The organism is Rouxiella badensis (genome assembly GCF_002093665.1).
GTDB lineage: Bacteria > Pseudomonadota > Gammaproteobacteria > Enterobacterales > Enterobacteriaceae > Rouxiella > Rouxiella badensis.
The window spans coordinates 1-88207 of the sequence record NZ_MRWE01000020.1; the positions used below are offsets into that span (position 1 = coordinate 1).

The following is an 88207-nucleotide window of genomic DNA, read 5'->3' on the forward strand; positions in this document are numbered from 1 at the left end:
CATCTTGCGAATTAATTATTTTTAGCTATTAATAATGATAAGACTCCTCAAACTATAAAGTCACTCCATGCAAAGCCTGGACCTCAGTGTTATCAATCAGTCGTGCCTGTGGATTCAAACTCAGCCCGTTTGGCTGTGTACCGTGCTGAATACATTTGGATCCTCACCCCGTCCTCCCGGCGCATTAATGGTTATTAACGACCAAGGGAATTTTCTCGGATCGTTATCGGGGGGCTGTGTTGAGGATGATTTTATTACCCGTATTCAGGAAGGCTATTTTCGTCAACCGAGCCAAATAATCAGGTACGGCGACGGCGGATTGACTCCCGACCGCGTTCTCCCCTGTGGAGGGATACTCGACGTCCTGATTGAATATCTCGAGCCGGTTCCTGACAGTGTCTTATACCTCGAGAAGATAAAACAGGGGCTGGAAAATCATACCGCGCTACAGAAGAGCATCACGCCACCTTCGGCCTGTCACTCTTTATCGTCGGTCGCCTGGAGCAGCAGCACCCTCATTGAACGCAGGTTGCAGGAGATTGTCATTACCCTCTCCTCCGCGCCGAGAATAATCATTGCCGGGCTCTCCGCCGTGGCGGTTTATTGTGCGGAGTTTGCGGCAGGTCTCGGCTTTGAAACCCTCGTTTGCGAACCTCGCGAGGAGATGCTGGCTAACTTCAGCGGACAGCTTCGGGCAGAGCACCGGCTGGAAAAAATATTCCCCGCCCGTTATCTGGAACAAAACGGCTGCCATCCGAACACCGCCATCGTGGCATTAACCCACGATCCGCGCATGGACGACCTCACGATGATGGAAGCCGTCAATACCGAAGCTTTCTACATCGGGGTGATGGGGTCACAGCGCAACAGTAAAAACCGGCTGGCAAGGCTAGAGCATACCGGTGGAATGACGCCCGCTGAGCTAGCGCGTATTCATGCTCCTATCGGTATTGATATCGGCAGTAAGACCCCGGCGGAAATCGCGCTGGCGGTCATGGCAGACATCGTGAGAACAAAAAACATGCCGCGTTAACGCCATTGCCAGCGGCTTTTCCTCTCTTCACCTCAGTCATGAATTGAACTCATAACAACAACCTGATTATGTCTATAGTCCTCAATCGCCCAACCGCCTAGTCTCTTTCTCCAGCAGGTCACCTCTTCACCCCCCTAAACGTAAAGGAGCATGAGATGCAAAAACGCAAACTCGGGCAATCAGGACTGGAAGTCTCGGCGCTGGGCCTCGGCTGCATGGGGCTAAGCCACGGTTACGGTCCGGCGACCGACACGCGTCAGGCCGTCGGGCTTATCCGCGCGGCTTTCGATCGCGGCGTAACGTTTTTCGATACCGCCGAAGTTTACGGCCCTTACCTCAATGAGGAAGTCGTTGGGGAAGCCTTGAAACCCATTCGAGACCAGGTGGTTATCGCCACCAAGTTTGGCTTCACCTTTGGGGACGATAACAAACAGCAGATCCTCAACAGCCGCCCAGAACACATTCGTAAGGCGGTTGAAGGTTCGCTAACCCGGCTTAACACCGAGGTCATCGATTTACTGTATCAACACCGCGTAGACCCTGAAGTGCCTATCGAAGATGTTGCAGGCACCGTCAAGGACCTGATTTCAGAAGGTAAGGTTAAACACTTTGGCCTGTCTGAGGCTGGCCCACAGACTATTCGCCGCGCCCACGCCGTTCAGCCTGTTACCGCGCTGCAAAGTGAATACTCGATGTGGTGGCGTGAACCCGAGCAGGAGATCATTCCGCTGCTGGAAGCGTTGGGGATTGGGTTCGTGCCTTTCAGCCCGTTGGGCAAAGGGTTTTTGACCGGGGCTATCTCCGCCGACACCACCTTCGGGGCCGATGATTTCAGAAGCAAGGTGCCGCGCTTTGCCGCCGAGGCGCTTGAGGCCAATCAGCAGTTGATGACCCTGATGAACCGTATCGCCAACGACAAAGGCGTGACACCGGCGCAGATTGCGCTGGTTTGGCTGCTCTCGCAGAACGACTGGATTGTGCCTATTCCAGGCACCACCAAGCTGCACCGCCTGGAAGAGAATCTCGGTGCGGCAGACCTTTCGTTGACCGCCGAAGAGTATAAAAAAATCAATTCCGCGCTCGAAACCGTCCGCGTTGTAGGCGAACGTTATCCTGCCTCACTGCAGGCGCGCGTCGGTCGCTAGCGGTTTCGTGAGGTCATCGTAAAAACACAAAGGCTGCCGACGATCGCAGCCTTTTCATTGAACCGCGCCGCTGACGCAGTAACGAGTCGCATTAAATGAAAGGTGCGGACGATGAGAGTTCCAGCAGTTGCTCAATCACCCGCATATCCATAACGTCTTCCAACGCCAGCGTTTGCTCCCACAGCGTTTCCGCCTGCAAGCTCGATATTGAGCGCGTAGCCAGCGACATAAATTTGTCGCGCAGCTGCGCGTCGCTCATCGGATGGGTCGGCGCGCCGAGGGCGATATCCACCCGATGCGTAAGACTGATGCCGTTTTTAGTGACCAGCGTGACCTGCGGCTCGCCGTCGGCGCTGTAGGCAGGGTCAACCTCCAGCACCACGCGTCCGATAGCTTCCAGCAAAGCGGGACAGCGCCGCTGCTCGTCGCCATAGGCGTCCAGTCCGGCGTGCCCATAAACCAGCCTCGCGGCCACCGCATAGCGAATGCTCATCTGCGCCGCCGCCAGCGTACTTATCTGTTCGTCACCGCACATTTCCTGTAAAAATGGTGACAGGGTCACTTTAACCTGTTCAATTTCATCGACTGCTCCCTCCAGGCGGTCGAGCAAGATCCCCGTCGCATCAATCGCCGAGTGGGTGCCGCGACACGACGCATAAGGTTTGATCGAACAACGCATCAGTTTCCACACCTGCCCAAGGTCGGCAACCAGCGCTGATGGCTGTGCGGTCTTCGCAGCCAGGGTTTTCAGAAAACCGCCCCAGTGGTCCTCAAACAGGCCAGCAGGTCCGGTTATCCCCGCTTGTGCACTCAATGCGGCCAGAACGCCTCCCTCGGCCGCTCTGCCGGCGTGCAGTTTTTTGCTCTGTGAACCGTCGTGAATAAACGCCCACAGCCCGCCGCTAAAGCTGCCCGCGATACCCAACGCCGACGAGATCTGTGCCTTATCCAATCCCAAGAGACGCCCCGCCGCCGCTGCGGCACCCAATACGCCGCAGGTTGAAGTAGAATGCCACCCTGCGCCATTGTGGGCGGAATATCCTCCGCAGGCTTCAAGCACCCGACGCGCGATGTCGTAACCGAGCACCACGGCGGTGATAAACGCTTTACCGCTGACCGGCTGCGGGCAAAAAGGCAACACCGCCAGCAGGGCCGGAATGACCACCGCACCCGAGTGGTCACAGCCGCCGGTGTCGTCGAGTTCGAGCGCATGGCAAGCGATACCGTTGAGCAGCGCCGCATTTCGCGCAGAGGTTTTCTCGCCACGCCCCCACAGCGCGGCAACGGGCGCTGCGCCCTCTGCCAGCAGTATCGTGCTCACGTCTTTCGCCACCTCGCTGGATGCGCCCACCAGGCCCGCCCCCAGCGTATCGACGATATGCCGCTGGGTGCGCGTCACCAGCTCAGGGGGTAAGTCCTCGAAGCGGGTATCATGAACAAATGCCACCAGCTGCGATTGAAAGTCCTGATTTTCACTCATTGCTGCCCCCGTTTTGCGTATGCTGCTGCCAGATTTGTGCCGGATGCGAGGGCTCATTCTGCGGCTGCGTTTGCCGCCACCAGTCGGTTACCTCGCCCGCCGTCGCCACCCAGACATCTGGCCGCGAGGTGATATCATCCAGCAGTTCACTCAACAGGCCGATGCGCCCCGCGGTGCCGATCACCTCGGGATGCAGTCTTAGCACATAGCAAAGCCCAAAACGGTAAAAGCCGTCAAAATCCATCTTCATGTTGCCCAGCGTATGGCTGTAGGACGCGATGCGCGACTGCGCCGGAGGCACCGCTGGACTGAGGTTGAAGGCGAAATAGGGTTCGTCCTCCAGCTCATAGTGCAGCGGCAACTCAACCAACTGCGAAGGCAAACCGTCGCGCATCGGCTGAAAATAAGGCAGGTCATCGCCGCGCCATGACGAACTCCAGCCAATCCCCGCCTCGCTCATTGCCTCGGCAAAGCCCGCTGCCCAGTTGCCCGAAGGAAGACGAAACCCGCGCGGCGTCTGGCCGGTATGCGCCTTCAATGCTGCCTGACCCCGCTGCAAACTGGAAACTTGTTGTTCTAAGGTCAATTCATCAAATTTTTCAAACTCGTAGCCGCTGGTTGCCAGCTCGTGACCGGCGCGGAAAATCTGCGTGATCTTATCTGCATGCTCATCGGCAACTCTTCCCGGCACGCACCAGCTGCTGCGCAGATTCTTTTCCGCCAGCAGCGCTAACAGCCGGTCGACTCCGCGCAGCGTGCCGTAGCGCCAGACCGACAGCGTTTTCTCGCGGCCGGCCACCGCCGGAACCTGACTAAGAATGCCCTGCACATCGTTAAAATCGACGGTGATCACCACCGCACAGCGCTTGCCCTGCGGCCATTTGTCCTGCGTCGCGTTCTGATTAATGGGCATCGACGTGCTCCTGTAACCACCAGTGGGCCACCTCGCGACAGCGCGCAAACCACACGTCGTCACGGGTACGAAGATGGGCAAAAAATTGTTCGAGCAGCATAATGCGGCCCGGTTTCCCGGTAATTTTCGGGTGGAACAGCGTGGTCAAACTCAGCCCTTCGTTCATTGCGCCGTCAAACTCGCGGCACCAGTTGTCCAGCGTCAGCGCGTAGCTTGCGGTGCGATCGAGCCCCGACGGAAAATTGGGCTCGCGGGTGTAGGCAATCGAGGCGTAGTCGTCCATCTCCCAACGCCCGGGGATCTCCACCAGCGGCTTATCAAAACCCGGCACCTGAATCAGATAAGGCCGGTCATCGCCGCGCATGCTGCTCGAGTAAGTTACGCCTGCTTCGACCAGCATGGCAGGGGTATCCTGATGCCAGTCTCCCGACGGGGTCCGGAAACCCTCGGCGCGAATACCGAGGTTATTCCAGAAAATCTCGCGGGATTTTTCCATCACCCAACGCTGCATTTGCGCGTCGATGGCGTAGAAAGACTCATGACGATAACCGTGGTACGCCACCTCATGACCGCGCTCAACGATCGCCTGACACTGCTTCGGCCAGTTTTCGACCACCCAGGCCGGCACGAAGAAGGTCGCCGGCAGCTGATAGTCGTCGAGCAGGTCGAGCAGCCTCGCCAGCGCCCGATATGGCCCATAGCCCCCGAAGGTAAAATACTCGGGCTTGTGCCAGAGCGTGCCGTTAAGCATCGCATCGCCGGTCGGCCCGTCGAGGTCAAACGCCAGCGCCATGCAGCCCCATTTATCCTGCGGCCACCGCGTAGCCAGATTGGAAATCGTCATCAATTATCCCGCTCCAGAGGTAGACAGTTACTTGCCTTTATTTAGGGTAACTTCCTGAATAGCGCCATCCTGTAATCCCCATTTAGTGAGGATTTTCAGATAGGTGCCGTCAGCAATCATTGCGGTCAGTGCGCCTTTCACGCCGTCAATAAGCGCAGTATCGTCTTTGCTGATGCCAATACCGGTCACCTGATAGGCAAAGGCTTTACCGAGCGGCTTATAGGTGTCTTTTTCAAGATTCATGATGTATGGCAGGGTTTCACTGCCCTGCACCACGCCCTCGATACGCCCCTGACGCAGCTGGGTGCGCGCATCGGCAGTGCCCTCTGCGCCGACCACTACGACAGCCGGTTTACCCGCAGGCGTACAGTTTGCTGCGCTCCATGCCGCAATTTCCGCCGGGAAGGTCGTTCGACGGCTGGTGCCCACCTTTTTGCCGCACAGGTCGAGCATGGTGTTGATCTCTTTATGCGCCACGGTGGTGTAGAACTGCGGTCCGCTGTTGTAATAGTCGACGAAAGTAGCAATCTCCTGACGCGGTTTGGTGTCCGTCATGCCAGAAAGAATCATGTCCACGCGGTGGGTCGCCACGGCGTTAACCATCTGTTCGAAGCCAATTTCCTGCCAGCTGATTTTGCGGTTCAGGCGTTTACCTATCTCCATACCCAGGTCATAATCCATGCCTGTGAGCTGGTCAGTCGCCGGGTCTTTGAATTCCAGCGGGGGATAGTTGGGCATCATCGCCACTTTGATTTCATCTTTCTGCCTGAGCGCATCGGCGGCCGAAGCGCCCTGACTCCAAACAGCGGTATTGATCAACACGCCTGCGGCGACCAGCGATAACAGTGTTTTTTTCATCAAAAGATTTCCCATGTGTAAAGTTTCTAGATCAGAACCGCTGAAATAAAATTCTGCGTCCTTGGGTTTTGTGGATTCAGCAAGACATCTTCCGGATTACCACTTTCTATAATTCCGCCCTCGTCCATAAAGACCACGCGATTCGCGACCTCTCGCGCAAAACCAAGCTCATGAGTCACGACGATCATCGTCATTCCCTCCGCTGCCAGACTGCGCATGACCGCCAGCACTTCGCCGACCATTTCAGGGTCCAGCGCCGAGGTCGGCTCATCAAACAGCATCAGCTTCGGCTTCATTGCCAGCGCACGGGCTATCGCCACACGCTGTTGTTGTCCTCCCGAAAGCTCCATCGGATAGGCGTCACGCTTGTGCGCCAGCCCGACGCGTTCGAGCAGCGCAATCGCCTCCTCTTTTGCCTCCTTGACCGGGCGCAGCAGCACCTGACAGGGTCCCTCGATGATGTTTTCCAGCGCCGTCTTATCCGGGAACAGGTTGAAGCGCTGGAACACCATGCCGGTCTTGAGGCGCTGGCGGGCAATCTGCCGGTCATTAAGCGGATACAGCTTCTTGCCGTCCATCCGATACCCCACCAACTCGTCATCGACCCAGATACCGCCACTGTCGATGCGCTCAAGCTGATTAATGCAGCGCAGGAAGGTGCTTTTCCCCGATCCACTCGGCCCTATAACGCACATCACTTCACCGTGCCGGACCTCAAGACTGATGTTTTTCAGCGCCTGAAAATCGCCAAAATACTTGTTTACGTTCAACGCCTTGATGATGTTTTTCATGAGAGATCCTCACCGGTTGCGGCGGCGAGTACCGCGGCCGAAATAACGTTCAAGACGGTTTTGCCCAAGGGAAAGCAGCGTCACCACCACCAGGTACCAGATACCGGCGACGAACAGCAGTTCCATCACGCGCGCGTTGGCGAAATAGATGGTCTGGGCGTTATACAGCAGCTCGGAATACTGGATCATGCTGGCAAGACTGGTGGTCTTAACCATGCTGATAAATTCGTTGCCAATTGGCGGAATGATCACCCGCATCGCCTGCGGCAAAATGATGCGACGCAGCGCATGTAGGCGGGTCATGCCGATTGACTTCGCCGCCTCATACTGACCCAGGTCGACAGAAATCAGCCCAGCGCGCACTACCTCGGAGGTATAGGCCCCCTGATTGATGCTCAGGCCCAGCAAAGCGGCCGAGAACGGGGTCATGATGTCAACGGTTTGCAGTTGAAACAGCCCCGGAATACCGATGGTCGGGAAAATCAACGCCAAATTGAACCACAGCAAAAGCTGGAGGATCAGCGGCGTACCGCGAAATATCCAGGTATAGCCGATCGCCACACCGCTGAGCACCGGATTGCTCGACATGCGCATCACGGCAATAATCACCCCAAAAATCACCCCCAACGCCATCGCGAGAATGGACATCACGATGGTGTTACCCAGACCAAACAGGATGGCCCGGGCGGTCAGAAACTGCCCCACAAAGCGCCATTCAATTTTTCCGTGGGCAAAGGCGTTAATCAGCAGCGCCAGCAGGGCGAGGATAATCACCGAGGCGACAATACGGCCGTAATAACGCCTGGGAACATAGTGATATTCGCTGAGATCGACAGCGGGACTCTTTAGCACGGTATTAGCACGTAAGTCTGTCATATGAGGCTCCCGAGGCGGTTAAAGAGACAGGCCGATGTACGACGCGGCCCAGTCCGACTGCTGCTCAAGCACCGTTTTCAGGCGCGCTATCTGTTCGGCGACGCGCTGCGGCGAGGTGCCCCCCCAACCGCTGCGGGCGTGAATGGCGGCCTCTAACGTCAGACACTCGCGTACCTCCGGCTGCAGGCGAGAGTCCACCTCTTGCAGCTGCACGTCGCTGACCTGATGTAGCTCGAGGCAATGCTGTTCACAGACCTGCACCAGCTTGCCAGTAATCTCGTGCGCCTCTTTGAACGGCACACCGCGGCGGGAGAGCCAGTCGGCCACTTCGGTCGCCAGCGTGAAGCCCTGCGGTGCGTCCTCCTTCAGCCGCTCGACGTTGACCACCATGGTGTCAATCATCCCGGCCATCGCAGGCAGCACCAGCATCAGTTGCTCAACGGTGTCGATGGCGTTGCGTTTGTCTTCAATAAGGTCGCGATTGTAGGACAACGGCAGGCTTTTCATGGTCGCCAGCATCGCCGTAACGTTGCCTATCAGGCGACCGGTTTTGCCGCGCGCCAGTTCGGCGATATCGGGGTTTTTCTTCTGCGGCATAATGGAACTGCCGGTGGCGTAGCCGTCGTTGAGTTCTACCCAGCGGAACTGGCGCGACGCCCACAGGCAAACCTCCTCGCAGATGCGCGAAAGGTTGACCGCGAGCATGCTGCCCGCAAACAGGAATTCGGCCACGTGGTCGCGGCTGGCAACGGCGTCTATCGAGTTTTCACACGCGCCGTCATAGCCGAGATCTTTGGCCGAAAGCTCGGGATGCAGGGCGATTGCCGACCCCGCCATCGCGGCAGCGCCCAGCGGAGAGCGCGCGCAGCGTTTATCCCAGTCCTGAAAACGCTGTACGTCGCGCGAAAAAGCTTGAGCGTGAGCCATTAACTGATGACCAAAAACGATCGGCTGTGCCTGCTGTAAGTGGGTAAAACCCGGTGCCACCGTGTTGATATGCCGCTCAGCCTGGTTCACCAGCGCCTGTTGCAGTTGCAGCAGCGCAGCGACTATCTTGCGGGCGTTGTCGCGCAGGTAGAGCCGCAGGTCATTGGCCGTCTGGTCGTTGCGTGAACGCCCTGCACGAAGCTTGCCGCCGAGTTCTCCCAGGCGCTCAGTCAATACCCGCTCAATGAAGGTGTGTACGTCCTCATCGTTCTCGACAGGCTGAACCTCTCCGGCGCGATAGTCTGCCGCCAGCTGTTTAATCGCTGCCACCATGCGTTCGGTTTCGCCCTCGTCAAGCAGGCCTGCGCGCTGGAGTTCATAGGCATGGGCGCGGCAGCCTTCGAGGTCATATTCGGCGAGTGCAAAATAGTAGCCGGGGCTGCGTGACAGCGCGCTCAAGGCCGGTGCCGGACCTTGTTTAAATCGCGCGCCCCAAAGACGGTCAACGGGCTGAGACATGTCGTACTCCTTTCTGGCATAGATGTTGCAAAAATGATTTAACAAGGCAGCGAGACGTGGGTCATTTTTACGGCTCATCCGGAGGAAACTGATGATGCGAAAAATATAAAAAAAGATCTGCTTGCCATCATGAAAATATAAATTAAGAAACTTGCCTTGATTCGATGTTGGATTTATTTGTACCGGGGGTAAATATTTATTATGGAAAGTCCACTTTCCAAATCAGGAAACTCGCCCTCCATCAGAAATGAGGTTAATCAGCATGGCATTGGGGTCGCTGACCTAAAACTTTTACGCGTTTTTAAAACCGTGGTCGAAGCGGGAGGATTTACCGCCGCCTGCAATGAACTGAATATTGGCCTGGCGGCAATCAGTAAACAAATTTCCGATCTCGAGGTGCGTTTTGGAATGAAACTCTGCACCCGAGGCCGTGAGGGGTTTTATTTAACCGAGCATGGCAAAGTGACCTACCAGGCCTGTCTCGACCTGTTTTCGTCGATCAACCAGTTCCGCGACAAGCTCAATAATGCCCGCCACGACATGTTTGGTGAGCTGAACATTGGCATCATCGACAACACCATTACCGACTCAACCTCACCGATTATTCATGCACTTGGTGAGATTTACTGCAAGGCACCCAAAGTTAGCCTGCGCCTGCACGCAACCCAGCTCGACGAAATTGAACGAGGCGTGCTCGACGGACGCTTTACCTGCGGCATCATGCCGGTGTATCAGGAAAAGCCCGAGTTTGATTACTACTATCTCTATGAGGAAATAGCACATCTGTACTGCGGTGATAAACATCCGCTCTATTGTTTACCTGAAGATGAAATAACTCAGGCCCAGATAAAATCCGCCGAAGTCGTCAATCACTTTTATGCCAATCACAGCGAGAAAAATAATTATCTCGAATACGGATCATCAAACGCCGTCGCGGTTCAGGTTGAAGCGGTGAGCCTGCTTATTTTAACCGGAAATTATATTGGCTTCCTGCCAAAGCATTTTGCCCTGCACCTTTTTGGTGGTGAGAAATTAAAAGCCCTTCTGCCGAAAGAAATATCAATAGCGACGCCCTTCAGCCTGGTGGTGAAAAAAGGCAGCGCATTAAATTCGGTATTAACGCTATTTCTTCAGGCATTACAGCAGAAAGCAAAATCACCGCCGCTGCGGTCGGCGAGCTAGACCATCGTCAGGTTTTTAGGTTTACTTTGCACCAACGCATTGCACCATAAAGGCACAATGCGTCAGATTTTGCAGCGAATGCAATAGAAGATTAAAGCTTGAGCGCGTCGGCCATCGCTTCAACGCGGGCGAAAGCGGCATACAGCGATTCGGCAGAGACCGGATGCGGCATATTGTGCATGTCTGGCGCATGCAGCGAAGCCTGAACGATGCTTTCGAGCTCTTCATCACTCAACTCGGCAATCTCGCGTAAACGTAAAGGCACCGCGCAGGCATGAGACAGCAATATCGCTTCGCGAAGCTCGTCATCGCTGCGGTTCTCCAGCGCCAAGAGGCAAAGATTGCCCAACCCCACCAGCAGTCCATGACCAAACTCGCGGGTCTTGTCACAAACGGTAAAACCTTCATAGATGGCGTGCGATGCAGCGGCGTGCGCCCCGCTGCTCATCAGCGACGTTAACCCGGCAAACATAAAGATAGCATCCAATACCTGGTCCAGTTCAGCGCTGGTCTTGCCTTCACGCACTGCGTCACAGGCCGCGCCGCCGTAAAAGGCTATCAGGTCATAGCAAATGCGGCTGTTGGCGCTGGAGGATCGCGCGACGCCGCTCAGCGCGGCGTGATGGTTGCTGATGGCGCGAAATTCATACCATTTCGCCAAGGTGTCGCCGAGGCCAGCCGCCAACCAACGCAGCGGCGCTTTCGACAACAGCTCACTGTCGATGATGACGCTGGCCGGTGCCTGCGGCAGCGGAAAAAGGTCACGAAAGTGTCCGTCGTCAAAATAGCGAATGGTCAGCGGCGTTACGGCGGCACAGGTCGCGGCGACAGTGGGAATAGTGACAACCGGTACCTGGGCCGCTGCACCGACGGCTTTACCGGTATCAAGCGACTTGCCGCCGCCAACGCTGAGAATAAGGTCGGCCGACAGCGTTTTCACCCGCTCGGCCAAACGCAGAATATTGCCCTCGCTGGACTCACCGCCAAACCACTCGGTGCCTACGACAGAGACCGGCGTCCCTTCGAGGTAATGATTGATTTTATCCCCTAAGGCGGCCAAGGCCTGATGCCCGCCAATCACCAGCGCGCGCTTGCCCAGCAGGCTGCAAATTTCGCCCAACTGCGCCAATACGCCCGGACCGCGCAGGACCTGCGCCGGGAAAATAATATTCTGTGCGTGCATGTACCGCCTCTCTCAACTTGCGTAATAGTGATGTTAGCAGGCTACCGGGTAGTAGCCGATGGGAACGGGTAAGCAATTTATGCGCCACAGTTCAAAGGCCGTGACGTAATAAATGGGTGCCAGCTGACACGGCACTCTCTCTCACAGGGTTTGCGTTATTAGCCAGTTAAATACCAAGGCGGCCAGAAGATGCTCTCTTCTGCCCGCCTTTTTAATCCAAACCCCTGACCTCATCAGAGCATCGGCAGGTTCAGCTCGTGGGTTTTGGCACATTCGATCGCCTGTTCGTAACCCGCATCAGCATGACGCATCACGCCGGTGGCCGGGTCGTTGAACAGAACGCGAGCCAGTCGGGCATCGGCCGCCTCCGTACCGTCACAGACAATAACCATCCCTGCGTGCTGCGAGAAGCCCATGCCCACGCCACCGCCGTGGTGCAGGCTTACCCAGGTCGCTCCCCCCGCAGTGTTTAACAACGCGTTGAGCAGCGGCCAGTCAGACACAGCATCGGAACCGTCTTTCATGGCTTCCGTCTCACGGTTTGGTGACGCAACGGAACCGGTATCGAGATGGTCACGACCGATGACCACCGGCGCTTTCAGTTCTCCGTTGCGCACCATTTCGTTAAATGCCAGACCGGCGATGTGGCGCTCACCCAACCCCAGCCAGCAAATACGCGCCGGTAAACCCTGGAAGGCAATTCGCTCACGGGCCATGTCCAGCCAGTTGATTAGATTAGCATTATCCGGGAACAGCTCTTTGAGTTTGGCATCGGTTTTATAGATGTCTTCCGGGTCACCGGACAGCGCTACCCAGCGGAACGGACCTTTGCCTTCGCAGAACAGCGGACGAATGTAGGCAGGCACAAACCCAGGGAAATCAAAGGCATTTTCAACGCCTTCATCTTTAGCAACCTGACGAATGTTATTACCGTAATCGACGGTGGGAATGCCCATCGCGTGGAAATCGAGCATCGCCTGCACGTGAACGGCCATCGAGGCACGCGCCGCTTTGACCACCGACTGTGGGTCGGACTTACGCGCCTCTTGCCACTGCTCGAGCGTCCAGCCCTGCGGCAGGTAGCCGTTGAGTGGGTCATGGGCCGAAGTCTGATCGGTGACAATATCCGGGCGCAATCCGCCCTGCTGCGCACGTTTCACCAACTCAGGCATAATGTCGGCGGCGTTGCCCAGCAGACCTACGGAAATGGCCTTCTTCTCGGCGCAGGCCGTTTCAATCATGGTCAGCGCTTCGTCAATGCTGTGTGCCTTGTAGTCGAGATAGCGGGTACGCAGACGGAAATCAATGCGCGACTCCTGACACTCTATAGCCAGCACACAGGCACCCGCGAGGACGCCCGCCAACGGCTGCGCGCCACCCATGCCACCCAGACCGGCGGTGAGGATCCACTTGCCGCGCAGGTTGCTGTCATAGTGCTGGCGACCCGCCTCGGCGAAGGTCTCATAGGTACCCTGAACGATGCCCTGCGCACCGATATAAATCCACGAACCGGCCGTCATCTGGCCGTACATCATCAAACCCGCCTTATCCAACTCATGAAAATGCTCCCAGTTGGCCCAGTGTGGTACCAGGTTGGAGTTGGCAATCAGCACCCGCGGTGCATCGGTGTGGGTGCGGAAAATGCCCACCGGCTTGCCGGACTGCACCAGCAGCGTTTCATCTTCTTTGAGGCTGCGCAAGCTGGCCAGAATCCCCTCGAACGCCGGCCAGTTGCGTGCCGCTTTGCCGATGCCACCGTACACCACCAGATCTTCAGGACGTTCGGCGACGTCGGGATCCAGATTGTTTTGAATCATGCGGTAGGCCGCTTCAATCAGCCAGTTCTGACAGCTCAACTCCGTGCCATGCGGGGCGCGAATGACGCGGGCAACGGCGGTTTTCTGCGGTGAATTCATTTTTCACTCCTTCATGATTTAAACGTCAGTATTCAACGTATTTTTTAAGATTAACGAAAGCTTGGCAGCAGGGACTGAATCGGCTCAGGCCAGTGTTCACGGCTGGCCCACAGGCGCATATTTTCGACATCCGGCGCCATCAGGCGGTCGCGCTCGAGGAAGGCCACCTTCTCGCGTACGGCGTTGATTTCACCTTCGATAATCTCGGAGCTGCGCAGCGGACGGTTGAAATCGATGCCCTGCACGGCGGCCATCGCCTCAATGCCGACCACTACAGCGGTGTTAAAGCACATATCCCCCAGACGGCGGGCCGCATAGGTCGCCATCGACACGTGGTCTTCCTGATTGGCGGAGGTCGGCAGACTGTCTACGCTGCCGGGATGCGCCAGCGATTTATTCTCGGAGGCCAGCGCGGCAGCGGTCACCTGCGCAATCATAAAGCCGGAGTTGACGCCACCGTCGTGCACCAGGAACGGCGGCAGACCAGAGAGACCGGTGTCGAGCAGCAGCGCGAGGCGGCGTTCAGAGATGGCCCCAATCTCGGCCACCGCCAGCGCAATAATGTCGGCGGCGAAGGCCACCGGTTCAGCGTGGAAGTTACCGCCAGAAATCACGTCGCCGTTCTCAAACACCAGCGGGTTGTCGGACGCGGCGTTGGCTTCAATTTGCAGAATTCGCGCAGCATGCTTGAGATTATCGAGGCAGGCGCCCATCACCTGCGGCACACAGCGAATCGAATACGGGTCCTGCACACGCCCGCAGTTCGCGTGAGAGGTGACAATGTCACTCCCTGCCAGCAGCCTGGAGACGGCCGCCGCCACCGCGATTTGTCCCTCTTGTCCACGGGCTTCGTGAATACGCGCATCCAAAGGTTTGACTGAACCTTTAATCGCCTCGAGCGACAGCGCACCGGCCACCAGTCCGGCGGCGAAAACACGCTCACCCTCAAACAAACCACGCAGCGCCAGCGAGGTCGAAACCTGCGTACCGTTGAGCAGCGCCAGACCCTCTTTAGGCCCCAGCACGAAAGGTTTGAGGCCGACAGTCGCCAGCCCTTCCACCGCAGATATTTTCACGCCGTTAACGCGGACCTGACCCTCACCAATCAGCATCAGAGAAAGGTGCGCCAGCGGCGCTAAATCACCCGATGCCCCGACCGAGCCTTTTTCGGGAATGCACGGCATCACGCCCGCGTTGAACAACGCAATCAGCGCCTCGATAACCTCAATGCGGATACCGGAATGGCCGCGAGACAGGCTGAGTACCTTGGTTGCCATCACCAGGCGTACCACGTTGTCCGGCAGGTCTTCGCCAATCCCTACGCTGTGCGACAGCACCAGATTGCGCTGTAGTTCGGCCAGACGTTCGGCCGGGATCATGGTTTGGGCAAGCTTGCCAAAACCGGTGTTAATGCCGTAAACCACGCGTCCCTGCTCGACAATGCGCTGCACAGTTTCCTGCGATGCCAGCACATCGGCGCGCGCCGAATCAGCCAGTTCTATGCGCACATTGCCCTGATAAATTTTACGCAGCGTGGCCAAATCAACCTGACCGGGTTGCAGATGGCAAAGTGTCATATCTTTGGATGAAGAAGCCATAATCTATTCCTGTATAGACAAGTTAAGTGAAACAAATTCCCGGGACGGCTGACCGCCCGGGATATCGGTTCGTTTGCGGAAAACTCCCGCCGTAAATAGGTGACTGTAAAGCGGTTACCGTTAAGCTAGTGCTCTTGCGCCTGTAGCGTCTCGACGCGTATTTCTTCCGTTACTCTGGCCTTTAATGCCATGAATTCCGGCGAGGTTTTGAGTCGATACTCACGAGGATGCGGAAAATCCACCGCCACCTCGGTCTTGATTCTTCCCGGCCGTGCGCTGAAAATCGCGACCTTATTGGCCATAAAAATCGCCTCGTCGATATCGTGCGTCACGAAAAGCACGGTTTTGCGCGACGACTCCCAAATCGACAGCAGCAGTTCCTGCATCATCACTCGGGTCTGGTTGTCCAACGCGCCGAACGGTTCGTCCATCAGCAGGATTTTTGGGTCATTGGCCAGCGCACGGGCGATGGCAGTACGCTGCTGCATACCGCCCGACAGCTGACGCGGGAAGTGATGCTCGAAACCACGCAGCCCGACCTTGTTAATAAAGTAGTCGCTACGCTCCTTTTGTGCCGCTTTGCTCACCCCGCGCTCTTCGAGGCCGAAACAGATGTTTTGCTGCACGCTGAGCCACGGGAACAGCGTGTAGCTCTGGAAAACCATGCCGCGATCGGCCCCCGGCCCTTCTACCCGTTCGCCGTCCAGCCACACCTCGCCACGCGTTGGCTGGTCGAGGCCGGCAACAATGCGCAGCAGCGTCGATTTGCCGCAGCCCGAAGGCCCGAGGATGGTGATAAAATCGTTTTCATTGACCTGATAATCCACCGGCAGCAGCGCCTGCGTTTTCTCGCCCTTCGGGCCGGTGAAGATGCGTTCAACCTGTCGCACGCTCAGCTTGGGTTTATTCATTTAAATGCGCTCCAGACAAACAGGCGACGGTTGGCGGCTTTAAACAGGAAGTCCGACAGCAGGCCAATGCAGCCAATGACGATAATGCCGAAGATCATTTGTCCTGTGTTGAGCATCGCCTGACTGTCGACAATCATGTGGCCTATCCCGCTTGAGGAGCCAATCAGCTCGGCGACGATAACGTAGGTCCATGCCCAGCCGAGCACCAGACGCAGCAGCTCGGCAATCTCCGGTGCGGCACCGGGAATAATAACCCGACGCACCACGCTGCGATTGGTTGCCCCCAGCGTATATGCCGCTTCAACCAGGTCGCGACGCGCTGCGCCCACCGTCACGGCCACCATCAGGGTTATCTGGAAGAATGAGCCGATGAAGATAACCAGTATTTTTTGCATCTCGCCGATACCGGCCCACAGGATAAGCAGCGGGACAAACGCCGAGGCGGGAAGATAGCGGCAAAAAGAGACGAACGGCTCGAAGAAGGCCTCGATAAGCTTGTAAGAGCCCATCATTATCCCCAGCGGAACGGCAATTATTGACGCCAGAACAAAGCCGCCCAACACCCGCATCACCGTCATGCCGATATCATTGGCGAAGTCGAACTGGGTAAACAGCAGCCAGCCCTCTTCCAGCATACTGGCAGGATTCGCTAAAAACGTCGGCGACACCACGCCGGTGAAGGTGACCAGCGCCCAGGCGACGAAAAACACCACAAAGAAGCAGAAACCCAAAAACCAGCGTTGGCGGCTGGGCACGGGCCGCAGCGGAACCATCATCGGGTTATGCCAGACCTTTTTGCTCGCCGGCAAAGGTCCCGGCTCGCGTTGAACTGACTCGGAGGGTTCCTGCGGTGCATGAGTAACAGGACTTTGCATCAACGCTCCCTTCATGACTATTTCGCAACCGTGGCGTTATTAACGTACTGAGGATCGAACAAGGTACTGATATCGGGCGTTTTACGCAGAATCTTCATCTCCGTCAGCAGCGTTGCCGCCTCTTGACTGAAGCGGGTTATCTCACCGCTGAAGAATTGTTTGTTCTGGTTGAGATCTTGCCAGCGCAGATAGCTCGACTCCTCGGCAAACTGCTTGCCGGTTTCCTTCACCGCCGCACCCATGATTTCGTTAGATTTTTCGGGGTCTTTCTTGATCATGTCCAGCGCTTCAAAGTAGCTGTTGACCAGCGCCTGAGCCGCCTTGGGATTTTTCTCGAGGAAGCTCGGCGTACAGCCCAGGGTATCCATCACCATCGGGTATTGCAGCGTGGTGGCGAGGATCTTGCCCTTGTCCGGGCTTTGGCGAATGGTGGAAAGATACGGCTCATAGGTCACCGCGGCATCATTTTGACCAGCGATAAAAGCGTGCGCGGCGGCGTCAGGCCCCAGCGTCGCCAACTTGACGTCCTTGACGCTCATGCCGTTTTTATCCAGCATCCAGGCCAGCAGGAAATAGGAAGACGTACCGGGGGCGTCAACGCTGATGGTTTTACCCTTCAGGTCTGAAATCTTGTTGATGCCTTGACGCACCGCGATGCCGTCCGCACCGTAGGACTTGTCGAGCTGCACTATCTGCTTGATAGCGACACCGGCTGCGTTCCAGGTCAGATAGGTTTCAACGGTGGTGGCCGCACACTGCAAGGAACCCGAGGCAATCGCCAGATGGCGTGACTGCTGAGGGACACTCTTCAGGGTGACGTCGAGGCCGTTTTTCTTAAAGATGCCCGCCTTGTCGGCAAGCGTGAGAGGAGCAAAACCCGTCCAGCCAGAAATACCAATAGCGACCGGGGTATCCGCCGCCTGTGCCGCGCCTGCGCTAATGCCCCCCAGCGCCACCGCCAGACTCAATAAGGTGAAGGATTTTTTCATTCCGGCTTTAGAAAACACGTTGTTCATTTGCCACTCCCGTCGAAAGGTCCTGTCTTGGAATAATGGCTCGCCGAAGAGGAGAGCCGTGCCACTGTCTATTCTTGTCTATACAAGCTGGTTTATAGATTCAGCAAACTTTATGCCACTTTTGACCGCGTCAGAAAGGTCGAAAAAAACGGGCTGGTGATTGAATTACCGGCTCTCAGCCACCTTATTGGGTGTTTATCCACCAGACTTATCCGGCAAGGAGATTAATTCGGTGCAGCATGCGCGCTATTTTGGCGCATGACTTTCTGCTCACAGCGGCAAAATCGCCGCCCACAGCAGCAGGCTATCGACACTCCTGGCGCGCAACAGCAGTTCGAGCGTGACGTCCTGCGTGTTGCTCCACACCACTCCCTGATTAGCGGTTAGCCGCTTTTCGTCCTGCAACAGCCATTCGCCCTTGAGCACCAGCAACACGCCTCCCATCAACAGCGGCGCGCAGAAGTCGTACTCCTTGCGGCTGACCACCGAACGGCAAGTGCCGTGACGGGTCATAATATTGAAATCGGTGGTGGTCCCGCCGATAAGCGTCGAGGTCAGTGGCACTTCGCCGGAGAAGGCAAAAGGTTCGCCGGGCGTGGTGAGCAGGTGATCCACCTGCCCTTCGGCAAACAGGTGTACGCCCTCGCCGGTCAGTAAGGTAATGGAGCGGTCGATGCCAGGAAACGCCGAGAACGGGCCGTCCTGCGCAATGGTGGCAACGCTGGCGCGCCAGTTAAAGTCTTTGGCGTCCTGCGGCATGCTGATAATTTCGCGGGTTTCGCCACCGCCGTTGCGCCAGGGTGTGACAGGCAGGCTGTCGATGCTGAAAAAGGTTAACGAATCGTGGAAACGCATAGTGGCTCCTACTCCTGGCCCAGGAGTTTTAGCAAGGCGAGAAAGTCGGCCGCCGCCTCTGCCTGCTGCGGATGACGGCCTGCAATAATTTTAGCCTCTCCCGCCACCCATACGTCCTTAATTTGTGAGGCATTACCCGCAAATAACCAACGATTGAGCAATTGGCCGTCGTCTGCCGCGGCCAGATACGGGCAGTCTGGGTCCAGCACCAGCCAGTCCGCACGATAACCGGCCGCAAGTTGACCGATTGCTATCGCGCAGGCCTGTGCGCCACCGGCTAACGCCTGCGTATAAAGCAGGTCGCCCACCGAGGGTTGCTCGGCGGTAGTCAGACGATTGCGTCGCGTATCGCGCAGGCGCTGACCATATTCCAACCAGCGCAGTTCTTCGACTACGTTGAGAGAAACATGGCTGTCTGAACCTATACCCCACCTGCCGCCGAGGGCGAGGTAATCCACGCCTGGGAAGATGCCGTCGCCCAGATTGGCTTCGGTGGTTGGACAAAGACCCGCGACCGCCCCGCTCTGAGCCAGCTGTTTAAGCTCGGAGCCGTCGGGATGCGTGGCGTGGATAAGACACCAGCGTGCATCGACCTCAAGATGATTAAACAGCCAGGCAATAGGCCGCTGACCGCTCCACGCGAGGCAGTCGTTGACCTCTTTGATCTGTTCGGAGATATGAATATGCACCGGTAAATCACTGTCGCTGGCGGCCAGCACCAGCTGCATCTGCTCGAGCGACACCGCGCGCAGCGAATGGAAGCACAGCCCCTGATTCTGCGTGGCAAACCCGTTAATCTGTGAGGCAATAGTCTGCTGCTGACGAAGATAGCTGTCGGCGTCCTGAATGAAACGACGCTGGCCCGGCTGCGGCGGCTGAGCGCCAAACCCGGCATAGCTGTAGAGCACCGGCAGCAGGGTCAGCCCGATCCCCGCCTGCACGGCGGCGTGGCTGAGCGCGGCGGTCATCTCACCCGCATTGGCGTAGGGCTTGCCCTGCGGGTCATGATGCAAATAGTGGAATTCGGCGACCTGGGTATAGCCGCCCTTGAGCATTTCGATGTACAGCTGACGGGCGATGACGCCGACCTGTTCGGGCGTCAGGCGACCAACCATGCGATACATCAGCTCCCGCCAGGTCCAGAAGCTGTCCTGCGGATTGCCCGCCACCTCAGCGAGCCCGGCCATCACCCGCTGAAAGGCGTGAGAATGCAGATTCGGCATGCCAGGAATCACCGGCCCCGGCAAGACCCTCGCGTCATCGGCGCTGGAGTTTGGCAGCGCTTCAGTGATAAAACCGTCACTGCTGACCACGAGACGGACATCCCTGGCCCAGCCGTCAGGCAATAAGGCGCGGGAAGCGAAATATAAGGGCATGGCTGCCTTCCTGATTCAGTGTGTTAAAAACAGCAAAATAGAAATTTTAAGCAACTTTTGAGATTTTATTCATCAGCTTGTCTATACATATACATACGGCGCTGAGAACTGTAAACTCCAGACCTTGGATTTTTGAAGAAAATTTTAATAATAGTGAGGTAAGTGGCATGTCTGACCAATCGTTGTCGGAACAACAGGTGGTGTCACAGCAAATTCTGTCGCAGCTCTCTGCGGCGATTAGCGATACACCGGCACCGATTTATCAGCGCGTGAAGCAGGCGATTATCGGCCAGATTCGCACCGGTGTATGGCAACCTCATCAGCGCGTGCCGTCGGAGAGTGAACTGGTCAACGAACTTGGCGTCAGCCGCATGACCATCAACCGCGCACTGCGTGAGCTGACCAGCGAAGGGTTCCTGATCCGCATGCAAGGGGTGGGTACCTTCGTTGCCGAGGCCAAGGCCTACACGCCGATGCTTGAGGTGCACAACATTGCCGATGAAATCGCCGAGCGCGGCCACCGCCACAGCAGCAAAATTCTGATTTGTGAAGCTCGCGCGGCGGATGCCGAACAGGCGTTGCAGCTCGGCATTGCACGCGGCGACTCCCTGTTTTATTCACAGATCGTTCATTACGAGAATGACGTCCCGGTGCAGATTGAAGAACGCTGCGTGAATCCAAAAACCGCACCCGATTACTTACAGCACGTCTTCAACAACCGGCTGCCCTATGACTACCTGATGCAGGTTGCCCCGCTGACCTCCGGCGAGCATCGCGTGGAGGCGGTTAGCGCCAGCGCCGAGCAAAGCGGTCATTTGCAGCTCAAAGAGCACGAGCCTTGCCTGCTGATTCATCGTCGCACCTGGAGCGGTAATCAGGTGGTAACCTCGGCGAGACTGCTGTATCCCGGCTCGCGCTATCAGCTGTTTGGCCGCTTTACCAGCCACGGCTAAGCCATTGTGCACGGCGGCCAGTAGATTGAGAAATAAGAAAAAGCTATCGCTCTCCCGCTTGCCGCCCGGGATTTTATGCGTTAGCTTGCCTGTGGTTGTCTATACAAGATACGTTCAGTCAGGAGATTCTCATGGCGGCACCCTTGCATTCAGCGTCCCCTTTCGCGGCTAAAACCCCCTGCGACAGCCTGTGGTTTGGGGCGGATTTCGTCACCCTGCGCGACGGGCGCTACAACATCATCGAAAACGGCGCGCTTGCGGTTAAAGACGGCAAGATCCTGTGGATCGGCCCGCTCAGCGAATGCCCGGACTTTTCGGCCCCCCAGCGCACCGACTTTGGCGGCGGCATCGTGACCCCCGGTTTTATCGACTGTCATACCCATTTAGTCTTTGGCGGTGACCGTAGCGCCGAATTCGAACAGCGCCTCAACGGCGTTAGCTATGCCGAAATTGCCGCTCAGGGCGGCGGCATTCTTTCCACCGTCAACGCCACCCGCGATGCCAGCCACTCACAGTTGCTTGAGCAAGCCGAATTTCGCCTGCGTCCGCTGCTGGCGGAAGGCGTAACCTGCATTGAAATAAAATCCGGATATGGGTTAAGCGTTGAAAGCGAACTGAAAATGCTGCAAGCGATCCGCGAGTTGGGCGCGACGCAGGCGGTTGAGGTCAAATCAACCTGCTTAGCCGCTCACGCCGTGCCGCCAGAGTTCAAGGGGCGGGCCGATGATTATATTGACCTGATCTGCGATACCCTGCTGCCTCAGGTGGCACAGGAAAATCTTGCCGATGCGGTCGACGCTTTCTGCGAACATCTGGCCTTTTCACCCGCCCAGGTTGAGCGCGTGTTTAACGCCGCCGCATCGCTGGGACTGCCGGTCAAGCTGCACGCAGAACAGCTCTCATCCTTGCACGGCAGCACCCTCGCGGCGAAGCATCACGCGCTTTCCGCCGATCATCTGGAATACGCCACCGAGTCTGACGCTGAGGCGATGGCAGAAAGCGGCACCGTCGCGGTGTTGTTGCCGGGCGCCTATTACCTGCTGCGTGAAACCCAGTGTCCACCGGTTGAGCTGTTTCGTCGTCACGGTGTGCCGATGGCGCTGGCGAGTGACGCTAATCCCGGGACTTCGCCCGCACTGTCACTGCGCCTGATGCTCAATATGGCCTGTACGCTGTTTCGCATGACGCCGGAAGAAGCGCTGGCCGGTATCACCTGCCACGGGGCGAAGGCGCTAGGATTACAGGAAACGCACGGCACGCTGGAAAGCGGAAAGGTGGCCGATTTTGTACACTGGCCGCTCGCGCGTCCGGCTGAACTGGTTTATTGGCTGGGGGGGCAACTGCCCTGCACCGTGGTTTATCGAGGAGAAATTCGTTTATGAGTCTTGCCGATCCGTTTGAATTTATTCAGGGCAGCGCGCCGCTGCTGATCAGTATTCCCCACGCCGGGACCCATCTTACGCCTGAAGTCGCTAGCGGCCTGACCGACGCCGCGCTGCCGCTTTCCGATACCGACTGGCATATTCCGCAGCTCTACGATTTTGCCAAGGCGCTGGGCGCGAGCATGATCATCGGCCAATATTCGCGCTTTGTGATTGACCTCAATCGCCCGGCCGATGACAAACCGCTTTACACCACGGCCACCACCGGGCTGTATCCCGATACCCTGTTCGACGGTCGTGCGACCTTCAAAGAAGGCCAGCAGCCGAGCGACGAACAGCGTCAAGGTTATCTGAACGATATCTGGCAGCCCTACCATCAAAAGATCCAGCAGGAACTGGCCCGCCTCAAGCAACTGCACGGCTACGCCATGCTGTTTGACGCACACTCTATCGCCTCGGTTATCCCACGCCTGTTCGAGGGTAAACTGCCGGACCTGAACCTCGGCACCAACGGTGGGCTTAGCTGTGCATCGGGACTCAGCGACGTGGTAGAGGGCTGCTGCACCGCGCAGGATAAATTCACCCACGTGCTCAACGGCCGCTTTAAAGGCGGATACATCACCCGCGCCTACGGCCAGCCCAACCAGCACCTGCACGCCGTTCAGCTTGAGCTGGCGCAGTGTAACTATATGGAAGAGATTGAGCCGTACCCCTATGCGCCGCAAAAAGCCGAGCCCTTACAGGCAGTGTTAAAGCAGATGCTGGGCGGGATGCTGCATTGGGGTGAACAGGTTTATAAATAAGCCTGCTAAGCCTTGGCAATGACCACCACACTGCCAAAGTCGCTGGAGCTGCGGCCGTATAATCCCGATGAGTCACCGCAGGTCAGTGAGATTCGGGTCAATATGCGCGCCGCCGCTTCAGGGAGGCGGAAGGTTATTCATTAAATAACCGGTCATAGACGTGTTGCAAATGCAGCTGCATCGCCTTCTTGGCCGCTGTCGGGTCACGGGCCAGAATCGCATCGGTGATGGCCTGGTGGTCGGCGTTCATCTCCAGCGGAAAGTCAGTCTCGGCATAGTGTGCCTCCAGGCGGACAAAGCGCGCCGACTCACGCTTGTTCCACAGATATTCCATCATATCGCGCAGCACTTCATTGCCGGTCATCTCGCTAATCATCAGGTGAAAGCGTTTATCCTCCTGCAAGAAATCCTGATTGTTGATGTTCAACTGCGTCAGTTCACGGTTGATTTCAGCCAGCTTTTCGCGCTGATCGTCGGTGCCGTTCAAGGCGGCAAGCTCGGCGGTGGTACATTCATAAATCTGGCGAGCCTTCACCAGCGATTGCAGGCTGAATTCCTCTTCTGCCGGTGCGGTCGACTGCGTCGGCAGTGGATTATTGACGTAAACGCCATTCCCGGTGCGGATCTCCACCCAGCCGGTTATCTCAAGAGCAATCAGGGCCTCACGAATCGATGAACGGCTGACGCCCAACTGCTTCGCCAAATCACGCTCAGAAGGAATCATCTGCCCCGGCAAAAATTCACCGCCGTTGATATACCCGATCAGCAGATTGGAAATCTGACGGTAGAGCCTTTCCACTTTTAGCGTTGGTAATTCCATTTTATTCCTCGAATTTGATTCTGCTATCGCGCTGATTTATCAGGCTCTGATACCGATACCGCGCCAATATGACTGCGTCTATCATAGCGCCTAAGCCCCCGACTCGTCGCGCACTGCCCCATTTATTGGATGATCAATATTGCAGCAAGGATCACATTAATTTACTTCAGACTGCTGAATTATACACAGGCCTGATGGCCTGACCAGCAGACGATTGGGCCACAAGATTATTATTACTGACCGACCCTACGATAAAAAACATAAGTAAGGACAGGCTATGCAAACCTCTTCTCTGGACAGCGTGCTGCCGGAAACACTCGCCAGATCGAATAAAATAAAGCGCATTCAGACCCTTTCCCTCACCCTGCTGTTCATGGCAGGGATCGTTAATTTTCTCGATCGCGGGTCACTGTCGATTGCCAATCAGGCCATCCGCGGTGATTTAGGACTTTCAGCCACCGAGTTTGGCTTCCTGCTGTCGGCGTTTTCACTCTCCTACGGCATCTCACAACTGCCCAGCGGCATTCTGCTCGACCGTTTTGGCCCACGCGTGGTGCTTGGCGGCGGCCTGCTGTTCTGGTCGGTGATGCAGGCCCTGGCGGGCAGCGTTAACAGCTTCAGCCATTTTATTATGCTGCGTATCGGGCTTGGCATCGGCGAAGCGCCGTTTATGCCGAGCGGCGTCAAGGTGGTGAACGACTGGTTTAACGTCAAAAACCGCGGCCTGCCGATGGGCATTTTCAACTCCTCGACCACGCTCGGTCAGGCGTTCGCGCCGCCAATTTTGGTCGCCCTGATGCTGGCGTTCGGCTGGCGGATGATGTTCGTTATCATCGGCGTGGCGGGCATCGCTATCGCGCTCTGCTGGTACGCCTGGTACCGCAATCGAGATCAAATCAGCCTTAGCGCCGAGGACACCGCCTATCTCGACAGCGGCAGCAAACCGCTGGTCCAAACCCGCCTTAGCCTGCGTGAATGGGGTTCATTATTTAAACGTCGCAGCGTCTGGGGGATGATTTTAGGCTTCAGCGGCGTTAACTACACCGGCTGGCTCTATCTGGCCTGGTTGCCCGGCTATTTGCAGGCCGAGCGCGGTCTGAGTCTGGCTAACACCGGCTGGGTTGCGGCCATTCCCTTCCTGTTTGGCTCGCTTGGCATGCTGGTTAATGGTGTGGTGGCAGACAAACTGGCCAATAAAGGTTACTCGCTGTTAAGAAGCCGAAAGGCGCTGATTTGCTTTGGCCTGGTGTGTTCGGCGGCCTGCACTCTGCTGGTTATCCAGTCTTCGAGCACTGCCGAAGCCGTCGCCTTTATCAGCCTCGCGCTGTTCTTTATCCACTTTGCTGGCACCTCTGCGTGGGGGCTGGTACAGATTATCGCACCTTCGCGCATGGTGGCTTCAGTCAGCAGTATTCAGAACTTTGGCAGCTTTATCTTTGCCTCTTTTGCGCCGATTGTGACCGGTTGGGTGCTCGACACCACCGGCTCGTTTAACTGGGCGTTAGTGGTGTGCTCATGCGTCACCTTTGCCGGTGCGCTGTCCTATTTCTTTATCGTTAAAAACCCAATTGAATCGGCTGCAACAGCCTGACCCATTTGCCGCCACCGCTCGGCGGCGCTGATGAAATACAAGGAGTAAAACATGGAGCAAACATGGCGCTGGTATGGCCCAAAAGACCTGGTTTCGTTGGATGACGTGCGTCAGGCTGGCGCAACCGGCGTGGTCACCGCCCTGCACCACATTCCTAACGGTGAGGTGTGGCCGATTGAGGAAATCAAACAGCGTCAGGCGGAACTGGCCGAGAAAGGCCTGGTTTGGTCGGTGGTCGAAAGTATTCCGGTTCACGAAGAGATTAAAACCCGCAGCGGACAGTGCGAACAGCATATTGCCAACTACCAACAGTCGATGCGCAACCTCGCGGCCTGCGGCATCGATACTATTTGCTATAACTTCATGCCGGTGCTCGACTGGACCCGCACCGACCTCGGGTATCTGTTGCCAGACGGCTCGCGCGCACTGCGCTTTGACCAGACGGCCTTTGCGGCCTTCGAGCTGCATATTCTGCAACGTGAAGGGGCTAAAAAAGATTACTCCTCCCTCGAACAGCAGCAGGCGGCAGAGTATTTTGCGGCGATGTCCGAGCAGGAAAAAGACACGTTAACCGCCAATATTATTGCCGGCCTGCCGGGTGCCGAAGAAGGCTACACCCTGGAGCAGTTCCGCGCACGTCTGGCGACTTACGACGGCATCGACAAGGCGGGCCTGCGTGACAACATGGCGCACTTCCTGCGTGCCATCGTGCCGGTTGCCGAGCAGTACGGCCTGCGCCTTGCCGTTCACCCGGACGATCCCCCGCGTCCGATCCTCGGCCTGCCGCGCATCGTCTCCACCCTCGAAGATATGCAGTGGCTGAAAGACACCGTCGACAGCGTGCACAACGGCTTCACTTTCTGTACCGGTTCATACGGCGTCCGTGAGGATAACGACCTGGTGAAGATGTTTACTGCCTTCGCCGACCGCGTTCACTTTATTCACCTGCGTGCCACCACGCGCGAGGCGACGCCGGGCAGTTTCCACGAGGCCGACCATCTGGACGGTGATGTGGATATGGTGGCGGTTATTAAAGCGATACTGACCGAAGAGCAGCGCCGCCAACGCACTCAGGATCTACGCCCTATTCCGATGCGCCCCGATCACGGTCATCAGATGCTGGATGACCTGAAAAAGAAAACTAACCCGGGCTATTCAGCCATTGGCCGACTGCGCGGGCTGGCCGAACTTCGAGGCGTTGAACGCGCACTGAAGCAGACGCTTTTTTCTTGATAGCCGCTGAGTTGAATATTTAGCCCTGCCCACGCTTTCCCCGTCACGACAAAGGGGAAAGCGGGGGTGAATCTGCCACAAAAAATTCCCGCCCTCTACTGCTCCCCCCTTTACTGCTCCCGCCCAAGATTCTGCTCTCGCCATTTGGCCGGCGATACGCCATGAACCTGCTTGAACGCCTTGGAAAAGTGAAGCTGGTTTTCATAACCTACCGATATTCCCACCACCTTGATGGCGGTATGTTGATTGCACAACAGGCTGACCGCGATGCTCATACGGAAATTAAGCAAATATTCCTTGGGGCCGATGCCGTATTGGCTTTTAAACAGGCGGCAGAGATAGCTGCGGTTGATATTGCAATAAGCCGACAGGCTCTCGATGGTCAGGTTTTCATGGTAACGGTTTTCAATCTGTTTGATGGCCTTACGCAGGTGCTGCGCTTTGTCGTTATGCTGCTCTGCCATACCCTGCTGCGTATTGCCAATCAGTGCAGAAAAGAACAGGTAACACAGGCCCAGCACCTTGAGGCGATGCCCATCCCCGTCGGCAATGATCTGCCGCAGGCAGCGCTCGGCGTCAGCGCCTTGTTCAGGCCGATTGGGCCGATAAACGGGAAACTGTCGACTCAGCCCGCACTCCGCAAAAATCTTGCTGGCCACCAGCCCATCGACCTCAAGCCACATGTAGTGCCAGGGGCGACGTTCATCGGCACAGTAGGTGGTCACGTCGTGCGGGTGAATCAAAAACCCTTCTCCCGCCGCAACGCTAAAGGATCCGTATTCACTGTGCAGAACGCCGACACCACTTATCACATAATGAAATAGATAGTGCTGACGCACAGCGGGTCCAAATCGGTGTCCCTTATCGCAATCTTCCTCTCCGTACTGATAGAGATTCAACTCGATATTGTCTGTGCGATTCAGCGTAAAGGTCTTATGCATCAGTGGACGTCCGTGATTTTCTTGCCTGTTCTAGCAGTGTAGTCGAGGCAAATTATGGCGTCCGTCATCAAATCAAGATCTCGCTCACATTATTCGAGGTGAGTCATTTTTCACCATAACAAGGTCACATTCATCCATATCTCGCGCCGCCATTGCAGCGTAGTTTCAGCAAATCGAAAACAGCAGCAGTGGAGAGATTAAATGATAAAAGTCACTTTCATGGGCGCGGGCAGCACCATCTTCGCCAAAAACGTGTTGGGCGATATTATGGCGACCCCGGCATTAAAAGAGGTGGATATTGCGTTATATGATATTGACGGTGCGCGCCTCAGCGAATCGTTGGCCATGTTGAACAATATCAACCGTAATACCAACGCCGGACGGGCGAAAATCACCCCCTACCTCGGCGTAGAGAATCGCCTCGCGGCACTCAAGAATGCCGACTACGTGGTGAATGCCATTCAGGTCGGTGGCTATGACCCTTGCACCATCACCGATTTCGCCATCGCCAAAAAATACGGCCTACAGCAAACCATCGCCGATACCTTGGGAATTGGCGGTATCTTCCGTGCCCTGCGCACGCTGCCGGTGATGTTTGATTTTGCACGGGATATCGAGGCGGTATGCCCTGACGCCTGGCTGCTGAACTATACCAATCCCATGGCGTCTTTGACCGGTGCCATGCTGCGTCATACCGGCGTGAAAACCGTCGGGCTATGCCACAGCGTTCAGGTCTGCGCGCAAACGCTGTTACAAAGCGTGGGGATGCCGACCGATGGCGTACAGTTCCATATCGCAGGCATTAACCATATGGCATGGCTGCTGGATATTCGCCGCCACGGTGAGGACCTTTACCCAGAGATCAAGCGTCGAGCCAACGCCTTAGAGGGCAAGCACGATGACATGGTGCGCCACGAAATCATGAAGACCTTTGGCTACTATGTCACTGAATCCTCAGAACATAACGCTGAATACATGCCCTACTGGATTAAGCGTCACTATCCACAACTCATTGAGCGCTTCAATATTCCGCTCGATGAATATCCTCGCCGCTGCATTGAGCAGATTGAAAAGTGGCAGCAGCAGAAACTGGCGCTAACCCACGATGCCAACCTGACGCACCAGCGCAGCCATGAATATGCCTCTTACATCATTGAGGCCATTGAAACCGACAAACCTTATAAGATTGGCGGTAACGTGCTGAATACCGGCCTGATAACCAACCTGCCCGCCGAGGCCTGTGTCGAGGTCCCTTGCCTGGTAGACGGTCAGGGAGTCAGCCCTTGCTACGTCGGTAATTTGCCGGAGCAGCTCGCCGCGCTAAACCGCACCAATATCAATACCCAGTTACTGACCATTGAAGCAGCGGTCAGCCGCAAACGTGAGGCTATTTACCACGCGGCGCTGCTCGACCCGCATACCTCTGCCGAGCTGTCTATCGATGACATTCGTAAGCTTTGCGACGAGCTTATCGACGCGCACGGCACATGGCTCCCTGCCTATCATTAATCATTAAATCAAGCTGTTACTGCATCAAAACCCATAAGGCGCAGGCCCGTTCTGCGCCGTCAAAAATGGACGGTGGACCATGTTCTATTTAAAAAACAAAAATTTTTGGATCTTCGGTGCCTTCTGTTTTTTCTATTTCTTTATCATTGGCGCGGTGATGCCTTTCTTCCCCATTTGGCTGCATGACGTCAATCATCTCGACCAGCGACAAACCGGCGTAGTCTTCGCCAGCATGGCACTGTTTGCCCTGATATTTCAGCCGGTATTTGGCTTCGTCACTGACAAGTTTGGACTGAAGAAACATCTGCTTTGGATGATTATCTTTCTGCTGCTGTTTCTGGCCCCGCTGTTTATCTATGTGTTCTCGCCGTTACTGCAAAGCAACTTCTTTTTAGGCGCGTTGCTGTGCGGGATTTATCTGGGCGTGGTGTGCAGCGGTGGGTCACCGGCCATTGAAGCCTACATCGAAAAAGTCAGCCGCCGCAGCCAGTTTGAGTATGGTCGCGCTCGTCTGTTTGGCTGCATTGGCTGGGCCATCTGCGCCTCTATCGTCGGCTATATGTTCACCATCAACAATCAGTTTGCTTTTTGGCTGGCATCAAGCTTTGCGCTCGCCATGGCGGGCTTGCTCTATCTTTTCAAACCGGAAAAAGGCAATACGCTAAAAGTGGCGGACGGGCTGGCGTTGAACCATAACCCGGTGCAGCTAAAAACGGCGCTTGGCCTGCTGAAAATGCGCAAATTTTGGTATCTGGTGATGTATATCGTTGGCGTTGCCTGCGTGTACGACGTCTACGATCAGCAGTTCGCCAACTTCTTTACCTCTTTCTTCCGCGACAGGCACGCCGGTACCCAGGCGTTTGGATATGTGACCACGCTAGGCGAGTTTCTCAATGCTTTCATCATGTTCTTTGCGCCGCTTATCATCAATCGCATTGGCGGCAAGAATGCGCTGCTGATTGCCGGACTGATTATGTCGGTGCGGATTATAGGCTCGTCGCAGGCGGAGTCGGTTACGGCGGTGATTTTACTCAAGACGCTGCATATGTTTGAAGTGCCGTTCCTGCTGGTGGGCATTTTCAAATACATCACCACCCAATTTAACGTCAATCTTTCCGCCTCCATTTATCTGTGGGGTTACTGCTTCTTCAAGCAGCTATCGGCGATAGGTATGTCTTATGCGGCAGGTCTGATGTACGTCAACTATGGTTTCAAAACTTCTTATCTGATGCTGGGATGCATTGCGCTGCTGTTCACCCTCATTTCGGCCTTTGTTCTGAGCGGTAAAGCGGCGATTGTCGAGGAAGAAGGCCTGCACGCGCCTGCTCCGCGGCCTGCTGCGCAATGAACCCCTGGCCCACTCACCCCTTGAGGAGACGCTCTTGCAGGAAACGATGAGGTTGCGCAGAACTGACGGGCGGGGTTGTTCTGCGCGGCCCCTTTAACAGGGCTTCAACCTTAATTTATTGAATATAATAAACTTAAATTACTCACCCCAGGTTCTTTCGAGCACGCTAATCCAATTTTTATGGCAGATTTTCTCCAGCAGCGAAGTGTTATATCCCGCCTTGCGCAGCGCGGCTTCGAACTTGCGCAGGCCGCGCACATCGACCATGTCCGGTGTCAGTGTTACGCCGTCGAAGTCTGAGCCAAAGCCCACTTTGTCTTCACCGAGTTTCTCGACCAGGTAATCGACGTGGCGCACCATATCGAGCACCGAGGCGTCCGGGGATTTTTGCCCGTCTTCGCGCAGGAATGACATGCCAAAGTTCACGCCGACAAAGCCGCCGCTCTCTTTAATCGCCTCGAGCTGTTTGTCGGTCAGATTGCGTGACTGAGCGCTGAGTGCATGGGCATTAGAGTGGCTGGCCACCAGCGGTGCGTCGCTGTGTTTTGCCACCTGCCAGAAACCTTTTTCATCCAGATGCGACAGGTCAACCATGATGCGTTTCTGATTACAGGCCTTGACCAGCTTAATCCCCAGCTCGGTGAGTCCCGGTCCGAGGTCTGGCGATGACGGAAATTTGAACGGCACGCCGTGCCCAAAGATGTTCGGACGGCTCCAGACTGGGCCAATCGAACGCAGCCCCATCGCGTAGAACACGTCCAGCAGATAGAGGTCAGGGTCAATCGCCTCGGCGCCTTCAATATGCATAACCACAGCTAATGATTGATTTTGTATCGACTCACGGATTTCTTTCGCGCTGCGGCAAATTTTTACCGCGCCCGCGGAGGCTTTTTCGATACGCAGCAAAAACGCCATCATGCCAATTGTGACGTCACGCGCAGAATTGAAATCTGGCGTCGGAGAAAAATCGGGATGCTTATTAGTACCTTCCAACAGGAAACGAGTATCAATTCCTGAACCCGGCACGATACTTGCTTCTTCCGTTAAGTCAGGCAGCTTCGGTGAGGGAACATAGGCCGCGAACAGGCCTCCGGCAAAGCCTGCCTCACGGCAGCGTGCCAGGTCCATTTGCCCGCAGGCGGGACCTTCCAGAAACGCGTGTTGCGGATTTTGGCGATGATTTAACCAAAGTTGCAGTAAAACGTCGTTATGTCCGTCAAATACCGGTACCGGGCCTTCAGTTGCGCTGACTATGTTATTCATAAAAAAGGTCTACCCTTGGTTAAGCACGACAGGAATGATTCAGCCTCGCTCTTAAAAGGTGCAATTCATTTCTGAATCGCACCACGCATGAGCAAAATTTCACATTACATTTTCTTGTGAAAACGGCGCATCGTGGCGCGGCTGCGATGCCGTCCATTAGAGACAAAGCGCAGCGGACAAGTCAAGGGCAGGACCTAATAAAATTAAATTTTAAGTTTAAATATCAACACGATGGGAGTCCTCATGGTCACAAGGCGTAGTTTTATTACCGGTTTCGCAGCAATGCCTGTTTTATCTTACCTCAGCCTCGATAATGTCTTCGCAGCCACGCCCAAAAACATCCTGGTGATGGCGCTTCAGCTCGATATCATTACCAGCCTTGACCCGCATGAAGCCTTCGAATCCGTCGGTGAAGAAGTCACTGGCAACCTGTATCAGCAGTTGGTTAAACCTAAACTTACCGCAGCGAACGAAATTGAAGGCGACCTGGCGCTCTCCTGGACCGCCTCTGACGACAAAAAAACCTTCACCTTCAAGATGGACCCGAACGCAAAATTCGCCGACGGCACGCCGCTCACCGCCGAAGATGCCGCCTTCTCTCTTCAGCGCGTGGTGAAACTCGATAAAAGCCCGGCCTACATCATCAACCAGTTTGGCTATACCAAAGACAACGTCGAGCAGTTTATCAGCGCACCAGACAAACAAACGTTGGTTATCAAAACTGCCGAACCGGCCTCTGAATCCTTCCTGCTCTACTGTCTGTCGGCCAACGTGGGTTCCGTGGTACAGAAGTCAGCCTGCCTTGCCAACCAGAAAGGGGATGACCTCGGCAACGCGTGGCTGAAAACCAACAGCGCCGGTTCGGGTGCCTTCAAGCTGCGTACCTGGAAAGTCAGTGAAACGGTGATCCTCGAGAGCAACAAAAATAATCCTCACGCCGGGAAAATCGAACGGGTCATTATCCGCCACATCGTTGACCCGTCCGCGCAGCTGTTGATGCTGCAAAAAGGCGATGTCGATATCGCGCGCAACCTGACCACCGAACAGCTGCGACCGCTGCAAAACGACAAGAACTTCACGCTGGTGAGTAAAGGTATCGCCGGTACCCTGATGGTCTCCGCCAACGTCGCCAACCCTAACCTTGCCAAACCTCAGGTCTGGCAGGCGATAAAATGGGCGTTGGATTACGAAAGTATTCAGAAAAACATCATCCCGCTGACCCACAAAATTCACCAGAGCTTCCTGCCGGAGGGTTTCCCTGCCGCGGTGAACACCATCATGTACAAACGTGATGTCACCAAAGCCAAGGCGCTGCTGGCCGAGGCCGGTTTCCCGAACGGTTTCGAGGTCACGCTCGACCACTATTCAGCCTCGCCTTCCGCCGATATTGCCCAGGCGATTCAGTCCAACCTAGGCGAAATCGGCATCAAGGTCACCCTGCTGGCCGCCGAGAGCCGTCAGGTGCTGACCAAGATGCGTGCCCGTCAACAGCAGCTGGCACTGACCCAGTGGGGCGCTGACTATTTTGATCCGAACTCTAACGCCGAGGCTTTTTGCAGCAACCCTGACAACACCACCAACGCCAAGAGCCGGACGCTGGCATGGCGCTGTAGCTGGCAGGACAAGGCCATTTCTGATCTCAGCACCCAGGCGCTGCACGAGTCGGATCCGGCCACCCGCATCAAGCTTTATGAGCAGCTACAAACCCAGCACATGGAAAACAGCCCGTTCATGATAATGTTCCAGCCGACGTTAACCGCCGCCTGCCGTCATGATATTAGCGGCGTGGTATTAACGGTCATGAGCACCAGTCCCTACGAGAAGGTTGTTAAAGCGTGAGCAAGAGACTCAACAGTTTTCTGAGTACCTGCATCAGCGTTTGTCTTACTTTGTTTGGCCTGTCGGTGATTACCTTCTTTATAGGCAGGGTGATGCCGACAGATCCGGTGCTGGCTGCGGTTGGCGATAACGCACCGGAATCGGTTGTCGAACGTGTACGTCATGAAATGGGGCTGGATCAGCCCCTTTGGATGCAGTTCCTCCACTATCTCGTTCAGTTGGCTCACGGTGACCTTGGTCGCTCTGCGGTAACCTCGAATCTGGTGACCAGCGACATTGCGCGCTACTTCCCCGCTACGCTCGAGCTTGCCACCGCGGCGATTATTATCGCCGCGGTCATCGGCATTCCGCTTGGCGTATGGGCGGCAACGCGTCAGGGAAGCTGGATTGATCAGACCATTCGCGTCGTCTGTCTGGCGGGACACTCCCTGCCGGTATTCGTACTCGCGCTGCTCAGCCTGCTGATTTTCTACTCGGTGCTCGGCATTGCGCCAGGCCCCGGCCGTCAGGACATCATTTATCAGGACATGATCCCACAGGTGACCGGTTTACTTACGGTCGATTCCCTGCTGGCGGGCGACATCGGCGCATTCTGGGACGCACTGGCGCACATGGTGCAGCCGGTGCTGATTCTGGCCTATTTCAGCATGGCCTACATCACCCGCATGACCCGGACCTTTATGCTCAATGCGCTTAGCGGTGAATACGTTATCACCGCGCGCGCCAAGGGACTCTCGGCAAGCCGCGTTATCTGGAAACACGCCTTCCCGACGGTGGGCGTGCAGCTGATTACCGTCCTGGCGCTGACCTATGCCGGTCTGCTCGAAGGCGCGGTGGTGACCGAAAATGTCTTCTCGTGGCCGGGCCTCGGACAGTATCTCACCGTCTCTCTGATGAACGCCGACATGAACCCGGTCATCGGTTCCACGTTGCTGATTGGCGCGATTTACGTGCTGCTCAATCTGCTTGCCGACCTTCTCTATCGACTTCTGGATCCTCGCGTAAAATGACCCGCTTAATTTCACGAACGGGGTCACGAGCATGGCTGCTCGATGAGACCCCTAAAACACGTACTCAGGCCGTTTGGGGAAGACGCTATCGTATCTGGCTTGGCCTGCGCTCCAACCCGCTGGCGCTGATTGGCCTGGTGACTGTACTGTTGGTGCTGGCTATTTCGCTCTGCGCACCGCTGCTGACGCACTATCATCCGGGCGACCAGGATCTCGCCAACCGTCTCGCCAAACCTTCTGCACTGCACCTGTTGGGCACCGACGAACTGGGGCGCGATACCTATAGCCGCATCCTCTATGGCGGACGCATCACGCTCGGCATGGTGATTGTGGTGGTCGCCATCGTCGCCCCACTCGGTCTGCTGATTGGCTGTGTGGCCGGCTATGCTGGTGGGCTGGTTGACCGCATCCTGATGCGTATCACCGACGTGTTTCTGGCCTTCCCGCGCCTGATTTTAGCGCTGGCGTTCGTCGCGGCGCTCAAACCGGGCATCGAGAGCGCCATTCTCGCCATCGCCCTCACCGCCTGGCCGCCTTACGCTCGACTGGCCCGCGCCGAAACCATGCAGGTACGCGGCACCGACTATATCGCCGCCTGCCGTCTGACCGGGGCAACGCCTGCGCGCATTGTGATGCGCCATATCATGCCGCTGTGTGTGCCAAGCCTGGTGGTTCGCGTCACGCTGGACATGAGCTCGATTATCATCACCGCCGCCAGCCTCGGCTTTCTGGGCATGGGCGCACAGCCGCCGTCGCCGGAATGGGGCGCGATGATTGCAACCGCACGACGTTTCCTGTTCAGCGAATGGTGGGTTCCGCTCATTCCCGCAATCGCTATTTTTGTCACCTCGCTGGCCTTTAATTTTCTCGGCGATGGTTTGCGTGACGTCCTCGATCCTAAGGAACGCTAATGCTGGTCGATATCAAGAATTTACATATCACGTTTGAAACCCGCAGCGGCAGCTTTGACGCCGTACGCGGCGTTTCTCTGTCTCTGGGCAAAGAAAAGCTCGGCATCGTGGGCGAGAGCGGCTCCGGCAAATCGTTGACCGCCCGCTGTCTGATGAACCTGCTGCCCTCCAGCGCCAAATGCCGCGCCGATACCCTCTCCTTCGACGGTATCGACCTGCGTAACGCCGGTGAAAAGCAGATGCGACAAATTCGCGGCAAGCGCGTCGGCTTTATTTTACAGGACCCGAAATATTCTCTGAATCCGGTGATGACCATCGGCAAACAGGTGGCCGAGGCGTGGCAGACGCACAAGGGCGGCAGCAAACGTCAGGCGATGGAAGCGGCTATCGACTTGTTGGATCAGGTGCGTATCCGTGACCCGCACAAGGTGGCAGAACGCTACGCGCACGAGGTCTCGGGCGGGATGGGCCAGCGCGTCATGATAGCCATGATGCTGGCACCGGACCCGGAGCTGATGATTGCCGACGAGCCGACCAGCGCGCTCGATGCCACGGTTCAGGCCGAAATACTGCGCCTGCTCGACGATTTGGTGTCGAGCCGGGGAATGGGGTTGATTCTCATCAGCCACGACCTGCCGCTGGTGTCCAAATTCTGCGATCGCGTGGCGGTAATGTATGCCGGTCGCATCGTCGAAACGTTACAGGCGGGCGAACTGCGCCACGCCAAACATCCTTACACCCGTGGCCTGCTGGAATGCCTGCCTTCGCTGATGCATCCGAGAGACAGACTGCCGATTTTGGTTCGCGACGAGGCGTGGAAGACAGCATGATTACTTTAGACCAATTGCGCATCTCGTTCGGCGATACCGAAGTCGTAAAAGGGGTCAGTTTTCACGTCGCCAATGGTGAAAGCTTTGGCATTGTGGGCGAAAGCGGCTCTGGAAAATCCACTATCCTACGCGCATTGGCCGGGCTGAATCAGCACTGGTCCGGCTCGATGGACATCGGCGGTGAAGCCCAGACCACAAAGCGGGCAAAACGCTTTTACCGCAGGGTACAAATGGTGTTTCAAGACCCCTATGGCTCGCTGCATCCGCGTCAAACCATTGACCGCATACTGGCCGAGCCGCTGGTAGTGCACGGTTTTCTGAACATTGAAAAACGCATTGCCGATGCGCTAAGCGAAGTGGCCCTGCCGCAGAGCGTGCGTTTTCGCTTCCCTCACCAGCTTTCGGGCGGTCAGCGCCAGCGCGTTGCCATTGCCCGTGCGCTGATTTCGGAACCCCAGGTTCTGTTGCTCGACGAACCCACCTCCGCCCTCGACGTTTCGGTACAGGCCGAAATTCTGAACCTGTTGACCGATATCAGAGAGCAAAAAAAGCTGACCTATGTGATGGTGACGCACAATTTAGCCGTCGTAACGCATCTTTGCACCAGAATCGGAGTCATGATCGGTGGTCAAATGGTCGAGCTTGTGAGTGCGAACGATTTACGGGCGGGTAACGTTACACATCCGCACACCGCCGAGCTCAGAAAGTTGAGTCTGAATCTCGAAGAGCCGGAAATCGACTGAGGCTTAACCAAATATAGATTAGCCAAGGATAATGGAATGACTTCACGTGTTAACTGGCAAGCCGCACTCGATGCGGCCCAAAAGATCACCCAACGCTGGAACCAGCCGGGAGAGCCCGGAGGTGCCATCACACTTTTTGACAGCTCGACGCTGCGCGGTGAAGCCTGCGGCGGTCTGGCGAATCTGACCACCGGTGAGCAGTTTAGCATCGACAGCGTCGTGCGCTATGCCTCGGTAACCAAGCATATTTTTGCTGCACTGGCCCTTTTACGCAGCCATGCCGGATTATCGACCGACGACCCGCTGGGACAACATCTGCCCCAGCTTAAAGGCCCGATGGCAAAAGTCACCCTAGGTCAGGCGCTGGATATGACCGGCGGTTTACCCGACGTGCGCGAGACCCTGTCCCTGCTGGGAATATCGGTCTATAACGTCACCGAGGCTGATGCATTAATCGACTTTCTGGCCACCGACGGCAGCCTTAACTTTGCCGCGGGCACTGAGATTTCTTATTCGAACACCGGCTACCGTTTGGTAGAAACCATTCTGAAACAGAAAGGGATTTTGTTCGAAGATCTGCTGCAGCGCCACATTGCTCAACCGCTGGATATCGCGTTCCACGCCCCTGAAAGCTGGTTTGATATTGTGCCAAATCTGGTGCCGGGTTACTGGAAATCGGCAACCGGTTGGAAAACCGCCGCCGCAGGTCTGCATCTCTCGGCGTCCGGCAGCCTGACGGGCAGTTTGCGTTCACTGTCGAGCTGGTTGCAAAGCCTGCTTAAAGACAGCGGCCCTGGCGCAGGGGTGTTAAAACACCTGAGTCAACCGCGCTTCCTGAAAGACGGCACGCCAACCGCCTATGGCTTGGGGATCGCCCATAGCAAAATCGGCGGGCATCAGTTGGTCGGTCACGGCGGGTCACACGCGGGCTATAAAACTTATTTCCTGCTGCATCCCGAGCTGCAAATGGGCGCCGCGCTGGTGTCCAACCGCGAAGACACCGCCTCGTTTACGGCGCTGCTCGAGGTGATGTCTGCCCTGCTTGAGACCCCGCTTCCCGCGCGCAGTACGTCGCTAAAAGACGGCCTGTATGCCAGCAAGGCCGAGCCTTACTGGCTGTCGGTAAATAACGGCGTGGCCAGCTATCTGGGGGCCAGCGAGAATTTGTATCAGGCCGAAGATGGCAGCAGCGTGTCGCTTTCTGCGCATCTGCCGATGCGTTTAGAGATGAACGGAGACGCCATCGAAGGCGAAATCGGTCTGGCGCGACGCTTTTTCGCGCCCATCGAGGCCAATGATTGTCTGAACATGATTCAGGGCCGTTGGTTCCACCCGGAATCGAAAGCCGCTTTTGATATCGAAGGCGACGAGCTGAAGATGGGGATTGGGCCTTTGCGTGCCAGCGGTAAGCTCGTGCCGGTCGGTGAAGGTCGACTGCTGGTGAAAATGCCTGACGGTCCGTGGGAAAAATCGTTCTGCCTGTACTTCCAGGGTTATGACGTGCATCTTATCTCGAACCGCAGCCGGGTATTGATTTTCCGCCGCGACGAGTGCCGCATCAGCTGGGAACCTACCGCGTAAACCTTTGCGCCCCCTCTTCGGGGGCGCAATTTACACCTCGTAAGCCGCACTGTGAAAATCAATTTCCCACTGCAACACCTGCGCATACAGCTCCGAGAGCTGAATTTTCTCTCGCTCCGGCATGTTTTCAGCACAGCAATCCAACTCTATTTTTAACCAGTTGGCCTGGCTAATAAAGGTTTCCTCTGCGTGCATCGCCACCCAATCTTTCACATCAGGACTCTCTATCTCGTTCTGACTCACCCGCGCACACCAATGGTAATACATCCATTCGGCAGCAAACATTAGCGTGAGGATCTCGGCATAGCTGCCGGTCTCTGCGGCGCGCAGCATACCCTGACTAAAGCGGTAAACCTCAGGCGAGCTGCGTCTGTAGCCGTCTAAACTGATGTTTCGCTTAGTCATTACGCACTCGAAATAGGCCATTTGCTCGTTGGCCAATGCATCAAGCACGCCAATCAACCACCGCTGCTGACGAATCTCGGGCGCCTTGATGACCGCATACGAGAAAATCTTGATCGCGGTTGCCACAAAATCGCCTTCAAAAACCAGATACTGGTTAAATATTCTGGCGGTTAAGACCCCCTGCTCAATATCGGTCACAAAACGGTGCTGCTGCATCCCCTGCCAGAGTTCCTGATTTTCTGCCAGCAGGCGCTCGGTAAAACTTGTCCGTTGCGGCATGATTTATTCCCCCAGCTCGGCCTGTGCCACAGCCATAAAATGCTTAACCCGTTGCGGTTCGACCTGATTCCACCATACGCCGCCGTATTTCAGGGTACTGGCGACGATAACCCCCTGTGTGCGCTGCAAAATTTGGCAGATATTGGCCGGTGTCACGCCAGAACCCACCAACAGCGGCAGCGAGGTAGCCGCACTTATCTCGTCGATTTCGTCCAGGGTGGCGCTATCGCCGGTGCGTTGTCCGGTCGCAATCACCGCATCCGCCTGAAAGAAATCGACGTCGCGCGTTAATTCGGTAATGGTACGGTCGGCCACAATCGCGTGGCTACCGTGCTTCACGTGGCTGTCTGCAAAGACTTTGATCTTTTCGGCCCGCAGCTGCGAACGATAACGCAGGGCCTTCGCGGCCGCCCCTTCAATAAAACCTTCGTTGGCAATATAGGCGTTGGCCCACTGGTTAACGCGCACAAAATCCGCACCGCCGGCCAGTGCGGTAGCCAGTGCAGGAATCGCCGCATTGGCCAGCACGTTAATACCAAGCGGACACCCAAACTCCGTTTTAACCCTGTCGGTAATCACCGACATAAAGGCTGCGGTTTCATAACCAATATCTTCAGGTTTTGAAAAAGGAATATCCCCGTGATTCTCAATAATCAACCCATGAACCCCGCCCGACAAATAAGCCTGCGCATCGCTTAATGCAATATCCATTATTTGATTAATTGATTTTCCGCGATAATTTGGTGAACCGGGAAATGGCTCACAGTGAACCACGCCAATTATTGCTTTGTTTCTTGAAAATATTTCTTGTATCGCACTGGTTTTTTCTGCTGATATAGATGCCATGACTTCACTCTCCTAAAGGAATATTTCATGCAGGTCTTCGTGGTAGGTAATATTAGCGTTGACGAAACTTTTCTTATCGATGAATTACCGGCTAAAGGTGCTTCAATCCACGGCGTCAAGACGCATCAAGACCTCGGTGGAAAAGGCACTAATCAGGCTATTATTCTTTCCCGCTGTGGAATAAAAACCACGCTTATCGCCGCCGTCGGCAATGACAGCCAGGGAAAATGGTGCCATGAGAAAATAGCCAGCGAAAATCTGGCATTATTTCCCTCCTCACCCAGAGACTGTCGTACCGATACTTCACTGGTATTAAACTGTGCCGATGGTGATAACGCCAATATCACTACCGTCACCGCTGCCAATGTTTTATCTCTCGATGACATTAATCAGGCAATGTCATTTTCCAACTCCGGAGATGTGGTATTACAGCAGGGAAACTTCAGCGTTGAAAAAACCGCAGCCGTATTTGCCCTTGCGCGGAAAAAAGGATTAATCACCGTCTTCAACCCCTCGCCGGTAAAATGGGCCTTTGCGCAACTTCTGCCGCTGACGGATATATTGGTCGTCAATCAGCTTGAGGTGCGGCTGTTAAGCGGCGAAAACGAAATCTTGCCTGCCGCCGAAGCGCTGCTTAACACCGGTGTTTCTCAGGTTGTTGTTACGCTGGGCGCCGAGGGCGCGCTGTTGCTCAACGCTCAGGGCCTGCAACGCATTGCCGCACCGCCGGTAAAGGTTGCCGATACCACCGGCGCAGGCGATACCTTCCTGGCCGTCATGCTTGCTTCCACGCTGCGCGGTCAATCGCCAATATCCGCAAAGGATATGCGGCGTGCCGCGAAAGCTTCGGCCATCACCATCGGCAGAATAGGCACCCTCAGCGCCTTTCCTACCCGACAAGAGCTGGCCGAGCTGCTTAATTAAATCAGCAAACTCCCCGCAAACAGTGGGTAGTTATTATTTAAACTGCTGCCGAAACTTATCGACGTTGGCCTTGGTGACCACGGTAGCCGGAACGTTGATTGTCTTGGGAACCGCTTGACCGGCCACGACTTTGTTTAGCGCTTTGACCGCCTCAACGCCCATGTTTAACGGGTCCTGTTGCAGCACCGCCACCACGTAACCCTGATCGATTCCCGAAATCGCCTTCGCGGTAAGATCCCAGCCAAACACTTTTATCTCTTTTTGACGCCCCTGATTTTCTACGGCGGCGATAGCCCCCAGCAAGGCCGGTTCACCGGTGGCATAGATGGCGGTCATATTGGGATTGCCGGTGATCAGATTCTCCGCAGCAGTCAGTGCGTTGTCCTGAATGTTTTGTCCGTCAACCACGCCCACCACGCTTATTCCACTGTGGCCTTGCAGAGTATTCACAAAGCCTTTTTGGCGATCGTTTTGAATCGCTGAATTCAGTGCGCCGACAATCCCAACCTTGGCTTTATCGCCCATTTCTTTCTTCACGTAATCGGTAAAAAAATTACCCAAAATCTCACCGCCTTTAATATTATCCACGCCGACCTGGGCCTTTTGTTGTCCGGCAGGCAATACGGCATCGATGGCAATAACGGGGATGTTTTTGACGGCCGCCTCGGCGATAGCGGGCATGATTCCGTTGACGTCAATCGCGTCGACCATAATTCCTTTCACCCCCTGCTGAATATAGTTCTCAATGGCATCATTCTGTGAGACGGGATTATTATTCGCGTTATATACGACCAATTTTGCACCGGTTTTCTTCGCCTCATCTGCCGCACCTTTATTCATTTGATTAAAGAAAAGCGCCTGCTGGTTAATTTGCACCATGGCATAAGTCGGTGCCTCCTTGGCCGATACCGCACTTGAAAATAATAAACCCAGGGTCATGACGGCCAATACTGAACGTGCCGTTTTAGTCGTTTTAGAGACGCTGCTTTTCTTGACGGTGTGGGTCAACATAATGACATCCTTAAAAATGCAGAGAAGAAATAAGGCGTGAGTTCCCAATGGCATTAGCCTGTCAGGAAATTTTTTGGGCGGGTCAGATATCAGAATGTAGGGCGAAGAATACGAAAAGCGACGTTCCAAACGACACTGTTTCGATAAAACGATACTGCGGGTAAACTGGCGATAACAATTAAACGCGGGCAAAAAATTGTCAAGAACAATATTTCAACGGCGTGTTTTTCCACTGCGGTCCATTAGCCGCAGCACAAGTAAAATTCGGTATCGGCCCGCAGTTTGTAATATGCTGATGCTGATATCAGGAATAGTGTCTATGAGCCTGTTAACACAGGCCCTTCCGCCGGGAAAGCAGAGATAACATATGGCCAATAAACGGGTAGTATTATCTGACGTAGCGCAGATGGCGGGACTGTCAAAAGCCACCGTCTCACGCTACCTCAACAACAGCATTGTGCTGCCGCAGCAGACGGTACAGCGCATCGAAAACGCCATTAACACGCTGGGTTATCGTGCCAACAGCCTCGCCCGGCGTTTAAGCATGGGCGGTAGCGAAACCATCGGTCTGGTGCTGCCGGATATTGCCAACCCCTTCTTCGCCGAACTTGCCGACGCGGCAGAAGAGGCGGCGTCCGAATATAAATACAGCCTGGTGCTGTGCGTCACCCGTAATAATCTGGAAAAAGAGTGCCAGTTTATTCGCTGGCTAGACACCCGACAGGTCGACGGCCTGCTGTTTACCACCAACCGCCCCGATAACGGTCAACTGTATACCGAACTCAAGGACCAGCGTAACGTGGTACTGATTGACGAAGACGTGCCCGGCTGCGAGGTGCCAAAGGTGTTTTCAGACAACGTTCATGGCGGTGAACTGGCGACACAGGCGCTTATCGATGCCGGGCATCGCCGGATAGCGTTTGTCGGGGGTCCCGATGAGCTAATGAGCGTACGTGAGCGCCATCAGGGCTATCGCCAGGCGCTGGCAAAAGGTGCTATCGCCTACGACCCTGCGCTCGTGCTGTACGGTGACTACGACCGGGTGTTTGGTCGGCAGGCGCTTGATACCCTGCTTGCCCTCCCGACGCCGCCAAGTGCCATCTTCGCTGCCAGCGATTATCTGGCGCTGGGGCTGCTCGACGGGGTGCGAGCCAGAGGGCTTAGCGTGCCGGGTTCACTGTCTTTGGTAGGTTTCGATGACGCGATTTACTCGGATCTAATTACTCCGCGGCTCTCTACCATCCGCCAGTCGGCGCGGGAGCTGGGCCGTACAGCGGTCGAAGCGCTGATACAGCGTTTAAACGACGACGCAAGCCCGAATACGGTGTCGAGAATTCCGGTTGCATGGATAGCCCGTGACTCCGTGTCCGCTTACCCGCCGAAACCTTGATTTTGCGCCCCAATCTGGGGCCTTTGCCCCTTTTTAGAGCAAAAAGTCCTTTTCGGGCAGAGTAAAAATGGTGGCCCTTTGCCGGAGGATAATTGAATTAAGCCGCCGTGATGAATTTCATTAAAATAATAATTTATATATAAATCATAAAATTAACACAAAAAAGCCCCTTTACCTTACTCACATCGCTTAACTTTTACTCAACTCTTGGCACGGTTAGTGCAAATTTATTTTCGGCGACTCAGATATCCATACTCAATTTTTTGTTGATCGGTTGAGCGGGAAAACGGATTCGCCGTTATTTTTGTCATTTGGGTAAACCGGTTTACAAGGAGAGGAAAATCGGAAATGACCAATAACGGCGCATCCAGGACTTAGCCTGATGAAGACACAGGCTGCCGCCCGCCGTCCCTTTGTGATGGAGCAGATTTATGTCCAGAGACCTGTCAGGCCCGCCACGGGTGGAGATGATTAACATCACCAAAACCTACGGTTCAATCCGCTCTCTGCGCGGCGTTAATCTCAGTCTGGCTCCGGGAGAAGTGCTCGGGCTGGTCGGCGATAATGGCGCGGGCAAATCAACCTTAACCAAAATACTGGCCGGTGCCGTGGTGCCGAGCAGCGGCAAACTGCGCATCGACGGCGAAGAGGTCAGCTTTGCTAACCCCGCCGACGCCAGGCGCTGTCACATCGAGATGGTCTATCAGGACCTGTCGCTCTGCGATACGGTCAACGTAGCGGGTAACCTGTTTATGGGGCGGGAACCGCAGACTCGCCTGCTGGGCATCCCGTTTCTTGATGAAAAAAAGATGCACCAACAGGCGCATGAGATGCTCAAGGGACTGGGGATTTCCATTCCTGATACGCGCCTGCTGGTGCGCAACCTGTCCGGAGGGCAACGGCAGGCGATCGCTATCGCACGCGCCGCCGCCTTCGAGCCGAAGGTGTTGATTATGGACGAACCGACGGCGGCACTGGCGGTCGCCGAGGTGGAAGCGGTGCTCGAATTGGTGAAACGCGTAAGCGCGCGTGGCGTCAGCGTGATCCTAATTACCCACCGTTTGCAGGACCTGTTCCTGGTCTGCGACCGTATCATGGTGATGTATGAAGGCACCAACGTGGCCGACAGGAAAATCGCGGACACTAGCCTTTCGGACATTGTGAATCTGATTGTCGGGCAAAAATTTGAAGCACATTCGGCGCGTGAAATCGTCCACCAATGAGTCTTCTAAAAGGTAAATCCATGAGCATTGTGAATATGTCCAGTCCACGACTGATTAAACATTCGCTGTCGCGCCGAATACTGCACAACCATTCCGGCGTAGTCAGCATCGCGGTTTTCTTTATCTTTTGCTGCGCGGCGTTCACCTTCGCCACCGACGATTTCATGAGCCACTACAACTGGCTGAACATTCTGCGCCAGAGCGCCCCGCTGCTGATTGTGGCGGCAGCAATGACGCTAGTGATTACCACCGGCGGTATCGATCTCTCGGTGGGTTCGACGCTGGCGCTGGTCGGTGCGCTGTCGGCGATAGCGCTAAATAACTGGGGATGGCCATGGCCGGTGGTGCTTGTTGCCGGTCTGGCGCTCGGTGCGGTCATCGGCGCTATCAATGGATATTTCATAGCCTATGAGGGAATTCCGGCATTTATCGTTACGCTGGCAACGCTCGCCGTCTTTCGCGGCATCGCGCTGCTGCTGACCCAGGGATATTCAATCCCTGTTCCAGCAGGCAGTGACTTTACCTGGCTGGGCCGCGCCTGGGTGCTCGGTCTGCCGCTTCCGGCCATTCTCGGCGTACTGGCGCTGTTTTTTGGGCACATTTTACTGACGCACACCCGATTTGGCCGCTATATCACCGCCGTGGGTGCCAACGCAGAAGGGGTTCGCCGCGCCGGAGTCAACACCCGCTCGATAACGCTGTGGGTTTACATGTTGAGCGGCATGTCGGCGGCGCTGGCCGGAATGATCATCACCGCGCGCCTCGGCAGCGGCTCGTCTAATCAAGGGGAAGGGTTCGAGTTACAGGTCATTGCCGCCGTGGTGCTCGGCAGCACCAGTCTGTTTGGCGGATTCGGTACCATCATTGGCACCCTGCTCGGCGCGCTGTCGATTGCGGTTATCCAAAATGGCCTAATCCTCTCGCACATGTCGCCGTTTTATACCCAGATTGCTACTGGTCTGATTATCCTGCTGGCCATCTGGCTGAACACCCGTATCTTTAATCCCGCCCGAACGAGCAAAGGATAGTCCTATGAATTCAGGTTCACTTTTCCGTCATGCCAACCCCTATCCGCTCGGCGTAACCAGCGGCTATGTCAGCACCGTTCTCGGCCCGATGCCGGTTTGCGACCTGGGCGTGACCTTGATGCACGAACATATTTTGCTCGATGCCTCAGGGAAGTGGGTACCGCCGTGCTGTTGCAGCGAACGCCACATCGCCGAGATGCCGGTTAAAATCGAGAACCTCGGCGAACTGTCGTTAAATCCGCTCGCTAGCCGCGATAACTGTCAGCTTTTTGACGTCGATCTGGCAATTGAAGAACTGATGAAATTCAAGGCTCAGGGCGGTCAAAGCGTGATTGACCCGACCAATATCGGCATCGGTCGTGACCCGAAGGCGCTACAGCGTATCTCACGCCTGACCGGGTTGAATATTGTGATGGGCACCGGGTTTTATCTCGAACCCTCACACCCGGCCTATGTCAAAACCCATTCGCTGGAAACGCTCACCGATCTGCTAATCTACGACGTCGGCGGGTTTGACGACAAGCCGGAAGTGATTGCCGGTCTGATAGGCGAGATAGGCGTCTCGAGCGCCTTTACCGCCGATGAGCAAAAATCGCTGCGGGCGGCCGGTCGTGCCAATGCGGCAACCGGTGTCCCCCTCGAGGTGCATCTGCCCGGCTGGGAGCGATTGGGGCATAAAGTATTGGATATTCTGGCCGAAGAAGGTGCGGACCTGCATCACACCGTGCTTTGCCACATGAACCCGAGCTTTGCCGATAAAAACTATCAGCGCACCCTCGCCGAACGCGGCGCATTTCTCGAATACGATATGATTGGCATGAACTATTTTTACGCCGATGAAAGCGCCCAGTCCCCCTCTGACGAGGAGAATGCGCGCGCCATTCGCGAGCTTATCGACGAGGGTTTTATCCAACAGGTTTTACTCTCTCAAGACGTGTTTTTAAAAACAATGCTGACCCGCTTCGGCGGCCACGGCTATGGTTATATTCTCAAGCATTTTGTTCCCCGCCTGCGCCGTCATGGCGTTACCGGTGAACAGCTCGAGCAGTTGCTGATGGGTAATCCACAGCGCGTTTTTAGTCAACAGTAGGTTCGCTCACACCAGGGAAACCTACGCTTTATGATTGCAGGAAAATGTATGCAGACGGACCTCTCGGTCATCGAACTGACGCAAAAACTGCTGGCCTTCGACACCATCAACCCGCCCGGCAACGAGCAGGAATGTATGCTATGGCTCGCGGAGTACCTGCGACAGCATGGCTTTGAAGTAGCAACTCACGCCTTTGGCGAGAGCAGAATGAACCTGATTGCCCATTTAAACGCTAAGGATAAAACGCCTCCGCTGGCTTTTTCCGGTCATCTTGATACCGTGCCGCTGGGCAATGCCGCATGGCAGCAGAGTCCTTTCGGCGGTGATATCGTTGATGGAAAACTCTATGGCCGCGGCAGCAGCGATATGAAGGCGGCGATTGCGGCGTTTATTGTCGCCTGTCTTGCACAGCGAGATAACCTCCAGGCGGGCGTGGTGTTGCTGCTCACCGGCGGTGAGGAAACCGGCTGCGATGGCGCACGCGCGCTTATCGACTCACCAGACATCAGGCTTCCGCAGCCCGCCGCGGTGATCGTCGGCGAATCGACGGCCAATTACCCGGTCATCGGCCATAAAGGTGCCTTGTGGCTGCGCTGCGAAACACACGGCAAAACGGCGCACGGCGCAATGCCCGAGTTGGGCATCAACGCGATTTATCTGGCGATGGATGCCGTCGGTAAAATACGCGGCTTCGAACCGGGCCCGCCGCATCCGCTGATGAAAAAACCGACGCTAAACGTCGGCGTTATCCGCGGTGGGTTAAATATAAACTCCGTGCCAGACCGCGCCAGCTTTGACGTTGACCTACGTACCGACCCTACCATTGACCACCACTACCTCACCGAAAGGTTACAACGTCACCTTAGTGACGCTGTCACAATAACTCCGCTTATCGACTTGCCTGCCGTGCTCACCGACGGCCTGCATCCGTGGATCCAGAGCACCATTGCGCTGTGCCAGCCCTGGCATTCTGAGCCCATTACGCCGCGTATTGTGCCTTATTTTACCGATGCCTCGGTACTGCTGGCCGCGCTCGGCAATCCGCCCTGCGTCATTCTGGGCCCCGGCGAACCGGCGATGGCGCATCAGACCGATGAATATTGCAAGGTGGAGCGTTTGCTCGAGAGCGTAGACATTTACCAGACCCTGCTGGCGGATTTTAATACAAGGTTAAATAAGTAACAGTTTGGTAACAAAAAGGATTGCGCTTAAAAAGGATGTCAAAATGTCTCTTGTTGAAGATTTTCAATCCCCTCTTGCTGATGCCTAAATCGCCTGAAGGCCTCATGCTTTAAGGGGTGACGGCGATCACAGTTTTGAGTTTTTTATCCGTATCAATCCCCTGCCTCTTTACTAAAACCCCATACAAAAAATGTCTTTTAGTTCACATTTTTAGATCCCGCCACCTGATAACGTATCAAACGGTTCGCAATAGCACAAAATGTATAAGCCCAATGCCCACAAGGCTTTGCGGGCCATTTTTAGGGTTTTTAGTGGAAAAACAGTGACAAATAATTAATTTCGCAGCGAAACGATCTATTCACCCACGAAAAGAAGTGAATTAACATCCACGAAACATTTAAAAATAACTCAGTCACAATTAGGGTTTTGTGAACCCTTTGCTTCGATACCTTTTTACATTTGCTCATTTTTTTAAAACTGGAACCGATCATGAAACCTAGTCTTCTCTCTGTATTTTGCACCGCTGGCCTGATGTTTACGGCCACTTCTGCTCTGGCCGCCGTGCATCCTGAACTCGACAATGCGCAGGCGCGCCAGGTGATTAGCAGCGTTAAAGCGACGATCGGTCAACAGCACAGCACCGGCTGTGTGGCGGTGGTTGACGCCGACGGCAAGCTGCTGGCGTTTGAGCGTCTGGATAACTCTCCGGCTGGCTGCGTAGACGCCGCTATCGGTAAAGCGCGCACCTCGGCGCTCTACCACGCTCCTTCATTGAAATTTATGCAACGTCTGCAGGGTGGCGAAACGACAGTGCTGGCTATCCCGCACGCCGTTCCACTCGGCGGCGGCTACCCCCTGACGCTGTCTGGTGAAGTTGTCGGAGCCGTCGGCGTGAGTACCCCAAAACAGGATATTGACAATCAGGCGTCAGAAACCGCCGCAAGCGTTTTGAAATAACCTCTAACGGAAGACAATCATGATCAATCTTTCACGCCGCCGAATGGTCTTCGGCACTGCCAGCGTTGTTGCGGTCGGTCTCGGCAGCCAGTTGCTGGGCAGCAGTGTGTTCGGGACTCTGGCGCACGCCGCGCCACCTCTGGCATCAGCCATTACGATGCCAGACAACTTTATGCAGCTTTCCAAAAAGCTGACGGCCGTCGACAACCTCGAATCTCATCTGGGTCAGGCGCTTTACAGCTGGTTGCATCACGCCGAGCTAGACGCTCAGCTCGACGCGCTGGCGACCCTGCTCAGCGCCCACAGCGACGTGGTAGGCGACCCGCTGCATCAGCTTCTGGCGCAGCAGCCTGCGGCGTTAGGTCAACTTTATCAGCAGCTGGTCAACGGCTGGTATCTGGGCGTGGTCGGTCAACCGGGCAGCCAGGTATGTATCGGTTTTGAAAATATTGTGAGTTACGAACTAGTGAAAGACAGCTTATTACCCCCAAGTTACGCGGTAGGCGAACCGAACTTCTGGATCCACAAACCTGACAGCGAGGCGCCAACCCATGGCTGATTCATTGAACGCTGACGTTATCGTCATCGGAGCCGGTATTGCCGGTTCACTGGCCGCAGAGAAAATGGCCAAGGCTGGTGTCTCCGTGCTGATGCTGGATTCAGGTCCTTTCTTCAAGCGTGATGAAGCGGTAGAGCTGTTCCGCCAGTCTCCGCTTAAGGGTGACTTCACCGAACCGTATCCGGCAAAACCTTGGGCGCCACAGCCTAAGTTCCAGCCAAAAGATAACAACTACCTTATCCAGAAAGGTCCGGACGTGTATGCGGCGCAGTATCTGCGCGGCGTCGGCGGCACCACCTGGCACTGGGCGGGTCAGGCCTTCCGCCTGCTGCCTAACGACATGAAAATCAAGACCCTTTATGGCGTCGGTCGCGACTGGCCCATCGGCTACGAAGATCTTGAACCTTACTACATGGAAGCCGAGATCCAGATGGGTGTCTCCGGCGACGATGACCTGGGCTCACCGCGTTCACAGCCTTATCCGCTGCCGGGTATCCCGCTGTCATACGGTTTTGAGCGCATTAAAGAGCGCGTTGCCTCATTGGGCTACGTGGTCGGTATCGGTCCTCAGGCGCGTAACAGTATTCCTTACGACGGTCGCCCGGCCTGCTGCGGTAACAACAACTGCATGCCCGTCTGCCCTATCGATGCCCAGTATCACGGCGGTATCTCTGCGCGCAAAGCGGTAGAGGCCGGTGTGCGCATCATCGCCAACGCGGTGGTGTACAAAATTGAGGCTGACGACAGCGGCAACATCGTGGCTATCCATTATCTGGATAAAGAGAAACAGACCCACAAGGTCACCGGCAAGCGTTTCGTTCTGACCGCCAACGGTTTGGAAAGTCCAAAACTGCTGCTTATCTCCACCAGCGAGAAATATCCAAACGGTATCGCCAACAGCTCCGGCATGGTGGGTCGTAACCTGATGGACCACCCGGGCACGTCGGTCGAGTTCCTTGCCGACGAGCCGGTATGGTTTGGCCGTGGCCCAATGCGCCCGGGCAGTATCAACAACCTGCGTGACGGCGATTGGCGCGGTGAGCGCTCTGCGCTGCGCGTCGACCTGGCAAACACCTCACCGGTGCGTACGCTGACCGAACGTCTGGTGAAACAGGGTTACTATGGCAAGGCGCTGAACGACAAGCTGGCCTATCAGGCACCGCGTTACGTGCTGCTGAACTGCCTGCTGGAGATGCTGCCAGAGCCGGAAAACCGCGTTGTGCCGAGCAAAACCGAGAAAGACGAATGGGGCATTCCACGTCTCGAGGTGTATTACAAGTTCCCTGAGTACGTCAACAAAGGCTATGACCAGTCGATGATTGACTTCAAGAAGATTGCCGAAGCGATGGGCGGAACCGAAGTGGTTTACAGCAAACGTGGCGTTTACAACAACAACCAGCACATCACTGGCACGATGATTATGGGCAGCGACCCTAAAGATTCGGTGGTTGACGGAAACTGCCGCACGCATGATCACCCGAACCTGTTTATCGCCGGTACCGGCATCATGCCTTCTGCCTCAACCGTTAACTCGACGTTAACCGGTACGGCGCTGGCGCTTCGCATGGCTGACTCGGTGCTGAAAAGCCTGGCCTGATTCTTCTAAGGGACTGCGGTAGCCCACCGAGGGGTATCGTATGAGGATGTGGAAATGAAAATGAAATATTTGCTGGCGGCATTATTGCCTCTGGCGGCCGCGACCAGCGCTTTTGCAGACGATGCGTCAAGCTCGGCAGACATGATTAAACGCGGTGCCTATCTGGCAACCGCGGCAGACTGTACCGCCTGTCACACGGCACCGAATGCGGCTAAGAACCAACAGTTTGGCGGCGGTTATCCGCTGGCATCGCCGTTTGGTGTGATTTATGGCACTAACATCTCCTCCGATAAGCAGTTTGGTATCGGCAACTGGACCGACGACGAGTTTGTACGTGCGGTGCGTGACGGCGTGGGTAAAGACGGACAGCAGCTGTATCCGGCGATGCCTTACGACTCATTCACCAAGATGAAACGTGATGACGTGTTGGCAATCAAGGCCTATTTGATGTCCTTACCGGGCGTTCATGCGGCACCGGCCAAGACTGACCTCTCCTTCCCGTTCAACCAGCGCTGGGGCATGACGTTCTGGAAATGGTTCAACTTTGATAAGGGCGAGCTGAAGAACGATCCGACCAAGAGCGATGACTGGAACCGTGGCCGTTATCTGGTCGATGCGATGGAGCACTGCGGCACTTGCCACACGCCACGTAACCTGACCATGGGCATGGACAACAGCAAAGCCTTCTCAGGCGGTGATCTGGGGTCATGGGTCGCGTTCAACATCACGCCAGACAAAAATGCAGGTATCGGTAACTGGTCGCAGCAAGATCTGGTCACTTACCTGAAGACCGGTGATGTAGCAGGCAAAGCCTCGGCTTCTGGCGCAATGGCTGAGGCAATTGAACACAGCCTGCAGCACCTGACCGACGGCGACCTGAACGCAATTGCCACCTACATTCGCTCCGTTCCGGCGATTGCAGATGACAAACAGACTCAGCCGCGTGATTCGTTCGGCAAACCGGCAACCGACGTGTTCGCTGACCGTGCTAACGCGGTTCCGTTTGACAAAACCGCGTCAGCGCTGTTCAACAGCAACTGTGCGGCCTGTCACGGCCAATCAGGTGGCGGTATCGGTAAGGGCTTCCACGCTTATCCGTCGCTGTTTAACCACACCAGCACCGGTGCAGCAGACAGCCGCAACATGGTTTCCGTGATCCTCGGCGGCGTTCAGCGCCACATGGACCAGGGTGAAGTCATGATGCCTTCATTTGCCAACCAGCTGAACGACGAACAGATTGCACAAATCAGCAACTACGTCAGCAACCAGTTCGGTAATCCGGCAGGTGCCACCGTCACGGCGAAAGAAGTGGCGAAAATGCGCAAAGCGGCAGACCTGACCTATCCACCGAAGATTGAAGACGGTACTCAGAAATAATTCAGGAAAAAATCAGGCTATATCCCTGAGAACTCTTTGAGAACCCGACAAAAGGCCGAACAGTGTTCGGCCTTTTTTATTCTCCACAGGCGGCCGTTACTCACCGAAACGAGCCACCAGCGTGGCATTGTCGATGGCATGCCCTTTAAGCCGCTCGAACAGCTGGTCATAGGTTAAGCCTTTCGGCAGCGCGTTCGGCGCTAAATCCGTGGCAATCAGCTGCACGATATAGTGATGCGAACCGGTGCCGACCGGTGGACAAGGCCCATTATAGTAGCCGTGTCCCATGGTATTCCTCCCGCCGACGAAGCCTTTACCCTCGCTTAACGCATCCTGAGCAAAGCCGGTTGCGGTGGCCGGAATACCGTAAGTCACCAGATGATTGACCCCAAGACCGTGATTGGCGTCGACGTCGCGAATCGTCAGCGTGAAGCTTTGGGTCCCCTTAGGTGCGTTCTGCCAGCTGAAGGCAGGAGAGAAATTGTCGCCGATACAGGCGGGATTAGCCTTGATGTTGCCGGCAAACTGCTTTGCCAATACGCCATTATCGGTAAAAGCAGGCGAACTCAGCGTAAACATTGGTGCAGGCGCTGCGCTAGCCATAGACGTCCATGCACAGAGTGCCAGCCCTGCCACCGTTTTATAGAACGAAATCGATTTAGCCATGTTTGACATCCTTGCTTGATAAAAAAGACACAAGAACAGTAAGGATAGCAAAGCGGTGCTTTCTCTCAGTTCAGGAAAGCTTTTTAATTGCAAAGAGATGTGAAAATTCTTGTTATAAGCGTTTTCGTTACTGCCCCTCCTCATTACCTGTTTAGGCAATAAAAAAGCGTCCTGTTAGCGCTCAGTTCCCTGAACGCTAACGGACGCCTTTTATTCACAAACTTGAACCGGGCCGCCGTTGGCGCGGTTTATACCCAAGGTCAATGCAGCTTATATGCCAAGATTTTCAGCCCCGCGATTACTCAGACAATCAATAAGTTAGCCTTGATGCAATCGGGGGGTGATGATTTTTTGCACTAAAAGTGACGCCGTTGCACAACAATATAGCCATTGAGAATAAAGCAACGCCCCGTGTCAGTCTCAGCCATTATCCCAGCACAATTCCCTTCGCCATCGTCACATGGCGATCGCACATGTGGTCAATAACGTCGGCATCATGGCTTACCAGAATCATCGTTAAATTCCCGGCCGCCTTCAGTTCATTAAGCAGATTGAGGATTTCTGCCTGCACCGACATGTCCAGCGCCGAGGTGGGCTCATCGAGCAACAGCAGTTTTGGCTTGAGCAACAGCGCACGAACAATGGCCACACGCTGGCGCTGACCGCCGGAGAGCTGGTGCGGATAACGATGAATTAACGCCGGATCCAGCCCCACCAGGCGGAAACCTTCCGCCACTTTTTGCTCAATATCCTGCTCTTTCAGCAGTTTTAGCGGCTCACTCAGCGTGCGTAAAAGTTTGTGCTTGGGATGCAGCGAAGCATACGGGTCCTGAAACACCATCTGTACCTCGCGACGCAATACGCCGGTAAACGGTTTGCCCGGCGTCAGGCGGTGGCCGAGCAGCGTCATGTCGCCCGTCCACTGCGTATTTAGCCCGGCAAGCACCCACAGCAGCGAGGATTTCCCGCAGCCAGACGGTCCGACCAACCCGAAACACTCTCCCTGATTGATGGTCAGGTCGACGTCATGAACCACCGTACGCACGTCATAACCTTGACGGTGAGAAACGCTGAGTTGATGCAGTTGGGCAATAATTTCTCTGCTCATGGCTGGCCCTCCTCCCCGCTGAGGCGCGCCAACAGCGCGCGGTCCAACACCGGCAGCATTTCGCCGCGCGTGGCTTTGCTCGGGCGGCACGACCACAGCGTATGAGTATAGGGGTGCGTCGCCTGCGCCAGCTGGCTCGAGGCAAGACGGTCAACAATTTGCCCTTTGTACATCACCATCACCTGTTCGGTATACTGAGAAACCTGTTGTAAATCATGGCTAATCAGCACCAGTCCCATATTGCGCTCGTCAACCAGACGCTCAATCAGTTTCAGCACCTGCTCGCGCATTTCATAGTCCAGCGCCGAGGTGGGTTCATCGGCCACCAGCCACTGCGGACGATTGATAAGCGCAATGGCCAGCATCACGCGCTGCCCCATACCGCCGGAAAGCTGATGCGGATAAAGCTTGCTGAGTTGCGCTGGATTAGGCAGGCCAACGGCGTTGAGCATGTCGAGGCGCTGTTCCTTGCGCTCACTGCGGCTGAAGCGCCCGTGCAGGCGCAGCGGTTCTTCAACCTGTTTGCCGATAGGCTGCGCAGGGTTGAGCGCGTGTTTCGGGTCCTGCATCACCATCGCAATGCGATTGCCGCGCAGCGGATTCCATTCACGCTCCTTCAGGCGGGTTAAATCCTGCCCACCGAGAGTCAGTTGGCTGGCCTGCATCTGACAAGGGCTTGGCAGCAGGCCCATCAGCGCCCGGGCGGTCATCGACTTGCCCGAGCCAGACTCGCCCACCAGCGCTACACGTTCCTGACCCACGCTGAATGAAATTGACTTCACCAGCTCGATAGGCTGAGGACCGGGAACGTAAACGGTCAAATCTTTCGCGATCAGCAGGTTTGAATCTGCGCCCGCCGCTTGCGGTGTGGTTGAATTAATTGCCATGACGGGTATCCATCTTGTCGCGCAGGCCATCGCCCAGTAGGTTAAACGCCAGACTGGCGAACAGAATGGCCCCGCCGGGTGCTGCAGCCACCCACCACTGGTCAAAGATAACTTTACTGCCTTCGGCGACCATCGACCCCCACTCGGCGGTCGGCGGCTGAATGCCCATCCCGAGGAAGCCAAGACCGGCGGAGGAAAGAATGATCCCGCCGAGGCTGAGCGCGGCGCGAACGACCGCACTCGGCATGCAGAGCGGCAAAATATGGCCAAACATCAGGCGAAAACCGCCAATCCCCTGCATACGCGCGGCGGCAAGATAGTCGCTACGACGCAGGGCAAGCGTCTCGGCGCGCGCCTGACGGGAAAACGGCGGCCAACTGGTGAAGGCCAGCGCCAACGCCCCATTCATCAAACCAGGCCCCAAAATCGCCACCAGCGCCAACGCCATCACCAGACTGGGCAACGACAGCACGATGTCGGTGAAGCGCATTAGAATACGTTCAACCCAGCCACCGAGATAACCGGCGCTGATGCCAATCAGTAAACCAAAGGGAATCGTCAGCAGCAAAATCAGCGACACCAGCAGCAGCGTCGGCCTCGCGCCATAAATCACCCGCGACAAGAGGTCGCGGCCAAAACCGTCGGTGCCGAGCCAATGCTGTGCCGATGGCGGCATGAGTCGGATTTCAATATGCTGAATATTCGGGTCGAAAGGGGCCAGCCAGGGTGCAAACAGCGCGGCCAGCAGCAAAATTACCGCCAGCACGGTGCCCACGGAAAGCGTGGTCACACGACGCGCGCCTCGGCCGGGTGCGACGCGAGCCAGCGCCGGTTGTTCAGGAGTCAGTGGAGTCATAAATAGGCTTACCGGGTTCGCGGATCGAGTAAATAGGTCAACGCATCGGCCAGCGCATTGAGCAGCACAAAGCTGCTGCCAATCAGCAACGTCGAGCCCAAAATGGCCGGCATATCGGCGGCAAACAGTGCGGTGGTCAGATAGCGGCCAACGCCGGGCCAGGCAAAGACCGTTTCAGTCAGCACCGCGCCTTCAAGCATGCTGGCGTAGGACAGGCTGAGCACGGTGATAAGCGTGCCGAAGACGTTGGGAAACACGTGACACAGCAACACCCGGACGCGCCCAGCGCCCTTCGAGCGTGCGAGGATCACATACTCTTTGTTGATTTCACCGAGCATCGAGGCGCGCAGCAGACGGGTTATCCCCGCCATCGACAGCAGGCCCAGCACCGTTACCGGCAGCCACATGTGGCGGATAGCGTTGAAGAACATGTCGCGGTCGCCCGACAGCCAAGTATCAATCAGCACAAAGCCGGTGCGCGGCTCCATGGTATAGAGATAGGCGTCGTCGAGCCTGCCAGGGCCACCGGCCCAGTGCAGCACGGCGTAGAACAGCAGCAGTCCAAGCAGACTGAGCCAGAAGATAGGCACAGAATAGCCGAGCAGCGAGACAAGACGCACGATGTTATCAAGCCAGCTGCCGGGTTTATAGACCGACAGAAGCGCAAGGATAATGCCGAAAAATGCACCAAAAAGAATGGCGCAGGTCGCCAGTTCGATAGTCGCAGGGAACGTATGCATCAGGTCGCTGGAAACCGGCTGACCGGTCATGCTCGACATGCCCATATCGCCGTGAGCCAGATGCTCGAGGTAGCGCCAGAACTGGACTGGCATCGGCTGGTCGAGCCCCAAATCCTTGCGCACCTGCGCGTAGGTCGCTTCGCTGGCGTGATCGCCAGCAATCTGCATCGTCGGGTCAACCGGCGCAAGATGTGACAGCGCGAAGGTAAAGGCCAGCAGGCCAAGCAGGGTCAGCATTAAAGAAACAAGGCCGCCTAGCAGGCGGCCTGACCAACGCCAACCCTGTCGGAACAGACCGACAGGAGGAGTAGTTTGAATCATTACTTGGTGACCTTGCTGTAGAACACCATGTCAGGATTAATGCCCTGCACGTAGCCTTTGATGTTGTCGCGCACGGCAATCAGGCTGCGCGCCTGTAGGCCGATAACAAACGGTGAGTCTTTTTGTACGGCAAGCTGCAGCTGACGATAATCCGCTACACGTTTAGCCTTGTCGTTTTCGGCCGTCGCAGCAAGCGTCTGCTTGCTCAGCTGTGGAATACTCCAGTTTGCACGCCACGCCAGCGTCTTGCTGCCGTTTTCCGGATTGTAGGCAAAGGCAGAGGCGTTAGTGTTAGGGTCGAAGTAGTCAGGCCCCCACGAAGACAGCGTCGCGTCAAAGTCGTGTGACTGCACTTTCAGTGAAATCTGCGAACTCACGCCCGGCTCCAGCTTAACGTTGATGCCTGCCTGAGCAAAACTGGCCTGCAACGCCTGAGCAATATCCAGATACGGCGGCTGGTTGGTCACGGCGATGGTGAAGCTTACGTTTTTCAGCCCCGCCTTATCAAGAATCGCCTTGGCCTTGGCGGGATCAAACTTGTAAGGGTTGTCATTCAATGCGCCCAAATAACCGTCCGGAAGGAACGCCTGATGCACCTGGAACTGGCCTTTCAGCAGATCCTTGGCGATATGGTCGTAGTCAAACAGGTAGCGAGCCGCTTCCCAAAGTGCCGGGTTAGCTAACGCTGGGGAGGCTTTAGTATTGAAATACAAGAAGTACAGTGATGCATATGGCACAGCCAGCGGCTTAACGCCCGGCTTACCCTGCAGGCCAGCCATCTGATCCGCACCCAGGTTGCGCGCCATATCAGCATCGCCCTGCTCAATGAGCAGACGACGAGCGGCCGCATCAGGCACGTTTTTAATCAACACGGTCGGGATCTTCGGCGCGCCTTCCGGCGAGCTTGGGTTTGCCTGCAACACCAGCACCTGATGTGGAATATAGGTACGAATTTTGTAAGGGCCGCTGCCTGCGGAATGGTCGCTCAACCACTGGTGGCCGAGATCGTCACCCTTGGCGTTTTGCTCAACCAGTTTAGCGTCAATAATCGAAGAAACCGGCGCAGAGAGCAGACTCAACACAAAGCTCGGGCTGACGTTTTCAGTCCAGCTAATTTTCACGTGCTGTGCGTCTATCTTGGTCAGGAAACCGTCAACATTTTTTGCGTTCCAGCCTAGCTGGGTCAGGATGAAGGAGGGTTCAAGATTCAGCTTCACCACGCGAGACAGTGAGAAAACCACGTCGTCGGCGGTTAATGGATTACCGCTGGCGAAGGTCGCTTTCGGATCCAGGGTAAAGGTCAGGCTCTTGTTGTCACTTCCCGCCTGCCATGAGGTCGCCAGCGTTGGCTTCAAATCGATAGGATTAGTTGGGTCAGACTGCACCAGACGTTGGTAAACGTTGGTGAATGCCTGCACGGTAGTCAGTTCGAAGCCTTGAGCCGGGTCGAAGCTCGACGCATCATCAAGAGATTGTGCAATAACCAAAGTGTTGGCTGGCGTCGCCGCCTGTACGCTAAAAGAGGCAGCAATGGCTGCAAAAAGAACTGAAGGAATTATTTTTTTCATTGATTAACGCTCTTTTAAGTTAGCGAAGTTGCTAATGATTTTGGGAGTGTATGGCAGTTATGAAGCGACAATAAAGTCATTTGAGGTCTATGGTTATTCAAATTTTGCATAACGTAATGAGAATGGTTATATGTCGAGCAAAACGGGCATAATAGCCGCAAAAAGCCTGTGTCATCAGGGCTCAGGCAATACAAAGCGTTCATCTGCCTAACCCCACCTCAAGCAATATGGCTTATTTGCAGGAGGTGGGCACGGGATGGCCAAAGAGAGTTTTGCGGTTTTTAAGAAAGGTTTTTAGGGAACGCGGTGACTGACCCGAACCGAAGCCTTTTTGCCGGCGGTTCAAAGGCATTGACGCCGCAGGTCGTCGTCGCGGTGAGCACCTCGGGTTCTGCTCTCAGCAAGGTATCGGCGGGCACCGGCGCAGGGGCGAGTTTAACCTTCCCCATACCCAGATTATTAATTCCGTCCTCCCCGTTAGCAAGACGAGGCTCTCCGGCGTTGCTCATCAACGTATTCATACGCGCGTCCTGCCCCTTTTCATCCCTCAGCTGTCGATTTAATTCTATCAAAAGCTTAGATTTCAACTTCTCGCGTTCCCGAGGCGGCAACCGTCTAAACACCTGGTCCAGGCTGCCCCAGTCTGTCACCTTAATTTGTGAGACATCCGAATTGGCATCAAGCCCCAGCGTTTCAGGAGTCAGACTGTGCTGAGAGTGATCAGGATAGCGGAGAATAGGCAATGGGTTGTCGATTGAGCGCCTGTCGACCAGCCTGGTTTCAGCGCGAACGCTGGCGCGTCCAGTTTGCATGCCCGCCGCCAACTCGGGGATAACAAGTTGAGCTGTCCGGGGCTGGCGTTTGTCACAGTTATTTCTTAATCTACTGATCATCGCGGTCAATGACTGTGAGTTAACCTTACAGCGTTGGGAAAACTGCACCTTGCTTATCCCCAACGCGGTCAACCTTTGCTCATTATTCACCCAGGCAAGCTTGCTATTAATCAGCTTATTTCTGCAATCCAGTCTCAGAATGATGGCATCCATCACTTCCTGCTGTTCCTGCAGGCGTATTTCACGCAATAAATGCGACTCGTGAGTGTTAGGGGCATTATTTGGCTGCCGATACACAAGGCTCATCCGTGATGAAAGGGTGCCAATAAGGACCCCAGACAGGCGTTCAAACTGCCAGACGGTCAATCCGGCGCCCAGCAGACTCTGTTTATTTTTCTCCCAGGCCAGCGCGGTCTCTGACGGCTTACCCCTGCATTTTTCTTTGAGAATTATGCCTTCTGCAAGACTCTCCTGCGTCGGTGTAAGGTCTTTTCTGGCCTGGCGTTCCCGGCCAACACTCAAGCTAAGTGCCTTTAAAGTGATCCCACAGAAATAGGCAAAACTTGTCTGCAGGATCTCTTCTTTCTTAAATGATGGCTGATTATCCAGCCAGGCACAGGCACTTTTAGCGGATGAGTCCCGGCAGCCGGTTTTAACGGCTATGCTGTTAAGCAACTTTCGTTGCGTTTCTGTCAGTGACCGGGTGTGCTCCCGCTCTTTTTGTATCTTAATGAACAGGTGTCGGGCATTCACTTTACAGGCGTTAGCGAAGGCTTCCTGCCCGATGTTCATCTCTGACATCAGCCGCTGATTATCAACCCAGGCGTAAGCCGCCAGCGCAGGACTTCTCAGGCATGAAGTCGCCTTAATAATTTTGTCGATCTGCTCTTGCTGATGTGGCGTGAAACCAGGCTCTTTTGACGATGGCACATAATCAAGCATGTTCAAGTCAGTATTGATAGCATGGGTCTTCACACCACAGCGATGGCAAAATACCCTATTCGATACTCCAAGCTGCGTGAACAACTTTTTATTTGCGTACCAAACCTCGGAAGCCAGGTCAGCGATCCCTTCACACCCGGCGGTTTTAATGAGTTCATCTACTTGAGCCTTAATATTGCTATTAAGCCGATTCCAACCCCTTTTTTTTTCAGAAATAAAAGAGACCAGTGAATAAGGGTCAATGTCGCACCTGCTGGCAAATAATCGCACCTCTATATTATTATCTAACAACTGGGCTTTATTTTTCTCCCAGGCACCCTCGATTAGATTCAGGTTCCCCCTGCATCCTGTGGCGTCAATAATACTGTCGATAAGGCTCTGTTGTTCCTCTGAGAGTGGGAATTCCATCAGCTGTGACTTAATGTTCAGTTGGGAGATATTGGCGTTAAGTGTCTTCTTGTTTATCCCACTAAGTTCTGCCAGCGAAATTCTCGATATACATAATTCCTCAAATTTTTTCTGATTAAGCAAATAGACACGCGCTGTCTTAATACCACTCTTTCTGCATCCTGACTGTTTAATGAGGGTATTTACAAAATTGATTTGCTCATCACCGAGCCTTAGCTTTCCAGAGGAAAGCAAACCGTCAGGCCCCTGTGAACTGGTGACCTCAGTACTTTGGCTGACGCGGATAATATTGTTTAAAAATGGCTGAGGATCGGGCCTTGGCTGAGGCCTTAACAATGAAGAAGTGATTGATGTGCCGGGGTTCGGTAATATTGAAAAATCGCTCATTGGGCTTCATCCAGCACGTTATGAACTGACTCGAGTCGATGCCTTTTTACCGGCGGTTCAAAGGCATTGACGCCGTAGATAGTCGTCGCGGTGAGCACCTCGGGTTCCGTCTTGGGCTGACGCCCGGCGGCAAGCTCTTCCTGCCTGGCCTTTTCTATGCCAAACAGAGGATTGTAGTGGTCACCGTAATCAACAAAGTATTCTCCACCCACCGCAATATCGCGCGTAGTGATGTAGGCTATCAGCCGCGAATTAACCTGAACGGCGGCCACGTTGTTTTCGTCTAACTGCGGCTGAGCAGGCAATTTACCGGTGTTAATATTGCGCAGGATATTGCCGCTTTGAAAGGCATCAATGTTCAATTTCTCCGTTCGGGTTTGCCAACTGTGAGAATGGCCGTTGACCGTCCCTATTTGCCGCACCGTTTTCTGTGAAGCGGCGCTATCGAGCAGTAAACCCGCGTAAAATCCCAGCACCGTATTGGCGGGCACCGGCGCAGGGCCGGGGTTAAACACTCCCATACCCAGATTAATAATTTCATCCCCAGTGGCCGCAAGATGATGCGATCCGGCGTTGCTCATCAGCCTATTCATACGCGCGCTCTGCCCCTTTTCATCCATCAGCTGTCGGTGTAATTCTTTCAAAAGTTCTGCTTTCAACGTCTCGCGTTTCCGAACGGGTAAGCCCGTAAACACCTGCCACATGCTGCCCCAATGTGTCACCTTGATTTGTGTAACTTCGGCATGCGCATCAAGCCCCAGCGTTTCAAGCGTCAGACTATGCTGAGGATTATCAGGATGGCGAAGAATAGGCAGGGAGTTGTCAATTGACGGTCTGTCGACCAGCCTAGCTTCAGCACGAACGGTGGCGCGTAATTCGTTACCCAAGGCATCGAGAGTAATTTCCATGATCCCCAGGTTGGCGGCGCTTTCAGTTTTTATAACCAACGGCGGCGCTGGCGGTATAGATTGAGAGGCTGGGGGCGGGTGATTACCATTATTTCTTATTAACCTACTGACTGAAGAGGTCAATGACTGTGAGTTAATCTTGCAGCGGCGGGAGAACTGCGCTTTGCTTATCCCCAGCGCAGTGAACCTTTGCTCATTATTCACCCAGGCAAGCTTGCTGTTAATCAGCTTATTTTTGCAATCCAGTCTCAGAATGATGGCATCCATCACTTCCTGCTGTTCCTGCAGACGTTTTTCACGCAATAAACGCGACTCGGGAGTGTCAGGGTCTTTATTTCGCTGCCGATACATAGGGGTAATCCGTGATGAAAGGGTGCCAATAAGGACGCCAGACAGGCGTTCAAACTGCCAGACGGTCAATCCGGCGTCCAGCAGGCTCTGTTTATTTTTCTCCCAGGCCAGCGCGGTCTCTGACGGCTTACCCCTGCATTTTTCTTTGAGAATTATGCCTTCTGCAAAACTTTCCTGCGTCGGTGAAGGGTTCTTTCTGGCCTGTCGTTCCCGGGCAATGCTCCAGCCCAGTGTCTTTAAATTGATCCTACAGAAATCGGCAAAACTTGCCTGTGAAATGCCTTCTTTCTTTAGGAATTGCTGATTGTCCAGCCAGGCACAGGCACTTTTAGCGGATGAGTCCTGGCAATCGGTTGTAACGGCTATGCTGTTAAGCAACTTTTCTTGCGTTTCTGTCAGTGGTCGGGTGCGCTCTCGCTCTTTTTGTATCTTAATGAACAGGTGTCGGGCATTCACTTTACAGGCGTTAGCGAAGGCTCCCTGCCCGATATTCATCTCTGACATCAACCGCTGATTATCAACCCAGGCGTAAGCCGCCAGCGCAGGGCTTCTCAGGCATAATGTCGCCTTAATAATTTTGTCGATCTGCTCTTGCTGCTGTGGCGTGAAATCAGGCTCTTTTGACGGCGGCACATAATCAAGCATATTCAGGTCGGTATTGATAGCAATGGTCTTCACACCCGTGCGAAAGCAAAATACCTTATTAGAAACCCTAAGCTTTTTAAACAGCGCTTTATTTTCATACCAAACTTCGGAAGCCAGGTCAGCGATCCCTTTACACCCGGCGGTTTTAATTAATTTCTCTAACTGATCCCTAGTGTTTTCAGGAAGCCGCTCCCAGTCCCTTTTTTTTTCAGAAATAAAACACATCAGTGAATGAGGGTTGACGCGGCACCTGCTGGCAAATAATCGCAGATCAATTTTATTTTTTAACAACAGATCTTTATTATTTTCCCAGGCAGCGGCGGTGAGAGTTAAATTACCCCTGCCCCCAGTGGCGTCAATGATCCTGTCGATAAGGCTCTGCTGTTCATTTGAGAATGGGAATTCCATCAGCCGTGAATCAATGGCAAGTTGAGAAATATTAGCGTAAAGCGTCTTCTTTTTTACCCCACTAAGTTCTGCCAGCGAACTTCTCGAGATACGTAATTCCTCAAGTTTTTGCTGATTATCCAACCAGACGCGCGCAACCTTGATTGCGCTTTTGTTACATCCTGATTGTTTAATGAGGTTATGTACAAAACTGATTTGGTCATTACCGAACTTTCGCTTTCCAGAGGAAAGCCAACCGTCATACCCCTGTGAACTGGTGACCTCAGTACTTTGGCTAACGCGGGTAATATTGTTTAAAAATGATTGTGGATCGGGCCTCGACAGTGGCATTAAAGATGAAGAAATGATTGATGTGCCGGGGTTCGATAATATTGAAAAATCGCTCATGGCGTTTATTCCCAGATTAATTAAAGACGTCCGGCGGCGAGCTGTTTCTGCCTGGCCTTTTCGATGCCAAACAGAGGGTTGTAATGGACACCATAATCAACGAAGTATTCTTCACCCGCCGCAATATCACGCGTAGTGATGTAGGCTATAAGCCGCGAATTAACCTGAACGGCGGCGACATTATTTTCGGCCAGCGGCGGCTCCCCGGGCAATCTACCGGTGTTGATATTGCGTAAGATATTGCCGCCCTGAAAGGCATCAGTGCTCAATTCTGCCGCTCCTGTTTGACGCACCCTTTTCTGTGAAGTAGCACTATCGAGCAGTAAACCCGCGTAAAATCCCAATACCGTATTGATGGGCACCGGTGCTGGGCCGGGGTTAACCACCCCCGTATCCAGATTAATAATTCCGTCCTCCCCGTTAGCAAGACGATGCTCTCCGGCATTGCTCATCAGCGTACTCATAGGCTTGCTCTGCCCTCTTTCATCCAACAGCTGTCGATGTAATTCTATGAAAAGTCTAGATTTCAATTTCAGGCGTCCCAGAATGGGTAACCGTGCAAACACTTGCTCCATGCTACCCCAATGGGTCACCCTGATTTGTGAGACATTGGCATTCACATCTAGGCCCAGCGTTTCAAGCGTCAAACTGTGCTGAGGATTATCAGGGTGGCGAAGGATAGGCAGTGAGTTGTTAATTGAGGGCCTGTCGACCCGCCCGAGTTGAGCGCGAACGGCGGCGAGTCCCGTTTTTATGCCCGTCGGCGGCACAGGGGGAAGATATTGAGCGGACCGGGGTGGGCAACTGCCATTGTTTTTTCTTAATCGACTGACCGAGGAGGTCAATGACTGTGGATTAATATTGCAGCGGCGGGAAAATTGCACTTTGCTTATCTTTAGATCCGCTAAATTTTGTTGGTTTTCTATCCAGGCAAGCGTGCTTTTGTTGAGGTTTTTTCTGCAATTCGAGCTCAGAATGATGGCATCCATCACTTGCTGCTGTTCCTGCAGGCGTTTTTCATGCAGTAAACGCCACTGCGGGGTTTTCTGGCCTTTCTTTCGCGGCCTATAAACACAGCTAATCCGTGATGAAATGGTGCCGGAACAGACCTTACTGGCATATTCAAATTGCCAGGCTGTCAATCCGGCGTCGAGCAGACTTTTTTTATTTTTATCCCAGGCCTGGGCCGTCTCTAACGGCTTACCTCCAGAGTTCTCAGCGAGTATTATTTCTTCTGTAACTCTTAGCTGCGCCGAGGTAGGAATGACTCTGTCGCGTCTTTCACGGGCAATCCTCCAGCCAAATGTGTCTAAATTGATCCCACAGAATTCGGCAAAATTTATCGGCCAAATATCTTCTTTAATAATAGATTGCTCATTATCCAGCCAGGCGCAGGCACTTTTAGTAGAGGAATGCCAGCAGCGGGTTTTAACGGCAATACGGTTCAGCAGCGCGTGTTGCGTTTCTGTCAATGCTCGGGTGCGTGCCCGCTCTTTTTGTATTTTAATGAACAGGTCTGTGGCATTGACTCTACTGGCGTTAGCGAAGGCTTCCTGCCGAATGTTCATCTCGGACATCAGCTGCAGATTTTTAACCCAGGCATTTGCCGCCAGCACCGGATTGCTCAGGCAAGAAGTCGCCTCAATAATCTTGTCGACCTGTGCTCGCTGTTGCGGCGTGAAATCAGGTTCTTTTGACGGCGGTACATAATTAAGCATGCTCAGGTCGGTATTAATAGCAAGCGTCTTCACACCACAGCGAAAGCAAAATACCATATTCGATACCCCAAGTTGTTTTAAGGTCTTTTTATTTTCATACCACACCTCGGAAGCCAAGCTAGGGACGCCTTTACACCCGGCAGTATTAATGAGTTTATCTACCTGTTGCCTGATATTGCTATCAAGCCGCTTCCAGCACCTTTTTTTTTGAGAAATATAACACACCAGTGACAGAGGGTTAACGTCGCACCTGCTGGCAAATAATTTCACGTCTATATTATTATTTAACAACTGGGTTTTATTTTTCTCCCATGCAACGGAGGTGAGAGCCCGGTTCCTCCTGCATCCTGTGGCGTCACTGATCCTGGTGATCATGCTCTGTTGTTCATCTGAAAGTTTGATTTTCGCGAGCTTTGACAGCACGGCAAGCTTGCCGATACGGGCGAATAATTCCTTTTGTGGCACGCTACAAAGCTCTGCCAGAGTACCTCTTGAGATGTGTAACGCTTCAAGTTCTTGCTTATTATCTAGCCAGACGCGTGCGGCCTCAACGACGTTATTAGCACATCCTGATTGTTGAATAAGGTTATTTATAAAGGTGGTTTGTTCATTACCAATCTTTGACTTTCTCGATGAAGGCAAGCAGGCAGGGCCCTGTGAACAGGTGACCTCCGTGCTTTGACTGACGTGGGTAATATTGTTTAAAAATGACTGAGGGTCGGGCCTCGACATTGGCATTGATGATGAAGAAATGATTGATGTGCCGGGGTTCGGTAATATTGAAAAATCGCTCATGGCATTTATTTCCAAATTAATTAAATGATGACTTACCCATTAATGAACTTTGGTTTTATGCACTCACTGCGTTTTTCCGGTAATAGCTGAGTGCTTATAAGGCATTATTAACTTACGATATCATTATGTAATGGCGGTTATACCAGCACAAGATACAAAGCAACCATTTGGCAGATAAAAAGGGTAATGCTGGGCGTGATGCAATAGGAAAGTAAAGTTTATTTAAATAAGCGAATAATGAAAGAATAATAAAAACCACAGTGAATTAACACCGCAGTGAAGGCTATATTAGAAATCGTAGGTCGCAGAAAAATTAAACTCACGCGGGTCGGCCTGTGTCATGCCCCTCCCGTCCCCGCTCCGGGTCTGGGTCATCTCCGGATCCGTCAGCGTGGCGCTAACATTGATGCGCGCCCCCAGCACCGGCTCACCGAAGAAGTTCTACTCCACGCTACGGTTAACCCTTACACCGGAAAACATTTATAAAAAAGCCCGAAAACCTTAGGGTATTTCGGGCGTTTGCGGGTGAGCGAATAAGGGTTGGATACACATTATACCCGATGGCTTATCTAAATGAGCTGAATGTCCGTGGTGGGATTTGTCGAGATACCTAATAACATTCTTACCTGATTAACCAGTTCGCTCATGCAGTCATCGTTCATGCCGTAGGTCTTCAGCTCTTTCTCCAGCGCAAATAGATATTGCGCATTGGTCCCGAGTGGACCGCTGGCCTTGGCAATCAGAGGCGCAATCACCTCATAACGCGTATCTGACTCGAACGACGGATGCTGCGGGTTCATGATAAACACCAACGCCGTGACGGTTCTCCCGTCGGCCAACTCAAGCTCACACCAGGTCGGACAGTAGCTGCCGGTAAGCATCTCGCGCTTCCACAGCAGTTCAAGATCCTCACGCAGCTTGTCTTCCGGCAGTCTGAACGCAAGACCCGTTGTTTTGCCGCCTTCGGTCAGCGCCAGCATACGGCCGGGCTGAGCATGAGATCCACGCCCTGCGGTCAAGCGCAGGCAAAAGGCACGATGATAACCATTGAGCGTTGCAGGACATGACTCTTCGGAATCGAAAATAGGATTCCACATCAGCGAGCCGTAGCCGAAGATCCACACCGGGCTTTTATCCGGTCTTTTCGCCAGAGCACAGTCAAGCGAGGCCGAGCGTTGCTCTGCGGTCAATAAGATTGACTCGTCAATGCTGCCGAATGCTGTTTTGCAGTCTGCGTTACGCAGAAAATCTCGGGTTAACACCATCCAATACCTCCGCTCATTAACCTTGCCATAACTTTATTAGTGTCTTCTCCCTCACTGAGGATTGATCGGGGTTGAGAATTTGTTTAGCCATACATAAATAAGGCCCATAGGACAAACCTTATTCGTTTATTGCGCTGCAATCAAGAATGCTGTCGATCACAAAACGAAAATAAACCACAAAATTGTAAAAAAATGAGCATCAGACTGAAATAATAGCACCCGGCGCTATTTTAGCGTCGGGTGCTATTGGAAAAAGATGAGATTAATTGGTGTTTTGCATCTGTTGGGTAAGCAACGTGCGCAGTGGGACGCTACTTTTGATGATCGGGGATTTTATAACGATATAGCTAAAATACTTATCGATACCAATATTCTTATCCAGTAAAGATTCTATCACTTCCTGATAGTGTTCAATGCTGCGAGTGATGAAACGCAGCAGATAGTCATAGCCGCCGGTTATCAGGTGGCATTCAATCAGTTCGTCATATTCGCGGATGCAGTTTTCAAACCGGGAGAACTCTTCACGGCGATGCCCCTGTAGCGTCACTTCAGTAAACACCGTCACCGAGTCGGTGATTTTAGGCAGGTTGACGTGAGCCTCATAACCGGTGATATACCCTGCACTTTCGAGGCGTTTAACCCGCTGGAGGCAAGGGCTAGGCGACAAACCGACGGCATCCGCAAGGTTGACGTTGCTAATGCGCCCATCTTTTTGCAGTTGAACCAGTATATTGATGTCGATGCGATCAAGTTTTAAAAAGCCGTTCATAGCACCTCACTGTCTTCTTGAGCGTCGACCGGGAATAAAGAGCAGATTTCCCTCTGCACCTGATTCGACCCTGAATTCACATAAAAGCCATGAATAGGATATACCATGCTTTTGCAGTGAAATACCAGCGCCAGGCGCAGAGAGTTTTTGCCTCCGCTTTGTAATAAAAGTCTATGAAATATCTGGAGAAAAATTAATCCAAACGGCCCGTTCCTCGTGCCAGCGCGATATCAAAGATGTGCATTGCCTCCTCCAGCTGAGCATCGGTGGTCACTAAAGGCGCCAGGAAGCGAATGGTGTTGCGATACAGACCGCACTTAATCAGCAACAGCCCAGCGTCGCAGGCACAGCTGAGAATTTTCTCGGTCAGCGCCGCATCCGGTTTGCCGGTATCGTAATCGACGATTTCGACCGCCTGCATAAAGCCCACGCCGCGCACCTCACCGATGCAGGCATACTTCTCTGCCAGCTGGCGCAGGCGCGTTTCAAGCTGTTGGCCCAGCTTCACCGAACGCTCGAGTAAACGCTCGTTTTCGAGCACGTCTAGCACCGCCAGTGCCGCCGCACAGGACAGCGCATTACCGCCGTAAGTGCCTCCCAACCCGCCCGGCGTTGGAGAATCCATGATTTCTGCTTTACCCACGACGCCCGAAATAGGCAAGCCGCCGCCGAGGCTCTTCGCCACGGTTATCAAGTCTGGCGTGATGTCAGAATGCTGGAAGCCAAACATCTTGCCGGTGCGACCAAAGCCTGTCTGCACTTCATCACAGACCAGCAGAATGCCGTGTTTTTGGGTCAGGTCACGCAGTGCCTGCATAAAGGCCTTAGGCGCTGGCAAGAATCCACCATCGCCCTGAACCGGCTCAATCAGGATAGCCGCGACGCGCTCTGGCAGAGTTTGCGTGGCGAAAAGGGTATCGAGGGCCTTTAGAGAGTCCTCGGGCGTAATACCGTGGAATGCATTCGGATAAGGAATACGATATATATCACCGGGGAAAGGCCCGAAGTTTTGTTTATAAGGCTGGCTCATTCCGGTCAGCGCACAGCCTAATAATGTGCGCCCGTGGAAAGCGCCGTCAAAGACAATAACGCCGGAACGATTAGTATAAGAACGCGCAATTTTAACCGCATTTTCAACGGCCTCAGCGCCGGAAGTAAAGAGTACTGATTTATAATGCTCCCCCTTTCCAACCACTTTATTCAAACGTTTTGCCAATTCAATATAGGGAGGATAGGCGACGACCTGAAAACAGGCGTGGGAGACATTTTCCAGTTGACGCTGAACGGCCCTAACCACTTCAGGATGATTGTGTCCAACGTTTAATACGCCGATGCCGCCAACAAAATCGAGGTAACGACGACCGTCATCGCTCCACACTTCTGAGCCTTTCGCTTTCGCGATAACCAGGCTGTGTGCGGTTACCACCCCACGCGGAACGTGCTGTTGGCGAAGCGCAAGCCAGTCAGTATCATCTTCAATTACGGGCAGTGTATTTAATACATTGTGCATAGCATTACCTCATCCAGTTAATTCGGGCGCTGTCAGAATTTGATTCAGTATCTCAATCTATGCGTTTATTTCGTGCCGTAATGGCGGTTCAGAAAAAATATCATGCGGTAATTGGGCGTTAAAAGGCAGTTGTTTTCTTTAATCGCAAATGGTTTTTTAATTGCAAATTTAAGAAGAAATCGACGGATTTATTGGGCAGTCGCCCGGCGAGTCAGGTATTAGCTGACTTAATACAACCTCTACAAACCACCTCACCCCCACCGGAATGATATCGTCATTGAAGTCATATCTTGGATGATGCAGCGGTGCCAGCGGTTTAGGGCTGCCGTCGCCCTGTCCGAGCCACAGATAGGCGCCGGGTTTTTCCTGCAACATAAACGAAAAGTCTTCAGACGTTAGCGCCGGTTTTGGCGCGAAGCTGGCCTGTAGTCCGGCATTTTTCGCCGCGCGTAACGCCACCTCGGCTTCGGCTTCGCTATTGATTGTCGCCGGATAATAGCGGTGATACTTCACCTCGGCATCGAGGCCGTGGGCCGCAGGAACATGTTCCGCAATACGACGCAGGCTGGCTTCGATAATATCCTGTGTACGAAGGTCGAAACTGCGTACCGTGCCGGTGATGGTCGCCTCGGCGGGGATCATGTTGTGCGAGAATCCCCCGTGTACCTGCGTGACGGTCAATAACGCTGGGTCGGTCGGATCGATGCAGCGGGAAACAACGGTATTCAGCTGAACCACCAGTTCGCTGGTCGCCAGCATAGTATCAGGAGAAAGGTGAGGCTGAGCCGCATGTCCGCCACCGCCATAAACGCGAATGTCGAAACGATCGGCCGCCGCCATGATAGGGCCAGGACGCGTCTGCGCCACGCCGACGGGCAGTTCTGGCCAATTATGTACGGCGAAAACGCTGTCACAGGGGAAGCGGGTAAACAGTCCGTCGTCAATCATCGCTTTCGCCCCCGCCTGCCCCTCTTCGGCCGGTTGGAAGATAAAGTTTACCGTACCGTCAAAATCGCCAGTTTTAGACAATAGCCACGCGGCGCCGAGCAGCATGGTGGTGTGGCCGTCATGGCCGCAGGCGTGCATGACGCCTTGATGGGTGCTGACATAGTCCGGCGTCCCCTGTTCGATAATCGGCAAGGCGTCCATATCGGCACGCAGGCCTACGCTTCTCCCGCTGCTGCCCTTGCGTAACACCCCGACTACGCCGGTTTTACCAACGCCTTCATGAACCTCAAGCCCCAACTCACGCAGAAACTCGGCAACGACTTTGGCCGTGCGGTGTTCATTAAAACCCAACTCGGGGTGCGCATGCAGATCGTGGCGCAATGCAACGAGGCGCGGCAGGATTTCTTTAATCAAAGACCCATTAATTAAACAATTATCGCCATTCACGGCAGTACGGCTCATATTAATATCCCTTGGTTTTATCGATTTCACCCTGCATGGGCTGCCCTTGCTCATACCGCTGAAGGTTGGCCAACAGCGCCGTGACGGCAGTTTCCGGCTGGGTCTGACTGGCGATATGCGGCGTTATCCACACACCCGGGTGAGACCACAGTGCGTCCTCCAAAGGTAACGGCTCAGGGTCGGTTACGTCCAGTACTGCCGCACGAAGATGGCCGCTGTCGAGTGCCGCGAGCAGGTCTTCTGCCACCAGCTGTTGCCCGCGCCCGGTTTGAATCAGCGCCGCCCCCCTTGGCAAGCGGGCAAACAGTTCGCCATTAAGCATGCCGCGCGTCTGCGGCGTGAGCGGCAACAGACAAACCATAATATCGCAGTGCGACAGAAATGCCGGCAGCTGCTCAACGCCCGCCCAACCGGTCACGCCCTCAGGCGTATTGCCCGAACGGCTCCACCCGTGGCATTCGAAACCAAAATTCTTCAGCATATTAAGTGTCGCTTGCCCAAGCTCACCCAACCCCAACACGCCAATGCGTCTTTTGTTTGCACTGACCACCGGATGCGACTTCCACAGGCTCTGTTTCTGTTGTTGCAGATACAGCGGCAGGTCACGATGCAGCGCCAACGCAGCCAAGGTGACATATTCGACCATACCCTGCGTGAGGCCAGGCTCAACCATTCGCACCACCGGTAAAGATGCGGGAAGCTGGGTCAAATCAAACTGGTCGACTCCCGCACCAACGGAAAACAGAACTTTAAGCTGCGGCATGCGCTGCGCGATGTTTTCTGGCGGCACCCAGGCCACCAGATAATCCACTTCGGCAAAGATTTCCGGGTCACCGTCGCTAAAATCGAGGCTGTTCCATTGCACAAAACGATATTCGGGGGCGAGGTCGGCGAGAAGTTTCTGCCAGTGTTCCCCCCGGACCGGCTCAGACTTATAGAGAATCGTTTTCATCCTGCTCCCTTAGCCCAGCGCCTGGGTTGCCAGCACGAAATTACGCCATCCGCCAGCGGCTTTAAGCGGCTCACCGTCTTTATACATGGTGGTCGGCCGGTCAACGCAGGCCAGACCCAGCGCCTCGAGCCACTCGGCGAGACCCGAGTCCGCTTCGACGTCAACGCGCACAAATTTTCCGCTGCATTCACTCAGTAACTGGCGAACCAACACTTTGGCATCGTCAAGGTTGTCGGCAATCAGCGGTCCGATGGCATACCCGCGCCCAAACTGACGCAGCAAACCGAAACCGGCAATCTTACCCGCACGCGTCAGCAACTGGCCCTTTTGCGTATGCGATGAGTCCGTCTCAAGCAACGCCTGATACAGCGCAAGGCGCTGCATGCCGCTGGAGAGACCGTCTAGTTCGCTGAGAGTGGCCGCATCCTCGGCGTTGAGTTCACGCAGTTGACAGTTTTGGGGCAAGGCTGGCGCAGTAACCGGCGGCAGTTCGCGGCTTTGCTGTTGGCGAATCTCGCCGGTGGTGACAAAACCCAACTTTTCATACAAGGGTTTACCTTCCGGGGTCGCATGCAGGCGCACGGTCTTACCCTCAAGCTTGCCCAGCAGCGTGACGAGCAGCTTTTTGCCCATCCCGCGCCCCTGAAAGTCAGGGCTGACGATAACCAGCCCGAGGGTGGCGTATTTTTTGCCCCACGCCCAGTAAAGTGCGCTGCCCACCACGCGCCCGTTGGCTTCGGCCACCCAGCCTTTGCCACAGCGGAAAGCCAGCTGCCAGTCTTCGAGACGGTGCGACCAGGATACGGCCTGAGAGAGTCCGTGACAGGCGGGTAAATCAGCCGCCGTCATTTCGCGCAGCGTTATTTCTGCATAAGAAGGTGAAAGCTGTGCTGTCATTTACATCATTCCCGGTTTTTTAATATCGCTGCCGTCGCTAAAACGATCGAAGCGGAAAGGCGTTGGGTCCACGACCGGCGTACTGCCGGTCACCAGATCTGACATCAGGCTGCCCGCACCGGGTCCAATGCCAAAACCGTGTGCGCTGTAGCCCGCAGAGATAAACAGGCCGGGCAGTTTATCGACGCTGGAGATGACCGGTACCGCATCGGGCGTGCTGTCAATCATGCCGCCCCAGGACTGCACCACCCTCACCGCCCCAAGCGCAGGAAACTCGCGGCGCATCGCCTCTATGCCCTCTTTTACCATGGCATGGTCGGCCTCGGGGTCAAGGATACGCACCTTCTCAAACGGCGATCGGCCATCAAATTGCCACGACCCCAAGGCTTCAGGCCCCTCAAGGAACGCCCGTGGGCTGAAATGCACCTTGAGATTTTTGCGACGCGCCTGAAAGGTCGGGTAAAACTTTTTCGAGTAACGCAGACCCTGTGGACCTATCGCCACGCGGCCACGGCCGGAGACAGACAGGGTATAACTGCCGTCAAGCTGCGGGCGACAGGCGAAACCTTCGGTATAGAGCGGCATCTTGATCACCTGCTCGACCGGTGCAGTGCGCATTGCAGTGCCAATTACGTTACCCAGCGGCAGGTCGATGCCGTGGCGGCGACAGAACATTGAGCTCCAGGCCCCCCCCGCGCAAACGACCGAACCCGCGCGAATCAGTCCGCGCTCGGTCCATACGCCGCTCACGCAACCGGCAGAGACGTCTAGCCCGCGCACAGCGCAGTATTGGAACACCAGTGCGCCGAGCTTTTGGGCGGCTATCGCTAGCCCAGGGGCCGCCAGCGAGGGCTCGGCGTGGCCGTCGGTCGGGGAATAAACGCCCCCCAGCCAATGGGAGACGCTGCCCTGGGTCAGCTCTTTGGCCCGCGCGGCGGTGAGGATTTCGCTGTGCATGCCGTAATTTTTTGCCATCTGCCCCCATTTTTCCCAGGCGTCTATCTCTTCCTGTTTTTTGGTCGCGTAAACCAGCCCGGTGTTGCGAAACCCGAGCTCTTCGCCGGTTTCTTCTTTCAGCGCTTTCCAGCGTTGCAGGGCGTGGATGGAGAGCGGCAGTTCACGCTCATCGCGATTCTGCTGGCGGCACCAGCCCCAATTACGGCTCGACTGTTCCGCGCCAATCATGCCTTTTTCAAGCAATACGACGGAAACGCCCTTTCTCGCCAGCTCATAGGCGGTGGCGGCACCGGCGATGCCGCCGCCAATGACCACAACGTCAACCGCGTCGGGGAAGAGATGACTGTCTTGTACAAACCTGATCGGTGCTGGCATCGAATGCTTTTCCTTATCTCAAACGCATCTTCTGGTGCAAGGGGTTAATTCAATAGAGATGATTTACGTCACTGTATCAAGTGGCGGATTTATCGAAATTAATGCAAAGCTTATTCGGCATTGATCGACTCTTCGGTACTGCCGTCCTGCTCCTCCAGCCAGCCTTGCCGCAGCTCTGGCACCGCCCTTTTCAGTCTTTCGTAATACAGGCTGCTGGAAGTCTTGTCGTAGTCAATGCGGCTCACCTGGGTCGCCATTTGCCCGTTTTTCACCACGATGATGTCGTCACAGACCGAGCGTACGGCGTGAAGGTCATGACTGATGAACAGGAACGACACGTTAAGCTCGCGACGCAGCTCGGAGATGAGGTCCAGTACCGCTGCGGCAACCACCGAGTCGAGCGCCGAGGTGACCTCGTCGCAGAGAATAAGATCCGGCTCTGCCGCCAGCGCTCGCGCCAAATTGACGCGCTGCTTTTGACCGCCGGACAGCCCCGAGGGCTTGCGATGCAGAATACTGTGCGGCAAGCGGACAAGATCAAGCAGCTCTTTCAGGCGCGCATCAAGCGCCTTGCCGCGCAGCCCGTGGAAGAACACCAGAGGGCGCTTCAGGATGCTGGCAATGGTCTGACTCGGGTTCAGTGCGGTGTCGGCCATCTGGAACACAAACTGCACCCGGCGCAGCTCGTCCGGACTGCGGGCAGACATCTCGCCCGCCAGATAGCTCTCGTTAAACAAAATGTAGCCATTGCTGGGAGAAATCATGCCAGCAATCGCCCGCGCAAGCGTGGTTTTTCCTGAACCAGACTCCCCGATAATGCCGATGGCCTGGCCCGGATAGAGTTTGAAATTGATGTCCTGCAGAATGCTAATTTTAGGTTTACCGTCGGCGTCCAGCGGACCGTATCCGGCGGCCAAGTCACGCACCTCAAGCAAACATTTGACCGGCGCGTCTTCCGGTTTCCACGGGCTGTTGCGCGGTTTATGCCGCGCCGCGTCGAGCAGGCTGCGGGTATAGGAAGCCGCAGGCCGCGTCAGCAGGTCTTCCGTGGTGCCGTATTCAGCAATCTGCCCTTTCAATAGCACCAGTATTTTGTCGGCCATCTGCGCCACGACAGCCAGGTCGTGACTGACGTAAATCGCCGTCGTCCCGCGCTGTTTGACGACGCGGCGGAAGGTCTTGAGGACCTCAAGCTGAGTGGTCACGTCGAGTGCGGTGGTCGGTTCGTCGAGAATGACCACCTCCGGGTCGCCAATCAGCGCCATCGCCGCCATCACGCGTTGAAGCTGACCGCCAGAAACCTGATGCGGATAACGTTGACCGATAGTTTCCGGCGACGGCAGCGCCATTTCACGAAACAGCTCGACGGCTTTTTTCTCGGCATCGGCACGTTTCATGGTGTGGTGAATAAGTACCGGCTCGATAACCTGATCCATCAAGCGCATTGCCGGGTTAAACGACGCCGCCGCGCTCTGGGCGATATAGGCGACCTTCGAGCCACGAAACTCGCTGAGCTGACGAGCAGACAGCGCCGTGACGTCGGTTCCCGCCACGTTCAACGTGCCTTGCGTTATCCTACAGCCGTGACGCGCATAGCCCATCAGCGCAAGCGCAATGGTGGTCTTACCGGAGCCGGACTCACCAATCAGGGCCAGCACCTCGCCCTTTTTCACGTCGAAACTGATGTCAGAGACCAGCACAATCTGCTCGTCGCTCTCATTTTTGGCCTGCACTTCAAGCTGGCTGACGCTGACCAGCACAGGGGCCTCGTTGCGCGTGGCCTGCGTTACGTCCTTCACACCCGGCTTTGAATGAATGGGAAATGTATTCATGCCGCCTCCTCTTCCAGTTCGAGTCTAATCACGCGACGCGTTTGCAGGCTGTCGATAAACAGATTCACGCCAATGGTCAGGCTGGCAATCGCCACCGCCGGTACCAACACCGCCGGAGAGCCATCAAACAATGCCTGAAGGTTTTCATGCACCAGCGTGCCCCAGTCAGCGTAAGGCGGCTGCACGCCCAGCCCGAGAAAGCTCAGGCCGCTGAGCAGCAACACAATGTAGACGAAGCGCAGGCCAAAATCTGTCAGCATCGGATGCAGCATGTTCGGCAGCACGTCGGTTAATGCGATATAGAGTTTGCTTTCACCCCTCAGATGCGCGGCCTGCACGTAGTCCATCGAACGCAGGTTCGAGGCCATGGCGTAGGCGATACGGTAGGCACCCGGCCAATAAGTGATAACCGCCGTCAGAATCAGCATCGGCAGCGAGGAACCAAATACTGCCACCATCAGCAGCGCCATAATTTTCCCCGGCATAATCAACAGGGCGTCGTTGATACGGCCCAGCAGCTCTTCCAGCCACTTGCCGGACATCGCCGCCAGCAGCGCCAGCAACGTGCCGCAGACGCTGGCCAGAATGGCGGCCGACAGCGCCAGGCCAATCGAATAGCGTGCGCCATAAAGAACGCGGGTCAGCATGTCGCGTCCGAGGTAGTCAGTACCGAGCAGGAAGGCGCGGCTGAAGCCTTCGTTGATGCCGCCGCCCGCAATGTCCTCCACGCTGTAGGGGGCCAGCCAGCCACCCAACAGCGCCATGCACAGCCAGAACAGGGTAATCACCAGACCGATTCGCCCGGCGTTGGATAACGAACGCCAGAAGTTCAGCGCCGTTTTTAACACCACAACTGTTTTACGCATCACTGAGTCCCCTCTGGAAAGTCACTTATTGTTTCAGCTTCGGATTGAAGGCAATGGTGGCGATATCGGCCAGCAGCAGTAGCAGCAGATAGCAGCCGCTGAACAGCATCACGCACAGCTGCACAATAGGCAGGTCGCGATTGCTCACGGCATCGACCATTTGGCTCGCCAGGCCCGGATAACTGAAGATAGTTTCGATAATAATCACCCCACCAAACAAATAAGACAGGCTCAGTGAGATGGCATTGGCAATCGGCCCGACCGCGTTGGGCAATGCGTGACGCAGCACGGCGCGCAGCGGACGCACGCCTTTCAGCAGGGTCATTTCAAGATAGGAACTGTCGAGCTGGTTGATGATGGCAGAGCGCGTCATGCGCGCCATCTGTGCCACCAGCACGCAGCAGAGGGTAAAGACCGGCAGTGCGTACGCCTGCAGGTAGCCCAGAAAATTCTGATTGGTGGAACCCAGCGACATCGCCGGGAACCAGTGCAGATGCACCGCAAACACCATAACGGAGACGGTCGCCACCAAAAACTCAGGGACGGCCACCACCGACATAGTGCCCACCACCAGCATGCGGTCAATCAGCGAACCCCGTTTCATCGCCGCCGTAATTCCGATGATTACCGCCAGCGGCACCGACACCAGCGTGGTAATCCCGGCCAGCTCGAAGGTGGCGGGAATACGCTGGGCGACCATTTTTGCGACCGGTAAACCGTTGGCGAACGACTTGCCGAAATCGCCGTGCAGCATGCCGCCCAGCCATTCGAAATAGCGTTGCCAAATCGGCAGATTCAGGCCCAGTTGCTCACGCAGTGCCGCGACCGTTTCCGGCGTGGCCGCCTGCCCCAGCAGCTGCTGCGCCGCATCGCCCGGCAGCATGCTGGTAATGATAAAGACCAGCGCCGAGACGATAAACAGCGTCAAAATGCCCGAACCAATACGACGAAGAATAAGTAACAGGATAAGCTGATTCATAACTGCCTCCAGATTAGGATGCCAACCAGACGAACTCACTGAAGCGATAGCCCATCATCATGCCGGAGGGATAAGACTCCACCCCTTTAACCTTGTTGCTGTAGCCGTCTAACGAACTGATAAACAGCGGGATAATGGTGCCGCAGTGGTCATAGACTAGCGCCTGCATATCGCCATACATCTGCTTGCGCCTGGCCTGATCTCGTTCACCGCGTGCCGCAGTCACCAGTTGGTCGAACTGCGGGTTTTTCCAGCCGGACTCGTTCCAGGGGGCGTCTGACTTGTAGAACTGGCTGAACAGCAGGTCCAGCGTCGGGCGGGGGTTGACCGAGCCGTATGAAATAGGATGCTTCATCCAGTGCTGCGACCAGTAACCGTCGTAGGGAACACGACGCACCTTGAGGTTCATTCCGACCTGTGCGCCGAGCTGTTGCAGGAACTGCGCCCCCTCCATCGCACCTTCGATATTATCGGTGGTGACGATTTCTAGGCTCGGCTTCACTAACCCGGACTTCTTGAGATAAAACTTCGCTTTGTCGAGATCATTAGGCCGCTGCGGCAGGTCTTTATTGAAATACGGATGCCAAGGTGGAACCGGATGGTCATTGGCCACCGTGCCAAACCCCTGAAGCGCCGTTTTAAGCAGCAGTTCGCGCGGCTGCAAATATTTCATCGCCAGCACAAAGTCCGGATTGCCGGTGACCGGTGCGTCCTGACGCAGAATGAGGTCGCTGTACATGCCGGACTTGCTCTCCAATACCGAGCAGGATCCCGAGCCGTTGATACGCTTTACGTCGCGCGAACTGATGGTCGAGACGAAGTGCAGCTCACCGGACAGCAACGCATTGACGCGCGCCGCCTGGTCGGTCACGCCCAGCAGCTCAACCTCGTCGAGGTGCGGCAGGCCGGGTTTCCAGAAGTTTTTGTTGCGCTCACCGAGGGTGCGATTTCCCGGGGTAAACTCTTTACAGACATAGGGGCCGGTGCCGACAGCCTTGCTGAAATCTTTGGTGCCGTCCTGCAGGATAAGAAACGCTGGCGTGCCGAGGATAGACGGCAGGTCAAAGTTTGCCTGCTCGAGTACCAGTTCCACTTCCATCAGGCCGACGGCCTTGATGCTGGCAAACTGTTTGGCGAGTGAAATCGCGGTCGAGGCCACGGCAGGGTCTTTATGGCGCGACAGCGAGAACACCACGTCCTGTGCGTTAAGCGACTTGCCGTCGTGGAAGGTGACGCCCTGACGCAGCTTGATGCTCCACGTGACACCGTCACTGCTGCTAATCGACTCGGCCAGTCCCATCTGCGGGATAAGTTTGCTGTCCAGCTCAGTCAGGCCACTGTAGAACATATATTGCCGCATGTAGTCGCCGCTGTTGTTGGCCTTGGCGGGATCCATGGTGTCGGCGGCCGAGGAGTTAGCGGCCGCGGCGCGCAGTTTACCGCCCTTGACCGGCGTGGCCTCGGCGGCCCAGGCTCCGTTTGGCAGGCTGATGATGCCGGTGCTGAGCGCCGCCCCGGCGGAGAACATTTTCATCATGCCGCGGCGCGAGATATTGATCTCAGAAAAATTTGAAGCAGACTTCGGTGTTGCTGGACCTGATTCTTTACGAAATTTACTCATTGAAATCTCCCCGAATGCGGTATTTACCGAAAAAAGCTGTTGTTTTTGATCAAGAAAATCCAGTGCATTGCTGTGTGCCGCCGACTCAAGACACCTTGTCTTTGGCTTTGTAATACAGGCCCGCCACTGGCAGGAACCAAGGCTTGCCAAAGTATCCCGGCATCGCCGCCCAGTTGCTGCGCTGCCACGGATTGCTTACCGGTTTGCCGGTCACCAACGCCGCCATCACCTTGCCCATGTACACCGACATCTGCGTGCCGTGGCCGCTGTAGCCCATTGAGTAAAACAGCCCCTCATGCTCACCGGCGCGCGGCAGGCGATCGGCGGTCATGTCGACCAGGCCACCCCAGCAGTAGTCGATATTGGCATTGGCCAACGACGGGAACAGCTCGCCCAGCCCCGTGCGCAATACGCCGCCGCTGCGGGCATCGGAGGTCGGGTTGCTAATCGCAAACCGCGCACGGCCGCCGAAAATCAGTCGGTTATCGGCGGTGGTGCGGAAATAATTCCCGATATTCAAGGAGGTAACATAGGTACGGTTGTTGATAAGCGCCGCCTGAAGTTTGGCGGGTGCCAGCGGTTCGGTGGCAATGATAAAACTGCCCACCGGCACGATACGGCGCTGGAACCATGAGAACGGCCCCTTGTCGGAGGTGCCTGTCGCCAGTAATACGCGTCCGGCGTCGATGTCGCCGCGCGAGGTGCTAACGCGATAGCGGTGCCCGTCAATCTGCTGTAAGCCGGTGACCGGGGTCTGCGGATAAATAGCCGCGCCCTTTTCGGCCGCCGCCTGAGCCAGACCGATGCCAAACTTGCCCATGTGCATCTGACCGCCGCCCTTTTGCAACAGCCCACCGTGGAAGGCGTCAGAACCCACTTCGTCGCGAATATGGCTGGCATCAATCAGCTCGACGTTGCTGTCTACGGTGCGTTTGAGCAGCTCGTAGGTTTTCACTAGAGAAGGGAAATGCTTGGCCTTACTCGCCAGCTTGAGTTTGCCGGTGCGGATAAAATCGCAGTCAATTGCCTCGTCTCTGACAATCGACTGCACGTAATCTACCGCCTCGGTGTAGGCGTGGTAATAGATGGATGCCTGCTCCAGACCGAGACTTTCAACCAATGAGGCAAAGTTTTGTGATACCCCGGTGTTGCAGTGCCCGCCGTTACGACCGGACGCCTGACTCAAAACGTCGCCCGCTTCAAGCACCACGACGTCAACACCGGCCAGCGCCAGATTATAGGCCGCGGACAGGCCGGTAAAACCGCCGCCGACCACCACAACATCCGCCTTCGCCGGGAGTTCCCCGCTGGCTGCGCCGGTAAACGTCGGCGCCGTAGCCTGCCAAAATGATTCAAGTTTCATGCCTGTGCCTCATCCTATGTGTTCCTGACCGCACGCCGTTTAGTGCATGCCTTTTGCCACGGTGACGTGACTTACAGCCCTACCACGCCCGGCAGACCGCCGATGTCTTTAATCTCGGTGTAGCCGTAGGCAGGGTTGGCAGGATCATGACCACGATTAACCCAGACTTTGTTTTTGATGCCCATGTCATGGCAGGTCATCAGGTCGTAACGCAGGCTTGAGGAGACGTGCAGAATGTCTTCAGGACCACAGCCTAGCTCGTCGAGCATGTATTCGAAACCGCGCATTCTTGGCTTGTAGGACTGCGCCTGCTCGGCGGTAAAGACGCGATGAATCGGTGCGCCGAGACGCGGCACGTGGTGGGTAATCAGGTCATTCATGGTGTTGGAGAGCAGCACCAGAGGAAACGCCTCGGCAACCTTTGCCAGACCGGCAGGCACGTCAGGATGCGGGCCCCAAGTCGCACAGGCCTCCATAATACCGGCACCGTCGCTGTCTTTATATTCCACGCCCCATTTCTTGCAGGTGCGGGCGATCGCCTGACACACCACGTCGGGATAAGGTTTCCACGCGCCCAGTACTTCGTCCATACGGTAACGTGCGAAGTCGGTGGTAAAAGCCAACATCTCTTCAGCACTGACGCGGTCGGCAAAAATTGCGCTCGCCGCACCGGCCATGTCGAAGTTAATCAGCGTGCCGTAGCAGTCGAAAGTAATAAACTTAGGTTTGAATACCGCCATGATAATCCCCTTCTCCGATAGTTTTCGTCGTGTGACAGGTAGTGGAAAGTTTTAAAAATCAATCAGTACGCTTTTGTAACGCAGACAGGCTTCGAACGCCTGACGGCCAAGGTCTTTGCCGATGCCGGAGCCGTTAAAGCCGCCGGTCGGGATAATAAAATCGCCCGAGCGCCCGTAGCGGTTGATCCACACGGTCCCCGCTGCGAGGCGGCGCATGGCGCGCATCGCGCGTTCGATATTGAGGGTATGCACGCCCGCCGCCAGACCGTAGAGCGGGTGACTGGCCAGCGCCAGCCCCTGCTCTTCGGAGTCAAAGGTCTGGATGGTCAACACCGGACCAAAGATCTCTTCCTGCACGGCCGCAGAGTCTGCGCCGACGCCCGCCAGCAGCGTCGGTTTAAAGAAGTAGCCCTGTTGGGTATCCGGGAAGAATTCCCCCCCGGCCAGCAGCTGCGCTCCTTCGTCAATGGCGGTCTGTACGATGGACTGAATCTTCTTCGCCTGACGCGCGTCGATAATAGGCGCGTAGCGGCAGGCGCTTTGCCAGGTATTCCCCGGCTCGACGCTTTCACAGAGTTCAATCAGCTTGCCTGTCAGCGCCTCGGCGATGCCGGACTGCACCACTAACCGGGTTCCGGCCACGCAGGCCTGCCCACCGTTAGCGGTAAAACCGCGGAAGATACGCGCCGCCACCGTCTCGAGGTCACCGGCGTCGTCAAACACCAGCTGTGGGCTTTTACCGCCCAGTTCTAGGGTGACCGGCTTCATGCCGTTGAGCGCCGCCTGGCTCATAATCTGTGCGCCGGTCGCCGTAGAACCGGTAAAAGACACCTTGCGGACCAACGGATGGTTGACCAACGCGCTGCCGCAGCTCACCCCGCGGCCCTGCACAATATTCAGCACGCCTGCTGGCAAACCGGCCTCTATCGCCAGCTCGGCCAGCATCACGCTGGAGAACGGTGTCAGTTCGGAAGGTTTGAGCACCACGGCGTTGCCTGCCGCCAGCGCCGGACCCAGCTTCCACGAGGCCATCGACAGCGGGAAGTTCCACGGCGTGATAGCGCCAATGACGCCGTAGGGTTCAGGCACCAGCATACCCAGGCTGCTGTCGCGGGTTGGCAGTACGTCGCCGCTGTATTTGTCGCAGCACTCTGCATAGAAGCGAATCGCCTCGGCGGTGAAAGGAATTTCGTGATTCACCACGTCATAAATTGGGCGCGTGGAACTGACCGCCTCAAGCCGGCCGAGAGATTCGGCGTTGGCCTCTATCAGGTCGGCCCAGCGGCGCAACACCCTGGCACGTTCGCGCGGCGAGCGGGTTCCCCAGCCACTCTCCCGCCAGGACTGATGAGCGTTGGTGACGGCTAGGTCGACCAGTGCCGCATCAGCGTCCGGGATATCGCCAAGGAATTGTCCGTCGGAGGGGCGGTTGACGCTAATGCGCTCGCCGTGGCCGACGTGGATTTTGCCACCAATCAGGTGCCCGGCGGGTAAAGGCACTTTTTCAGGATCAAAACTCAACATAATTAACAATTCCTTCTTATTTACAGGGCTTAAATTTGTCGGCGTCGGCGACGCAGAAAATATTTTTAACCAATGACGGAGCGATCAAACATTAACCAAGCCGCATTTAAGCTGTTTATTTACCACTCAACGTCATTATCGATAAATTTATTACTTTGCGGCCTGGAAAAACCGCCAAGAACATCACTTTTATCACTGGCTAAATACTTATAAGCATAAAGCGTGCCATATTACGGAAAATTTAAAATGCGGTATGCACAGCCGAAAAAACGTTTTATGCCGTGTAGGAGCTCAAAACTTCACAGATCCGTTTTTTGCATTTTTGTCCCGCTGCCAAAGATAACCTGCTGCACCAAATGAATGATTTTATCGCCTCCGCTTGCACCAAAATAAACGGCACGCGGGAAGCGAATTTCATTAACCTGCTATTTTATAAGATAAAATAGGATTGCACTGAGAAAGGACGCGTCGGCCCGCGCTGAGACGTTGATAAGCCACGATATTTTGCGGTCGGTATTTAAAGAGGTTAAAAAGCGGCTACCCGTTAAGAGTTAGCCGCCGTGTTGGGGAGTAAAATGAAAAATGCGCAGAAGTTAAATCGTCATGATTTAGTTAAGGCCGCCAATATGGAAAGACTTCATTTCAAGATATTCTTCAATTCCCGCTTTCGCCCCTTCTCGACCTATTCCGGAAAGTTTTATTCCGCCAAATGGCGCTATTTCCAGCGAAACCGATCCGGTATTTAATCCCACCATTCCGAATTCAAGTTTTTCCGCTACGCGCCACGAACGGCGCAAATTCTCGGTAAAGAAATAAGCCGCTAAACCGAACGGCGTGGCGTTGGCTAAATCGATGGCTTCTTGTTCATTATCAAAGCAGAACAGCGGCGCAACGGGGCCAAAGGTCTCTTCATTAGCAATAAGCATACTGGCGTTCACGTCGGCCAATACCGTGGGTTTGGCAAAATTTCCTTCGTTCTCGGCAATCCCCCCCGTCAACAGGCGGGCGCCTTGGCTCAACGCGTCGTCAATGTGGCGATTGACCTTCTCTACCGCCGATTTGTTAATCAAAGGGCCAATCTGCGTGCCTTCGGCAAACCCGTCACCGACCTTGAGCCTGCGGGTCTCCTCGACCAGGCGGGCCGCGAACTGGTCATAAATACCGCGCTGTACCAGAATTCGGTTGGCACAAACGCAGGTCTGGCCGCCGTTGCGGAATTTGCTTACCATCACACCGGCAATAGCCAAGTCGATATCGGCGTCGTCAAAGACAATAAAGGGAGCATTACCGCCTAGCTCAAAGCTTAGGCGTTTTACCGAGTCGGCGCACTGGCGCATCAGAAGCTGTCCGACGCGCGTCGAGCCGGTGAACGACAGTTTACGCACCAGCGGATTACCGGTCAGCTCTGCCCCAATCCCCTGTGGCATACCGGTCACTATCTGCAACGCGCCGCCCGGAATACCGGCCCGTGAAGCGAGCTCAGCCAATGCCAGGGCCGACAGCGGCGTGAGATCGGAGGGTTTAACGATAATCGGGCAACCCGCTGCCAGCGCGGGTGCGCATTTGCGGGTAATCATCGCAATCGGGAAATTCCATGGCGTGATGGCGGCGGCGATACCCACCGGCTGTTTAAGCACCAGAATGCGGCGGTCGCGCGTCGGCGAAGGAAGGGTTTCGCCATAGATGCGCCTTGCCTCTTCGGCAAACCATTTGACGAAGCTGGCACCATAGCGCACTTCACCCCGCGCCTCCTCAAGCGATTTACCCTGCTCGGCGGTCATAATAATCGCCAGGTCTTCAGTATGGTCGAGGATCAGCTGATACCATCTCTCCAGCATCCCGGCACGTTCTGCTGCCGGTATTTCGGCAAACTCATGACGAATAGCCTCGGCGGCCTGAATGGCCTCACGGGTGTCCTGTTGGTCCATAGCCGGAACCTTGGCAATCACCTGCCCATTAGCAGGATTCACGACGTCGAGGGTTTCATGGCTGTGAGCGTCCACCCAGCGTCCGGCGATAAAAGCCTGCTGGCGGTAAAGAGAGGGTTCTTTCAGGGACAGTTGCGGCATGTTTTCTCCACTAAGCGCAGTAACTCGGGGGTTCAAATTACTCTACCGGTAATGTGGAATTTTTTGTGGGGAATGCGCTCAGGCTGACAGCAGATTCTGCGTTATACGGACGAAAAAAGAAATTTCGCAGCCTCCCCTGCAAACAGCGTTCGGTTACAAATAAGTTACATTTAGATGGCAGTCTGACTAAATCAATAGCCAAACGATTAAGAAAGCAGCACAATGCTTATTTACTTAAGGCATATAAATAGTAATGAAATTGCATTAGTAAAATTACCTTATGTCTTCTCTATCCCTCACAATGATTAGGAATATACTCTTCAATTCCCTCTTTAACTTGGTTTATTATTATATTTCAGAATAATCTCCGTCTTATTTTTTTAAGTGAGATATTTTACACTTTTTTTACCAAAATAGAGCCAAATTCAATAAGATAAGGTAAAGTAAATTCGTGGTCACAAAGGAGTGGTATCACTATATTCCTGCCGTAATACGCCACAATGCATAAACATTACTCAACTATTATGGAGCTTATTATGAAAGAACTTAACACTGTTGAAGTGGATCAGGTTGCTGGTGGCGGTCTTTTAACTAGCCTGCTGGGTGATGTAGCGAACGCTGTATCTCCACTGGTAAACCAGCTGGTAACAACGACTGTTCCAAACGCTGTTGAAAGCGTTGTCGAAGGCGTTAACGGCGTCGCTGATGGCCTGGCGTCTGCACTGCAAGCTGTTTTCTAATAAAACAGTAACGCATGAATACATGTTTCATACTCGTAACCCATCAGGATTTTCTTGAATTACGAGCATGTGACATTACCTCGCCTGTAGCCTGAACTGCAGGCGGGGTTACCTCAAAAGTATCTTGATGTAGTTCTCTGAATTGCAGCGTATTACGCTGTGCAAACTTCGGCAAATTTAATACGGATAATTTTTGCTGCCTGAATTTTGCGCATAAATAATCGTTAAATGACAGATGTACATAAATTTTCGGCAACATGAATATTAGTAAAGATTTTTTAAAGCCGGGCGACAGTGCGTATTAAAAATAAGCCACTCTCATTTTTGGTAGCACAATGTAATTATTACAATCTTGATTACGTATGGGTATTAATATCCAACTCAGATTAATAACCCTACACGTATTGGGGATCTATTGTCACGGCGATAAATTAACACAGTGATTTTTATTAATTTCGGAGGTTATTGTGAGAGTACTCGAGACTAAAGAAGCTGAATGCGTCGCAGGCGGCGGTGCGTTAGATTTAGTATTCAACGTTGTTAACGACGTCGTCTCTTTAGCCGCCCCCTCTGCCAGCACTAACGTCAAAGTCGTTGAACAGGGTACTTACGCAGACTTGCCTCTCGCTCTGTAGCTGTTAATTAGCAATAGAACCTACTCATAGTGCTTATGAGTTTTTTAATACGACAAATTCTTACCTGTGGGACGGATGATGTTATCACCAGGTAGCAGGTGAATTTTCTGTTGACGTCCTGATTCTTCATCGTCAACAACAGAAGAATCTGCGATGTTTGCCGTGTTAAGAGAAATTTTAACCTTTTCTTAACCCCCACAACCTGGTTTAGCAACCAAAATCGGGAAATGGTATACAGTTATTGAGGGTCCTGCGGGAAAAAACTCAATGCTGCAGTAGATAAGATGAGTGACAACCACACAGGGCGCCATTCAGCCTTTATTAATAATTTCGGAGGTTATCATGAAAGAACTGGACACTAAAGAAGTTGAACAAGTAGCAGGCGGCGGTTTGATCGACACATTATTCAACGTAGTAAACGGCGTTACCGGTGCAATCTCTCCTGACCTGAGCAATGGTGTTAAAACCGTTGAGCAAGGCGTTTACAGCGTTCTCGGCAACGTTGTTTAACACGTCTGAATGATCGACCCCATGTCTCATACCCAAAATTTATCACCTGCGTATGCACTTAGATAAAAAAGAAAGCCAGTAGTCCTCCTATGAGACATTGCTTCCACCTGCAGCGAACGCTGCGGGTGGCCTAAGTCAGACACCGCCCTCTCCTTTGACCTCTAACAGCCCCCCTTACTGAAATCCGAAGCGAAAATTTTCTTCATATTCCAAAGAAGCAAACTGCCGCCATTTCGCACTCAAAAAATCAACAGCAGCAGTCTGTCTTGTAAAATCATCAATTATCAGTGATTTGATACATCATTATAAAAAGTTTTCATTATTAACAGTAAGTTACAATTG

At 54.8% G+C, this 88207-nt stretch carries 74 protein-coding genes; 29 read left to right on the forward strand and 45 right to left on the reverse strand.

The features are described 5' to 3' along the window. Nucleotides 1-67 precede the first annotated feature (67 nt). Together BS640_RS12915 and BS640_RS12920 are read left to right on the forward strand one after the other, a co-directional pair. Nucleotides 68-1033, forward strand: a complete 966-nt coding sequence (locus tag BS640_RS12915) for an XdhC family protein (protein ID WP_084912697.1) — start codon at nt 68-70, stop codon at nt 1031-1033. Nucleotides 1034-1188: 155 nt separating this feature from the next. After that, nucleotides 1189-2178, forward strand: coding sequence for an aldo/keto reductase (locus BS640_RS12920; protein WP_017493750.1), 990 nt, complete (start codon nt 1189-1191; stop codon nt 2176-2178). 91 nt (nt 2179-2269) lie between these two features. Here BS640_RS12920 and BS640_RS12925 read toward each other — a convergent pair whose 3' ends face one another. The 7 genes from BS640_RS12925 to argH are packed head-to-tail and all read right to left on the reverse strand — an operon-like array spanning nt 2270 to nt 9386. Next, nucleotides 2270-3658 carry an MmgE/PrpD family protein gene (locus BS640_RS12925; protein WP_084912698.1) on the reverse strand — a complete coding sequence of 463 codons (1389 nt, stop codon included), beginning with the start codon at nt 3656-3658 and terminating at the stop codon, nt 2270-2272. After that, a complete protein-coding gene (locus tag BS640_RS12930) occupies nt 3651-4571 on the reverse strand; it encodes a polysaccharide deacetylase family protein (RefSeq protein ID WP_017493752.1) in 921 nt (306 codons plus the stop codon). The genes BS640_RS12925 and BS640_RS12930 overlap by 8 nt, the downstream gene beginning before the upstream one ends. Then, entirely contained in the window at nt 4561-5415 is an 855-nt protein-coding gene (locus tag BS640_RS12935) for a polysaccharide deacetylase family protein (protein ID WP_017493753.1), read from the reverse strand. Before BS640_RS12935 ends, BS640_RS12930 begins: the two co-directional genes overlap by 11 nt. 27 nt (nt 5416-5442) lie before the next feature. Next, entirely contained in the window at nt 5443-6273 is an 831-nt protein-coding gene (locus BS640_RS12940) for an ABC transporter substrate-binding protein (protein WP_017493754.1), read from the reverse strand. A gap of 26 nt (nt 6274-6299) precedes the next feature. Next, nucleotides 6300-7064, reverse strand: coding sequence for an amino acid ABC transporter ATP-binding protein (locus BS640_RS12945; protein ID WP_017493755.1), 765 nt, complete (start codon nt 7062-7064; stop codon nt 6300-6302). 9 nt (nt 7065-7073) lie between these two features. Next, nucleotides 7074-7940: an amino acid ABC transporter permease gene (locus BS640_RS12950; protein WP_017493756.1), complete on the reverse strand. Its 867-nt coding sequence runs from the start codon at nt 7938-7940 to the stop codon at nt 7074-7076. Between the two features lie 18 nt (nt 7941-7958). Continuing rightward, nucleotides 7959-9386, reverse strand: coding sequence for an argininosuccinate lyase (argH, locus tag BS640_RS12955; RefSeq protein WP_017493757.1), 1428 nt, complete (start codon nt 9384-9386; stop codon nt 7959-7961). 201 nt (nt 9387-9587) lie between these two features. On the opposite strand from argH, the gene BS640_RS12960 reads away from it, so the two are divergent. After that, nucleotides 9588-10568, forward strand: a complete 981-nt coding sequence (locus BS640_RS12960) for a LysR family transcriptional regulator (protein WP_017493758.1) — start codon at nt 9588-9590, stop codon at nt 10566-10568. Between the two features lie 91 nt (nt 10569-10659). On the opposite strand, the gene BS640_RS12965 is transcribed toward BS640_RS12960, so the two are convergent. The 8 genes from BS640_RS12965 to BS640_RS13000 form a co-directional block, all read right to left on the reverse strand. Continuing rightward, a complete protein-coding gene (locus BS640_RS12965) occupies nt 10660-11751 on the reverse strand; it encodes an iron-containing alcohol dehydrogenase family protein (RefSeq protein WP_084912699.1) in 1092 nt (363 codons plus the stop codon). Between the two features lie 233 nt (nt 11752-11984). Next, complete coding sequence (gene hutU / locus BS640_RS12970) at nt 11985-13667, reverse strand: urocanate hydratase (protein WP_084912700.1); 1683 nt, start codon at nt 13665-13667, stop codon at nt 11985-11987. Between the two features lie 50 nt (nt 13668-13717). Then, nucleotides 13718-15265 (reverse strand): histidine ammonia-lyase, encoded by a 1548-nt coding sequence (gene hutH / locus BS640_RS12975; RefSeq protein WP_084912701.1) that lies wholly within the window; start codon nt 15263-15265, stop codon nt 13718-13720. 125 nt (nt 15266-15390) lie between these two features. Then, nucleotides 15391-16176: an ABC transporter ATP-binding protein gene (locus BS640_RS12980; RefSeq protein ID WP_017491170.1), complete on the reverse strand. Its 786-nt coding sequence runs from the start codon at nt 16174-16176 to the stop codon at nt 15391-15393. Continuing rightward, nucleotides 16173-17051: an ABC transporter permease gene (locus BS640_RS12985; RefSeq protein ID WP_084912702.1), complete on the reverse strand. Its 879-nt coding sequence runs from the start codon at nt 17049-17051 to the stop codon at nt 16173-16175. Before BS640_RS12985 ends, BS640_RS12980 begins: the two co-directional genes overlap by 4 nt. Nucleotides 17052-17068: 17 nt before the next feature. After that, nucleotides 17069-18067 carry an ABC transporter substrate-binding protein gene (locus BS640_RS12990; RefSeq protein WP_017491172.1) on the reverse strand — a complete coding sequence of 333 codons (999 nt, stop codon included), beginning with the start codon at nt 18065-18067 and terminating at the stop codon, nt 17069-17071. A gap of 270 nt (nt 18068-18337) precedes the next feature. Continuing rightward, on the reverse strand, nt 18338-18922 hold the full coding sequence (locus BS640_RS12995) for a HutD/Ves family protein (RefSeq protein ID WP_017491173.1): 585 nt from the start codon (nt 18920-18922) through the stop codon (nt 18338-18340). Nucleotides 18923-18930: 8 nt separating this feature from the next. Further along, complete coding sequence (locus tag BS640_RS13000) at nt 18931-20298, reverse strand: formimidoylglutamate deiminase (RefSeq protein ID WP_084912703.1); 1368 nt, start codon at nt 20296-20298, stop codon at nt 18931-18933. A gap of 167 nt (nt 20299-20465) precedes the next feature. Here BS640_RS13000 and hutC point away from each other — a divergent pair, with 167 nt between their 5' ends. From hutC to hutG, 3 genes are all read left to right on the forward strand, one after another. Further along, nucleotides 20466-21251 carry a histidine utilization repressor gene (gene hutC / locus BS640_RS13005; RefSeq protein WP_017491175.1) on the forward strand — a complete coding sequence of 262 codons (786 nt, stop codon included), beginning with the start codon at nt 20466-20468 and terminating at the stop codon, nt 21249-21251. Between the two features lie 131 nt (nt 21252-21382). After that, nucleotides 21383-22633, forward strand: coding sequence for an imidazolonepropionase (gene hutI / locus BS640_RS13010; protein WP_084912704.1), 1251 nt, complete (start codon nt 21383-21385; stop codon nt 22631-22633). Further along, nucleotides 22630-23436 carry an N-formylglutamate deformylase gene (hutG, locus tag BS640_RS13015; RefSeq protein WP_084912705.1) on the forward strand — a complete coding sequence of 269 codons (807 nt, stop codon included), beginning with the start codon at nt 22630-22632 and terminating at the stop codon, nt 23434-23436. Before hutI ends, hutG begins: the two co-directional genes overlap by 4 nt. 133 nt (nt 23437-23569) lie before the next feature. On the opposite strand, the gene BS640_RS13020 is transcribed toward hutG, so the two are convergent. Next, nucleotides 23570-24256, reverse strand: coding sequence for a FadR/GntR family transcriptional regulator (locus BS640_RS13020; protein WP_084912706.1), 687 nt, complete (start codon nt 24254-24256; stop codon nt 23570-23572). A 277-nt stretch (nt 24257-24533) separates the two neighbouring features. On the opposite strand from BS640_RS13020, the gene BS640_RS13025 reads away from it, so the two are divergent. Then, nucleotides 24534-25847, forward strand: a complete 1314-nt coding sequence (locus BS640_RS13025) for an MFS transporter (protein WP_084912707.1) — start codon at nt 24534-24536, stop codon at nt 25845-25847. Nucleotides 25848-25898: 51 nt separating this feature from the next. Then, nucleotides 25899-27080, forward strand: a complete 1182-nt coding sequence (gene uxuA / locus BS640_RS13030; RefSeq protein WP_084912708.1) for a mannonate dehydratase — start codon at nt 25899-25901, stop codon at nt 27078-27080. Nucleotides 27081-27190: 110 nt separating this feature from the next. On the opposite strand, the gene BS640_RS13035 is transcribed toward uxuA, so the two are convergent. After that, a complete protein-coding gene (locus BS640_RS13035) occupies nt 27191-28021 on the reverse strand; it encodes an AraC family transcriptional regulator (RefSeq protein WP_017491181.1) in 831 nt (276 codons plus the stop codon). 201 nt (nt 28022-28222) lie between these two features. Here BS640_RS13035 and melA point away from each other — a divergent pair, with 201 nt between their 5' ends. Together melA and BS640_RS13045 are read left to right on the forward strand one after the other, a co-directional pair. Continuing rightward, nucleotides 28223-29530, forward strand: coding sequence for an alpha-glucosidase/alpha-galactosidase (gene melA, locus BS640_RS13040; protein WP_017491182.1), 1308 nt, complete (start codon nt 28223-28225; stop codon nt 29528-29530). Between the two features lie 79 nt (nt 29531-29609). After that, nucleotides 29610-30878, forward strand: coding sequence for an MFS transporter (locus BS640_RS13045; RefSeq protein WP_084912709.1), 1269 nt, complete (start codon nt 29610-29612; stop codon nt 30876-30878). A gap of 138 nt (nt 30879-31016) precedes the next feature. Here BS640_RS13045 and BS640_RS13050 read toward each other — a convergent pair whose 3' ends face one another. Beyond that, nucleotides 31017-32141, reverse strand: a complete 1125-nt coding sequence (locus BS640_RS13050) for a dipeptidase (protein WP_084912710.1) — start codon at nt 32139-32141, stop codon at nt 31017-31019. A gap of 243 nt (nt 32142-32384) precedes the next feature. On the opposite strand from BS640_RS13050, the gene BS640_RS13055 reads away from it, so the two are divergent. From BS640_RS13055 to BS640_RS13080, 6 genes are read left to right on the forward strand one after another with little or no spacing between them, the layout of a single operon-like run. Continuing rightward, on the forward strand, nt 32385-33980 hold the full coding sequence (locus tag BS640_RS13055; protein WP_026110435.1) for an ABC transporter substrate-binding protein: 1596 nt from the start codon (nt 32385-32387) through the stop codon (nt 33978-33980). Next, the gene (locus BS640_RS13060; RefSeq protein ID WP_084912711.1) at nt 33977-34990 is read left to right on the forward strand and encodes an ABC transporter permease; all 1014 of its coding nucleotides are present in this window, start codon (nt 33977-33979) and stop codon (nt 34988-34990) included. Before BS640_RS13055 ends, BS640_RS13060 begins: the two co-directional genes overlap by 4 nt. Next, nucleotides 34987-35901, forward strand: a complete 915-nt coding sequence (locus tag BS640_RS13065; RefSeq protein ID WP_017491187.1) for an ABC transporter permease — start codon at nt 34987-34989, stop codon at nt 35899-35901. Before BS640_RS13060 ends, BS640_RS13065 begins: the two co-directional genes overlap by 4 nt. Continuing rightward, on the forward strand, nt 35901-36731 hold the full coding sequence (locus BS640_RS13070) for an ABC transporter ATP-binding protein (protein WP_017491188.1): 831 nt from the start codon (nt 35901-35903) through the stop codon (nt 36729-36731). Before BS640_RS13065 ends, BS640_RS13070 begins: the two co-directional genes overlap by 1 nt. Then, nucleotides 36728-37474 carry an ABC transporter ATP-binding protein gene (locus BS640_RS13075; protein ID WP_084912712.1) on the forward strand — a complete coding sequence of 249 codons (747 nt, stop codon included), beginning with the start codon at nt 36728-36730 and terminating at the stop codon, nt 37472-37474. Before BS640_RS13070 ends, BS640_RS13075 begins: the two co-directional genes overlap by 4 nt. 36 nt (nt 37475-37510) lie before the next feature. Continuing rightward, on the forward strand, nt 37511-39055 hold the full coding sequence (locus BS640_RS13080; protein WP_084912713.1) for a serine hydrolase domain-containing protein: 1545 nt from the start codon (nt 37511-37513) through the stop codon (nt 39053-39055). Between the two features lie 30 nt (nt 39056-39085). Here BS640_RS13080 and BS640_RS13085 read toward each other — a convergent pair whose 3' ends face one another. Both BS640_RS13085 and BS640_RS13090 read right to left on the reverse strand, forming a co-directional pair. Further along, a complete protein-coding gene (locus BS640_RS13085; RefSeq protein WP_084912714.1) occupies nt 39086-39739 on the reverse strand; it encodes a TenA family protein in 654 nt (217 codons plus the stop codon). A gap of 3 nt (nt 39740-39742) precedes the next feature. Continuing rightward, entirely contained in the window at nt 39743-40585 is an 843-nt protein-coding gene (locus BS640_RS13090) for a BtpA family protein (RefSeq protein ID WP_017491192.1), read from the reverse strand. 27 nt (nt 40586-40612) lie between these two features. Here BS640_RS13090 and BS640_RS13095 point away from each other — a divergent pair, with 27 nt between their 5' ends. Next, nucleotides 40613-41509 (forward strand): ribokinase, encoded by an 897-nt coding sequence (locus BS640_RS13095; protein WP_017491193.1) that lies wholly within the window; start codon nt 40613-40615, stop codon nt 41507-41509. Between the two features lie 33 nt (nt 41510-41542). On the opposite strand, the gene BS640_RS13100 is transcribed toward BS640_RS13095, so the two are convergent. Continuing rightward, nucleotides 41543-42448 carry an ABC transporter substrate-binding protein gene (locus BS640_RS13100; protein ID WP_162287587.1) on the reverse strand — a complete coding sequence of 302 codons (906 nt, stop codon included), beginning with the start codon at nt 42446-42448 and terminating at the stop codon, nt 41543-41545. Between the two features lie 439 nt (nt 42449-42887). On the opposite strand from BS640_RS13100, the gene BS640_RS13105 reads away from it, so the two are divergent. The 9 genes from BS640_RS13105 (at nt 42888) to BS640_RS13145 (ending at nt 52923) form a co-directional block, all read left to right on the forward strand. After that, the gene (locus tag BS640_RS13105) at nt 42888-43910 is read left to right on the forward strand and encodes a LacI family DNA-binding transcriptional regulator (RefSeq protein WP_084912715.1); all 1023 of its coding nucleotides are present in this window, start codon (nt 42888-42890) and stop codon (nt 43908-43910) included. A gap of 467 nt (nt 43911-44377) precedes the next feature. Beyond that, a complete protein-coding gene (locus BS640_RS13110) occupies nt 44378-45133 on the forward strand; it encodes an ATP-binding cassette domain-containing protein (RefSeq protein ID WP_162287588.1) in 756 nt (251 codons plus the stop codon). Between the two features lie 29 nt (nt 45134-45162). Further along, on the forward strand, nt 45163-46161 hold the full coding sequence (locus tag BS640_RS13115; protein ID WP_026110439.1) for an ABC transporter permease: 999 nt from the start codon (nt 45163-45165) through the stop codon (nt 46159-46161). Between the two features lie 4 nt (nt 46162-46165). Then, the gene (locus tag BS640_RS13120; RefSeq protein ID WP_084912717.1) at nt 46166-47251 is read left to right on the forward strand and encodes a phosphotriesterase family protein; all 1086 of its coding nucleotides are present in this window, start codon (nt 46166-46168) and stop codon (nt 47249-47251) included. Nucleotides 47252-47299: 48 nt separating this feature from the next. Then, nucleotides 47300-48433, forward strand: coding sequence for a M20 family metallopeptidase (locus BS640_RS13125; protein WP_084912718.1), 1134 nt, complete (start codon nt 47300-47302; stop codon nt 48431-48433). Nucleotides 48434-48922: 489 nt separating this feature from the next. Beyond that, a complete protein-coding gene (locus BS640_RS13130; RefSeq protein ID WP_017491200.1) occupies nt 48923-49390 on the forward strand; it encodes a GlcG/HbpS family heme-binding protein in 468 nt (155 codons plus the stop codon). A gap of 19 nt (nt 49391-49409) precedes the next feature. Next, on the forward strand, nt 49410-49949 hold the full coding sequence (locus BS640_RS13135) for a sugar dehydrogenase complex small subunit (RefSeq protein WP_017491201.1): 540 nt from the start codon (nt 49410-49412) through the stop codon (nt 49947-49949). Continuing rightward, nucleotides 49942-51546, forward strand: a complete 1605-nt coding sequence (locus BS640_RS13140) for a GMC family oxidoreductase (protein WP_017491202.1) — start codon at nt 49942-49944, stop codon at nt 51544-51546. The genes BS640_RS13135 and BS640_RS13140 overlap by 8 nt, the downstream gene beginning before the upstream one ends. A 54-nt stretch (nt 51547-51600) precedes the next feature. After that, entirely contained in the window at nt 51601-52923 is a 1323-nt protein-coding gene (locus BS640_RS13145; RefSeq protein WP_017491203.1) for a c-type cytochrome, read from the forward strand. Between the two features lie 96 nt (nt 52924-53019). Here the strand turns inward: BS640_RS13145 and BS640_RS13150 are convergent, their stop codons facing one another. The 24 genes from BS640_RS13150 to BS640_RS13280 all read right to left on the reverse strand — a co-directional run bounded on the left by BS640_RS13150 (nt 53020) and on the right by BS640_RS13280 (nt 85980). Next, the gene (locus BS640_RS13150; protein ID WP_017491204.1) at nt 53020-53589 is read right to left on the reverse strand and encodes a YbhB/YbcL family Raf kinase inhibitor-like protein; all 570 of its coding nucleotides are present in this window, start codon (nt 53587-53589) and stop codon (nt 53020-53022) included. 427 nt (nt 53590-54016) lie between these two features. After that, nucleotides 54017-54697, reverse strand: a complete 681-nt coding sequence (locus BS640_RS13155; RefSeq protein WP_017491205.1) for an ABC transporter ATP-binding protein — start codon at nt 54695-54697, stop codon at nt 54017-54019. Then, the gene (locus tag BS640_RS13160; protein ID WP_084912719.1) at nt 54694-55584 is read right to left on the reverse strand and encodes an ABC transporter ATP-binding protein; all 891 of its coding nucleotides are present in this window, start codon (nt 55582-55584) and stop codon (nt 54694-54696) included. The genes BS640_RS13155 and BS640_RS13160 overlap by 4 nt, the downstream gene beginning before the upstream one ends. After that, nucleotides 55574-56440 carry an ABC transporter permease gene (locus BS640_RS13165; protein ID WP_084912720.1) on the reverse strand — a complete coding sequence of 289 codons (867 nt, stop codon included), beginning with the start codon at nt 56438-56440 and terminating at the stop codon, nt 55574-55576. The genes BS640_RS13160 and BS640_RS13165 overlap by 11 nt, the downstream gene beginning before the upstream one ends. Before the next feature lie 8 nt (nt 56441-56448). Beyond that, nucleotides 56449-57501 (reverse strand): ABC transporter permease, encoded by a 1053-nt coding sequence (locus tag BS640_RS13170; protein WP_017491208.1) that lies wholly within the window; start codon nt 57499-57501, stop codon nt 56449-56451. Beyond that, the gene (locus tag BS640_RS13175; RefSeq protein ID WP_017491209.1) at nt 57501-59069 is read right to left on the reverse strand and encodes an ABC transporter substrate-binding protein; all 1569 of its coding nucleotides are present in this window, start codon (nt 59067-59069) and stop codon (nt 57501-57503) included. Before BS640_RS13175 ends, BS640_RS13170 begins: the two co-directional genes overlap by 1 nt. A 281-nt stretch (nt 59070-59350) precedes the next feature. Then, nucleotides 59351-61639, reverse strand: a complete 2289-nt coding sequence (locus tag BS640_RS13180; protein WP_206600929.1) for a hypothetical protein — start codon at nt 61637-61639, stop codon at nt 59351-59353. After that, on the reverse strand, nt 61636-64338 hold the full coding sequence (locus BS640_RS13190) for an SET domain-containing protein (RefSeq protein WP_206600930.1): 2703 nt from the start codon (nt 64336-64338) through the stop codon (nt 61636-61638). Before BS640_RS13190 ends, BS640_RS13180 begins: the two co-directional genes overlap by 4 nt. Nucleotides 64339-64358: 20 nt before the next feature. Beyond that, nucleotides 64359-66851: an SET domain-containing protein gene (locus BS640_RS13200; protein ID WP_206600931.1), complete on the reverse strand. Its 2493-nt coding sequence runs from the start codon at nt 66849-66851 to the stop codon at nt 64359-64361. Between the two features lie 569 nt (nt 66852-67420). After that, a complete protein-coding gene (locus BS640_RS13210) occupies nt 67421-68113 on the reverse strand; it encodes a gamma-glutamylcyclotransferase (RefSeq protein WP_026110443.1) in 693 nt (230 codons plus the stop codon). 265 nt (nt 68114-68378) lie between these two features. After that, a complete protein-coding gene (locus BS640_RS13215; RefSeq protein WP_084912722.1) occupies nt 68379-68885 on the reverse strand; it encodes an Lrp/AsnC family transcriptional regulator in 507 nt (168 codons plus the stop codon). Between the two features lie 193 nt (nt 68886-69078). After that, on the reverse strand, nt 69079-70395 hold the full coding sequence (gabT, locus tag BS640_RS13220) for a 4-aminobutyrate--2-oxoglutarate transaminase (RefSeq protein WP_017491310.1): 1317 nt from the start codon (nt 70393-70395) through the stop codon (nt 69079-69081). 168 nt (nt 70396-70563) lie between these two features. After that, nucleotides 70564-71742: a M20 aminoacylase family protein gene (locus tag BS640_RS13225; RefSeq protein ID WP_206600933.1), complete on the reverse strand. Its 1179-nt coding sequence runs from the start codon at nt 71740-71742 to the stop codon at nt 70564-70566. A gap of 64 nt (nt 71743-71806) precedes the next feature. Further along, on the reverse strand, nt 71807-72757 hold the full coding sequence (locus tag BS640_RS13230; protein WP_084912724.1) for a 2-hydroxyacid dehydrogenase: 951 nt from the start codon (nt 72755-72757) through the stop codon (nt 71807-71809). 9 nt (nt 72758-72766) lie between these two features. Beyond that, a complete protein-coding gene (locus BS640_RS13235; RefSeq protein WP_084912725.1) occupies nt 72767-73654 on the reverse strand; it encodes a GNAT family N-acetyltransferase in 888 nt (295 codons plus the stop codon). Beyond that, on the reverse strand, nt 73655-74986 hold the full coding sequence (locus BS640_RS13240; RefSeq protein ID WP_084912726.1) for an NAD(P)/FAD-dependent oxidoreductase: 1332 nt from the start codon (nt 74984-74986) through the stop codon (nt 73655-73657). Between the two features lie 110 nt (nt 74987-75096). Further along, nucleotides 75097-76818: an ABC transporter ATP-binding protein gene (locus BS640_RS13245; protein WP_084912727.1), complete on the reverse strand. Its 1722-nt coding sequence runs from the start codon at nt 76816-76818 to the stop codon at nt 75097-75099. After that, the gene (locus BS640_RS13250; protein ID WP_084912728.1) at nt 76815-77684 is read right to left on the reverse strand and encodes an ABC transporter permease; all 870 of its coding nucleotides are present in this window, start codon (nt 77682-77684) and stop codon (nt 76815-76817) included. The genes BS640_RS13245 and BS640_RS13250 overlap by 4 nt, the downstream gene beginning before the upstream one ends. Nucleotides 77685-77709: 25 nt before the next feature. Beyond that, nucleotides 77710-78663, reverse strand: a complete 954-nt coding sequence (locus BS640_RS13255; protein WP_017491304.1) for an ABC transporter permease — start codon at nt 78661-78663, stop codon at nt 77710-77712. A 13-nt stretch (nt 78664-78676) separates the two neighbouring features. Further along, nucleotides 78677-80284: an ABC transporter substrate-binding protein gene (locus BS640_RS13260; RefSeq protein ID WP_084912729.1), complete on the reverse strand. Its 1608-nt coding sequence runs from the start codon at nt 80282-80284 to the stop codon at nt 78677-78679. Nucleotides 80285-80369: 85 nt separating this feature from the next. Next, a complete protein-coding gene (locus BS640_RS13265) occupies nt 80370-81647 on the reverse strand; it encodes an NAD(P)/FAD-dependent oxidoreductase (protein WP_017491302.1) in 1278 nt (425 codons plus the stop codon). Nucleotides 81648-81718: 71 nt separating this feature from the next. Further along, the gene (locus BS640_RS13270) at nt 81719-82387 is read right to left on the reverse strand and encodes a haloacid dehalogenase type II (RefSeq protein ID WP_084912730.1); all 669 of its coding nucleotides are present in this window, start codon (nt 82385-82387) and stop codon (nt 81719-81721) included. 51 nt (nt 82388-82438) lie between these two features. After that, the gene (locus tag BS640_RS13275) at nt 82439-83911 is read right to left on the reverse strand and encodes an aldehyde dehydrogenase family protein (RefSeq protein ID WP_017491300.1); all 1473 of its coding nucleotides are present in this window, start codon (nt 83909-83911) and stop codon (nt 82439-82441) included. 608 nt (nt 83912-84519) lie between these two features. Continuing rightward, nucleotides 84520-85980 (reverse strand): NAD-dependent succinate-semialdehyde dehydrogenase, encoded by a 1461-nt coding sequence (locus BS640_RS13280; protein WP_084912731.1) that lies wholly within the window; start codon nt 85978-85980, stop codon nt 84520-84522. A 536-nt stretch (nt 85981-86516) separates the two neighbouring features. Between BS640_RS13280 and BS640_RS13285 the strand changes: the two genes are divergently transcribed. The 3 genes from BS640_RS13285 to BS640_RS22075 all read left to right on the forward strand — a co-directional run bounded on the left by BS640_RS13285 (nt 86517) and on the right by BS640_RS22075 (nt 87865). After that, entirely contained in the window at nt 86517-86720 is a 204-nt protein-coding gene (locus tag BS640_RS13285; RefSeq protein ID WP_038327914.1) for a hypothetical protein, read from the forward strand. 467 nt (nt 86721-87187) lie between these two features. Further along, nucleotides 87188-87355: a hypothetical protein gene (locus BS640_RS22130; RefSeq protein ID WP_169713495.1), complete on the forward strand. Its 168-nt coding sequence runs from the start codon at nt 87188-87190 to the stop codon at nt 87353-87355. A 342-nt stretch (nt 87356-87697) separates the two neighbouring features. Next, nucleotides 87698-87865, forward strand: a complete 168-nt coding sequence (locus BS640_RS22075) for a hypothetical protein (protein WP_017491296.1) — start codon at nt 87698-87700, stop codon at nt 87863-87865. The last annotated feature ends 342 nt before the right edge of the window (nt 87866-88207 follow it).

Excerpts from the sequence above, each read along its gene's own strand:
- BS640_RS13070 (WP_017491188.1), top strand. The coding sequence starts at position 35,901 with ATGCTGGTCGATATCAAGAATTTACATATCACGTTTGAAACCCGCAGC.
- BS640_RS13160 (WP_084912719.1), bottom strand. The coding sequence starts at position 55,584 with ATGGCAATTAATTCAACCACACCGCAAGCGGCGGGCGCAGATTCAAAC.
- BS640_RS13150 (WP_017491204.1), bottom strand. The coding sequence starts at position 53,589 with ATGGCTAAATCGATTTCGTTCTATAAAACGGTGGCAGGGCTGGCACTC.
- BS640_RS13025 (WP_084912707.1), top strand. The coding sequence starts at position 24,534 with ATGCAAACCTCTTCTCTGGACAGCGTGCTGCCGGAAACACTCGCCAGA.
- BS640_RS13105 (WP_084912715.1), top strand. The coding sequence starts at position 42,888 with ATGGCCAATAAACGGGTAGTATTATCTGACGTAGCGCAGATGGCGGGA.
- BS640_RS12930 (WP_017493752.1), bottom strand. The coding sequence starts at position 4,571 with ATGCCCATTAATCAGAACGCGACGCAGGACAAATGGCCGCAGGGCAAG.
- BS640_RS13140 (WP_017491202.1), top strand. The coding sequence starts at position 49,942 with ATGGCTGATTCATTGAACGCTGACGTTATCGTCATCGGAGCCGGTATT.
- BS640_RS12945 (WP_017493755.1), bottom strand. The coding sequence starts at position 7,064 with ATGAAAAACATCATCAAGGCGTTGAACGTAAACAAGTATTTTGGCGAT.
- uxuA (WP_084912708.1), top strand. The coding sequence starts at position 25,899 with ATGGAGCAAACATGGCGCTGGTATGGCCCAAAAGACCTGGTTTCGTTG.
- BS640_RS13020 (WP_084912706.1), bottom strand. The coding sequence starts at position 24,256 with ATGGAATTACCAACGCTAAAAGTGGAAAGGCTCTACCGTCAGATTTCC.
- BS640_RS13180 (WP_206600929.1), bottom strand. The coding sequence starts at position 61,639 with ATGAGCGATTTTTCAATATTACCGAACCCCGGCACATCAATCACTTCT.
- BS640_RS13130 (WP_017491200.1), top strand. The coding sequence starts at position 48,923 with ATGAAACCTAGTCTTCTCTCTGTATTTTGCACCGCTGGCCTGATGTTT.
- BS640_RS13050 (WP_084912710.1), bottom strand. The coding sequence starts at position 32,141 with ATGAATAACATAGTCAGCGCAACTGAAGGCCCGGTACCGGTATTTGAC.
- BS640_RS12980 (WP_017491170.1), bottom strand. The coding sequence starts at position 16,176 with ATGAATAAACCCAAGCTGAGCGTGCGACAGGTTGAACGCATCTTCACC.
- BS640_RS13165 (WP_084912720.1), bottom strand. The coding sequence starts at position 56,440 with ATGACTCCACTGACTCCTGAACAACCGGCGCTGGCTCGCGTCGCACCC.
- BS640_RS13240 (WP_084912726.1), bottom strand. The coding sequence starts at position 74,986 with ATGCCAGCACCGATCAGGTTTGTACAAGACAGTCATCTCTTCCCCGAC.
- BS640_RS12935 (WP_017493753.1), bottom strand. The coding sequence starts at position 5,415 with ATGACGATTTCCAATCTGGCTACGCGGTGGCCGCAGGATAAATGGGGC.
- BS640_RS13090 (WP_017491192.1), bottom strand. The coding sequence starts at position 40,585 with ATGGCATCTATATCAGCAGAAAAAACCAGTGCGATACAAGAAATATTT.
- BS640_RS13100 (WP_162287587.1), bottom strand. The coding sequence starts at position 42,448 with ATGACCCTGGGTTTATTATTTTCAAGTGCGGTATCGGCCAAGGAGGCA.
- gabT (WP_017491310.1), bottom strand. The coding sequence starts at position 70,395 with ATGCACAATGTATTAAATACACTGCCCGTAATTGAAGATGATACTGAC.
- BS640_RS12920 (WP_017493750.1), top strand. The coding sequence starts at position 1,189 with ATGCAAAAACGCAAACTCGGGCAATCAGGACTGGAAGTCTCGGCGCTG.
- BS640_RS13230 (WP_084912724.1), bottom strand. The coding sequence starts at position 72,757 with ATGAAAACGATTCTCTATAAGTCTGAGCCGGTCCGGGGGGAACACTGG.
- BS640_RS13285 (WP_038327914.1), top strand. The coding sequence starts at position 86,517 with ATGAAAGAACTTAACACTGTTGAAGTGGATCAGGTTGCTGGTGGCGGT.
- BS640_RS13215 (WP_084912722.1), bottom strand. The coding sequence starts at position 68,885 with ATGAACGGCTTTTTAAAACTTGATCGCATCGACATCAATATACTGGTT.
- BS640_RS13135 (WP_017491201.1), top strand. The coding sequence starts at position 49,410 with ATGATCAATCTTTCACGCCGCCGAATGGTCTTCGGCACTGCCAGCGTT.
- hutU (WP_084912700.1), bottom strand. The coding sequence starts at position 13,667 with ATGAATTCACCGCAGAAAACCGCCGTTGCCCGCGTCATTCGCGCCCCG.
- BS640_RS13190 (WP_206600930.1), bottom strand. The coding sequence starts at position 64,338 with ATGAGCGATTTTTCAATATTATCGAACCCCGGCACATCAATCATTTCT.
- BS640_RS13145 (WP_017491203.1), top strand. The coding sequence starts at position 51,601 with ATGAAAATGAAATATTTGCTGGCGGCATTATTGCCTCTGGCGGCCGCG.
- hutC (WP_017491175.1), top strand. The coding sequence starts at position 20,466 with ATGTCTGACCAATCGTTGTCGGAACAACAGGTGGTGTCACAGCAAATT.
- argH (WP_017493757.1), bottom strand. The coding sequence starts at position 9,386 with ATGTCTCAGCCCGTTGACCGTCTTTGGGGCGCGCGATTTAAACAAGGT.
- BS640_RS13235 (WP_084912725.1), bottom strand. The coding sequence starts at position 73,654 with ATGACAGCACAGCTTTCACCTTCTTATGCAGAAATAACGCTGCGCGAA.
- BS640_RS13270 (WP_084912730.1), bottom strand. The coding sequence starts at position 82,387 with ATGGCGGTATTCAAACCTAAGTTTATTACTTTCGACTGCTACGGCACG.
- BS640_RS13200 (WP_206600931.1), bottom strand. The coding sequence starts at position 66,851 with ATGAGCGATTTTTCAATATTACCGAACCCCGGCACATCAATCATTTCT.
- BS640_RS12985 (WP_084912702.1), bottom strand. The coding sequence starts at position 17,051 with ATGCAAAGTCCTGTTACTCATGCACCGCAGGAACCCTCCGAGTCAGTT.
- BS640_RS13120 (WP_084912717.1), top strand. The coding sequence starts at position 46,166 with ATGAATTCAGGTTCACTTTTCCGTCATGCCAACCCCTATCCGCTCGGC.
- BS640_RS13055 (WP_026110435.1), top strand. The coding sequence starts at position 32,385 with ATGGTCACAAGGCGTAGTTTTATTACCGGTTTCGCAGCAATGCCTGTT.
- BS640_RS13170 (WP_017491208.1), bottom strand. The coding sequence starts at position 57,501 with ATGATTCAAACTACTCCTCCTGTCGGTCTGTTCCGACAGGGTTGGCGT.
- BS640_RS12925 (WP_084912698.1), bottom strand. The coding sequence starts at position 3,658 with ATGAGTGAAAATCAGGACTTTCAATCGCAGCTGGTGGCATTTGTTCAT.
- BS640_RS13085 (WP_084912714.1), bottom strand. The coding sequence starts at position 39,739 with ATGCCGCAACGGACAAGTTTTACCGAGCGCCTGCTGGCAGAAAATCAG.
- BS640_RS12965 (WP_084912699.1), bottom strand. The coding sequence starts at position 11,751 with ATGCACGCACAGAATATTATTTTCCCGGCGCAGGTCCTGCGCGGTCCG.
- BS640_RS13265 (WP_017491302.1), bottom strand. The coding sequence starts at position 81,647 with ATGAAACTTGAATCATTTTGGCAGGCTACGGCGCCGACGTTTACCGGC.
- BS640_RS13175 (WP_017491209.1), bottom strand. The coding sequence starts at position 59,069 with ATGAAAAAAATAATTCCTTCAGTTCTTTTTGCAGCCATTGCTGCCTCT.
- BS640_RS22075 (WP_017491296.1), top strand. The coding sequence starts at position 87,698 with ATGAAAGAACTGGACACTAAAGAAGTTGAACAAGTAGCAGGCGGCGGT.
- BS640_RS13065 (WP_017491187.1), top strand. The coding sequence starts at position 34,987 with ATGACCCGCTTAATTTCACGAACGGGGTCACGAGCATGGCTGCTCGAT.
- BS640_RS12915 (WP_084912697.1), top strand. The coding sequence starts at position 68 with ATGCAAAGCCTGGACCTCAGTGTTATCAATCAGTCGTGCCTGTGGATT.
- BS640_RS12950 (WP_017493756.1), bottom strand. The coding sequence starts at position 7,940 with ATGACAGACTTACGTGCTAATACCGTGCTAAAGAGTCCCGCTGTCGAT.
- BS640_RS13045 (WP_084912709.1), top strand. The coding sequence starts at position 29,610 with ATGTTCTATTTAAAAAACAAAAATTTTTGGATCTTCGGTGCCTTCTGT.
- hutH (WP_084912701.1), bottom strand. The coding sequence starts at position 15,265 with ATGGCTTCTTCATCCAAAGATATGACACTTTGCCATCTGCAACCCGGT.
- BS640_RS13110 (WP_162287588.1), top strand. The coding sequence starts at position 44,378 with ATGATTAACATCACCAAAACCTACGGTTCAATCCGCTCTCTGCGCGGC.
- BS640_RS13245 (WP_084912727.1), bottom strand. The coding sequence starts at position 76,818 with ATGAATACATTTCCCATTCATTCAAAGCCGGGTGTGAAGGACGTAACG.
- BS640_RS12995 (WP_017491173.1), bottom strand. The coding sequence starts at position 18,922 with ATGCGTTTCCACGATTCGTTAACCTTTTTCAGCATCGACAGCCTGCCT.
- BS640_RS12960 (WP_017493758.1), top strand. The coding sequence starts at position 9,588 with ATGGAAAGTCCACTTTCCAAATCAGGAAACTCGCCCTCCATCAGAAAT.
- hutG (WP_084912705.1), top strand. The coding sequence starts at position 22,630 with ATGAGTCTTGCCGATCCGTTTGAATTTATTCAGGGCAGCGCGCCGCTG.
- BS640_RS13280 (WP_084912731.1), bottom strand. The coding sequence starts at position 85,980 with ATGCCGCAACTGTCCCTGAAAGAACCCTCTCTTTACCGCCAGCAGGCT.
- BS640_RS13275 (WP_017491300.1), bottom strand. The coding sequence starts at position 83,911 with ATGTTGAGTTTTGATCCTGAAAAAGTGCCTTTACCCGCCGGGCACCTG.
- BS640_RS13255 (WP_017491304.1), bottom strand. The coding sequence starts at position 78,663 with ATGAATCAGCTTATCCTGTTACTTATTCTTCGTCGTATTGGTTCGGGC.
- BS640_RS12990 (WP_017491172.1), bottom strand. The coding sequence starts at position 18,067 with ATGAACAACGTGTTTTCTAAAGCCGGAATGAAAAAATCCTTCACCTTA.
- BS640_RS13095 (WP_017491193.1), top strand. The coding sequence starts at position 40,613 with ATGCAGGTCTTCGTGGTAGGTAATATTAGCGTTGACGAAACTTTTCTT.
- BS640_RS13000 (WP_084912703.1), bottom strand. The coding sequence starts at position 20,298 with ATGCCCTTATATTTCGCTTCCCGCGCCTTATTGCCTGACGGCTGGGCC.
- BS640_RS13250 (WP_084912728.1), bottom strand. The coding sequence starts at position 77,684 with ATGCGTAAAACAGTTGTGGTGTTAAAAACGGCGCTGAACTTCTGGCGT.
- hutI (WP_084912704.1), top strand. The coding sequence starts at position 21,383 with ATGGCGGCACCCTTGCATTCAGCGTCCCCTTTCGCGGCTAAAACCCCC.
- BS640_RS12940 (WP_017493754.1), bottom strand. The coding sequence starts at position 6,273 with ATGAAAAAAACACTGTTATCGCTGGTCGCCGCAGGCGTGTTGATCAAT.
- BS640_RS13155 (WP_017491205.1), bottom strand. The coding sequence starts at position 54,697 with ATGAGCAGAGAAATTATTGCCCAACTGCATCAACTCAGCGTTTCTCAC.
- BS640_RS13080 (WP_084912713.1), top strand. The coding sequence starts at position 37,511 with ATGACTTCACGTGTTAACTGGCAAGCCGCACTCGATGCGGCCCAAAAG.
- melA (WP_017491182.1), top strand. The coding sequence starts at position 28,223 with ATGATAAAAGTCACTTTCATGGGCGCGGGCAGCACCATCTTCGCCAAA.
- BS640_RS13260 (WP_084912729.1), bottom strand. The coding sequence starts at position 80,284 with ATGAGTAAATTTCGTAAAGAATCAGGTCCAGCAACACCGAAGTCTGCT.
- BS640_RS13125 (WP_084912718.1), top strand. The coding sequence starts at position 47,300 with ATGCAGACGGACCTCTCGGTCATCGAACTGACGCAAAAACTGCTGGCC.
- BS640_RS13075 (WP_084912712.1), top strand. The coding sequence starts at position 36,728 with ATGATTACTTTAGACCAATTGCGCATCTCGTTCGGCGATACCGAAGTC.
- BS640_RS13035 (WP_017491181.1), bottom strand. The coding sequence starts at position 28,021 with ATGCATAAGACCTTTACGCTGAATCGCACAGACAATATCGAGTTGAAT.